This is a genomic window from Pseudomonas sp. S150 (genome assembly GCF_004526365.1).
In the GTDB taxonomy this organism is placed as follows: Bacteria; Pseudomonadota; Gammaproteobacteria; order Pseudomonadales; family Pseudomonadaceae; genus Aquipseudomonas; species Aquipseudomonas putida_A.
Genome location: NZ_CP038207.1, coordinates 4,806,507 through 4,920,583, shown reverse-complemented (window position 1 = coordinate 4,920,583; position 114,077 = coordinate 4,806,507). Strand labels below are relative to the sequence as shown.

95 protein-coding genes, 2 tRNA genes, 3 rRNA genes and 3 pseudogenes (2 of these 103 cut by a window edge) are annotated in these 114,077 nt (G+C 60.9%); 45 read left to right on the top strand and 58 right to left on the bottom strand.

What is annotated here, in order from left to right; genetic code table 11:
* Positions 1–543 carry the 3' portion of an elongation factor P gene (locus tag E3Z29_RS22720; RefSeq protein ID WP_003226785.1) on the top strand. Its footprint begins 27 nt before the window's first position, so the window shows 543 of its 570 coding nt (coding positions 28–570); its start codon lies off the left edge, out of view; its stop codon occupies positions 541–543.
* A gap of 190 nt (positions 544–733) precedes the next feature.
* Here the strand turns inward: E3Z29_RS22720 and E3Z29_RS22715 are convergent, their stop codons facing one another.
* The 3 genes from E3Z29_RS22715 to E3Z29_RS22705 all read right to left on the bottom strand — a co-directional run bounded on the left by E3Z29_RS22715 (position 734) and on the right by E3Z29_RS22705 (position 2,966).
* Entirely contained in the window at positions 734–1,153 is a 420-nt protein-coding gene (locus E3Z29_RS22715; RefSeq protein ID WP_007964807.1) for an organic hydroperoxide resistance protein, read from the bottom strand.
* A gap of 324 nt (positions 1,154–1,477) precedes the next feature.
* A complete protein-coding gene (locus tag E3Z29_RS22710; protein ID WP_134787014.1) occupies positions 1,478–1,936 on the bottom strand; it encodes a MarR family winged helix-turn-helix transcriptional regulator in 459 nt (152 codons plus the stop codon).
* Positions 1,937–2,009: 73 nt separating this feature from the next.
* A complete protein-coding gene (locus E3Z29_RS22705) occupies positions 2,010–2,966 on the bottom strand; it encodes a LysR family transcriptional regulator (RefSeq protein ID WP_134787013.1) in 957 nt (318 codons plus the stop codon).
* A gap of 110 nt (positions 2,967–3,076) precedes the next feature.
* Between E3Z29_RS22705 and E3Z29_RS22700 the strand changes: the two genes are divergently transcribed.
* The gene (locus E3Z29_RS22700; RefSeq protein ID WP_027613445.1) at positions 3,077–3,826 is read left to right on the top strand and encodes a sulfite exporter TauE/SafE family protein; all 750 of its coding nucleotides are present in this window, start codon (positions 3,077–3,079) and stop codon (positions 3,824–3,826) included.
* Here E3Z29_RS22700 and E3Z29_RS22695 read toward each other — a convergent pair.
* The gene (locus E3Z29_RS22695; protein ID WP_025113145.1) at positions 3,816–4,670 is read right to left on the bottom strand and encodes a LysR substrate-binding domain-containing protein; all 855 of its coding nucleotides are present in this window, start codon (positions 4,668–4,670) and stop codon (positions 3,816–3,818) included. The two genes, E3Z29_RS22700 and E3Z29_RS22695, sit on opposite strands and share 11 nt — an antisense overlap.
* A 96-nt stretch (positions 4,671–4,766) precedes the next feature.
* Here E3Z29_RS22695 and E3Z29_RS22690 point away from each other — a divergent pair, with 96 nt between their 5' ends.
* Together E3Z29_RS22690 and E3Z29_RS22685 are read left to right on the top strand one after the other, a co-directional pair.
* The gene (locus E3Z29_RS22690) at positions 4,767–4,988 is read left to right on the top strand and encodes a DUF1127 domain-containing protein (RefSeq protein ID WP_097088306.1); all 222 of its coding nucleotides are present in this window, start codon (positions 4,767–4,769) and stop codon (positions 4,986–4,988) included.
* A gap of 64 nt (positions 4,989–5,052) precedes the next feature.
* A complete protein-coding gene (locus tag E3Z29_RS22685; protein ID WP_134787012.1) occupies positions 5,053–6,279 on the top strand; it encodes a winged helix-turn-helix domain-containing protein in 1,227 nt (408 codons plus the stop codon).
* A 98-nt stretch (positions 6,280–6,377) separates the two neighbouring features.
* Here E3Z29_RS22685 and E3Z29_RS22680 read toward each other — a convergent pair whose 3' ends face one another.
* Positions 6,378–7,724 carry a class II 3-deoxy-7-phosphoheptulonate synthase gene (locus E3Z29_RS22680; protein WP_007964815.1) on the bottom strand — a complete coding sequence of 449 codons (1,347 nt, stop codon included), beginning with the start codon at positions 7,722–7,724 and terminating at the stop codon, positions 6,378–6,380.
* 153 nt (positions 7,725–7,877) lie between these two features.
* Here E3Z29_RS22680 and E3Z29_RS22675 point away from each other — a divergent pair, with 153 nt between their 5' ends.
* Positions 7,878–8,633: a spermidine synthase gene (locus tag E3Z29_RS22675; RefSeq protein ID WP_027613441.1), complete on the top strand. Its 756-nt coding sequence runs from the start codon at positions 7,878–7,880 to the stop codon at positions 8,631–8,633.
* A 109-nt stretch (positions 8,634–8,742) separates the two neighbouring features.
* On the opposite strand, the gene E3Z29_RS22670 is transcribed toward E3Z29_RS22675, so the two are convergent.
* Positions 8,743–9,534 (bottom strand): crotonase/enoyl-CoA hydratase family protein, encoded by a 792-nt coding sequence (locus E3Z29_RS22670; RefSeq protein WP_134787011.1) that lies wholly within the window; start codon positions 9,532–9,534, stop codon positions 8,743–8,745.
* A 421-nt stretch (positions 9,535–9,955) separates the two neighbouring features.
* On the opposite strand from E3Z29_RS22670, the gene E3Z29_RS22660 reads away from it, so the two are divergent.
* Complete coding sequence (locus E3Z29_RS22660; RefSeq protein ID WP_027613439.1) at positions 9,956–11,629, top strand: DEAD/DEAH box helicase; 1,674 nt, start codon at positions 9,956–9,958, stop codon at positions 11,627–11,629.
* Positions 11,630–11,745: 116 nt separating this feature from the next.
* Here E3Z29_RS22660 and E3Z29_RS22655 read toward each other — a convergent pair whose 3' ends face one another.
* Positions 11,746–12,513, bottom strand: coding sequence for a class III extradiol ring-cleavage dioxygenase (locus E3Z29_RS22655; RefSeq protein WP_134787010.1), 768 nt, complete (start codon positions 12,511–12,513; stop codon positions 11,746–11,748).
* Positions 12,514–12,617: 104 nt separating this feature from the next.
* Between E3Z29_RS22655 and E3Z29_RS22650 the strand changes: the two genes are divergently transcribed.
* Positions 12,618–13,274 carry a thiopurine S-methyltransferase gene (locus E3Z29_RS22650; protein ID WP_134787009.1) on the top strand — a complete coding sequence of 219 codons (657 nt, stop codon included), beginning with the start codon at positions 12,618–12,620 and terminating at the stop codon, positions 13,272–13,274.
* Positions 13,275–13,474: 200 nt separating this feature from the next.
* Here E3Z29_RS22650 and htpX read toward each other — a convergent pair whose 3' ends face one another.
* Positions 13,475–14,362, bottom strand: coding sequence for a protease HtpX (htpX, locus tag E3Z29_RS22645; protein ID WP_007964827.1), 888 nt, complete (start codon positions 14,360–14,362; stop codon positions 13,475–13,477).
* A 304-nt stretch (positions 14,363–14,666) separates the two neighbouring features.
* Positions 14,667–15,878 (bottom strand): pyridoxal phosphate-dependent aminotransferase, encoded by a 1,212-nt coding sequence (locus E3Z29_RS22640; protein ID WP_003226761.1) that lies wholly within the window; start codon positions 15,876–15,878, stop codon positions 14,667–14,669.
* 223 nt (positions 15,879–16,101) lie between these two features.
* Here E3Z29_RS22640 and msrB point away from each other — a divergent pair, with 223 nt between their 5' ends.
* The 3 genes from msrB to E3Z29_RS22625 all read left to right on the top strand — a co-directional run bounded on the left by msrB (position 16,102) and on the right by E3Z29_RS22625 (position 17,542).
* Positions 16,102–16,497: a peptide-methionine (R)-S-oxide reductase MsrB gene (msrB, locus tag E3Z29_RS22635; protein WP_098964891.1), complete on the top strand. Its 396-nt coding sequence runs from the start codon at positions 16,102–16,104 to the stop codon at positions 16,495–16,497.
* Positions 16,498–16,598: 101 nt separating this feature from the next.
* Positions 16,599–17,084 (top strand): glutathione peroxidase, encoded by a 486-nt coding sequence (locus tag E3Z29_RS22630; RefSeq protein ID WP_047599854.1) that lies wholly within the window; start codon positions 16,599–16,601, stop codon positions 17,082–17,084.
* Positions 17,081–17,542: a MarR family winged helix-turn-helix transcriptional regulator gene (locus E3Z29_RS22625; RefSeq protein WP_027613434.1), complete on the top strand. Its 462-nt coding sequence runs from the start codon at positions 17,081–17,083 to the stop codon at positions 17,540–17,542. Before E3Z29_RS22630 ends, E3Z29_RS22625 begins: the two co-directional genes overlap by 4 nt.
* Here E3Z29_RS22625 and E3Z29_RS22620 read toward each other — a convergent pair.
* A complete protein-coding gene (locus E3Z29_RS22620; RefSeq protein WP_134787008.1) occupies positions 17,526–19,847 on the bottom strand; it encodes a response regulator in 2,322 nt (773 codons plus the stop codon). The two genes, E3Z29_RS22625 and E3Z29_RS22620, sit on opposite strands and share 17 nt — an antisense overlap.
* A gap of 165 nt (positions 19,848–20,012) precedes the next feature.
* Between E3Z29_RS22620 and E3Z29_RS22615 the strand changes: the two genes are divergently transcribed.
* Complete coding sequence (locus E3Z29_RS22615; protein ID WP_134787007.1) at positions 20,013–20,903, top strand: ATP-binding protein; 891 nt, start codon at positions 20,013–20,015, stop codon at positions 20,901–20,903.
* Positions 20,900–21,382: a GAF domain-containing protein gene (locus E3Z29_RS22610; protein ID WP_007969095.1), complete on the top strand. Its 483-nt coding sequence runs from the start codon at positions 20,900–20,902 to the stop codon at positions 21,380–21,382. Before E3Z29_RS22615 ends, E3Z29_RS22610 begins: the two co-directional genes overlap by 4 nt.
* Here the strand turns inward: E3Z29_RS22610 and E3Z29_RS22605 are convergent, their stop codons facing one another.
* From E3Z29_RS22605 to E3Z29_RS22570, 8 genes are all read right to left on the bottom strand, one after another.
* Entirely contained in the window at positions 21,383–24,328 is a 2,946-nt protein-coding gene (locus E3Z29_RS22605) for an HD domain-containing phosphohydrolase (protein ID WP_134787006.1), read from the bottom strand. It abuts the gene before it with no gap.
* 48 nt (positions 24,329–24,376) lie between these two features.
* Positions 24,377–28,018 carry a transporter substrate-binding domain-containing protein gene (locus E3Z29_RS22600; RefSeq protein WP_134787005.1) on the bottom strand — a complete coding sequence of 1,214 codons (3,642 nt, stop codon included), beginning with the start codon at positions 28,016–28,018 and terminating at the stop codon, positions 24,377–24,379.
* 8 nt (positions 28,019–28,026) lie between these two features.
* Positions 28,027–28,653, bottom strand: a complete 627-nt coding sequence (locus E3Z29_RS22595; RefSeq protein ID WP_027613428.1) for a response regulator transcription factor — start codon at positions 28,651–28,653, stop codon at positions 28,027–28,029.
* A gap of 348 nt (positions 28,654–29,001) precedes the next feature.
* Positions 29,002–30,330: a deoxyguanosinetriphosphate triphosphohydrolase gene (locus E3Z29_RS22590; protein WP_134787004.1), complete on the bottom strand. Its 1,329-nt coding sequence runs from the start codon at positions 30,328–30,330 to the stop codon at positions 29,002–29,004.
* Between the two features lie 76 nt (positions 30,331–30,406).
* Positions 30,407–31,570, bottom strand: coding sequence for an EAL domain-containing protein (locus E3Z29_RS22585; protein WP_096794968.1), 1,164 nt, complete (start codon positions 31,568–31,570; stop codon positions 30,407–30,409).
* Between the two features lie 124 nt (positions 31,571–31,694).
* Complete coding sequence (locus E3Z29_RS22580) at positions 31,695–32,033, bottom strand: hypothetical protein (protein WP_027613426.1); 339 nt, start codon at positions 32,031–32,033, stop codon at positions 31,695–31,697.
* Positions 32,030–32,416, bottom strand: coding sequence for a phage holin family protein (locus E3Z29_RS22575; protein WP_027613425.1), 387 nt, complete (start codon positions 32,414–32,416; stop codon positions 32,030–32,032). The genes E3Z29_RS22580 and E3Z29_RS22575 overlap by 4 nt, the downstream gene beginning before the upstream one ends.
* A 2-nt stretch (positions 32,417–32,418) precedes the next feature.
* A complete protein-coding gene (locus E3Z29_RS22570) occupies positions 32,419–32,733 on the bottom strand; it encodes a YqjD family protein (RefSeq protein ID WP_003226733.1) in 315 nt (104 codons plus the stop codon).
* Between the two features lie 305 nt (positions 32,734–33,038).
* Here E3Z29_RS22570 and E3Z29_RS22565 point away from each other — a divergent pair, with 305 nt between their 5' ends.
* A complete protein-coding gene (locus tag E3Z29_RS22565; RefSeq protein ID WP_027613424.1) occupies positions 33,039–34,247 on the top strand; it encodes an ammonium transporter in 1,209 nt (402 codons plus the stop codon).
* On the opposite strand, the gene E3Z29_RS22560 is transcribed toward E3Z29_RS22565, so the two are convergent.
* Positions 34,244–35,956: a monovalent cation:proton antiporter-2 (CPA2) family protein gene (locus E3Z29_RS22560; protein ID WP_134787003.1), complete on the bottom strand. Its 1,713-nt coding sequence runs from the start codon at positions 35,954–35,956 to the stop codon at positions 34,244–34,246. The two genes, E3Z29_RS22565 and E3Z29_RS22560, sit on opposite strands and share 4 nt — an antisense overlap.
* A gap of 201 nt (positions 35,957–36,157) precedes the next feature.
* On the opposite strand from E3Z29_RS22560, the gene E3Z29_RS22555 reads away from it, so the two are divergent.
* The 3 genes from E3Z29_RS22555 (at position 36,158) to E3Z29_RS22545 (ending at position 37,850) form a co-directional block, all read left to right on the top strand.
* Positions 36,158–36,394: a glutaredoxin family protein gene (locus E3Z29_RS22555; protein ID WP_098964882.1), complete on the top strand. Its 237-nt coding sequence runs from the start codon at positions 36,158–36,160 to the stop codon at positions 36,392–36,394.
* Positions 36,395–36,560: 166 nt separating this feature from the next.
* Positions 36,561–36,878 carry a transcriptional regulator gene (locus E3Z29_RS22550; RefSeq protein WP_003226726.1) on the top strand — a complete coding sequence of 106 codons (318 nt, stop codon included), beginning with the start codon at positions 36,561–36,563 and terminating at the stop codon, positions 36,876–36,878.
* An 81-nt stretch (positions 36,879–36,959) separates the two neighbouring features.
* Complete coding sequence (locus tag E3Z29_RS22545) at positions 36,960–37,850, top strand: pseudouridine synthase (RefSeq protein WP_134787002.1); 891 nt, start codon at positions 36,960–36,962, stop codon at positions 37,848–37,850.
* 76 nt (positions 37,851–37,926) lie between these two features.
* On the opposite strand, the gene E3Z29_RS22540 is transcribed toward E3Z29_RS22545, so the two are convergent.
* A complete protein-coding gene (locus tag E3Z29_RS22540) occupies positions 37,927–38,148 on the bottom strand; it encodes a YgdI/YgdR family lipoprotein (RefSeq protein ID WP_003226722.1) in 222 nt (73 codons plus the stop codon).
* A gap of 77 nt (positions 38,149–38,225) precedes the next feature.
* Positions 38,226–38,828 carry a molybdenum cofactor guanylyltransferase MobA gene (gene mobA, locus E3Z29_RS22535; RefSeq protein ID WP_134787001.1) on the bottom strand — a complete coding sequence of 201 codons (603 nt, stop codon included), beginning with the start codon at positions 38,826–38,828 and terminating at the stop codon, positions 38,226–38,228.
* Positions 38,829–38,910: 82 nt separating this feature from the next.
* Here mobA and moaB point away from each other — a divergent pair, with 82 nt between their 5' ends.
* Both moaB and glp read left to right on the top strand, forming a co-directional pair.
* A complete protein-coding gene (moaB, locus tag E3Z29_RS22530) occupies positions 38,911–39,450 on the top strand; it encodes a molybdenum cofactor biosynthesis protein B (protein ID WP_003226719.1) in 540 nt (179 codons plus the stop codon).
* A gap of 22 nt (positions 39,451–39,472) precedes the next feature.
* Positions 39,473–40,660: a gephyrin-like molybdotransferase Glp gene (glp, locus tag E3Z29_RS22525; protein ID WP_167734220.1), complete on the top strand. Its 1,188-nt coding sequence runs from the start codon at positions 39,473–39,475 to the stop codon at positions 40,658–40,660.
* A 57-nt stretch (positions 40,661–40,717) separates the two neighbouring features.
* Here glp and E3Z29_RS29500 read toward each other — a convergent pair whose 3' ends face one another.
* Positions 40,718–41,026: a hypothetical protein gene (locus E3Z29_RS29500; RefSeq protein ID WP_171061883.1), complete on the bottom strand. Its 309-nt coding sequence runs from the start codon at positions 41,024–41,026 to the stop codon at positions 40,718–40,720.
* Between the two features lie 318 nt (positions 41,027–41,344).
* On the opposite strand from E3Z29_RS29500, the gene yegS reads away from it, so the two are divergent.
* Positions 41,345–42,262: a lipid kinase YegS gene (gene yegS / locus E3Z29_RS22515; RefSeq protein ID WP_096794975.1), complete on the top strand. Its 918-nt coding sequence runs from the start codon at positions 41,345–41,347 to the stop codon at positions 42,260–42,262.
* Here the strand turns inward: yegS and E3Z29_RS22510 are convergent.
* The 3 genes from E3Z29_RS22510 to E3Z29_RS22500 form a co-directional block, all read right to left on the bottom strand.
* A complete protein-coding gene (locus E3Z29_RS22510) occupies positions 42,246–42,905 on the bottom strand; it encodes a response regulator transcription factor (RefSeq protein WP_007969079.1) in 660 nt (219 codons plus the stop codon). The genes yegS and E3Z29_RS22510 overlap by 17 nt on opposite strands.
* Positions 42,902–43,795, bottom strand: a complete 894-nt coding sequence (locus E3Z29_RS22505) for a sensor histidine kinase (protein ID WP_027613415.1) — start codon at positions 43,793–43,795, stop codon at positions 42,902–42,904. The genes E3Z29_RS22510 and E3Z29_RS22505 overlap by 4 nt, the downstream gene beginning before the upstream one ends.
* 491 nt (positions 43,796–44,286) lie before the next feature.
* On the bottom strand, positions 44,287–44,757 hold the full coding sequence (locus E3Z29_RS22500; RefSeq protein WP_098964877.1) for a hypothetical protein: 471 nt from the start codon (positions 44,755–44,757) through the stop codon (positions 44,287–44,289).
* A 456-nt stretch (positions 44,758–45,213) separates the two neighbouring features.
* Here E3Z29_RS22500 and E3Z29_RS22495 point away from each other — a divergent pair, with 456 nt between their 5' ends.
* On the top strand, positions 45,214–46,149 hold the full coding sequence (locus E3Z29_RS22495; protein ID WP_003226705.1) for a chemotaxis protein CheV: 936 nt from the start codon (positions 45,214–45,216) through the stop codon (positions 46,147–46,149).
* Between the two features lie 198 nt (positions 46,150–46,347).
* Positions 46,348–47,154, top strand: a complete 807-nt coding sequence (locus E3Z29_RS22490) for an MOSC domain-containing protein (RefSeq protein WP_134786999.1) — start codon at positions 46,348–46,350, stop codon at positions 47,152–47,154.
* Between the two features lie 69 nt (positions 47,155–47,223).
* Here E3Z29_RS22490 and E3Z29_RS22485 read toward each other — a convergent pair whose 3' ends face one another.
* The 9 genes and pseudogenes from E3Z29_RS22485 to E3Z29_RS22450 all read right to left on the bottom strand — a co-directional run bounded on the left by E3Z29_RS22485 (position 47,224) and on the right by E3Z29_RS22450 (position 56,581).
* Positions 47,224–47,508, bottom strand: a complete 285-nt coding sequence (locus E3Z29_RS22485) for a pyrimidine/purine nucleoside phosphorylase (RefSeq protein ID WP_097088279.1) — start codon at positions 47,506–47,508, stop codon at positions 47,224–47,226.
* 114 nt (positions 47,509–47,622) lie between these two features.
* Positions 47,623–48,165: an exonuclease domain-containing protein gene (locus E3Z29_RS22480; RefSeq protein ID WP_134786998.1), complete on the bottom strand. Its 543-nt coding sequence runs from the start codon at positions 48,163–48,165 to the stop codon at positions 47,623–47,625.
* Positions 48,166–48,235: 70 nt separating this feature from the next.
* Positions 48,236–48,622: pseudogene (locus E3Z29_RS29985) on the bottom strand (acetyl-CoA carboxylase biotin carboxyl carrier protein subunit); the annotation flags it as partial.
* A 92-nt stretch (positions 48,623–48,714) separates the two neighbouring features.
* Positions 48,715–50,197 (bottom strand): annotated as a pseudogene (locus E3Z29_RS22475) (acetyl/propionyl/methylcrotonyl-CoA carboxylase subunit alpha); the annotation flags it as partial.
* A gap of 109 nt (positions 50,198–50,306) precedes the next feature.
* Positions 50,307–51,104 (bottom strand): enoyl-CoA hydratase/isomerase family protein, encoded by a 798-nt coding sequence (locus E3Z29_RS22470; protein WP_134786996.1) that lies wholly within the window; start codon positions 51,102–51,104, stop codon positions 50,307–50,309.
* Positions 51,101–52,258, bottom strand: coding sequence for a citronellyl-CoA dehydrogenase (atuD, locus tag E3Z29_RS22465; protein WP_027613409.1), 1,158 nt, complete (start codon positions 52,256–52,258; stop codon positions 51,101–51,103). Before atuD ends, E3Z29_RS22470 begins: the two co-directional genes overlap by 4 nt.
* A gap of 30 nt (positions 52,259–52,288) precedes the next feature.
* Entirely contained in the window at positions 52,289–53,905 is a 1,617-nt protein-coding gene (atuC, locus tag E3Z29_RS22460) for a geranyl-CoA carboxylase subunit beta (protein ID WP_027613408.1), read from the bottom strand.
* A gap of 3 nt (positions 53,906–53,908) precedes the next feature.
* Complete coding sequence (locus E3Z29_RS22455; protein ID WP_115989249.1) at positions 53,909–54,778, bottom strand: SDR family oxidoreductase; 870 nt, start codon at positions 54,776–54,778, stop codon at positions 53,909–53,911.
* Positions 54,779–54,790: 12 nt separating this feature from the next.
* Positions 54,791–56,581: an acyclic terpene utilization AtuA family protein gene (locus E3Z29_RS22450; RefSeq protein WP_134786995.1), complete on the bottom strand. Its 1,791-nt coding sequence runs from the start codon at positions 56,579–56,581 to the stop codon at positions 54,791–54,793.
* 183 nt (positions 56,582–56,764) lie between these two features.
* Between E3Z29_RS22450 and E3Z29_RS22445 the strand changes: the two genes are divergently transcribed.
* The 3 genes from E3Z29_RS22445 to E3Z29_RS22435 all read left to right on the top strand — a co-directional run bounded on the left by E3Z29_RS22445 (position 56,765) and on the right by E3Z29_RS22435 (position 59,371).
* Positions 56,765–57,388, top strand: coding sequence for a TetR/AcrR family transcriptional regulator (locus E3Z29_RS22445; RefSeq protein ID WP_027613405.1), 624 nt, complete (start codon positions 56,765–56,767; stop codon positions 57,386–57,388).
* A 92-nt stretch (positions 57,389–57,480) separates the two neighbouring features.
* On the top strand, positions 57,481–58,278 hold the full coding sequence (locus E3Z29_RS22440) for an ABC transporter substrate-binding protein (protein WP_134786994.1): 798 nt from the start codon (positions 57,481–57,483) through the stop codon (positions 58,276–58,278).
* Positions 58,279–58,357: 79 nt separating this feature from the next.
* On the top strand, positions 58,358–59,371 hold the full coding sequence (locus tag E3Z29_RS22435) for a GNAT family N-acetyltransferase (RefSeq protein WP_134786993.1): 1,014 nt from the start codon (positions 58,358–58,360) through the stop codon (positions 59,369–59,371).
* Between the two features lie 134 nt (positions 59,372–59,505).
* Here E3Z29_RS22435 and E3Z29_RS22430 read toward each other — a convergent pair whose 3' ends face one another.
* Positions 59,506–60,060 carry an RNA polymerase factor sigma-70 gene (locus E3Z29_RS22430; RefSeq protein ID WP_134786992.1) on the bottom strand — a complete coding sequence of 185 codons (555 nt, stop codon included), beginning with the start codon at positions 60,058–60,060 and terminating at the stop codon, positions 59,506–59,508.
* Positions 60,061–60,429: 369 nt separating this feature from the next.
* On the opposite strand from E3Z29_RS22430, the gene E3Z29_RS22425 reads away from it, so the two are divergent.
* Entirely contained in the window at positions 60,430–73,428 is a 12,999-nt protein-coding gene (locus E3Z29_RS22425; RefSeq protein ID WP_134786991.1) for a non-ribosomal peptide synthetase, read from the top strand.
* Positions 73,429–73,609: 181 nt separating this feature from the next.
* Entirely contained in the window at positions 73,610–74,425 is an 816-nt protein-coding gene (locus E3Z29_RS22420; RefSeq protein ID WP_134786990.1) for an alpha/beta fold hydrolase, read from the top strand.
* Positions 74,426–74,538: 113 nt separating this feature from the next.
* Here the strand turns inward: E3Z29_RS22420 and dsbG are convergent, their stop codons facing one another.
* Genes dsbG through dsbD form a run of 3 tightly spaced genes read right to left on the bottom strand, consistent with a single transcriptional unit; the run spans position 74,539 to position 77,888 of the window.
* Positions 74,539–75,309: a thiol:disulfide interchange protein DsbG gene (gene dsbG / locus E3Z29_RS22415; RefSeq protein WP_027613399.1), complete on the bottom strand. Its 771-nt coding sequence runs from the start codon at positions 75,307–75,309 to the stop codon at positions 74,539–74,541.
* Complete coding sequence (locus E3Z29_RS22410) at positions 75,285–76,154, bottom strand: TlpA disulfide reductase family protein (protein WP_027613398.1); 870 nt, start codon at positions 76,152–76,154, stop codon at positions 75,285–75,287. Before E3Z29_RS22410 ends, dsbG begins: the two co-directional genes overlap by 25 nt.
* On the bottom strand, positions 76,155–77,888 hold the full coding sequence (gene dsbD / locus E3Z29_RS22405) for a protein-disulfide reductase DsbD (RefSeq protein WP_134786989.1): 1,734 nt from the start codon (positions 77,886–77,888) through the stop codon (positions 76,155–76,157).
* Positions 77,889–78,041: 153 nt separating this feature from the next.
* Between dsbD and E3Z29_RS22400 the strand changes: the two genes are divergently transcribed.
* The 5 genes and pseudogenes from E3Z29_RS22400 to E3Z29_RS22380 all read left to right on the top strand — a co-directional run bounded on the left by E3Z29_RS22400 (position 78,042) and on the right by E3Z29_RS22380 (position 82,617).
* The gene (locus E3Z29_RS22400) at positions 78,042–78,722 is read left to right on the top strand and encodes a response regulator (protein WP_007969056.1); all 681 of its coding nucleotides are present in this window, start codon (positions 78,042–78,044) and stop codon (positions 78,720–78,722) included.
* Entirely contained in the window at positions 78,722–80,044 is a 1,323-nt protein-coding gene (locus tag E3Z29_RS22395; protein ID WP_134786988.1) for an ATP-binding protein, read from the top strand. Before E3Z29_RS22400 ends, E3Z29_RS22395 begins: the two co-directional genes overlap by 1 nt.
* Positions 80,045–80,261: 217 nt before the next feature.
* Entirely contained in the window at positions 80,262–80,747 is a 486-nt protein-coding gene (locus E3Z29_RS22390) for a GNAT family N-acetyltransferase (protein WP_134786987.1), read from the top strand.
* 143 nt (positions 80,748–80,890) lie between these two features.
* Entirely contained in the window at positions 80,891–82,303 is a 1,413-nt protein-coding gene (locus E3Z29_RS22385) for an aspartate aminotransferase family protein (protein ID WP_098964856.1), read from the top strand.
* Positions 82,304–82,390: 87 nt separating this feature from the next.
* Positions 82,391–82,617, top strand: a pseudogene (locus E3Z29_RS22380) (MbtH family protein).
* Positions 82,618–82,803: 186 nt separating this feature from the next.
* Here E3Z29_RS22380 and E3Z29_RS22375 read toward each other — a convergent pair.
* From E3Z29_RS22375 to E3Z29_RS22340, 8 genes are read right to left on the bottom strand one after another with little or no spacing between them, the layout of a single operon-like run.
* The gene (locus E3Z29_RS22375; protein ID WP_134786986.1) at positions 82,804–83,709 is read right to left on the bottom strand and encodes a metal ABC transporter solute-binding protein, Zn/Mn family; all 906 of its coding nucleotides are present in this window, start codon (positions 83,707–83,709) and stop codon (positions 82,804–82,806) included.
* Positions 83,710–84,609 carry a metal ABC transporter permease gene (locus tag E3Z29_RS22370; protein ID WP_003226663.1) on the bottom strand — a complete coding sequence of 300 codons (900 nt, stop codon included), beginning with the start codon at positions 84,607–84,609 and terminating at the stop codon, positions 83,710–83,712. It abuts the gene before it with no gap.
* Positions 84,609–85,457, bottom strand: coding sequence for a metal ABC transporter ATP-binding protein (locus E3Z29_RS22365; protein WP_134786985.1), 849 nt, complete (start codon positions 85,455–85,457; stop codon positions 84,609–84,611). Before E3Z29_RS22365 ends, E3Z29_RS22370 begins: the two co-directional genes overlap by 1 nt.
* The gene (locus tag E3Z29_RS22360) at positions 85,454–86,383 is read right to left on the bottom strand and encodes a metal ABC transporter substrate-binding protein (protein WP_134786984.1); all 930 of its coding nucleotides are present in this window, start codon (positions 86,381–86,383) and stop codon (positions 85,454–85,456) included. The genes E3Z29_RS22365 and E3Z29_RS22360 overlap by 4 nt, the downstream gene beginning before the upstream one ends.
* 35 nt (positions 86,384–86,418) lie before the next feature.
* Positions 86,419–86,994 carry a DUF6162 family protein gene (locus E3Z29_RS22355; protein WP_134786983.1) on the bottom strand — a complete coding sequence of 192 codons (576 nt, stop codon included), beginning with the start codon at positions 86,992–86,994 and terminating at the stop codon, positions 86,419–86,421.
* Complete coding sequence (locus tag E3Z29_RS22350; RefSeq protein WP_134786982.1) at positions 86,991–87,332, bottom strand: hypothetical protein; 342 nt, start codon at positions 87,330–87,332, stop codon at positions 86,991–86,993. Before E3Z29_RS22350 ends, E3Z29_RS22355 begins: the two co-directional genes overlap by 4 nt.
* Entirely contained in the window at positions 87,329–87,871 is a 543-nt protein-coding gene (locus E3Z29_RS22345; protein WP_095137357.1) for a thiamine pyrophosphate-binding protein, read from the bottom strand. Before E3Z29_RS22345 ends, E3Z29_RS22350 begins: the two co-directional genes overlap by 4 nt.
* Entirely contained in the window at positions 87,868–89,058 is a 1,191-nt protein-coding gene (locus tag E3Z29_RS22340) for a PepSY domain-containing protein (RefSeq protein ID WP_134786981.1), read from the bottom strand. Before E3Z29_RS22340 ends, E3Z29_RS22345 begins: the two co-directional genes overlap by 4 nt.
* A 405-nt stretch (positions 89,059–89,463) precedes the next feature.
* Here E3Z29_RS22340 and leuC point away from each other — a divergent pair, with 405 nt between their 5' ends.
* Entirely contained in the window at positions 89,464–90,882 is a 1,419-nt protein-coding gene (gene leuC / locus E3Z29_RS22330) for a 3-isopropylmalate dehydratase large subunit (protein ID WP_134786980.1), read from the top strand.
* Positions 90,879–91,493 carry a 3-isopropylmalate dehydratase small subunit gene (leuD, locus tag E3Z29_RS22325; RefSeq protein WP_134786979.1) on the top strand — a complete coding sequence of 205 codons (615 nt, stop codon included), beginning with the start codon at positions 90,879–90,881 and terminating at the stop codon, positions 91,491–91,493. Before leuC ends, leuD begins: the two co-directional genes overlap by 4 nt.
* A 126-nt stretch (positions 91,494–91,619) precedes the next feature.
* Here leuD and E3Z29_RS22320 read toward each other — a convergent pair whose 3' ends face one another.
* The 4 genes from E3Z29_RS22320 to soxR form a co-directional block, all read right to left on the bottom strand.
* Entirely contained in the window at positions 91,620–92,570 is a 951-nt protein-coding gene (locus E3Z29_RS22320) for a LysR substrate-binding domain-containing protein (protein WP_134786978.1), read from the bottom strand.
* A gap of 24 nt (positions 92,571–92,594) precedes the next feature.
* Positions 92,595–93,470, bottom strand: coding sequence for an alpha/beta fold hydrolase (locus E3Z29_RS22315; protein WP_134786977.1), 876 nt, complete (start codon positions 93,468–93,470; stop codon positions 92,595–92,597).
* Positions 93,471–93,709: 239 nt separating this feature from the next.
* Positions 93,710–94,168 (bottom strand): VOC family protein, encoded by a 459-nt coding sequence (locus E3Z29_RS22310; protein ID WP_103368493.1) that lies wholly within the window; start codon positions 94,166–94,168, stop codon positions 93,710–93,712.
* Between the two features lie 104 nt (positions 94,169–94,272).
* Positions 94,273–94,722 carry a redox-sensitive transcriptional activator SoxR gene (gene soxR / locus E3Z29_RS22305; protein WP_103368494.1) on the bottom strand — a complete coding sequence of 150 codons (450 nt, stop codon included), beginning with the start codon at positions 94,720–94,722 and terminating at the stop codon, positions 94,273–94,275.
* Between the two features lie 95 nt (positions 94,723–94,817).
* Between soxR and E3Z29_RS22300 the strand changes: the two genes are divergently transcribed.
* Positions 94,818–95,183, top strand: a complete 366-nt coding sequence (locus tag E3Z29_RS22300; RefSeq protein ID WP_134786976.1) for an antibiotic biosynthesis monooxygenase — start codon at positions 94,818–94,820, stop codon at positions 95,181–95,183.
* Here E3Z29_RS22300 and E3Z29_RS22295 read toward each other — a convergent pair.
* From E3Z29_RS22295 to msuE, 4 genes are all read right to left on the bottom strand, one after another.
* A complete protein-coding gene (locus tag E3Z29_RS22295) occupies positions 95,180–96,283 on the bottom strand; it encodes a sigma-54-dependent Fis family transcriptional regulator (RefSeq protein ID WP_134786975.1) in 1,104 nt (367 codons plus the stop codon). The genes E3Z29_RS22300 and E3Z29_RS22295 overlap by 4 nt on opposite strands.
* 25 nt (positions 96,284–96,308) lie before the next feature.
* The gene (locus E3Z29_RS22290; protein ID WP_098964834.1) at positions 96,309–97,496 is read right to left on the bottom strand and encodes an acyl-CoA dehydrogenase family protein; all 1,188 of its coding nucleotides are present in this window, start codon (positions 97,494–97,496) and stop codon (positions 96,309–96,311) included.
* Between the two features lie 128 nt (positions 97,497–97,624).
* Positions 97,625–98,770, bottom strand: coding sequence for an FMNH2-dependent alkanesulfonate monooxygenase (ssuD, locus tag E3Z29_RS22285; protein WP_007965452.1), 1,146 nt, complete (start codon positions 98,768–98,770; stop codon positions 97,625–97,627).
* A 10-nt stretch (positions 98,771–98,780) separates the two neighbouring features.
* Complete coding sequence (msuE, locus tag E3Z29_RS22280) at positions 98,781–99,344, bottom strand: FMN reductase (protein ID WP_047599911.1); 564 nt, start codon at positions 99,342–99,344, stop codon at positions 98,781–98,783.
* A gap of 391 nt (positions 99,345–99,735) precedes the next feature.
* Between msuE and E3Z29_RS22275 the strand changes: the two genes are divergently transcribed.
* The 4 genes from E3Z29_RS22275 (at position 99,736) to E3Z29_RS22260 (ending at position 103,944) form a co-directional block, all read left to right on the top strand.
* Positions 99,736–99,993 (top strand): hypothetical protein, encoded by a 258-nt coding sequence (locus E3Z29_RS22275; protein ID WP_134786974.1) that lies wholly within the window; start codon positions 99,736–99,738, stop codon positions 99,991–99,993.
* A 99-nt stretch (positions 99,994–100,092) separates the two neighbouring features.
* The gene (locus tag E3Z29_RS22270; RefSeq protein ID WP_134786973.1) at positions 100,093–100,707 is read left to right on the top strand and encodes a LysE family translocator; all 615 of its coding nucleotides are present in this window, start codon (positions 100,093–100,095) and stop codon (positions 100,705–100,707) included.
* 205 nt (positions 100,708–100,912) lie between these two features.
* The gene (locus tag E3Z29_RS22265; protein WP_134786972.1) at positions 100,913–102,079 is read left to right on the top strand and encodes an aminotransferase class V-fold PLP-dependent enzyme; all 1,167 of its coding nucleotides are present in this window, start codon (positions 100,913–100,915) and stop codon (positions 102,077–102,079) included.
* Positions 102,080–102,135: 56 nt separating this feature from the next.
* The gene (locus tag E3Z29_RS22260; RefSeq protein WP_134786971.1) at positions 102,136–103,944 is read left to right on the top strand and encodes an aminopeptidase P family protein; all 1,809 of its coding nucleotides are present in this window, start codon (positions 102,136–102,138) and stop codon (positions 103,942–103,944) included.
* A gap of 49 nt (positions 103,945–103,993) precedes the next feature.
* Here E3Z29_RS22260 and E3Z29_RS22255 read toward each other — a convergent pair whose 3' ends face one another.
* Both E3Z29_RS22255 and E3Z29_RS22250 read right to left on the bottom strand, forming a co-directional pair.
* A complete protein-coding gene (locus E3Z29_RS22255) occupies positions 103,994–104,590 on the bottom strand; it encodes a 2-hydroxychromene-2-carboxylate isomerase (RefSeq protein ID WP_134786970.1) in 597 nt (198 codons plus the stop codon).
* A 40-nt stretch (positions 104,591–104,630) separates the two neighbouring features.
* Entirely contained in the window at positions 104,631–105,359 is a 729-nt protein-coding gene (locus E3Z29_RS22250; RefSeq protein WP_134786969.1) for an SDR family oxidoreductase, read from the bottom strand.
* A gap of 92 nt (positions 105,360–105,451) precedes the next feature.
* Between E3Z29_RS22250 and E3Z29_RS22245 the strand changes: the two genes are divergently transcribed.
* Entirely contained in the window at positions 105,452–106,030 is a 579-nt protein-coding gene (locus tag E3Z29_RS22245) for a TetR/AcrR family transcriptional regulator (protein WP_098964827.1), read from the top strand.
* 1 nt (position 106,031) lies between these two features.
* Here the strand turns inward: E3Z29_RS22245 and E3Z29_RS22240 are convergent, their stop codons facing one another.
* A complete protein-coding gene (locus E3Z29_RS22240) occupies positions 106,032–106,313 on the bottom strand; it encodes a hypothetical protein (protein WP_096795010.1) in 282 nt (93 codons plus the stop codon).
* Between the two features lie 169 nt (positions 106,314–106,482).
* Positions 106,483–107,370, bottom strand: a complete 888-nt coding sequence (rhtA, locus tag E3Z29_RS22235; RefSeq protein WP_134786968.1) for a threonine/homoserine exporter RhtA — start codon at positions 107,368–107,370, stop codon at positions 106,483–106,485.
* A gap of 682 nt (positions 107,371–108,052) precedes the next feature.
* Here rhtA and E3Z29_RS22225 point away from each other — a divergent pair.
* The 6 genes from E3Z29_RS22225 to mrdA all read left to right on the top strand — a co-directional run.
* A 16S ribosomal RNA gene (locus tag E3Z29_RS22225) occupies positions 108,053–109,587 on the top strand.
* Positions 109,588–109,710: 123 nt separating this feature from the next.
* Positions 109,711–109,787 (top strand) — tRNA-Ile (locus tag E3Z29_RS22220).
* 9 nt (positions 109,788–109,796) lie between these two features.
* Positions 109,797–109,872: transfer RNA gene (locus E3Z29_RS22215), tRNA-Ala, on the top strand.
* 237 nt (positions 109,873–110,109) lie between these two features.
* Positions 110,110–113,000, top strand: a 23S ribosomal RNA gene (locus E3Z29_RS22210).
* Positions 113,001–113,153: 153 nt separating this feature from the next.
* Positions 113,154–113,269: ribosomal RNA gene (gene rrf, locus E3Z29_RS22205) — 5S ribosomal RNA — on the top strand.
* Together the 16S, 23S and 5S rRNA genes with 2 tRNA genes alongside form the textbook arrangement of a ribosomal RNA operon.
* Before the next feature lie 236 nt (positions 113,270–113,505).
* Positions 113,506–114,077: the beginning of a penicillin-binding protein 2 gene (gene mrdA / locus E3Z29_RS22200; RefSeq protein WP_027611428.1), read on the top strand. The gene runs 1,321 nt beyond the window's last position; only the first 572 of its 1,893 coding nucleotides appear in the window; the start codon lies at positions 113,506–113,508; its stop codon lies beyond the right edge, outside the window.

Here is a 114,077-nt window from a genome sequence, read left to right as displayed (position 1 = left end):
GGTACCGTGATCCGTATCGACAACGATCCTTGGCTGGTTCAGAAAGCTGAATTCACCAAGTCGGGCCGTAACAGCGCGATCATGAAGACCAAGCTGAAGAACCTGCTGACCGGTTACAAGACCGAAACCGTTTACGGTGCGGACGACAAGCTGGACGACGTGATCCTCGACCGCAAAGAAGCGACCCTGTCCTTCATCAGCGGCGACACCTACACGTTCATGGACACCACTGACTACACCATGTACGAACTGAACGCCGAAGACATCGAAAGCGTTCTGCCTTTCGTTGAAGAAGGCATGACCGACGTTTGCGAAGCCGTGTTCTTCGAAGAGCGTCTGGTTTCCGTAGAACTGCCGACCACCATCGTGCGTCAGGTTGACTACACCGAAGGTTCCGCTCGCGGTGACACTTCCGGCAAGGTGATGAAGCCTGCCAAACTGAAGAACGGTACCGAGCTGTCGGTTGCTGACTTCATCGAAATCGGCGACATGATCGAGATCGATACCCGCGAAGGCGGTTCCTACAAAGGCCGTGCCAAATAAGCACTGCTTTTTACGGAAAGAAAAAGCCCGACCATTGAGTCGGGCTTTTTTGTGCCTGCGATTCCACTTCTACCCCCGAACCCCGTGGGAGCGAGCTTGCTCGCGAATAGGCCCGGTCAGACAACCTGTGTGTTGAATGACACACCGCATTCGCGAGCAAGCCCGCTCCCACAGTGGATTGGTGTTGTTCTCAAACGGTGGTGTGCAGGCGTACGTCAACGTTGCCACGGGTGGCGTTGGAGTACGGGCAGACCTGATGCGCCGCTTCAACCAGGCTCTGTGCATCCGCCTGTTCCAGGCCCGGCAGGCTGATGTGCAGGTCGATGTCCAGACCGAAACCACCAGGAATCTGACCGATACCGACATGAGCAGTGATCGAGGCATCGTCGGGGATTTTGCGTTTGGTCTGGCTGGCGACGAATTTCAGTGCGCCGATGAAGCAGGCCGAGTAACCGGCAGCGAACAGTTGCTCAGGGTTGGTCGCTGCGCCGCCAGCACCGCCGAGTTCTTTCGGGGTAGCGAGTTTGACGTCGAGGATGTTGTCGCTGGAGATCGCACGACCGTCACGGCCGCCAGTGGAGGTTGCGATTGCAGTGTAGAGAGTTTGCATGGAGTGGGCCTCGTTGGGTGTCTGTTTTTGCGCTAATTGTTTGCGCGCTAAGTAAGTGCGAGGTGAATGTAGCTCGCTAATGTTTAGTGCGCAAGATAATTTTTTGAGAAAGCTGAATCACGGTTCTTTAAATGCACTGTCGATCAGCTTGAAAGTGAAGATTTAGAGCGGATGGTGGGGGCGCGGGCTGAAGAATATTTTTCCTGGTGAACCGATTCTTTGTAGGAGTGAGCCTGCTCGCGATAGCGGTGGAGCAGGCAATAAGGGGGCCGACTGAACCACCGCTATCGCGAGCAGGCTCACTCCTACAATACGGCAGCGCTGTTATCCGGTCAGGCTGTCTTGCAGATGGCTGCGCAGGGCTTGCAGCTCAGATTGAAGATTCTGCAGGCGTTCGAGGGTGAAACCACTGGCGCCCAAGATGCATTGCGGAACGCTTTTGGCCTGCTCACGAAGAGCCCGGCCCTGCGCGGTCAGTTCGACGATCACCACCCGTTCGTCTTCACGGCTGCGGGTTCTGCTGAGCAGACCTTCACCTTCTAGCCGTTTGAGCAACGGTGTCAGCGAGCCTGGATCGGTCAGCAACCGCGTGCTGATTTCGCCCACGGTCAAACCATCCTTTTCCCACAGAACCATCATCGCCAGATACTGCGGATAGGTCAGGCCCAGCGCTTGCAGCAGCGGCTTGTAGACCTTGGTCATCATCAGTGAAGTGGAATGCAGGGCGAAGCACGCCTGATTGTCGAGCAGCAGGTCGTCGCAGGTGTCGCGTTCGGTGGTCATGGCAAAGCCTTGTTCGGTGATGGGCTTGAATCTAGCGCCCGAATGTTTAATGCGCCAGATAATTATCCAGGATCTAGTGTCGGCCCAGCTCGCGTTGCAGCGACAGATCCCACGGTGGCACCGGGCTGAAGCGGGTCTTGAGGTATTCCAAAAGCAGACGGCTGCGCGAGTGGGTCTGCTGTTCCATGCGCAGCGCATAGATGCCGGTGCTTTCCGGTTGCGGCAGGCCGTTCTCGCAGAACAGCGGCAGCAGTTCGCCGCGTAGCAGGTATTCGCTGGCCAGCCAGGTCGGCAAATGCGCGATGCCCAGTCCGGCGAGTGCACCGCACACCAGCGCTTCGGCATTGTTGGCGCTCATGCGGATGCGCGCGGGGCGATGCAGTTGCATTTGCCCGTCCAGTTCGAAGCGCCAGGCGAAGGGCGGGGCGAGACCTTCCCAATCCAGCCCGTCATGTTCACTCAACTGCGCGGGATGGCGCGGTGCGCCACGGCGTTTGAGGTAGTCGGGGCTGGCGCAGGCAATGCGCACCATGCTCGCCAGCGGCGTGGCGACCAGCCGCGTATCGGCCATTTGCCCGGCACGCAGCACCAGATCGACTTTGCCCAGGTTCGAGCCGTGCATATCGATGAAGCTGTCGATCAGGTGCAACTGCACGTCGAGGCCCGGGTACAGCACCAGAAAGTCAGCGATGACCGGCGCGAGATGGCGGCGACCAAAAGCGGCGGGAGCATCGATGCGGATCAAGCCTTCCGGCGCACTGCTCAACGACACCGCCTCGGCGCGGGCCAGTTGCAGCTCGCTGACGATGCGCCGCGCCCGCTCGGCAAACGCCAGACCCGCCGGAGTTGCCCTTACGACGTGGGTGCTGCGAATGAACAACTGGCTGCCAACCGCGCTTTCCAGGCTGTCGATGCGCCGCGCCACGGCGGAAGGCGTCAGCGGATGACGACGGGAAGCCGCAGAAAAACTGCCACTCTCCAGTACATCGAGAAACAGCCCGAGCTGCTCGGTCAACTGATTGGGATTCATGAGTGTTTCGGTGCTTGTGCGAAATTGGCATAGCCATTGTGCGTTGCTGTGCGTTTCCCCGCCAGCCTCGACTGCGTAGGATGAATCGCCTGACGGATGAGGACATCGCTGTGATCGAGTTTTTGTTGTACCTGCTGTTTGGCGCCGCCCTTGGCACATTGGGCGGGATCTTCGGCATCGGCGGTGGTTTGATCGCCATCCCGCTGCTGGGCGTGTGGTTTGGCCTCGATCAGCAGATCGCCCAAGGCACGGCGCTGGTGATGGTGGTGCCCAACGTGATGCTGGCGCTGTGGCGCTATCATCAGCGCAATCGCATCGAGCTGCGTCATGCGCTGCCGTTGGCGGTCATGGGTTTTTGCTTTGCGTGGATCGGTTCGATCTGGGCGGTGGGCATCGATGCGCAAACCATGCGCATCGGCTTTGTCGCCTTCCTTGTGGTGCTCTCGGCATACAACCTGCTGAAGATGTTCGGCAAGAAAACCGCCGTGACCTCCGAAATGCGTTACTCATGGCCATGGCTGGGTGTTCTCGGCGCAGCGTCCGGGACCATGGGCGGTTTGTTCGGTGTCGGCGGGGCCGTGGTGGCGACGCCCGTGCTGACCAGTCTGTTCGGCACCAGCCAAGTGGTTGCCCAGGGCCTGTCGCTGGCGTTGGCATTGCCGAGCACCGGCGTGACCTTGGTGACGTACGCGGTGCATCACGAAGTGGACTGGATGATCGGCTTGCCGCTGGCCATCGGCGGTCTGGCCAGCATCAGTTGGGGGGTGAAAGTCGCCCACGCCATGCCGGAAAGGCTCCTGCGCGGGCTGTTCTGCGGTTTTCTGGTGCTGTGCGCGGTGATGCTCGCGTTTAAAGTTTGAAGCCTTCGACGATGTGTTCGGCCAGGCATTCGGTGATCGGCGACGGATTGTTCAGGTTGCGGATCAACATGATACTGGCCTCAGGCAACAGCGGCAGATCCTCGGCGGCGCCGAGAATGCGCATGTCCGGGGTGATCAGGCTTTCCAGTTGCGCGGTTATCGCCAGACCCGCGCTCACCACCGCCATCAGTGCCGACAGGCTGGTGCTGTTGTAGGCGATGCGGTAGTCGCGGCCCATTGCGTCCAGCGCATTGCACGCCCACAAACGGCAGAAACAATCACTGTTGAACATCGCCAGCGGCAACGGCGTCTGCTCGTGGGCGCTGAAATTCTGCGCCTCGGCCCAGACGAAACGCTCCTTGCGCAGCAACTGACCGATCTCGTTGCCCGGCTCCCGGGTGACAATCGACAAGTCCAGATCGGTGCGCTGCAACAGCTGTTTGCTGGATTCGCAATGCACTTCGATCTGGATCAGCGGGTAGAACTGAGCGAACCGCGAGAGGATCCCCGGCAGAAACCGCATCACGTAATCGTCCGGCGTACCGATGCGCACAGTGCCGACCATGTGCGGCTCGCGCAGCGTGTTGAACACTTCGCTGTGCAATTTCAGGATGCGCCGCGCATAACCCAGCAGCACCTGGCCCTCGGCGGTCAGGCGCACCTGGCGGCCGTCACGCTCGAACAACTGTCGCTGCAGCACGTCTTCTTCGAGGCGCTTCATCTGCATGCTCACGGCCGATTGCGTGCGGTTGACCATCTCGCCGGCGCGGGTAAAACCGCCCTGATCGGCAATCGCAACGAAAGTGCGCAGGACATCGGTATCGATACTGGGGTAGGCCGACAATTGATGAATCTCCGTGATGAATGCCATCAGAAACATTCGTTGGATTGATCTTAGCGCCAGCGCGAGACTTGAGCCATCCACAAGGAGGGCAACACGATGAAAGGTCAAAGAGAGTATGTAGACGACGCAAAATTTTCCGGCCACGGCCATATCGTTTCCGACCTGCTGCACAAGTTTAGCCGCTGGTACGAACTGCACCGTGAGCGTGAGTTGCTTGCCAGCCTGAGCGACGAAGCGCTGAAGGACATCGGGGTCAGCCGTGCCGACGTCGAACACGAGGCCATCCGGCCGTTCTGGGATGATCCGATGCATAAATGATCAAGGCCTTACTACACAAACCACTTTCAGGTGAGGTAGGTTGCGAGCAGACAAGGAGATGTTCATGCCCGCGACTCTGGCCTTTTCTCTCAAACAGGCGCGACGACTGGCGCTGGCTGCCCAAGGGTTCAATGGGCGCCAGCCGCCGACCGTCAAGGCGCCGCAACTCAACCGGCTGATCGAACGGCTGGGGCTGTTGCAGATCGACTCCGTCAACGCCGTGGTGCGCTCGCACTATCTGCCACTGTTTTCCCGTCTGGGTTCCTATTCTTCCGATCTGCTCAACCAGGCTGCCTGGAGTTCGGGCCGTCGGCGCACGCTGTTCGAATACTGGGGCCACGAAGCGTCGTTGCTGCCGCTGGCGATGTATCCGTTGATGGGGTGGCGCATGCAGCGGGCCAGAACTGGCAGAGACATCTATCAGCAACTGGCGAAGTTTGGTCTTGAGCAGCAGGACGTCGTGCGCCGGGTTTTAAGCGCGGTTGAGGCGCGCGGTGCATTGGGCGCCGGCAGTCTGTCGACCCGCGAGGACAAGGCCGGGCAATGGTGGGACTGGAGCGCGGAAAAGCATGCGCTGGAATGGTTGTTCGCCGCCGGTGAAGTGACCGTCGCCGGCCGCCGCGGTTTTGAGCGTTTGTATGATTTGCCGGAGCGGGTGATCCCGACATCGATTCTGCAGCAGCCGTTGCCGGATGAAGCCGAAGCGCAGCGTGGTCTGCTGCTGCACGCGGCCCAGGCATTGGGTGTCGGCACGGAAAAGGATCTGCGCGATTATTTCCGCTTGAACCCTGGCGATGCGCGCCCGCGTCTGGCGGAGCTGGTCGAGGACGGGCAATTGCAGACCTGCGAAGTCGCTGGCTGGCGACAGATCGCCTACTGCCTGCCGCAGCCGAAAGTCCCGCGCAAAGTCTTCGCCAGTGCGCTGTTGTCACCGTTCGATTCGCTGATCTGGGAGCGCAGTCGTACCGAGCGGCTGTTCGATTTTCGCTATCGGCTGGAGATCTATACGCCGCAGGACAAGCGGGTCTACGGCTATTACGTGTTGCCGTTTCTGCACAACGAGCGGATTGCCGCGCGGGTCGATCTGCGCGCCGAGCGGGCGTCGGGACGATTGGCGGTGCATGCAGTGCACGAGGAAGAGCCGGGGCTGGACGAAGAGGGGATGCTGGCGCTGGCGTTGAATTTGCGGCAGATGGCCGATTGGCTGGGGCTTGCGCGGGTGCAGCTTAATTGTCAGCGTGAGAGTGCGGGGCGGTTGCGGGTGGCATTGGCGCAGATCGGCTGTGACTGAGCGGGCCTCTTCGCGAGCAAGCCCGCTCCCACACTGGATCTGTGTCGTACACAAAACCCATGTGGGAGCGAGCTTGCTCGCGAAAGCAGCGATGCGGTCTAGCGGCGAACTTGTTTCAGCGTTTCGGCTATGAGGAACGCCAGTTCCAGCGACTGATCGGCATTCATCCGCGGGTCACAGTGGGTGTGATAACGATCCGACAACCCGTCTTCAGTGATCGGCCGCGCACCACCGATGCACTCGGTGACATTCTGCCCGGTCATCTCGATATGAATCCCGCCGGCATAAGTGCCCTCGGCTTCGTGCACCTGGAAGAACTGCTTCACCTCACCCAGGATCTGCGCGAAGTCGCGGGTCTTGTAGCCGCTGCTGGCCTTGATGGTATTGCCGTGCATCGGGTCGGAGCTCCACAGCACCTGTTTGCCCTCACGCTGCACCGCACGGATCAGCGCCGGCAGGTGATCGCCGACCTTGTTCGCACCCATCCGCGCAATCAGATTCAGGCGCCCCGGATCGTTGTCCGGGTTGAGCACGTCGATCAGGCGAATCAGATCATCCGGGTTCATGCTCGGGCCGACTTTCACCCCGATCGGGTTGTTCACCCCGCGCAGGAATTCGACGTGAGCACCGTCGAGCTGACGGGTACGGTCACCGATCCACAGCATGTGCGCCGAGCAATCGTAGTAATCGTTGGTCAGGCTGTCGCGACGCACGAAGGCTTCTTCGTAGTTCAGCAGCAGCGCTTCGTGGGCAGTGAAGAAACTGGTTTCGCGCAGTTGCGGCGAGCTGTCCATGCCGCAGGCGCGCATGAACGCCAGGGTTTCATCGATGCGATCGGCGAGGTGGCTGTATTTTTCGGCCAGTGCCGAGTTGGCGATGAAGTCCAGGTTCCACTTGTGCACCTGATGCAGGTCGGCAAAACCGCCCTGGGCGAAGGCGCGCAACAGGTTCAGGGTGGCGGTGGACTGGTGGTACGACTGCAACAGGCGCTCCGGATCCGGCACGCGGCTTTTTTCATCGAAACCGATGCCGTTGACGATGTCGCCCCGGTAGGCGGGCAGGGTCACGCCGTCGATGGTTTCATCGTTGGCCGAGCGCGGTTTGGCGAACTGGCCGGCCATGCGCCCGACCTTGACCACCGGGCAACCGGCGGCGAAGGTCATGACGATCGCCATTTGCAGCAGCACTTTAAAAGTGTCGCGAATCTTCGCCGCCGAGAACTCGGCAAAGCTTTCCGCGCAATCGCCGCCCTGCAGCAGGAACGCCCGACCCTGAGTCACTTCGGCAAACTGACGGCGCAGCTCGCGCGCTTCTCCGGCAAACACCAGCGGCGGATAACTGGCCAGGGTCTGCTCGACCTGGCGCAGATGCGCCGCGTCAGGGTATTGGGGTTGTTGCTGGATCGGCAGGGCGCGCCAGCTGTCAGGGCTCCACGGTTGGCTCATCACGGTCTCTAATTGGTTCTACGCACGGGAAGCCCATGGTAGCAGCAATTAGTGCGTGACCTGCTCCCGCCCCATCACCGACAATCGTCGCTTTGCCACGGCGCCGCAGCGGTGCCATCGCGTCACCGCGCCCGGTGACCATCAGGAGACGAAATGACTGAGGAGCGCGTCGAGCTGTTGCTCGCCGAGGTACAGGATGAGTTCGGCGTGATTCGCGTGCTGGAAGTGGCCGATTACCGCTTTCTGGAATTTGGCGATGCCATCGAACAGAGCTGCGTGTTCACCGCCGATCCGAGCTGGCTCGAATATGACTACACCCGGGCGATGCTGATTGGCGCGTTGTGCCATGAGCAACCGGAGAGCGCGCTGTTTCTCGGCCTCGGTGCCGGCACGCTGACCCAGGCCTGCCTCAAGTTCCTGCCGCTGGAAGACGTCGAAGCCATCGAACTGCGCCCGGACGTGCCGCGTCTGGCGATCGAGTACCTGGGGCTGGATGACGATCCGCGCTTGTACATTCGGGTCGGCGATGCGCTGGAGTTGCTGCCGACGGCCGAGCCTGCGGATCTGATCTTTGTCGATCTGTACACCGATGTCGGCCCGGGTGTCGGGCACCTGGCCTGGAGTTTTCTCGGCGACTGTCAGAAGCGTCTGAACCCGGGCGGCTGGCTGGTGATCAACCAGTGGGCCACCGATGACGGCAAACCGTTGGGCGCGGCGTTGTTGCGCGGGCTCTATCACCGGCATTACTGGGAGCTGCCGGTGAAGGAGGGCAATGTGATTCTGATTGTGCCGGCGGATCTCGATCAGGAGCTGGACATGCAGGCGCTGACCGCCCGCGCCGAAGTGCTGGCGCCACGGCTGGGTTATTCGCTGCAGTCGTTGATCAAGGCGATTCGCCCGGCGACTTGAGTGGTCAGTGATGGCCCCTTCGCGAGCAAGCCCGCTCCCACACTTGAAATGCATTCCAAATGTGGGAGCGAGCTTGCTCGCGAAGAGGGCCTGAAGAACACCCTTTTTCTCAGATCCCTTTGAAGATGCCCGGGCGCCGCTCAACCAGCGACCTCACCCCCTCCTTGGCATCCTCACTCCCCAGCAACTTCTTCACCAGCGCCGGCAATCCCTGCGCCGCCGCCGTCTCGCCTTCATACCGCGCCTGGCGCGCCGACATCAGCGTTGCCTGCACCCCCAACGGTGCCTGCCGGGCAATCCGTTCGGCCAGTTCGATCGCCCGCGGCAACAGATCCTCACTGGCCATCACTTCCTGCACCAAACCCAGACGCAACGCATCGTGGGCATCAAACTCATCGCCGGTCAGCAACCAGCGCATCGCGTTGCCCCAACCGGCCACCTGGTGAAAGCGCAATGTCGCGCCCCCAAACGGAAAAATCCCCCGCTGCACTTCCATTTGCGCGAAGCGGGTATTGCTCGCGCACAGGTTGATATCCGCGGCCAGCATCAACTCGATACCGATGGTCAGGCAGTAGCCCTGCGCGGCGACAATGACCGGTTTGCTGACCCGTGGACCAACGAAAACACCCCATGGGTCGCAACCACCGGTCGGAACCTGCCAGCCTTCGGCGAGGGCGGCGCTGGCGTTGAGCAGATCCAGACCGGCGGTAAAGTGTTCGCCATGCCCGAACACCACCGCCACCCGCGCCTCGCTGTCGGCCTCGAACTCGCCGTAGGCCAGGCTCAAGTCATTGAGCAGATCGAGGTCGAAGGCGTTGCGTTTGGCGGCCCGGTCAAGGCCGATCAGGTGGACATGACCACGGCGTTCACGGCTGACGCGGCCGGGGCAGGGCTGATTCATGGAGAAATCCTCGGGCGGGAAGGGCGGGTGCAGCGACGGTATGCCGCATATCGGTGAATCGTTTAAGCGTCATCACCCGCAGGGCCGGGCCTTTGCAAAATAGACCTTTGCACGATTATCCGCAAAACCCCGTTACACAGCGGTGACACACCGATTCAGGCGATAAAAAAAGCTCCCTTTTTGGGCAAATTCCGGTATAGTGCGCGCCGGCCTTTAACCGGGCCGCGTTTAGGTAGCGCAATTCCCCGAAGTCAGCTTCGGCTGCATGTCCGCACTGCGGGCTCTTCCTTGACGATTCTTTTTCATTCATACGTTTTCGCAAATCCCCGCCGACAAAGCTGCCAGGGCGACTCTTGAGTCTCAACACGGCATGTGCAGCTTTGGAGCATGGGTCTTTGCGGATGCACTTAGAGGCAGACCCATGACCCAGGAAATCGGCGGCTTCGCCGCTCTTGAACTTCATCCCAATATTGTCGCTGCAGTAGTCGCTACCGGCTATGAAGAGCCTTCGGCCATTCAGCAGCAGTCGATCCCGATCATCCTCGCCGGTCACGATATGATTGGTCAGGCGCAAACCGGTACCGGTAAAACCGCTGCCTTTGCCCTGCCTATCCTGCACCGCATTGATCCGTCCAAGCGCGAGCCGCAAGCTCTGATCCTGGCCCCAACTCGTGAGTTGGCGCTACAAGTTGCAACCGCTTTCGAAACTTACGCCAAGCAAATGCCGGGCGTAACTGTTGTGGCTGTCTACGGCGGCGCGCCGATGGGCCCACAATTGAAAGCAATCCGTAATGGCGCACAGATCGTTGTCGCCACTCCGGGCCGTCTGTGCGACCACCTGCGTCGCGACGAAAAAGTCCTCGCTACCGTGAACCACCTGGTTCTGGACGAAGCAGACGAAATGCTCAAACTCGGTTTCATGGACGACCTGGAAGTGATCTTCAAGGCCATGCCGGAAACCCGTCAGACCGTATTGTTCTCGGCAACCCTGCCGCAGTCGATCCGTGCCATCGCCGAGCGCCACCTGCGCGATCCGAAGCACGTGAAGATCCAGAGCAAGACCCAGACCGTTACCGCGATCGAACAGGCTCACCTGTTGGTTCACGCTGACCAGAAGACCTCCGCCGTTCTCAGCTTGCTGGAAGTGGAAGACTTCGACGCGCTGATCATGTTCGTGCGCACCAAGCAAGCGACCCTGGATCTGGCCAGTGCCCTCGACGCCAAAGGCTACAAGGCCGCTGCGCTGAACGGTGACATCGCCCAGAACCAGCGTGAACGCGTCATCGACTCGCTGAAAGATGGCCGCCTGGACATCGTTGTCGCGACCGACGTGGCTGCCCGTGGTCTGGACGTTCCGCGCATCACCCACGTATTCAACGTGGACATGCCGTACGACCCGGAATCCTACGTGCACCGTATCGGCCGTACCGGCCGTGCCGGTCGCGAAGGTCGCGCACTGCTGCTGGTGACTCCACGTGAGCGCCGCATGCTGCAAGTGATCGAGCGTGTCACCGGTCAGAAGGTTGCCGAAGTGCGTCTGCCGGACGCTCAGGCTGTTCTCGATGCACGCATCAAGAAACTGACCAACAGCCTGTCGCCGCTGGTCGCTGATGCTGAGTCGACTCACGGCGAACTGCTGGATCGCCTGACCGCTGACATCGGTTGCACCCCGCGTGCCCTGGCTGCAGCTCTGCTGCGCAAGGCGACCAACGGTCAAGCGCTGAACCTGGCGGCGATCGAGAAGGAACGCCCACTGGTGCCGAACAATGCACCGCGTGGCGACCGTCCTGAGCGTTCCGGTGATCGTCCTGAGCGTGGTGACCGCGAGCGTCGCGCGCCAATGCCTCTGGGCGAAGGTCGTGCCCGTTGCCGTACCGCGCTGGGTGCGCGTGACGGTATCGCCGCCAAGAACCTGCTGGGCGCCATCCTCAACGAAGGTGGTCTGGCCCGCGAAGCGATCGGTCGCATCCAGGTGCGTGACAGCTTCAGCCTCGTCGAGCTGCCGGAAGATGGTCTGGACAAACTCCTGACCAAGCTGAAGGACACTCGCGTCGCTGGCAAGCAGCTGAAACTGCGTCGCTACCGCGAAGATTGATCCGCCCTTGGGCTGATTGATCGAACATGAAAAATCCCCGACTGGTTCGGGGATTTTTTTTGCCTGCTTTTTGCCTCGCCCCACAACCCTGTGGGAGCTGGCTGCCAGCGATGACGTCAGCCGAAGCGATAGATATCCATACCCAGTGCACCCATCGTGAAGCCTTTATGCGCTATGCGGAACTCACCTCCCGCACCACGGGCAAAATACAGCGGCAGCAAATGCTCATCACTCGGATGGCTGCGCACCGCATTGGGCGCCTGTTGACGATAATCGTGCAGTGCCGCCTCATCGTCGGCCCCCAGCTTGTCGATCATCCAGTCACGGAAGTCCCGTGCCCACGGCTCGACGCTTTCCGGGCCGGCGTGCCAGTCCAGTTCGCGCAGGTTGTGGGTGATGCTGCCGGAGCCGATCAGCAGAATGCCCTGCTCGCGCAGACTCGCCAGCGCTTGTCCGACACGGGTTTGCAACACCGGGCCGCCGCGACTCGGCAGCGACACCTGCACCACCGGAATATCCGCCTGCGGGTACATCAGCGACAGCGGCACCCAGACGCCGTGATCGAACGGTCGTTGCGGATCGAGGCGTGCCGGCAGATGCGCGGCGTCAAGCAATTCAGCCACTTCGGCTGCCAGTTGCGGATTGCCCGGTGCCGGGTACTGCACTTCGAAAAGGGCACGCGGGACGCCGCCGAAGTCATGCCAGGTTTCCGGACGAGGATTGCTGCTGACCAGCAGTTCCTGGCTTTCCCAGTGGGCAGAGACGATCACGATGGCTTTAGGCCGCGGCAGTTCGGCCGCCAGACGCGCCAGAGCCGGGCCACTGGCACCGGGTTCCAGGGCCAGCATGGGCGAGCCGTGGGAGATAAACAGGCTGGGAAACATGGAGAGGTTCCTGAGCGGTAAGATGGCCTCATCTTCAGTCAGACCATTGATCTAAATCTAATATAAGTTTTAACGCCTTTTGATCGAATTTATTGGGGGGATGCATGCAGCCTGAGTTTTGGCACAAGAAGTGGGAATCCAATCAGATCGGCTTTCATCTGCCTGAGGTGAACCCGTATCTGCAGCGTCACTGGGCGCAACTGGCGATCCCGGCCCAGACCCGGGTGCTGGTGCCGCTGTGCGGGAAAAGCCTGGATCTGCTGTGGCTGGCCGGGCGCGGGCATCAGGTGCTCGGAGTCGAGCTGTCGCTGAAGGCCGTCGAGGATTTTTTCAGTGAGCATCAGATAACGCCGCAGGTCAGTGCCAAGGGGCCGTTCAAGGTCTATCGCGCCGATTCCATCGAGTTGTGGTGCGGTGATTTCTTTGCGCTGACAGCCGACGATGTAGCGGATTGCGCGGCGTTGTACGACCGGGCAGCGCTGATTGCCTTGCCGGCTCCGATGCGTGAGCGCTATGCGGCGCATTTGCAGCAGATCCTGCCGCAAAGTGTGCAAGGGTTGTTGATCACCCTGGATTACGATCAAGCGCAGATGCCAGGGCCACCGTTTGCGGTGAGCGATGATGAAGTGCAGCGCTTGCTGGGCGAAGTCTGGCAGGTGCAGGTGCTTGAGGAACAGGATGTGCTGGCGGAGAGTGTCAGGTTCCTGCAGGCGGGGGTGACGCGGTTAGAGGAGCGGGCTTATCGGGTTTCTGGCCGATAGTTTTGTATCGGCATTAACGGCCTCTTCGCGAGCAAGCCCGCTCCCACAGGGAGCGTCGGTGTAATAGCAATCTTGAATACACTAGAAAACACTGTGGGAGGGGGCTTGCTCCCGAAGAGGCCAGAACAGGCAACCCATAATCCCGCGCACAAAAAAAGGCCCGCATCGCTGCGGGCCTTTTCGTTACTGCGCCAAACCGATCAACCGCGACGACGCAGCGCGTCGATACGCTCTTCCAGCGGCGGGTGGCTCATGAACATGCGGGCAAAGCCTTGTTTGATGCCACCGTTGATGCCGAATGCGTTCAGGGTGTCCGGCATGTGCACCGGCAGGCCCTGTTCGGCGCGCAGGCGTTGCAATGCACCGATCATCGCATTGGTACCGGCCAGACGTGCGCCGGCTTCATCGGCACGGAATTCGCGTTTGCGCGAGAACCACATGACGATGGCGCTGGCGAGAATGCCCAGAACCAGCTCGGCGAAGATCGTCGCCACGTAGTAGGCGATACCCTGGCCTTCTTCGTTCTTGAAAATCACCTTGTCGACGAAGTTGCCGATGATCCGCGCGAAGAACATCACAAAGGTGTTCACCACGCCCTGGATCAGCGCCAGGGTGACCATGTCACCGTTGGCCACGTGACCGATTTCGTGGGCCAGAACGGCTTTCACTTCATCTGGCGAAAAACGTTCGAGCAGGCCCTGACTGACCGCGACCAGCGCGTCGTTCTTGTTCCAGCCGGTGGCGAAGGCGTTTGCTTCGTAGGCCGGGAAAATACCGACTTCGGGCATCTTGATCCCGGCTTCGCGGGACAGTTGCTCGACGGTTTGCAGCAGCCATTGCTCATGCCGGGTACGTGGCTGGCTGATGATCTGGGTGCTGGTGCTCATCTTCGCCATCCACTTGGAGATGAACAGCGAGAACAGTGAACCGGCGAAACCAAAGACCGCACAGAAAACCAGCAGCTGACTGAGGTTGAGATCAACCCCGTTGGCCGCCATGAACCCGTTGAAGCCGAACAGGCTCAGGGTGATGCTGGCTATCAGCACGACCGCCAGGTTAGTGGCCAAAAACAGCAGGATGCGCATCATGGTTGTAGAAATCTCCTCAAGCTAAAGATGTAGCGTACTGCGGGGTATATAAGGTGCGGCACCGGGTGATTCAACCGAGTGACTATTTCAAACTGTGTCCTACAGCGGATTCCCGAGTCGGCAGGTCATTGCCCACGGCCAAAACCGAAAGGGATGACAGCCAGCCGCTACCCGCCGCCACTGCGCCAGAGGCGGGTGGGCCCTATGAATCGCAAGTGTAGAAGGCGCAGCGAGGCGGGGAGAGCAGAAGTGTTGCTGAATCAGACAGTGCGCAACGTTCGGGCCGTTGCGCACCGTTGACCGGTTACTGGCGGTAGGACTTGAGGAAGTTGCCGATGCGGCCGATGGCCATCTCGAGATCGTCGACGCGGGGCAGGGTTACCACGCGGAAGTGATCCGGCCACGGCCAGTTGAAGGCCGTGCCTTGCACCACCAGCAGCTTCTCGGAGAGCAGCAGGTCGAGGACGAATTTTTCGTCGTTGTGGATCGGGCAGACTTTCGGGTCGATCCGCGGGAACGCATACAGCGCGCCCATCGGCTTGACGCAGCTGACGCCCGGAATGTCGTTGAGCAATTCCCAGGTGCGGTTGCGCTGCTCCAGCAGGCGGCCCTGCGGCAGTACCAGGTCATTGATGCTCTGATAGCCGCCGAGGGCGGTCTGGATCGCATGCTGACTCGGGACGTTGGCACACAGGCGCATGTTGGCCAGCATGTCGATGCCTTCGATGTAGCTCTGGGCATTGTGTTTCGGCCCGGAGATGGCGATCCAGCCGGAGCGGAAACCCGCCACGCGGTAGGATTTCGACAGACCGTTGAAGGTCAGGCACAGCAGGTCCGGCGCCAGCGAAGCGGTGCAGATGTGCACGGCGTCGTCGTAAAGGATCTTGTCGTAAATTTCGTCGGAGAACACCACCAGATTGTGCGCACGGGCGATTTCCAGCATGCCCAGCAGCACTTCCTTGGAATACACCGCGCCAGTCGGGTTGTTCGGGTTGATGATCACCATGGCTTTGGTGTTCGGGGTGATCTTGGCCTTGATGTCGGCCAGATCAGGGAACCAGTCGGCACCCTCGTCGCACAGGTAGTGCACGGCGTTACCGCCGGCCAGGCTCACGGCGGCGGTCCACAGCGGGTAGTCCGGGGCCGGCACCAGGACTTCATCACCGTTGTTGAGCAGCGCCTGCAACGACATCACGATCAGCTCGGACACGCCGTTGCCCAAGTAGATGTCTTCGATGCCGACGCCTTCGACATTTTTTTGCTGGTAGTACTGCATCACCGCCTTACGGGCGCTGAACAGGCCTTTTGAGTCGCTGTAGCCTTGGGCGGTCGGCAGGTTGCGGATCACATCCTGAAGAATTTCGTCCGGCGCTTCGAAACCAAACGGCGCCGGGTTGCCGATGTTCAGCTTGAGGATGCGCTGGCCTTCCTCCTCCAGACGTTTGGCGTGCTTGAGCACCGGGCCGCGAATGTCGTAGCAGACGTTGGCGAGCTTGTTCGATTTGCTGAACTGCATGGCGATGTGATCCCGAAAATGAACGATCCAGACGGCGGATGGCCAACCATACTGGGATTCCTGCGTCTTCGCACAGGCGGAGTCTTGCGCCATGGCGCCGAGAATCCGTTTGAATGCGCCCGGTCTGGCTGCCAGACTGGCGTGTGACGAGGCGCAATCATACGTGCCACCCGATCCGTGGAAAAGGTACAGATCGGGCTTTTTCAGCCGCTGAGGTGTGATGATGGAAAAGTTGGAAAAAACCCTGGAAGAATGGCGGGCGATGCTCGACCCCGAGCAGTACAACGTGTGCCGTCTCAGTGCGACCGAACGGCCGTTTTCCGGCAAATACAACGACACCAAAACCGACGGTGTCTATCACTGCATCTGCTGCAATGAGCCGCTGTTCGACTCCACGACCAAATTCGATTCCGGCTGCGGCTGGCCGAGCTTCTACGCGCCGATCGGCGAAAGCGCCATGACCGAGATTCGCGATACCAGCCACGGCATGATCCGCACCGAGGTCAAATGCGCCCGCTGCGACGCGCATCTGGGCCACGTGTTCCCCGATGGCCCGCCACCGACCGGCCTGCGTTATTGCATCAACTCGGTGTGCCTGAATCTCGAGCCGCGCGAGTAAGCGGACCGGCGACCTGCGGGTCGCCATTCGGATAATTAAATTGCACACAATTTAATTGCTCGCTATGTTTGGCCTTTCCCGATAACCCGCGGAGCCGACCCATGAGCGACAACCTGCTGAATATCCCTGTCACCACCATCAAGGGTGAGCAAAAGACCCTGGCCGATTTTGCCGGCAAAGCGGTGTTGGTGGTCAACACCGCCAGCAAATGCGGCTTCACCCCTCAATACAAAGGCCTGGAAGAGCTGTGGCAGACCTACAAGGATCAGGGCCTGGTGGTGCTGGGGTTTCCGTGCAATCAGTTTGGCAAGCAGGAGCCGGGCAACGAAGGTGCGATCAGCGAGTTCTGTGAGCTGAACTACGGCGTGAGTTTCCCGCTGTTCAAGAAGATCGACGTCAACGGTTCTGAAGCGCATCCGTTATTCGTGCAGCTGAAAAAGCGCGCTCCGGGTTTGCTCGGCTCCGAGGGCATCAAGTGGAACTTCACCAAGTTCCTGATCGGCAAGGATGGGCAACTGGTCAAGCGTTTCGCCCCGACCACCAAGCCGCAGGACATTAGCGGCGAGATCGAAGCCCTGCTCAAATGAACAGCCTGCCCGACGATTCGCTGAAGCTCGACAGTCAGTTGTGCTTCAAGTTGTACGCCGCGTCCCGGGCGGTGATTCGCGCTTACAAGCCGATGCTCGATCAACTCGGCCTGACCTACCCGCAGTACCTGGCGATGCTGGTGCTGTGGGAGTGGCAGGACAGTGCACCGGAGCAACCGACGGTCAAGGCGTTGGGCGAGCGCCTGGCGCTGGACTCCGGCACCCTGACGCCGTTGCTCAAGCGGCTTGAACAATTGCAGTGGGTGCAGCGCCAGCGTTCGGCGCGCGACGAGCGTGAAGTGCATCTGAGCCTGACCGCGCAAGGCCAAGCGCTGCGCGAGCAGGTCGGGCCGCTCAAGGCCCGATTGTTGTGCGACAGCGGGGTGGATCTTGATCGGCTCAACGATTTGCGCAATGGCCTTGATCATCTGCTGGGGCAGATCAAAGCGCTGACGTAGCCGGCATCCACTGGTCGAGCAGGGCCGCCAGCTCTTCGCGGCGGAACGGCTTGGCCAGGTAATCGCTCATGCCGGCCGCACGGCAGCGCTCGCGTTCCTCGGACATGGCGTTGGCGGTCAGCGCGACGATCGGCAAATGCGGCCAGCGCCCGCTCTGGCGGATCTGCCGGCTCGCTTCGTAGCCGTCCATCACCGGCATGTTGCAGTCCATCAGCACCAGATCGAACTCATCGTGCTCCAGTTGATCCAGCGCCTCGGCACCGTGGGCAGCGACCACCACGTCGCAACCGAGCTTGCCGAGCATGCCTTTGGCCACCAGTTGATTGACCGGATTGTCCTCCACCAGCAGCACCTTTCCGCGCCGCCGGACCGGCTGGCTCTCGAGGCGCGCATCGTTGCTCGTGGTGACATCGGCCAGCAGAATGCGCCGCAGGATCTGGTACAGCGCGTTGCGTGCCAGCGGTCGGGCTTGTTGCTGCAATGGCGCCAGCGCGGCGGCTTCTTCGCCGGGCATGAAACTGCCATAAGCGGTTACGACGAGGATCGGTGCGCTGATGGTCGGGCGCAGACTGAACAGGCATTCCGGGCAATCGGTGATCAGCAGATCGGGTGACAGGCCCAGCAACGGGTCATCCATGGTGCGCTGCTCATAGGTCACGCCCCACACCGGCAGCAATGTCTTGAGCAGTTCCGCCAGCCCGCTGCTGGCCGCGGTGATCGCCAGCACCTTGCCGTGCAGTGGCGCCGGCATGACCGCCCGGGTGTGACACGGCAGTGGCAGGTCGGCACAGAACTGACTGCCGAAACCGGCCTCGGAACTGATGGTCAATCGGCCTTGCATGGCCTCGCACAGGTTGTAGGTCAACGCCAGACCGAGACCGGTGCCGCCGTACTGCCGGGTGATGCCGGCACCGGCCTGGGTGAACGGCTGGAAGATTTTCACCTGGGCATCCTGAGCGATGCCAATGCCGGTGTCGCAGACTTCGATGCGCACCCCGTCCTTGTGGGCGGACAGGCGCACATCGACCCGGCCGAAGCGGGTGAACTTCAGGGCATTGGACAGCAGGTTGCTGACGATTTGCCGTACCCGGGTCGGATCCCCCAGCACCAGCGCGGGGAAGTGCGGGTCGATCAGGCAAGTCAGCTCGACGCTCGGCGCAGCGTTCTGCGACAGCAGGTTGGCGGTGTCCTCGATCAGCGAGCCGAGGTCGAACGGGATGTGTTCGAGCTCCAGTTGCCCGGCATCGAACTTGGACAGGTCGAGAATATCGTTGAGCAGCTCCACCAGCACCTTGCCCGAGTCATGGGCAATCGACAGTTGCTGTTGCTGCTCGGCATTCAGCGGCCCGTCGAGGGACAGGGCGATCATCCCCAGCAGGCCGTTGAGCGGGGTGCGGATCTCGTGGCTCATGTTGGCGAGGAATGCCGAGCGCGCTTCGGCCATGTCCAGTGCGGTGCTGCGAGCGACTTCCAGTTCTTCGTTGGACTGGCTGAGCCGGGTGTTGATGGCCTTGAGCTCGGCAGTGCGGGCCGAGACGATGTGCTCCAGTTGCCCGAGGTAATCGGTGAGGCGGTTTTCCGCGTTGCGCCGTTGCTGGATCTCCGTGGCGATATTGTCGAACTGCTGGTTGGCGACTTTGACCAGTACGCCGATCTCGTCATTGGCGTGGCCGGCCGGACATTCCAGGGTCGTCGGTTCTGCACTGCGTGCGTCACGCGCGCTGAGTTCCCGGATCAGGCGCACCAGTGGCTTGGTCAGCATCACGTAGAACAGCGCCAACAGGATGCCAGTGAGAATCAGGCTGCGGGCAAAGCCGTTGAGCAGGGTGACTTCGGCGCGGCGCAGAAACCGGCTGCCGAACGCGTAGGTATCGACCTCCAGGCTCAGCGTGCCCAGTGATTCCTCGGGCAGGTGGTCGAGGTATAGGCGGTCTTCGAACTGGCGCTTGGCACCGAACAGAAAGTCGCTGATCACCCGGTAACCGCTTTGCAGCTCCGGGCGCTTGACGTTGGCCAGGACGTTGCCGTTGTTGTCGGTCAGTTGCGCCGAGATGATCGCCGGCGAACGCAACAGGCCCAGGGTCAGTTCCTGCGCCAGTTCCGCATCGATGTTGTAGGCGATTCGCGACGCCGGATTGTGGCTGATTTCCAGCAAAGACAGGATTTCACGGTTGATGGAGGCGTCTTCACTGGCATAATCGATGCCGATTTGCAGCAGGCTGAGCAGCGTGCCCAGAACGAACCCGACCAGCACCGTGAATCTGGCTTGCTTGTATGACAGCCGGTGGGTGAATTTGATATCCATGGGGTGTTGAACCACTTCCGTTTCCCTTCGCTGCTCAAGCATAGTCGATCATGTATGGATACCGAGGTTCCCGAAGCGCCTTGTAACAAGGCTTGAACGGGGATTGAGATCTGTCTGTCGTCGCTGGATCGACATCATCACTGTGAACGTGCCCGAGGAGAAGACGTGGATTCCCGATTGAATGCTTTTCTTGAACGCGCCGAGTCGGTTCTGGCGCGGATCGAACCCTTGCTGCCGGCGCCGCGTCCGCTGATCGACTGGGCAACCTGCCTGGCCGCGCGCTGGCAGCGTGACGGGCGCAGCGGCTATTTGCTGCCACTGGAAGTCAGCCTCGACATGCGCCTGTCCGACTTGATTGGTGTCGACCGTCAGTTAGAACAACTGGGCCGCAACACTCAGCAGTTTCTCGACGGCATGCCGGCCAACCATGCGCTGCTCTGGGGCTCGCGCGGCACCGGTAAATCGTCGCTGGTGCGCGCGCTGCTGGCCGAACACGCCAAGGCCGGCCTGCGTTTGATCGAAATCGAGCGCGACCATCTGGCCGACCTGCCGCGCGTGGTCGAGCAGATCGGCAAACTGCCGCAACGCTTCGTGCTGTTCTGCGATGACCTGTCGTTCGAATCCGGCGAAAGCGATTATCGCGTGCTGAAAAGCGTGCTCGACGGCTCGCTCGAACAGGCCCCGGACAACGTTCTGCTGTACGCCACTTCCAACCGCCGCCATCTGGTGCCGGAAAAGGAAAGCGACAACGAAAACTGGAAACGCGTCGATGGCGAGCTGCATCCGAGTGAGGCGGTGGAAGACAAGATCGCCTTGTCCGACCGTTTCGGCCTGTGGCTGTCGTTCTATCCGTTTACCCAGGAACATTTCCTCAACGTCGTCGAACACTGGATCGGCCAGTTGGCCGCCAAGGCCGGCTTGAGCTGGCAGCGCGACGAAGAGCTCGACATCCTCGCCGTGCGCTGGGCAACCGGGCGCGGCAATCGCAACGGACGTTGCGCGTACCAATTCGCCCGTTACTGGGTGGGACTGAAATTGCTGGAGCACAAGGCATGATTGATTTGCAACAAAGCGGCCAGGGCCTCGAAGGCTATGGCATGTTGGCCGCACAACTGGAATCGCTGCTGGCGGACGAGCGCGATTTCATCGCCAACGCCGCGCAGTTTTCGGCGTTCCTGTTCAACCAGCTCGACGATTTGAACTGGGCCGGTTTCTACCTCAATCGCAACGAAGAACTGGTGCTTGGCCCGTTTCAGGGGCAGATCGCCTGTGTGCGCATTCCGTTCGGTCGCGGTGTATGTGGCGCGGCAGCGGCCAGTCGGCAGACCCAGCGCGTTGAAGACGTGCATGCGTTCCCCGGTCATATCGCTTGCGACAGCGCCTCCAACAGCGAGCTGGTGGTGCCACTGGTCAAGGACGGTCGGTTGATCGGCGTACTTGATCTCGACAGCCCGAAACTCGCACGTTTCGGCACCGACGATCAGGCTGGCATTGAACAACTGGCGGCGATCTTCCTGCGTCTGACCGATTGCTGATCAGGCACTCAGGCGAGCCTTGCGCAACAGGCTGGCCGGATCCACCACATCGATCTGGCGCGGATCGAGAAACCGTGCGGCGTACTGCATGTACACCCCATCGTTGATGAACAGCGCAAACAGCTCGGGGTCGATGTGCGCCTCGCGGGACATGGTGGCCATGATCCCCAGCGCCTCGTTCAAGGATTTGGCCTTCTTGTACGGCCGATCGGCCGCTGTCAGGGCCTCGAAAATATCGGCAATCGCCATCATCCTCGCCGGCAGGCTCATGTCCTCGCGCTTCAGGCGTTTGGGATAACCGCTGCCGTCCATCTTTTCGTGATGCCCACCGGCGATTTCCGCGACGCTGTCCAGGTGCCCGGGGAAGGGCAGGTGGCTGAGCATCAGGATCGTCTGCACCATGTGGTGATTGATGATGTAGCGCTCTTCGCGGGTCAGCGTGCCCCGGGCAATGCTCAGGTTGTACAGTTCGCCGCGATTGTATTTGTAACGCGGCACATCCAGTTTGAACCCCCACGGATTGTCTTCCGGAATCAGTTCGCTGTCGGCGCGTTCGATCAGATGTTCGGGCTTGTCCGCCAGCAGTGGCTCGCTGACTGGCAGATTCGCCGCCGGCGTTTGCGCCTGGCGGCGGTTTTCCTCCCATGACACCCCCAAGCGATCATCGAGGGTGCGCATCCAGCGGCGCTCGGCAATGCGTTCAAGACGTTGCAGATCGGCGGGCGCCATGGCCTCACCGCCCAGATTGCAACGGGCAACGAAGGCAAAGTCGTCATCCAGTTGCGTCAGCGTGGCGTCACGCAGTTCGCTCAGTTGCGCCGCGTTGCCGCCCAGTGCGATCGCCTGCCAGTAACTGATCCAGGCATCGCGCTTGAGCACTTCGAAACGGGTGCGGATTTCGTGGATGCGATCGTTGAGGGTTTCCAGTTTGGTCGCCTTGTCGACGACATACTCCGGCGTCGTGACTTTGCCGCAATCGTGCAGCCAGGCCGCAATGTGCAGGGCTTCCCATTCGTCTTCGCTCGGTTGGTAGCTCTGGAACGCCGGCGCCTGGCTGGCGGCCGCGGCCTGCGCGAGCATCAGGGTCAGTTCCGGCACGCGCTGGCAGTGGCCACCGGTGTACGGGCTCTTGGCGTCGATGGCGCCGGCCAGTAACTGGATGAACGCATCGAGCAACTGTTTTTGCTTCGCTTGCAGGCGCTGACTTTCGATACTCACCGCCGCCGCACCAGACACGGCTTGCAGGAAGCCGATGCGGTCCGGGCGCAGTTTTTCCAGGTCCTGAGCGCTGCCGCTGTCGTTGATCAGCAGAAGCAACAGGCCGATGGTTTCGTTGTGCCGATTACGCAGGCGGATGCCGATCAGGTGGATGCGCGGCGACTGCATGGCCAACAGGACTTTCTGCAAGTCCCCGGCCTGCTCGAAGCCAAGGCTGCTGACCACGTTGTCAGCGTTGATCAGTTGCTGGAACCACGCCGGCCCTTGATCGGCCAGGAGATCCCGGCCCAGCACAGCGAACTCGCCCGGCTCGTGCGAGGCGCCATCAATGACCAGTCCGTAAGGCTCCATCCGGTTGCCATCGCTTTCGCGCAGATAGATCAACCCCGCCTGCGCCTGGGCGATCTGCACCGTTTCGAACAGCACCCTTTGCAGCAGCGGGGCGAAGCGGGTTTCGGCGCAGAGGCTGTCGGTGATGCGGAAGAAACTGGCGAGCGTGTCCTTCATGCGCGCCATCGACAGGCTCAACTGGTCAACCTCCAGCACCGGCGAGCGGCGGGTGACCGGAAAGTTGAAATCGAAACTGCGGATCGCGTCGGCTTCCTTGACCAGCGCGTGCAACGGTTTGACCAGAATCCGCGAGATCAGCCAGCCCAGCGGCAGGCACAGCAGCAAGATCGCCAAGGTGATCAGCGCGCCTTGCCAGCGCATGCGGTAGGCATCGGCAAGCAGTTCGTCCTCGGGCACCAGCAGGGCCATCTGCAAACCTTTCGGCCCGCCTTCCTGCAGGGTGCTGCGGGCGACGATCCAGTGGCGGCCATTGACGTCGAGCCGTTTGCCCGGATGGGCGGTGGACAGCAACGCGTGCAGATTCGGACTGAGGTCGGCCGCTTTGGCCAGGCGTGCGCTGCTGCCGTCGACGATCAGCCGGCTGCTGTCCGGATAGGCCACGGCATTGCCATCGGCATCGAACAACACGATTTCGGTCGAGGGGGTGACCACATGCTTGGTCAAGGTGGCCGAGAGTGCCTCCAAAGTCAGATCGGCACCGATCACACTGGTTGCGCTGCTGCGTCGGGCCAGGGTGGTGCCCACATTGTGAGTGGAGAAAAATACATAGGGTTCGGTGGTGATCTGATCGCCCTGTTGCAGGGCGTTGCTGTACCAGTTGCGGGTACGCGGGTCGTAGCGGTCGTCGGGATTGGTGTCGCGTCCGACAGGCGTCAGCGTCTGGTCGAAGAACAGTGACTGCGACAATACGGTGCCGCTGGCGTCGTGCTCGATGCTCCAGACCTGATAGGCCGCTGTTGGTGGTGCCTTGAGCAGGGTTTTCAGCGCACTGGTGCGCAAGGGCCGGACCATGAAGAAATCGCCGTTGCCGTACCCCAGATACAGCGAGGCGAGATCGGTGTTGTCCTTGAGCGACTGACTGAACGGCTTGAGCAGCGCCAGACGCTGTTGCAGGTTCGGCGCCTCGGCCGCCTGATTGTCGGCCAGCAGGCTCAGCAGGTGCCGGATCGGTTCGTAGGTTGAATGCAGGTCCAGGCGCACATCCTGTTCGATGCGATTGAACAGGTTTTCACTGCTCGACAGGATGATCCGGGTGGTCTGGCGATAGTTGAACAACCCCAGCACGACGCCTGTGAGCAACAGCAGAAAGGTGAACATGACGCTGATGTGCACGTGCAACGGGAACCGGCGTTGATCCGGGCGCAGTGGGCTGGGCATTGCTGACTCTCCATTGAAGTAAACACACTGCTCAGCGTCCAAGCATAGTTAAGGCTCGGTCATTGTGCTTTCTTCGAACGGTTCCAGTTGTTGCCGCAACGCCTGCTCCAGTTCGAGCATGGCTGCGTCGGTGGCCTCGACGCAGCGCACGATGGTCGGTGCGGGCGTTGTCTGCATGCAGGCCTGTTCCAGCGCATCGCAACAGGCGATCAGACGCGAGGCCTGGGCGATCCGGGCGGCGCCTTTGATCTTGTGGGCGACCAGCGCCACTGCCTGACGATCATTGCAGGGGGCCAGGGCTAATAATTCCTCGCGATCGAGACGGCTGCTCTTGAGCAATTGCGTGAGCAGACGCCGGACTTGCAGCGGGTTGCCGCCAGTCAACTGACTCAACCCGTCAAGATTGAACGCCGGTTCAAGCGTCGCGGGCTGCAGACCATTGATCCAGTGGCTCAGTGCGCTGAGGCTCAACGGCTTGAACAGGCAGTCATTCATGCCGGCCTGTTTGCAGCGCTGTACTTCTTCAGGCTGCGCGTTGGCCGTGAAGCCCAGCACGGTACACGGAGGGCGGCCAGTGCGTTGTTCCTGTTGGCGGATCGCCTCGGTCAGTTCGTAGCCGTTCATCAACGGCATGTTGCAGTCAGCGATAACCAGGTCGAATGCACCGGTCTGCCATTTCTCGAATCCACTCCGACCCTCTTCGGCGAGGGTGAATCGGTGCCCGAGGAACTCCAGTTGCTGGCACATCAGCAGGCGATTGGCCGGATGATCGTCGACCACCAGAATGTTCAGTGGTGCAGAGGTTTGCAGCACAGGCTCGGTTTTTGCCGTGGTCACCTGGCACGGCAGCGTCTGCAGCGGCAGCGACAGGCAGACCTGGGTGCCGATCCCCGGCTGGCTGCTCAACTGCAGCTGCCCACCCATCATTTCACACAGGTTGCGACAGATCACCAGCCCCAGGCCTGCGCCGCTGCGAGCTTGCTGCCGGCCACTCTCGGTCTGGGCGAACGGCTCGAACAGGCGTTGTTGATCTTCGATGCTGATGCCGACCCCGGTGTCCTGGATCGTCAACTGAACGAGCGAGCATTGGCCCGGCCCGTTGGGCAGGACATCCAGATTGATCCGCACCTGCCCGGACTCAGTGAATTTGATGGCATTGCTGATCAGGTTCGACAGGATCTGCTTGAAGCGCAACGGATCCAGTTCCACGTCGACCTGCAGCCCCGGCGGATTGATGATCAGCGGCAGGAGGAGGTTTTTCTGGCGGGCGAGGCCGTCGAAGATCCTGACCACCGACGCCACTGTTTCGACCAGATTGACCCGTTCCGGGCTCAGGCTCAGGTGCCCGGATTCGATCCGCGCGATATCGAGAATGTCGCCGATCAGGCCCAGCAGATCCTTGGCCGAGCAGTAGGCGGTTTCAATGGAGGAGCGATCCGGAGCCTGATCATTCATGCGTTTGAGCGTCAGTTCGAGCATGCCGATAATGGCATTCATCGGCGTGCGGATTTCGTGGCTCATGGTGGCCAGAAAGGTACTTTTGGCGCGGTTGGCGTTGTCCGCCTGTTCCTTGGCCCGGCGCAGTTCATCGAACAATTGGCGACGTTCACTGATGTCGATCCAGCCGCCGATGATCCCTTGCACATCGCCACTGGAGTCGCGGTACGGCAGGATCCAGTGGTAGATCGTCAAACGCCGGCCACCGATGTGCAGCGGACGATCGAGCAGCAGAGGCGTGCCTTCGGCCACCACCCGCTGGTAATCCGCCTGGTAGGCCTGGGCTTCGAAGGCGTTGCTCAGGGTGCCCTGCATGACACTTTTGCCGATCACGTCTTCGCGTTTGGCGTTGAAGGCTTCGAGGTAGCTGTCGTTGCAGCTTTGCAGCAGACCCTGGCGATCGCGCACGTAGATCGGGTGAGGGGTGCCGTTGACCAGTGAACGCATGAATTCGAACTGATCGTTGAGTGCCCGTTCGGCTGCCTGGCGTTGCTTGATCTGGCGACGCATGTAGGCGTTCCACAACAGCGACAGCAACAGCAGCAGGCAGGCCGCGCCGATCAATTGGTAAAACAGGCGCTTGTAGTGATGCCAGTTGCTTTGAGCCGCATTGGAGAAACCGCGCCAGCGACTGTTGATGACCCCCAGTTCCTCCGGTGTGATGCTCAGCAGCGCCTTGTCGAGGATCGAGCCCAGTTCGGCATTGTCACGGGCGCTGGCCAGCGAGAAGGCCGCCTGACGTGTGCCCAGGGTGGTGGTGATCTGTAATTGATGTTCGAAGATCCGCGATGAAATCAGATAATTGGCAATCACCAGCGAGGCGACGGCGCCATCGGCCTTGCCTTCGGCAAGCAAGGTTGCGGCACCGAAAGTGTCGGAGGTTTCGATCAGGTGGATGTTGGGGAATTCGCGGCGCAGGTAATCAGCCATGGGACTGCCTTGGGCAATCGCCAGGTATCGGTTCTTGAGCTGGGTGGGATGTGTCGGGCTGTCAGCGGATTTGCGCGTCAGCAGGACGAAGGAGTTTTCCAGATAGGGACGGCTGAATTGCAGGGTCTTTTCCCGTTGGGGGCTGGGTAGCAACGCGGCGATCAGATCCGCCCGATGTTGATTGATCTGCTCGATCATTTCTCCGTCACTGCGGCTGCGGACCAGTTCGAAGCGCAGGCCGGTACGCAGGCGCAGCAGTTCGAGCAGGTCGGCAGTGATGCCCCGCAGGTTGCCGTCGCTGTCGAAGAATGTCAGCGGCGCGAACGCCTCGTTGACGACGACGCGTAGCACCGGGTGCTGTTTGAGCCACTGTTCTTCGTGGTGGGTCAATTGCAGCTTCTGGTCGGTCAGCAGAATGTCGCTGCCGGCGCTCCAGCGCTTGGCGATGTTGTCCCGTTCGCTGGCCGGTATGGCTTGCAGCACGGTGTTGATGATCGCCAGCAGTTGCGGGTTGTCGGCGTGAACGGCGAAGCTGAAACCATGGGCTTCCTGTTTGCCGAAATTGGCCATGCGAATGTTGTTCAGATAACCCTTGTTGATCATGTAGTGGGTGGAAATGGTGTCACCCAGAAACACGTCAGCCTGATCGAAAGCCACCGCGTTGATTGCGTTTTGATAGGAGGGATAGGACGTCAGGATGGCTTTGGGATACTGCGCCTTGACCTCATCCTGGGGCAGATAGTGATAGACCATGCTCAGCCGCAGACCGGCCAGGCCTTCAGTCAGCGAGCGGGTCTCGCCTTCGCGGGTAACCAGAACCGGCTGATCGATGGCGTAGGGCGTTGAAAGCAGGATATTTGCGTTACTGGCCTCGAAACCGTTGGCCGTACCGAGCATGTCGACCTGACCTGCAATCAACGCCTGCAAGGCGGCTTCCCGTGAGGCAAAGCGCTGGACCCGGATTGGCAACCCGACAGCCTGTTCGAGCAGACCGGCGTAGTCGGCGGTAAAACCTTCGTAATCACGACCGCTGGCGGTCATGTCGAACGGCGGATAGTCCGGCGCGGAAGTGCCCAGTACCAGTTCGCGGCGACTCTCCAGCCATAGCCGTTGCGCGGGTTCAAGGGACACGGATGGCGCTTCGTGGCCCGAGCGGCTGCGCAGCACATAATCTTGCGCGGTGACGAAGCTGGCCTGCACCTGAGTCGTCAGGCACAGGCTGACGCAACATAGGGCGAGACAGATCTTTAAACGACTGGGCATTCAGGCTCTCACACTAGCGCGTTGCGTTTGGCCATCTCGATCAGTTCCACCAGAGATCTGGCCTTGAGTTTTTGCATCAGGCGTTTTTTGTAGGTACTGACTGTCTTGTTACTGAGAAACATGCCCTTGGCTATTTCCTTGTTGGTGCGTCCCTGGGCAAATAATTGCAGGACCATCAGCTCGCGGTCGTTGACGGATTTGAATAACTCCAGTTCGGCATAACGCACGTCGTCGAGGCGTACCGGATTCAATGCCTGGCTGGGGAAATAGTTGTAACCGGAAAGTACCGCCTTGATCGCACTGACCAGTTCACTCAAGTCTTCCTCTTTGCAGACATAACCGGATGCACCGGACTGCATGCAGCGAATGCCGAACAGCGTCGGGCATTGCGCCGTCAGTACCAGGGTTTTGAGCGGGGTGCCCATGGCGTTGAACCGGGCGAGAACTTCCAGGCCGTCGAGTTTGGGTATGCTGATATCAAGGATGATCAGGTCGGGCATGCATTCGCGGACCATTTGCATGGCATCGACCCCGTTATCGGTTTCGCCGACGACCTTGTAACCTTCATGCTCGAGCAGCATTCGAACGGCAAGTCGGATGACGGGGTGATCATCGACAATAAAAACGGAGTTCATAATCAAATCCCATACGTGCGCGAATAAAGGGCGCACCTTAGCTCAGATAAATGAGCTGCCGCATGAACTCCCGGGGCTGTTGCGGCAATATAGGATAAGTCCTACGCACTAAAAGGAAACCGACTACGACCAAACTCTGTGTCGCGTAAGGAAGTGTTGTGCTGATTTGTTTATCTGAATGTTTTAAGTTGCTTGTCGAACCTTGAATAAACAAGGTTTTGTTTGCGTAGTTGGCTGTTAAACGGATTTACCTTTCAGTCGATCCGTTTGCCTGAGACCAGAGAACCGGTTCAATCGAGGTATCGCTCATCCGGGCAGTTGCCTGACCCGGTTGAGCAATTTTTTCTGTCAGTGGCTGGAACGCCCGGTCATTTCCAGCGCCATGTCACTGGCGTAGCTGTCGGTCATCCCGGCGATGAAGTCGATCATGCGCAGGAACGAGGTGTGCAGCGGGCCATGGGGATCCGGCGCATTGTTGCCCAGCAGATCGAGGATCCGGCGGCTCTTGAACGACGGCGTGCGGCCGCCATGTTGCTCCAGGGCCGCGCCGCAGAACGCGTTGAGAAGGATTTCCAGGGTGGTGTAGGCGCCGATTTCATGCAGCGTCTTGCGCTTGTCCTGGAAGATTTTCTTGCGGGCGATGTCCTTGGCGTTGAGTACGCAGCGTTTGGCCGGGCCGTGCATGTGTTCCACCAGGTCGCCGTGCAGGGTGCCGGCCAGCAGCGCATCCTGTTGCTCGACGAATGCCCGGGCAGCGGCGTTGGTCAGGTGCTCGATGGCCTTGCCGCGCAGGATCGCCAGTTTGCGTCGACGCGAATCCTGCGGGCCGAGCTGGCGATAGGTTTCCGGCAGATCGTCTCCCACCAGACCGAGCAGCAGCGATTCGACTTCCGCGTACTCCAGCAGCTCCATTTCCAGGCCGTCTTCGAGGTCGATCAGCGCGTAGCAGATGTCGTCGGCAGCCTCCATCAGGTACACCAATGGGTGGCGCGCCCAGCGCTGGTCTTCCAGTTGTGGCAGGCCGAGCTTGTGGGCGATCTGCTCCAGCAGCGGCAGTTCGCTCTGATAGCAGCCGAACTTGTGTTTCTTGTAGCCCAGCGAGTCGGCGTGACGTGCGGTCCACGGATACTTCAGATAGGTGCCGAGGGTGGCGTAGGTGAGGCGGGTACCGCCGTCGAACTGGTGATACTCCAGCTGAGTCAGCACCCGGAAGCCTTGCGCATTGCCTTCGAAATTGAGGAAGTCACCGCGCTCGGCTTCGCTCATGTCGTCGAGCCAGCCGCGCCCGGCCGCCTGCTGGAACCAGTGCCGAATCGCATCTTCACCGGAGTGGCCGAACGGCGGGTTGCCGATGTCATGGGCCAGGCAGGCCGATTGCACGACCATGCCCAGATCGCTCGGGTCGCACCAGTCGGGCAGGGCGCTGCGCAAGGTTTCACCGACGCGCATGCCCAGCGAGCGCCCGACGCAGCTGACTTCCAGCGAGTGGGTCAGGCGGGTGTGGATGTGGTCGTTACTCGACACCGGATGCACCTGGGTCTTGCGGCCCAGACGGCGGAAGGCACCGGAGAAGATGATGCGGTCGTGGTCTTTGTGGAACGGGCTGCGGCCCAGTTCTTGCGGGCTGTGCAGCGGTTTTCCAAGGCGTTCGCGGTTGAGCAGGGTCTGCCAATCCAAGGCTGGTTCTCTCCGTCGGTGACTGGGATGACTGTTGCCCTAGCTTCCCGGTTCAGCCACACACCTGCAAGCGGAACTACAAGCCCGCGGCATCAATATCGATCAGCAGCAGGCGCTCGCCGTTATCGAAGAACTGCCCGGCGGTCAGGCAATACTGGTTGCTGGTGGCATCGCGGTAGGTGCTGGACAGGGTCAGGCGCCGCTCTTCCCAGCCTTCGGCGAGCAAATGATAGAAGTACGGACGCCATGACCAGTTGTGGCCCAGATAGCGGTTATCGGCGACCCAGCCGTTGTTGCGCCATTCGAGGTTGGGCGTGAGTTGGGTGCCGTGACGGTCGCATTGGTAAAACCGCAGCAACCACGGGAAGGCTTCCAGTTGCGGCAGCGCACTCAGCGGCGCGTGGGCCTGAGCCCAGCTCTGGAGGATCGCCATCAGTTCGCCGAGTTGCTGGCGCATCTGCATCAGGCGCCCGCGTTCGGCCAGTTTCTGCCGCACGTAACGCTGGCGCAGTTCGGCAAAGCGCTGCACGAAGGCGTCGGTCGGATAAAACGCCTCCTGCGCCCGGGCGAACAGGAAACCCTGAACGTAGCGCGAACCGCATTCCAGGGCGAAATTGAGCTGGGCCTCGGTTTCCACGCCTTCGGCGATGATCCAGCAGCCGGTTTTTTCGGCCATTTGCGCCAGAGCCTTGACCACGTCACTGCTCGGCCCGCCCAGTGCGGCAGCCTGAAACAGGCGCATGTCGAGTTTGAGAATGTCCGGCTGCAACGCCAGCACCCGATCGAGCTGCGAGTAACCGGCGCCGAAGTCATCGATGGCGATCCGCGCTCCGGCCTCGCGGTAGCGTGCCACCACTTCGGCCAGACGCTGACCATTGCCGCCCAGTTCAGTGATCTCGAACACGATGCGTTGCGGATCGACGCCGTGGCGCAGCATCTGCTTGAGGCTGGGCAGCGGTTGATCGGCGCGCAGGCGACTGATCCAGCGCGGCGACATGTTCAGGCTGAGAAACCACTCGGCGGGGGCTTCATGCAGTCGGCTCAGGGCGTTGTCGCGGATCTGTCGGTCGAGCCGGCGCAGGGCGATGGCGGGTGTGCGCGGGTCGGCGAACAAGGGCCCGACCGAGGCCAGTTGGCCGTCGGGCTGGCGCAGTCGACCGAGAGCTTCGACGCCTGCAATTCGTCCGGTAGCGGTATCGATGAAAGGTTGAAAGCAGGCGAGCGGTTGCCCGTCGATCACGGGGCCTCCTTAGTCGTTCTTGTTCTGGATGAACCCCGCCGACCGGGTAGGCGCGCGGGATTGAACCTCCGGGTAAAGAGGTTCATCCCGCGGATATTGCAAGAATGTAGCCAGATGCGTCGGCTTAGCGTTTGCCCGAACTCTGCATGACCAGTTTGATCAGTGGCCCGAGGCTGGTGCCCAGCCGTATCAGCCGGGTCAGCCCGCCAACACCGCCGCTTTTTGCGCCTTTGCCGGTGATGAAGCCCAGCAGGGTGACGGCGGCCACGCCCCAAAGCGGCGCGTGCTTGATGCCGAAGCCGCCTTGCAGGTTTTGCGTCATGCCGCGCATGCGCTGCAAGGGCTGCAGCACTTGCCCGGCTTCGTGGCGGATTTCCTGACGATGCATTTCCATGCGCAGGCGGATCAGCGCCTTGCGCATTTCCCGGCGCGAGCTGTTGTGTGGCAGTTCAGGCAGGCTCATGGCAGCAGGCGCTCCCGATCATTGGCCAATTCTTCCAGCGTGCCGTGGAAGGGCGAGGATTCATCGAAGACTGCTGCCTTGAGACGCAGCCCGCAGAAAGCGGCCGCCAGGGTGTAGAACACGCACAGGCCGATGATCGCTGCCAGACGATAGGTATCCCAGAACACGATCAGCACCAGCGTCGACAGACCCACCAGCAACAGCAGGGCAAACACCAGCGCCAGCCCTGCGAACAGCAACAGGCTGACGGTGCGTGATTTCTGCTCCTGCAATTCAATGCCGAACAGTTCGACATGGCTGTGCAGCAAGCCGAGAACAGCGGCGCCCAGACGCCGCGTGGAAGAGGAGGTGCCCGACCCCAGGCCGGATTCGCCGATCGACATGATCAGCGCCGAGTGGCCAGCAGGCCAATCAGGAAGCCCACGCCGGCGGCGATGCCCACCGATTGCCAAGGGTTGGCCGACACATAATCTTCGGTGGCGGTGACGGCAGCCTGGCCGCGATCACGCAGGGTGTCTTCGGTCAGCTTCAGGGTTTCCCGGGCGCGCAGCAGGCTGTCGTGAATCTGATCACGCAGCTCATCAGCCTGATCGCCCGCCAGGGACGCGGTGTGTTCGAGCAGCCGCTCGGTGTCGGCGACCAGAGTCTGGAAGTCGTTCATCAGGATTTCTTGAGCAGTCTTTGCCTTGATGCTGGCCATGGGTGGATCTCCGTAGGTGACGTCTGAAGCGTTCGAGTATGAGCCTTGCGCGAAGGTTCAGTACAAATGACTGGTACAGCTTTTGCTATGTCGTGGTGCGTTCTGCTGCCGCCGTGCGCTGTTGGCGGGCGTACATGCAGCAAAACCTTAACTCAAATAATCCTGGTTCGTGTCAGGACATCGACCTTGTGCGCCAAACCGGTTCATCGCAGCTTCATTGCGCAGACCGACCGGTCGCAACTTGGTGCATGAATTGTCCGCGCGAACCGCTTTGGTGCCTTTTTAGCCTTCAGGTCTGCCTCTTTATGGAAAATCTGCAAAGCGCTGTGGACACGCTGGTTCACAGCTCCAACACGTTGTTCATTCTGATCGGTGCGGTGATGGTGCTGGCGATGCACGCCGGTTTCGCCTTCCTTGAAGTCGGCACGGTGCGCCAGAAAAACCAGGTCAACGCACTGTCGAAGATCCTCAGCGACTTTGCCGTTTCGACCCTGGCCTATTTCTTTATAGGCTATTGGATCTCCTATGGGGTCACCTTCATGCAACCGGCGGCGGTGCTGAGTGCCGATCACGGATATGGGCTGGTGAAGTTTTTCTTCCTGCTGACGTTTGCAGCGGCAATTCCGGCGATCATCTCCGGCGGGATTGCCGAGCGTGCGCGCTTCGTTCCGCAGTTGTGTGCAACGGCGCTGATCGTGGCGTTCATCTACCCGTTTTTCGAGGGCATGGTCTGGAACGGCAACTTCGGTCTGCAGGCCTGGCTGACGGCGCGCTTTGGCGCGGCGTTCCATGATTTCGCCGGATCGGTGGTGGTGCACGCCATGGGCGGCTGGCTGGCACTGGCGGCGGTTTTGCTGCTCGGCCCGCGTAACGGCCGTTATCGCGAAGGGCGGCTGGTGGCGTTCGCGCCGTCGAGCATTCCGTTTCTGGCGCTGGGCTCGTGGATTCTGATTGTCGGCTGGTTCGGCTTCAACGTGATGAGCGCGCAGACCTTGCAGGGCGTCAGCGGTCTGGTGGCGGTCAACTCGCTGATGGCCATGGTCGGCGGCACGGTGGCGGCGCTGATCGTCGGGCGCAATGACCCGGGCTTCCTGCACAACGGTCCGTTGGCCGGGCTGGTGGCGATCTGCGCCGGTTCCGACCTGATGCACCCGGTGGGTGCGCTGGTGACCGGCGCGATTGCCGGTGCACTGTTTGTCTGGTGCTTTACCGCCGCGCAAGTCAAATGGCGTATCGACGATGTACTCGGCGTCTGGCCGTTGCACGGTTTGTGCGGGGTGTGGGGCGGGATCGCTTGCGGCATCTTCGGCCAGACTGCGCTGGGTGGCCTCGGTGGCGTCAGCCTGATCAGTCAGTTGATCGGCACTGCGCTCGGTGTGGTGGTCGCATTGCTCGGCGGATTCGCCGTTTACGGCGTGATCAAGGCCTTGCACGGCCTGCGCCTGAGTCAGGAACAAGAGTATTATGGCGCCGACCTGTCGCTGCACAAGATCGGCGCGGTCAGTCAGGACTAAGTTTCCTTGTCGTCGGTGCCGGGGTAAAAGCCATGCAACAGGCGATAGCGATTGATGCGCACCTGGTCGACTTTCTCCTGTACCTGATGAGCTGGCAGACCGAGCATGATCAAGGCGTGGGAGGCGAGCATCAGGCTCGACTCCAATAACTCCGGCACCACTTCGGTGGCGCCGGCCGCTTTGAGTTCAGCCCATTGGCTGTCATCGCGGGTGCGCACCAGAATCGGTATCCGCGCATTGAGCCGGCGCGCTTCCTTGAGAATTCGCAGACTGACATCGCTCTGATCCACGGCGATCACCAGCAGTTTCGCGCGCAACAATCCGATGGCCGTTAGCAAGTCACCGCGCGATGAGTCGCCATAATGCACATCACTTTCCTCGGACGCGGCTTCCTGCACGCGCACCGGATCGTTGTCCAACGCGATGTAAGGTTGATTGGCATTGCGCATGAAGCGGCCGATGGACTGGCCAACGCGCCCGTAGCCGCAAATCACCACATGTTGATCCAGACCGGCATTGAGGGCGCTGATTTCCTCGATTTGCGCCTCCTGATTCGGCTTGCGATGCAGGCGCAGGGCAATTTTCGGTGCCCCGCGCAACAATAGCGGGGTCAGCAACATCGAGCAGAACGTCGCCGCCAGCAGCAGGCCGCCGAGTTCGTCAGGCAGCATGCGGTTTTGCTGCATCTGCGCCATCAATGCGAAGCAGAATTCCCCGCCCTGCGCCAACGCCAGGCCGCTGCGCCAGGCAGTTTCGTGATCGCTGCCGCGCCACTTCACCAAAAGCGCGACGACCGTGCCTTTGATCAGCATCAGACCGAGGGTCAGGCCGAGAATCAGCAGGCTGTGACTGACGAACAGTTGCAGGTCGATCAGCATGCCGATGCTGACGAAAAACACCCCGAGCAGGATGTCGCGAAACGGCCGGATGTCGGCCTCGATCTGATGGCGATAGTGGCTCTCGCCCAACAGCATGCCGGCGAGAAATGCGCCAAGGGCAGGGGACAGGCCCAGCAGGTGTGTCAGCCAGGCGGTCAGCAGCACAATCACCAGCGCCAGCAGGACGAACAATTCCGCCGAGCGCGAGGCCGCCACTTCGTGGAACAGCCGTGGCAGCAACCAGCGGCTGGCCAGCAGCAGACCGAAAAACAGCACCACGGTCTTCACCAGCGTCAATGGCAAGGCCCCGTACCAGGCTTGCGTGCTGCTCCCGGCGAACACTGGCACCAGGGTCAGCAACAACACCGCGACCACGTCCTGAAACAGCAAGACCCCGACCGCGTTCTGCCCGTGGCTGCTGAACACTTCGCCCAGGCTGCTCAACTCCTTGGTGACAATCGCCGTCGACGACAACGACAGCCCGGCCCCGAGCAACATTGCCGGGGCCAGCGGCATGCCCAGCAGGATCAGCACCAGCCCGAGCACCCCGGTGCTGAGCAATACCTGCTGACTGCCCAGGCGAAACACCACCTGGCGCAGCGCGATCATTTTCGACAGGGAAAACTCCAGGCCCAGCGAAAACAGCAGAAACACCACGCCCAACTCGGCCACGTCCGGCAGGTGCTCGCTCTCGTTGACCCAGTTGAACGCGGTCGGCCCCACCATCAGGCCCACGCACAGATAGCCCAGAACCGGCGGCAAGCGCAGGCGGCGAAACAGGGCAATCATCACCAGGGATGAGGCGAGGATGATCAGCAGGTTGGCAAACACAAGGCACTCCGATGTCAGGCTCAGGCTTCTCAAGCGTAGAGGCAAAAAGCCCGGGAGCATGGCCTGATTGGCTTTTCTCTGGACTGATTTGCGTCAGGGTTTTGCGTACTGGTTGCCGTGCTCGGGCCTTTGGGCGGCAGCGGCTCGACGGGTTTTCGAGGCAGGCCTAGAATGAATGCTCATTTTTCCGGTTGAGCGATCATGCCTCCTGAATGTCAGTTGTTCGGCACCTTGGGATGCCATTTGTGTGAGTTGGCAGAAGCCGAGTTGATGCCTTTCGTCGAGCACGGTCTGCTGGTCGAACTGGTGGATATTGCTGACGATGAATCCTGGTTCGAGGCTTACAGCCTGCGGATTCCGGTGCTGCGCCGTGTTGATAATGGTGCGGAGCTGAGCTGGCCGTTCAATGCCGATCAGGTCGTGGCATTCCTGCGCTGAGCCTTTTCTTCGGTGACGCGACATGGCTTTCCGCCGGTCGTGACCGTGCATCCTTCCCTTGGCACTCTGTGGTTTATTCGGTTACTGTATGTGCATACAGTAATTGGGTTGGCCTGCTGCTTTGCATGACTTGAGCAGGTGAATCCGGCAGTCAGAGGGACGAACCGTGGTCAATGTCGAACAGTTGAAGAACAGCGTGAACCGGATGTCGGTTGACGTGGTGCGCGAGGCGGTCCTCGAGTTGCGCCTGGACGGGCTGGTCACGGAGGGCAAGACGCCTTTCAACAAACTGCATTTCAACACCTGTTTTGCCGAGATCGAGGCGCTGTTCCAGCGTGCCGGTTATCACAAGCAGCTGGATGTGGTCGGTTATCAGGGCTTGCTGTACGCCTTGTATGACCCGGGGCGCTGGGAGGCGGTCGATGTGCTGCGCTGGCTCAAGGAATTCACCGAAGCCGCCGCGCTCAAGTCGATCCCGGCCTGAAGCGGGCGGTGGAATCGGCGCTAGGTTCGTATCGCTCAGTGTTGGATAATGCCGACCTGCATTGAGGGTTCGAATTTCCGTATGTCCACACCAACGTTTTCCGCTGCGCAGAATCAGGCCAGCACCCTTTACCTTCCTCCGGGCAGTTGGCCTACCGTCCTTGATTGCCTGTGTGAGCATTTCAGTGCGATCAGTCGCGAGCAATGGATGGACCGGATCGCCCGGGGCCGGGTACTGGATGGGCAGGGACAGCCGATTGCGCTGGATCTGCCGTACAAGGAAGGCCTGCGTATTCACTACTTCCGTGAAGTGCCGGATGAAAAACCGATCCCGGTGGTCGAGTCGATCCTGTATGCGGACGAACATCTGGTGGTGGCGGACAAGCCGCACTTCCTGCCGGTGACACCGGCCGGCGAGTACGTCGAACAGACGTTGCTGCGCCGTCTGATCCGTCGCCTCGATAATCCGCATCTGGTGCCACTGCACCGCATTGACCGGCACACGGCAGGCTTAGTGATCTTTTCGGCTAACCCACATACCCGCTCCGCTTATCAGTCGCTGTTCCCTACGCGGCAGATCGATAAACGCTATGAGGCGATTGCCCATGCGCTTCCGGAGCTGGAATTTCCCCTGGTACACAAAAGCCGTCTGATCGATGGCGAACCATTCTTCCGCATGCAGGAAGGGCCAGGCGCGGCCAATACGGAAACAGCGGTGGAAGTCCGGGAAAAGAACGGTGATCTGTGGCGCTATGGCCTTTACCCTGTAACCGGCAAGAAGCATCAGTTGCGGGTACACATGACCGCGCTGGGGGCGAGTATCTGCAACGATCCGTTCTACCCGGATGTGTTGAAAGACGTTGAGGATGATTACGCCAATCCGCTCAAGCTGCTGGCGCAGGGTTTGCGGTTTATCGACCCGGTGACCGGTGAGGCGCGCGAGTTCGAGAGCCAGATCACCTTGCAATGGTGACGCCACTCACTTCCCCGCACCCATGAAAAAGCCCGCATTAATGCGGGCTTTTCTGTATCTGGTGTCGACGTAAAGCTTACAGCTCTTTAACGGTACGAACCTGATCCTTGTTGATGCGGGTCTCTTTGCCGTCGAGTTGTTTGAACTCGTAGAAGCCCGAATCTTCATCGTATTTCGGGGTGTCGACGGCCTGGATTTCGCGACCGTCATTCAAGGTGATCACTGTTGGCGACGAGCAACCAGCGAGAGTTGCCAGGCCCAGTGCGAGCATGAAAGTGGCGAGGGTCCGTTGAGTCATGGGTGTGTCTCCGAATGGGAATACTTTGGTTACTGAGCTTGAGACGTGTACAAGGCGTGAGAGTTCCTTGAATGCTGTCAGTCTGACACAGTGTTATGCGCATTTAACAGTTCGGGGGTGTTCAGGTTGGCCAGGCGCGGGTCATTGTCGGGGCATTGCAGGGCAGTCGCGCCGAGATTGCGCATGATTCGGCCGGGGCTGCGTTCGCCGGCGTTCCACGCGGTTTCGAAGGCGGGCAACAGGGCGACGGGAATTACACACAGCAGGGGTTCCCAGTGGTCGTCGTGACGCAACATTAAAGGTTTTTCAGGAAACAGGCCGGCGGTTTCACGCATGTCCTGCAACAGCGCGGCGTCGATTCGCGGCACATCGCAGGGCAAGACCAGCAGGTGTGGCTGGCGGGCTGCCTTGAGTCCGGCGAGGATGCCGGCCAGGGGACCGGGAAAATCGCCTTGCTCATCGCTGACCAATTGATCGGCGTAGGCTGCATAACGCTCGTGATTGCGATTGCAGGAGATGATCAGATCGTCAGTCAGCGGTCGGACCTTGCGCTGCAAATGCGCAATCAGCGGCTCACCCTGCCATTCGACCAGCCCTTTGTCCTGGCCGCCCATGCGCTGGCCGCGTCCGCCTGCCAGGAGCAGAATGGAGCAGGGGGGCAATGGCGTATTCGAGGTCATGGCAGCTCTCCAGCGGGGCGGCGAAAAATTCAGGCGCTGTGATATAACACCGGGCTGTTTCTCCTACAACTGGACGAGCCTAATGAAAGCCAAGGCCGATGTACCTTTTGCGCCGCTGAACATTGCGGTGCTGACTGTCAGCGATACCCGAACCCTGGAAACCGACACCTCAGGCCAGGTCTTCGTCGACCGCCTGACTGCTGCCGGTCACCGCTTGGCCGAACGGGTCCTGCTCAAAGATGACCTGTACAAGATCCGCGCGCAAGTTGCCCACTGGATTGCCGAGGACGTCGTGCAGGTCGTGTTGATTACCGGCGGCACTGGTTTCACCGGGCGTGACAGCACGCCTGAAGCCGTGGCTTGTCTGCTCGACAAGCAGGTTGACGGCTTCGGTGAACTGTTCCGCCAGATCTCGGTGGCCGATATCGGTACTTCGACCGTGCAGTCGCGGGCACTGGCCGGCCTGGCCAATGGCACACTGGTGTGCTGCCTGCCAGGTTCGACCAATGCGGTGCGCACCGGTTGGGACGGCATTCTCGCCGAACAGCTGGATTCGCGGCACCGTCCGTGCAACTTCGTCCCTCACCTGAAACAGGCGGCGCCCTGTGAATCCCGTGGGTAAGCCGGGCAAGACCGGCAGCCTGATGCCTGTCGAGCAAGCGTTGGCCCGCCTGCTGGAGATGGCTGAAGCCTCGCCGATTGTCGAACGCGAGTTTCTGCCCTTGGCCGAAGTCGAGGGGCGGGTGCTCGCCGAGGACCTGGTTTCGACCCTGGACCTGCCACCCTGGCCAAATAGCGCCATGGATGGTTATGCCCTGAATCTGGCCGACTGGACCGGCGCACCGCTGCCGGTCAGCCAGAAAGTCTTTGCCGGGCAGGCGCCTGAGCCGTTGAAGCCCGGTACCTGCGCGCGGATCTTCACCGGTGCGCCAGTGCCTGCCGGGGCCGATTGCGTGGAAATGCAGGAGAACGCCGAAGTTCAGGACGACGGCAACGTGCGTTTCATCGAAACCATGAGCGTCGGCCAGAACATTCGCCCGCAAGGCCAGGAAACCACCGTGGGTGAGTTGATTCTGGCGGCAGGTACCCGGCTTGGACCGATTGAGCAAGGTCTGGCGGCGTCGCTGGGGTGTGCCGGGCTGAATGTGGTACGCAAGGTCCGAGTGGCGGTGCTGTCCACCGGCGATGAGCTGGTCGAGCCGGGCCGGCCGCTGGGGCCGGGGCAGATCTACAACAGTAATCGGGTGGTGTTGTGCAGCTGGCTGCAGCGCCTGGGTTGTGAAGTGATTGATGCCGGTATTCTTCCGGACGATCTGGCGACCACGCGGGCGCGCCTTGGCGGCTTGCAGGGTGTCGACCTGATTCTCTCGACCGGAGGCGTGTCGGTCGGTGAAGCGGATTTTCTTGGCATCGCATTGCGGGAAGAGGGCGAGCTGGCGCTGTGGAAACTGGCCATCAAACCGGGCAAGCCGCTGACAGTTGGCCATTTTCGCAAGGTGCCGGTCATCGGCCTGCCGGGCAACCCCGCTTCGACGCTGGTGACCTTTGCTCTGCTCACGCGGCCCTACTTGCTGCGGCGTCAGGGCGTACAGGATGTCGAACCTCTGAAGTTTACGGTTCCGGCAGGTTTTGTCTGGCCTGTGGCCGGCAATCGGCGCGAATACCTGCGCGGTCGTCTCGAGCAGGGGCGGGCGATCATCTACCGCAATCAAAGCTCCGGTGTGCTGCGCAGCGCGGCCTGGGCGGATGGTCTGGTAGAGGTGCTGGAAGGCCGCACGCTGGTAGAAGGCGATGAGGTCGGGTTCATTCCCCTGAGCGACCTGCTCGGCTGATCTGCTTCCGGTAATTGCAGGCTCGACCGATACCGCGTCGATGCCTGCATTCCTCTGTCAATGGCTCATCAGTGTGACCAACTGATCGAACCGGCTGTTGGCAACCCATCCCAGCAGTCCCAGGACCACCGCCGTCGCACCCGCCGAATAGGCGAGACGGTGCTTGATGGTCTTTACATCCCCGCGAACTTCGTCCATATCCCGACGAATGTATTTGAGGTGGGTTTCCAGTTCGGTCACGCGCGGTTCCATATCAACTTCTCCAGCGGTTCTGGCGTTCTTTCTGAAATCGGATTTGTGACTGGCGCGACTTTCGTCCAGAGGGGCAACTGGACTATTTGCAATTCTGGCTTCATGGCTTGGCATGGAAATGTCCATCGGCTGTTTCAAGTGTAAGCGCACCGGCCTTCCCGTCATCCAGACTGCCAACAGCTCCGAGGGTGTATCCAATCATTACCTGCACATCCTTGTGTTGTTGAATCGAAAATTGATACCACCTGCACAAGGTGAATCAAGGATCGTGTCCGGTCAATTGAGCCGATTCCTCACATGTTGTAAGAAAAAATACCGTCGCGTAGGACGCAACAGGTCAGTCGCTTGAATTAAATGGTGTTCCCATGGCTTTTTTGCCTGCACCAGTGGTCAAGATGTTTCATACCGATTCAATCTTGGGGAGTGACCGTAATGAGTGAACGCAGGGCGCTGTTGATTCTGCATGGCAAGCAGGCACTCAATGAGGCGGTTCGCGCCGCCGTCGAAGGCAAACGCAAGCAGGGCTGGGAATTGGCCGTAAGGCTGACCTGGGAGGCCGGTGACGCTCAGCGTCTGGTGGAAGAAGCACTGGCGAGTGGCTATCGGAAGATCATCGCCGGAGGCGGAGATGGCACGTTGCGCGATATCGCTGAAGCGCTTGCCGCGCATCCGGACGAGGCCAGTCTGGTGCTGTTGCCGCTAGGAACGGCTAACGATTTTTCCCGCGCGGCGGGGATCCCGCTGGAGCCGGCCGAAGCACTGGAAATGCTGGACGTGCCACCGCGCAAGATTGACCTGGGCGAAGTCGGTGGGCAGATTTTCCTGAACATGGCGACGGGTGGTTTCGGCAGCCAGGTCACGGCCAATACCTCTGAAGATCTGAAAAAAGTGCTCGGCGGGGCCGCCTATCTGTTCACCGGTTTGTCGCGCTTCAGTGAGCTGCACGCGGCTTACGGTGAACTGCAAGGGCCGGACTTTCACTGGAGCGGCGAGCTGCTCGCATTGGGCATCGGCAACGGTCGTCAGGCAGGCGGCGGACACGTCTTGTGCCCGCAGGCACTGGCGGACGATGGTCTATTGGACATCAGTATTCTGCCGGCGCCACAGGAGTTGGTGGGCACGCTGAAGAACCTGCTCAGCGACGGCTTCGGCCTCGACAATATGTTTGTCCGGGCCCGTTTGCCCTGGGTCGAAATCAAGGTCGCCGAGGGGCTGAGCATCAACCTTGACGGCGAGCCGCTGGAGGGCGACAGCCTGCGTTTCGAGGCGCGCCCCGCCGCCTTGCAGGTGCATTTGCCGGAGCATTCGCCGCTGTTGGGCGGCGCGGGTTCGATCAGTCGTCCAGACTGATGATCTGTTCGCGCACCGCGAACAGCACCAGACCCGCCACGTCGTAGATCTGCAGGCGTTTCATGATCTGCGAGCGGTGGGTCTCGACGGTCTTGATGCTCAGGCCCAGGCCGTTGGCAATCTCCCGGGTGGATTTGCCGCGTACGATCAACCGCAGGATTTCCAGCTGGCGTGCCGTCAGATTGTGCGAGTCGGCCACTTCCGGCTGGTTTTTCTGCGTGCGGGTCAGCGCCTGGTTGATCACGGTGTGGGCGATGGCCGGGCTCAGGTAGCGCTCGTTATTACGCAAGGCTTCGAGGGCGTGTTCAAGCTCGGTGGCCGTGGTGTCCTTGAGCAGGTAACCGTGCGCGCCGGACTCCAGCGCCTGCATGATCAGCGCCGGATCGGTGTGCATCGAGAGAATCAGCACCTTGCTTTGCGGGCGCACCCGCTTGAGCCGTTGCAAGGCTTCCAGGCCACCGGTTTCCTTCATCGAGATATCCAGCAACACGATGTCGGGCGCCAGTTGCTCGACCATTTCGAGCAACTGCGAGCCGTCGCTGGCTTCGCCAACGACCGCGTAACCGGGAATATCGAGCACCAGAGCGCGCACGCCGGCCCTGATCAGCGAGTGGTCATCCACCAGAAGTAAGTTACAAGTCAACGCATAACCTTATTCGTACTGGCCCGCTCGAGTGCACGGGGCGCCCAGGGGAATAGTGCTTCGATTTGAGTGCCTTTGCCCGGCTCGCTGATGACGTTCAGCGTGCCGCCCAACTGTTCGATCCTTTCGGCCATCCCGGCCATTCCGCGCTGTCCTTCCCGGCCCGGATCCGCGGCAGGCGCAAAGCCTTGGCCGTCGTCGCTGATCAACAGCGTCAGGCCTTTTGGCAAGCGTTGCACGCGGATCAGCAGATTGCTGGCCTGCGCGTGACGCAGAATGTTGGTGACCGCTTCCTGGGCAATGCGAAAGGCAGCGACCGCCATTTCTTCCGGAATGCCATTGAGCCGTTGCTGGCAATCGAGGCTCCAGTGCACCGAGGTGTTCGCCAGGGTCTTGAGCAGGTGCGCGCGCAGACTGGCCTCCAGCCCGAGGCTGGTCAGTTGGCGCGGATTGAGAATGGCGGAAACGTCGCGCACCTTGTTGAGGGTTTCATCAAGGGTGTCGCAGAGTGTCGAGCATTGCGCTTGCAAGTCGGCTGGCAGGCGTTTTTTCAGCCATTCACTTTGCAGCTTGGCCGCTGTCAGTAACTGGCCGATATCGTCGTGCAGTTCACGGCTGAGACGGTGGCGTTCGTTTTCCTGGACTTCCAGCAAACGGTCGGCGAGTTCCTGAGGCTGAAACTTGATCGATTTGCGCGACAGTCGATATTGCACCCAGACACAAGCAGTGGCGGCAATATTCAACAGCAGCAGACCCAGTGAGAGCGGAGCAGACAATCCGTAGGTCAGCAGGCTGCCAGCGGCGGCGATGACACTCAATATGAGAGTGAACCGGCGTGCATTTTCCCGGGACGGTGGCCATTTGATGATTGACTTGAGGCTGGCGTACATAACGGATGGAGCCAATGGATGTTCGCTACGGGCAGACCGGCCGGTGGCTGGCGGATCTCTGTCTGAAAATGCTGTCAATTATGTTATTGATTTTAACGAAGTACAGTGAACGATATTCGACCATCAAGTTCGTTGGATGACAGTCGCTGAATCACTGTGCCATTAGTTGAAAGCAACTAACGGTCGGCATAATACCACTTAAGATACCGTTGGTCGCGTTTGCGATATATGTCCAATGAGTCAGGAAATACGTCATGTTGGACGTGAGTTCCATTATGGAAAATGTCGTTTTATTGTGCTTGGTAGAGATCCGTGCGGTTCGAAGTTGATCGTTACACAGATACAGGCAAACCCTGAGGCCGCGGCAGAATATCTGCTGGTGTCAGATGTGATTATTTAATTCGAATTGTCGCTGGCAGGTATGAACTATCCAATTGCGACATTCAGCGATTCCCGTCTTCAGCCTGGATTTACGCTTTGAATGCGGCGGATCACGCCTGACGCTCGGAATAAGACAACAGCGAAACCGGCTGAGGCCGGAGCGGTGGCTTGAACTGGTTTTGACCGACCTGAAACGCGAAAGCTTCGATCAGTGAGGTTTGTTCGCTGCCATCCAGGCTCAATTGGCCGGTATTGTGATCGACCAGTTCAATCTGCCAGGCCATCAAGGTGAAACAGTCCTGCAGCGCATTCAGCGCCTGTGCGTGCAGATCGATATGATCCGGCGCGTGGTCGAGCAGGCTGTGAATATGCAGGGAAAACTCGGAGATCGCCTCCAGTGCCAACGCTTCAGCCCGACTCGCCAGTTTGAGCAGGGTGTTGCGCATGCAGTCGATGGCGTCTTTGTCGTTGCTGATCAATTGCAGGTGGCTCAGGCACTCTTCGGACTTGGCCAGGAGTGTTTCAGCTTCGACGAGGAATTCGGGAAAGCGTTGCGCCCAGTCTTTACGGTCGATTGGCATGCTTATCTCCACAGCGTCATGTCTGATGAGGGAATGCCGTGTGTGTCGACGTTCGTGGATCGTCGGGAGATCGCGCCCCACCGTGCAATTGCACTGGCTGAGGTTTTCCAGAGGGTGGGGTTCCACTGACCTGCGATCGCACACAATAGCCTGACTCCGTTCATGCAATGAGAATGGCGTCACATTAATGGCTATTGGATATTGCGAACATCAGGTTGGGCCTGATTGTTCCTAGGGGATTCCCTTACGCGCGGGAACCTGTGGCGCAAACTGTGGTCGCGCCAGAAGAGAATGTAGCAGATGAAAACACCGGGTCAGTAAACCATGATGTTAATGTGACATCAATGCCCATGTGTGGCATTTTGATGGTGAATTTTGTGGGGATCAAGAATCGCCATAAACAGCCGATAACCCCACTTAGTAGTGAATTCATCAGAACAAGCCCAGGAGTCATTGATGGCCGGCATTCTCGACACGGTAGACCAACGCACGCAACTGGTGGGTGAGAATCGCCTGGAAATTCTCATGTTTCGACTGGCCGGACGCCAATTGTTCGCGATCAACGTGTTCAAGGTTCAGGAAGTTCTCCAACTGCCGAAGTTGACCCTGATGCCACAGCGTCACCCGTTTGTCTGCGGCGTGGTCAACCTGCGTGGGCAGACGCTGCCGGTGATCGATCTGTCTCAGGCGATCGGCATGCGCCCGCTGGTGCCGGGCCCGAACAGCACCATCATCGTCACCGAGTACAACCGTTCGGTGCAGGCTTTCCTCGTCGGTGGCGTGGATCGCATCGTCAACATGAACTGGGAAGCCATTCTGCCGCCGCCGACCAGTGCTGGCCGCCAGCACTACCTGACTGCAATCAGCAAGGTTGACGATCAATTGGTGGAAATCATCGACGTCGAGAAAGTCCTCGCCGAAATCGTCCCGTACAACGCCAAGGTCTCGCGTGACAAGCTCGATGATCCGGTGCTGGAGCGTGCCCGTGGCCGCGAAGTGCTGCTGGTGGACGACTCCAACGTGGCGCTTTCGCAACTGCGCGACACCCTTGGCCAGCTCGGGGTGAAAATGCACATCGCCAGTGACGGTCTGAAGGCGCTGAACATGCTCAAGGCCTGGGCCGATACCGGCGTGAACATGACCGACAAGCTGTTGATGGTGTTCACCGACGCGGAGATGCCGGAAATGGACGGCTATCGCCTGACCACCGAGATCCGCAACGATCCGCGTCTGCGCGGTCTGTACGTGGTGTTGCACACTTCGCTGTCCGGCAGCTTCAACGACTCGATGGTGAAGAAGGTCGGTTGCGACAACTTCCTCTCCAAATTCCAGCCGGACAAACTGGTCGATGTGGTGCGTCAGCGTCTGATGCTCGATGAAGTGCCGGCCTGACGAAAACCTGTAGCGAGGGGATTTATCCCCGATGGACTGTGCAGCAGTCCCGCTTTCTTGATTCAAGTGGGGCCGCTTCGCGCCCCATCGGGGATAAATCCCCTCGCCACAAACTATCTTTGCGGGTGCGTGCATCTGCCTTTGATTCGCCGATAAAGCTCGTATAGGGTGGCTTTTTTGCCCACCAGGGAGCTGGCCATGCTGCGTCTGAGCGCGCTTTATCGTTATCCGTTGAAATCCGGCAAACCCGAGATTCTGCAATCGATTGGCCTGGACAAACTGGGCCTTGCAGGGGACCGACGCTGGATGCTCGTGGATGAAGCCAGCGGCCGCTTTCTGACCCAGCGGGCCGAGGCGAAAATGAGCCAGTTGTCGGCGCTGTGGAATGCGCAGGGCGGTCTGACCCTGAGTGCCCCCGGGCTTGCCGCGCTGGACGTGCCATTGCCCGAGGCCGATTCCGACTTGCGCGGTGTGACCATCTGGCGTGACACCCTGCGCGTGCCGGATGCCGGTGATGCAGCGGCCCGCTGGGTCAGCGATTTCATCGGCAAACCGACCCGTCTGGTGCAGGTGCCGCTTGATCGCGCGCGCATGACGCAGGCCGGTTATGGCCGTGAGGACGATCAGGTCGCGTTCGCTGACGGTTTCCCGCTGTTGCTGATTGGCGAAGCGTCACTTGAGGATCTGGTGCAAAAGGTCGGACGACCGCTGGAGATGTTGCGCTTTCGGCCGAATCTGGTGATCGAAGGCAGCGCGGCGTTCGCCGAGGACGGCTGGAAGCGCATTCGTATCGGTGACGTCGAGTTCCGCGTGGTGAAGCCTTGCTCGCGCTGCATTCTGACCACCATCGATCCGCAAACCGGCGAACGCAGTGCTGATCGCGAACCGCTGGCAACCCTGCAGAAATACCGTGCGCAGGCCGATGGTGCGATGTTCGGGCAAAATTTGGTCAACGACAGCAATGGTCAGCTGGAAGTCGGAATGCCGGTGGAAATCCTCGAGTAACCTGCCGGAAATGAAAATGCCCGTGTCCATGGACACGGGCATTTTTTTGCACCGGGAAAAACCGTGGGCTTAGCCGCGGTATTCGCACAGGTAAGCAGTCTCAACGGCGACTTTCAGCTGGAACTTGCTGTTGGCCGGAACGTTGAACTGGCTGCCGGCGGCGAAGGTTTCCCAGTCGCTGCTGTCCGGCAGTTTGACGGTCAGCGCACCGGAGACCACGTGCATGATCTCGCGCTGAGCGGTGCCGAATTCGTATTCGCCCGGGGCCATGACGCCGATGGTCGCCGGACCTTCAGCGGTGCCAAAAGCGATCGACTTGACGGTGCCGTCGAAGTACTCGTTGACTTTGAACATGGGCGATTCCTCTCGAAAAGGGCAAAAAAGGGTTAAAAAAGGCTGGCCAGTATGCACAAGGCTCCCGGCGCCGTCACCTGCCCGGGGCGTGTCCGGCGAGTTCTCGCCCTGACTTCAGAGTGGCAAGACCAACGGCAGCAACCGCGCGGTATTGCGCGCATCTTCCAGGGCTCGGTGCTGTTGACCGCTGAACTGCATGCCGGCCAGTTGCAGCGCACCGTTCAAGCCCAGCGGTCGTTCCAGGCGCCGGGCCTTGGCGAAGCGCTGCTTGAGGTTCATGTGCGGCACTCGGCTCAACAGGCTGTCGAGTTGCAGGCGCTGCCATTCCTGGAGCAACTGCTTGCGGTCGTAATCGCCCCAACTGGCCCAGCCTTCGAGGCGCGTCTGGTGTTGCCCGAGCCAGCGTTCGAATGCTGGCCAGACCTCGCTCAGCGGCTGTGCGGTGTCGATGTTGGCCTGGGTGATGTGCGTGAGCTCACGGCAGAACGGCGTCAGCAACGGCCGCCGGGTCGGTTTGACGAACCGCTGAAAGTGATCCTGCTCGCGACCGGCACGGTCGACCAGCGTCGCGCCGATTTCGATGATTTCCATTTCCGTAACCGGCCAGCCACCTTCATCTGTGGTGGCTTCCAGATCAATGACCAGCCAATGGGGCATCGCAGGTTTCCTGATTTACGCGTCCTGATAGATCAGAGCGTAGTCAAACCTTGCGTTTGCGCCTGGCGACTCACTCGACCTGCAACAGAACCTGACGATTTTTTACCTGATCGCCGACCTTGACCTGCACCCGCTTGAGCACGCCGTCGATGCCGGCCTTGAGCGGATGCTCCATTTTCATTGCCTCCAGCACCACCAGCAACTGACCCTTGCTGACCGGGCTGCCTTCGCTGACCAGCACGTCGACGATGGCACCGTCCATCGGCGCCTTCAGGGTGCCGGAGCTGACGCTGCTCTGACTGCTGATCAGCGCATGAGTTCGATCCTCCAGGCGCAGGTTGCCGGGGTGGGTGAACAGCCAGAGTTCTTCGTCATCGATCCGGTAGGCGTGACGCTGGCGCAGGCCGTCGACTTCCAGCGTCACTGAGCGTTCGTTGCACTCAATAACGGTCAGCGACAGTGCGCGCTGCATCACGTTCACGGTGAAGCGGCCAGCGCCGTTCGCAAGCAGTTGCAAGCTCCATTCCTGCTGTTCCAGCCCGAGGCGGTAATTGAGCGGCGCGCCCGCATTGTTGCGCCAGCCCTTGAGCGGCGCACGATGCGCCTGCGCGCCAGCCTGATAAAACAGCACGGCGGCGATGGCCAGCTCCTCGGCGGTGGGGGCGTAAGTGTGCAGGCATGGGTGGTCAGTGAAATGCTGCGCGATGAACGCGGTGCTGAATTCACCGCTGATGAACTGCGGATGCTGCAGCAGGCTGACCAGCAAACGCTGGTTGCTCTGAACGCCGAGCAGCACGCTGTCCTGCACCGCGCGCAGCAGCTTGCGCCGTGCCTCTTCGCGGGTGGCGCCGTGGGCGATCAGTTTGCCGAGCATCGGATCATAAAACGGGCTGATCGACTGACCTTCGAGCACGCCATGATCGATCCGCGCCCCCGGACCCAACGCCGGTTCCCAGGCCTGTACACGACCGGTCTGCGGCAGGAAATTCTGCGTCGGATCTTCGGCATACAGACGCACTTCCATGGCGTGGCCGTTCAGCGCGAGCTGATCCTGAGTCAACGGCAGCGGCTGCCCCTCGGCGACGGCCAATTGCCAGGCGACCAGATCCTGCCCGGTGATCAGTTCGGTCACCGGATGCTCGACCTGCAGACGCGTGTTCATTTCCAGAAAGTAGAACTGCCCACGGGCATCGAGCAGAAACTCGACGGTGCCCGCACCGAGGTAATTCACCGCGCGGCCAGCCTTCAATGCCGCTTCGCCCATGGCCTGGCGCAACTCGCGGGTCATCACCGGGCAGGGTGCTTCCTCGACGACTTTCTGATGGCGGCGCTGCACCGAGCAATCGCGCTCGCCGAGGTAGATCAGGTTGCCATGGCTATCGCCGAACAGTTGTACCTCGACGTGCCGTGGTTCGATCAGTGCCTGTTCGAGGATCAGTTCGTCGCTGCCGAAACCGTTCAGCGCTTCGGAGCGGGCGGTGCGCAATTGCGCCGGCAATTCCTCGCTGCTGTGCACCAGACGCATGCCGCGTCCACCGCCGCCAGCACTGGCCTTGATCATCAGCGGGTAGCCGATGCGCTCGGCTTCACGCAGCAGAGTGGCGTCGTCCTGCGCGGCGCCTTGATAGCCGGCGATGCAAGGAACACTGGCGTCGAGCATGGCGATTTTCGACAGGCGCTTGCTGCCCATCAGCTCGATGGCCTCGGCGCTGGGGCCGATGAAGGTCAGGTTGGCCGCTGCGCAGGCGCGGGCGAATTCGGCGTTTTCCGAGAGAAAGCCGTAGCCTGGGTGGATCGCGTCGGCACCGCTGCGGCGTGCGGCGTCAAGGATCGCCGGGATGTTCAGATAGGACTGTTGCACCGATGCGGCGCCGATGTTCACCGCTTGATCGGCCATCTGCACGTGCAGGGCATCGGCGTCGGCATCGCTGAATACGGCGACGGTGCGATAGCCGAGGGCCTGGGCGGTGCGCTGGATGCGGCAGGCGATTTCACCGCGGTTGGCGATCAGGATTTTGTGGATGACGGGCATGGCTGTTCCCTCGGAATTTGCGGTGTTGGTGCTGGCCTCTTCGCGAGCAAGCCCGCTCCCACATTTGGAATGCGTTCCGTCTGTGGGAGCGGGCTTGCTCGCGAAGCTTTTAAGGGGCCCACCCAGGTTTACGTTTTTGCACGAAAGCTATGGTGCCCTCGATCCCTTCGGCCCCGGTCACCGCTTCGCTGAACCACCGCGCCGCTTCATCCAGCAATTCACTCGAAGGCTGCCCGGCACTGGCGAGCAGCAGTTTTTTCGTCGCCGCATTCGCTTCGGGTGCGCAGCACAAAACATGGTCGAGCACTTCGTCGAGTCGTTCTGCCAGTGCCTGCGGATCCTGCTCGACGAAATGCACCAGCCCCAGCCGCCGCGCCTGATGACCGTCGAAACGTGCGGCGGTCAGTGCCAGGCGGCGGGTCTCGGTCAGGCCGATGCGCTGCACCACGAATGGCGCGATCTGCGCCGGCAGCAGACCGAGGCTGGTTTCCGGCAGGCCGAACTGCGCCTGATGATCGGCCATGGCGATATCGCTGACACATGCCAGCCCGAAACCACCACCGAGCACTGCGCCCTGTAAAACGGTGATCAGCACTTGTGGTGCGTCCTGAGCCTCTTGCAGCAGGGCTCCAAAGGCGCGGTTCAACTCGCGGTAAGCGTCGGTGCCTTGGGCACGGGCATTGGCCATGTCCTTGATGTCGCCCCCCGCACAGAAATGCCCACCGGCACCGCTGAGGACCAGAGCGCGAACCCCGCGGTCATCGCGCACCGCCGCCAATACCGCGCGCAGTTCGGCGACCATTTGCAGGCTCATCGCATTGCGGCTGTCCGGGCGATTGAGGGTGATGTGCAGCACGCCGCCGTGCAGTTCCAGCAACAGAGTCTGGCAATCGGGCAGGGGGCTCATTTCTTTTTCCCCGGCAGGATGCCCATGAGTTTGCAGATGATCCCCAGCATGATTTCGTCGGCGCCGCCGCCGATCGAAACCAGCCGCACGTCGCGATAGGCGCGGGCCACCGGGTTGTCCCACATGAAGCCCATGCCGCCCCAATATTGCAGGCAACTGTCGCTGACTTCACGACCGAGACGGCCGGCCTTGAGCTTGGCCATCGACGCCAGACGCGTGACGTCCTGACCTTTCACATATTGCTCGGTGGCCTGATAGACCAGCGCTCGCAGGCATTCGATTTCGGTCTGCAGTTCGGCGAGGCGGAAGTGGATCACCTGATTGTCGATCAGCGCGTTGCCGAACGTCTTGCGCTCCTTGCAGTACTCGATGGTGCTGTCGACGCAATATTCCAGACCCTTGATCATGTTCGCCGCGCCGAACAGGCGTTCTTCCTGGAACTGCAGCATCTGCATCATGAACCCGGCGCCTTCGTGGCCGATGCGGTTGCGCTGCGGCACACGCACGTTATCGAAAAACACCTGGGCAGTTTCCGAGCTGCGCATGCCGAGCTTGTCCAGGTGCGAGCTGAGGCTGATGCCCGGGGTGTTCATCGGCACCATGATCAGCGACTTGTTGATGTGCGGCTTGTCGTCCGAGGTATTGGCCAGCAGGCAGATGAAGTCGGCGCTGGGCGAGTTGGTGATCCACATCTTGCTGCCGTTGATCACGTAGTCGTCGCCGTCCTTGCGCGCGCTGGTCTTGAGTCCGGCGACGTCGGAGCCGGCACCGACTTCCGAGACGCCGATGCAACCGACCTGCTCGCCGGTGATCGCCGGACGGAGGAATTCGTCGCGTAATTCATCGGAGCCGAAACGGGCCAGCGCCGGGGTGCACATGTCGGTCTGCACGCCGATCGACATCGGAATGCCGCCGCAGTGGATAGTGCCGAACTCTTCGGCGGCGACAATCGAATAGCTGTAGTCGAGGCCCATGCCGCCGAATTTTTCCGGCTTGGAAATCCCCAGCAGGCCGAGGTCGCCGGCCTTGCGGAAAATCTCGTGGATTGGAAAGCGTCCGGCCTTTTCCCATTCATCGACGTGCGGGTTGATTTCGTGCTCGACGAATTGGCGGACGGTGCGGCGCAGTGCTTCGTGTTCCGGGGTGAAGATCATTTTTATTGTTCTCCTTGGGATCCGTGGCAGTCAGAAGCGGCTGACGCCGAAGCTGTTGGGTTGCAACGTGCGGATGTCGGCTTCGTGGCAGATATCCAGCAGGTAACCGAGCAGGGTGCGCGTATCGCGCGGATCGATCAGGCCGTCATCCCACAGGTTGGCGCTGCCGTAGAGCGCGGTGGACTGGCTGTCGAGTTTCTGCGCGGTGACCTGTTCGAGCATGTCGAGCATTTTCGGATCCGGCACCAGGCCTTCCTTGAGCTGTTTGGCCTCGGTGACGATGCGCAACACCTTGCCGGCCTGCGCGCCGCCCATTACCGCGGTGCGGCTGTTGGGCCAGGCGAAGATGAAACGTGGATCGAGACCGCGTCCGCACATCGCATAGTTGCCGGCACCGTAGGAGCCACCGACGACAATCGTCAGTTTAGGCACTCGCGCATTGGCCACCGCTTGAATCAGTTTCGAGCCGTGTTTGATCACGCCTTGCTGCTCGGACTCGGTGCCGACCATGAAACCGGTGGTGTTGTGGAAAAACAGCAGCGGCGTCTGGCTCTGGTCGCACAGCTGAATGAACTGCGCGGCCTTGCTCGCGCCGGCGGGGGTGATCGGGCCGTTGTTGCCGATCAAGCCGCAGGCGCGGCCGTGGATTTTCAACTGGCCGCAGATGGTTTGCTGATCGAACTCGCCCTTGAATTCGAGAAACTCCGATTCATCGGCAATCCGCGCAACGATTTCGCGCACGTCGTAGGGCTTCTTCGGGTCGTCGGGAATCAGCCCGAGCAGCTCGTCGATCGGGTACAGCGGCGCCTTGTATTGCGGCTCGGGCAGCCACGGCAGTTGCTCGTTCCACGGCAGCATGCGCAAGATCTCGCGGACCAGGCGCACGCCATCGGCATCGTTCTCGGCCAGATACTCGGCGGTGCCGGCGACCTGCGCGTGCATCTCGGCGCCGCCCAGCTCTTCATCGGTGGCGACCTCGCCAGTCGCGGCCTTGAGCAGTGGCGGTCCGGCGAGAAACAGCTTGGCCTTGCCGCGCACCACCACCACGTAATCCGACAGCCCCGGTTGATAGGCGCCACCGGCCGTCGCCGAGCCGTGCACCACGGTAATTTGCGGCAACCCCATGGCCGACATCCGCGCCTGATTGGCAAAACTGCGTGCGCCTTCGACGAATATCTCCGCCGCATAATTGAGGTTGGCGCCGCCGCTCTCTGCCAGAGTGATCACCGGCAGTTTGTTTTCCAGGGCGATCTGTTGCAGCCGCAGGGATTTTTTCAGGCCGGTGGGGGAGATCGTGCCGCCCTTGATCGCGCTGTTGTTGGCCACCACCATCGCCCGTATGCCGGACACGTAACCGATGCCGGCGATCAGGCCGCCACCGGCAGCGCTGCCGTCCTTGTCGTCGTGCAGCTTGTAGCCGGCCAGGCTCGCCAGTTCGAGGAACGGCGCGCCGGGGTCGAGCAGCAGGTTCAGGCGTTCGCGGGGCAGCAGTTGCCCGCGCTTGTCGAATTTGCCCTTGGCTTCGGCAGCCTTGTTCAGCAGGTTCTGTTCCAGTTGCTGGACTTGCTCGATGGCCGTGAGCATCGCCGCGCAGTTGCGCGCGAAAGCTTCACTGTGCGGATCGAGTTGGGACTGGATCTGCGGCATGGCTTACTCCTTGTCCTTGAGCACGTCGGGCAGGTACGCCCGATGGAAACCGTTGAACGACTCGCTGTGGCTTGCCTTGTGCAACGGCCATGCGCGGCTGCCGAGACTGGCCGCACCATCGATTTTCAAGGTGCTGCCGCTGATGAACGCCGCCGCCGGGCTGAGCAGAAAAACGATCGCCGCACTGACCTCCGATTCGGTACCGATGCGTTTGAGTGGCACGTGTTCGCGCAGGGTCGGGATCACGGCTTTGAAAGCGCCTTCATAAGTGTCCATGCCGCTGGACGCGATCCAGCCCGGCGCCACCGCATTGACCCGCACCCCGGCGTACCCCCACTCGAACGCGGCGGTTTTGGTGAAGTTGTCCATCCCCGAACGTGCCGCGCCCGAGTGGCCCATGCCGGGCATGCCGCCCCACATGTCGGCAAGCATGTTGACGATGTTGCCGCCGTGTTTGCTCATCGACTGGTTGAACACTTCCCGGGCCATCAGGAAGCCGCCGACCAGGTTGGTGCGCAATACGGTTTCAAAGCCTTTCTGATTGATCGCGGCCAGTGGCGACGGGTACTGGCCGCCGGCATTGTTGACCAGACCGTGGATCGGCCCGTGTTCGGCGATCAGCCCGGCGACCAGTTGTTTCACCGCGTCTTCGTCACGGATATCGCAGGCCTGCCAATGGGCGCGGCCGCCGTCTTCGCTGATTTCGGCGGCGACCTTTTGCAGCTTCTCCGGTTTGCGCCCGACCAGCAGCACAGTGGCGCCGAGCGCCGCCAGTTCATGCGCGGTGCAACGGCCGATGCCACTGCCGCCACCGGTGACGATGATGGTCTGGCCGCTGAACAGATCGGCTTTGAAAATCGATGCGTAAGCCATGAAGCCCAACCTCTAGTCGAGTTGTTCGGCGATGCTCTGCGGCACCGGGATCTGGATTTCCAGCAGTTGCTGAGCGAAGGCCTTGCCCTGGGGATCGATGCGCAGACTCGCCACGCCACCGCCGCCAAGCGCGTTCTCCAGCAGAAAATTCAGGCTGTGGGTGCCGGGCAGGTACCAGCGTTCGACCCGGCCGTGAATCGGGTCGAGCACATGGCGCATCCAGTCGACGATCACCGCTGGCGTCAGCGCTTCGGCGATCCATGGCAGGTATTCCGGTCGACGCGGCAGGACACCGATGTTGCTGTGGTTGCCCTTGTCACCGGAGCGCGCCACCGCCAGTTTCACCAACGGCACACTGGCGTCGGCGCGGCCTTGGGGTTTGGGTGGCTGGTCGGGGGTTGGCAGGTCATGGCTGTCGAGCGGCATTTGCGCGGGGAGGGCGCAGGGATGCTGTTCACCGGCCATGTCGATGTGCAGGCTGCAGGCGGTTTTATCGATCAGGAACGAGAACAGACGGATCAGCGGATACACCGTCGGCCGTCCGCCGACGATGCCGGTCAGTCCCGGTGCCATGCCGGTGGCAGCCTGGGCGATTTCCCGGGAGAACAGGATCAGCGCCGGTTTCAGTGGATGGCGCACCGCAAGTTTGATCACCACCTCGCGGCTGTCACGACGCTGGCCGTGAGGGCCGTATGTGGCTTCGCTGCCGAGCAGTTCAATGTTGACTTCGCTGTAGGGTGGCCAGCCGCGCTGGCTGAACATTTCTGCAGTCTTGTCGATGATTGCCTGACTGACGCGGCGCGCCTTGTCCACCGCATCGATGCCGGCGATCAGGCAACTGGCTGTGCAGCGGAATCCGTCCGGCCAGGTCGCGCTGACCTTGTATTTATCGCTGGGCGGCAGGCCTTTGGCTCCGTGGACGTGCACGGCGTTTTTGCCCTGTTGCTGCAGTTTCACTTGAGTGAAATCGCAGACTACATCCGGCAACAGATAGGCCTGCGGATCACCGATTTCATAGAGCATCTGCTCGCCAACGGTCAGCGGCGTCACCAATCCGCCGGAGCCTTCGGGTTTGCTCACGATGAACTGGCCGTCGGCACTGACTTCAACGATGGGAAAACCGATGTGTTCGTAGTCCGGCACGTCGCGCCAGTCGGTGAAATTGCCCCCGGTGCATTGCGCGCCGCATTCGATGATGTGCCCGGCGAGCGCGGCCTGGGCCAGTTTGTCGTAGTCGTGCCACGCCCAGCCGAACTCATGCACCAGCGCCGCACTGACCACCGCGCTGTCGACCACACGCCCGGTGATGACGATGTCGGCGCCCAGGCGCAGGGCTTCGACGATGCCCGGTGCGCCGAGGTAGGCGTTGGTCGATACGCACATCGGCGGCAGCGGCGTGCCGTTGAACATTTCGTGGATGCCTTGGGCGGCAAGTTGCTTGAATTGCGGTTGCAGGTCATCGCCGAGCAGCACGGCGATTTTCAGACTGACCCCGGCCTTGTCGCAGGCAGCCTGCAGGGCGGCGGCACAGGCTTTCGGATTGATCCCGCCGGCATTGCTGATGACGCGGATTTTCTGTTCAGCCAGTTGCGGCAGCAGCGGCGCGAGCACCTCAACGAAGTCCCCGGCGAACCCTGCCTGCGGGTCCTTCATGCGCGCGCCGGCCATGATCGACAGGGTGATTTCGGCCAAGTAATCGAACACCAGATAATCCAGCTGCCCGCCGGCCACAAGTTGTGCGGCGGCGGTACTGGTGTCACCCCAGAATGCGCTGGCGCATCCGATCCGAACGGTGGTGGGCATTTTTATCTCCGACTCAGGAACCTGCGACAGAAGTGTCTGGAGGCTACCAAGCAAGCGCTTGGTTTGTAAACCACTGAAATATCTTCTGCCCAAGCGCTTGCTTGGTTGCGGCCCGCGGCTTAAATTGCGCGCAACCCTGCGTGTTCAGGGGGCAACAGACTGATCGACTGTAGGAGAGAACGGGTGGACGAGCAAAAAGCCCTGAGGGTCATGCGCGAACTGGTCGACCAGGGCCAGTTGACTGACCCCGACAGCGCCCGCGGCAAACTGCTGCAAGTGGCCGCTCACCTGTTCCGCAACAAAGGCTACGAGCGCACCACGGTGCGTGACCTGGCGGGGGCGGTGGGGATCCAGTCCGGGAGCATTTTTCATCACTTCAAGAGCAAGGATGAAATCCTCCGGGCGGTGATGGAAGAAACCATCCGCTACAACACCGCGCTGATGCGCGCCGCGTTGGCCGAAGCCAGTAACGTGCGCGAGCGGGTGCTGGCGCTGATTCGCTGCGAGTTGCAGTCGATCATGGGCGGCAGCGGCGAAGCCATGGCGGTGCTGGTCTATGAATGGCGTTCGCTGTCCGAAGAAGGTCAGGCCCGGGTGCTGGCCCTGCGCGATGTCTATGAAGACCTCTGGTTGCAGGTGCTGGGCGAAGCCAAGGAGGCGGGGTTTATCCGTGGCGATGTATTCATTACCCGACGTTTTCTCACTGGCGCGCTGTCCTGGACCACCACCTGGTTTCGTGCCGGCGGCAGCCTGAGCCTCGATCAGTTGGCCGATGAAGCGCTGATTCTGGTGCTCGAAGAGCGTTAACCCACGTTTCAACAGGTCAGGAAACTGGCTAACTGGGCGAAACCGCCTAGCTTGAATGCATTGATCGGTATTTTTTCGGGGAGTGGGGTGTTTTGAAGTCTTCGCCAATTCGGACGGCCACGGGGCTGGTACTCGTCGCGCTGACGGCATTTTCAGGGCTGCCTGCGCAGGCGGCGCAACTGGTTCGAGTGGGCGCCGCGCACTTTCCGCCTTACACCATCCGCCCGGAAAACGGTGCCGACACCGGTCTGCTGCCGGAATTGGTCGAAGCGCTGAATGCGTTGCAGAAGGAGTATCAGTTTGTCCTGGTACCGACCTCGATTCCCCGGCGTTTCGGTGACTTGAAGGAAGGGCGCACCGACATGGCGATTTTCGAAAACCCGGAGTGGGGCTGGAAGGACATTCCACACACCACGGTCGATATGGGTCTGGAAGATGCCGAGATTTTCGTCGCGCAACGCGAAGAGGGTCGGCACCAGGATTACTTCTCGGACCTCAACGGCAAGCGGCTGGCGCTGTACAGCGGTTATCACTACGAGTTCGCCAATTTCAACGCCGACCCCAAATTTCTCGCGGATACGTTCAAGGCCACGTTGACCTATTCCCATGACAGCAATCTGTTGATGGTGCTGCGCGGGCGCGCCGACATCGCCTTGGTCACGCGCTCTTACCTGTTCGACTACCTGAAACGCAACGAAAAGGTGGCCGACAAGTTGCTGGTGTCGCAGCGCATCGATCAGGTTTATCACCATTACTCCATTCTACGCCCGGCCGCGCCGATCACCGGCGAGGCGTTTGGCAAATTGTTGCAGGAGCTGCGGGACAACGGGCAGATGCTGAAGATTTTCGAGCCATACAAGATCGCTCTGGTACCGGTACCGCAACACTGATTTGACCCCGCCGGCTAAATTTTCCCGTGCGGCTCACGTCCCATCGTTGAACTGTCGACGATTATCGTGAGCCCGACCCATGTCCAATCTGAATGACCTGACTGCCCTGGCCTTGCCTTCGGGCAGTGAACTGGTAGCCGATGCTACTGAAAGCCGTCTGAGCCTGAGCCTGGACGGGCAACCGCTGGTTCGCTTGCGTCTGAATCGTGACGGCACCGGCCCGATTCAGCTCGATGAGCGTTTTGCCCTGCCGCCCGGCCTGGCGTTGTGGGCTGCCTGTTACTGGTTGTTCGCCCGTGAGCCGGAGCGCCAGCAATTGCTCTGGCAGCTGGATCAGCCACCCACCGAAGCCTTGCTCAGCGGCTTGCTGGTCAGCACCGAAGTGGCCGGCGAATACCGTTGCGAGCGCACCCTGTTCTGGCAATTGCCGCAGCCATGGCTCGGTACATCGCTGAGCGGCAGCTACCCGCAACAAATGGTGATCAGCCAGGGCAAGCGCCATCCGCAGCGCCCGGTCAAGCCGCGCGGTGAAGTCTATCGACGTTTCGATGCACGCCTCGGGGCGTGGATTTCCCTGCGCACGCTGGAGATCGAGCAGGATCTGGCGCGTTTCAATCGCTGGCAGAACAGTCCGCGTGTCGCCAGTTTCTGGCAGGAGGAGGGCAGTCTTGAGCAGCATCGCGAATACCTGAGCAAGCTCGACGCCGATCCGCACACGCTGACGTTGATCGGCTGTTTCGACGATCAGCCGTTTGCCTATTTCGAGGCCTACTGGGCCAAGGAAGATCGCATCGCGCCGTTCTATGATGTCGACAATTACGACCGTGGCATTCACATGCTGGTGGGGGAAGAGAATCACCGTGGCCCGCACAAGGTCGCGAGCTGGTTGTCGGCGCTGGTGCACTATCTGTTTCTGGATGATCCGCGTACCCAGCGCGTGGTCGCCGAACCGCGTGCCGACAACGCGAAGATGATCGGCCACATGCAGAATCAGTGCTTCCACTGCGAGAAGGAATTCGACTTTCCGCACAAGCGCGCGGCGTTGATGATTCTGGGGCGTGAGCGGTTTTTTGATCGGTGCAAGCTGGCCTGAAGTGACAAGGCCTGGGATCTATTGCGGTTTCAAGTCTGCCTTCGCGAGCAAGCCCGCTCCCACATCGACCTGTGTACGCCGGTCAAATGTGGGAGCGGGTTTGCTCGCGAATGGCTTGACGCCGAATTCAGGGCTTAGCGACGACCCATCGAAGCCGCACCCCCACGACTGCCCGACACCTTGCGGCAGTGCACCAGCGCATCGCGAATCATGAAATTGACCAGGGTTGGCGAGACGCCGAGTTCCTTGGCGATGTCCTTTTGCGGCACGCCGTGCAGACGGTACATCTCGAAGGCGTAGCGGGTGCGGCTGGGCAGTTCGGTCAGCGCGTCGGCGATGTGTTCCAGCGTCGAGAAATTGATGTGCGAGGTTTCCGGCGAAGCGCCCTGAATGACCACATTCAACCCTTCCTCTTCCGGGCCTGAGTACTTCTGTTCCAGCGCCTGTTTGCGGTAGTGATCGATGGCGAGGTTGCGCACGATCTGGAACAGATAACTCAATTGCGCCTTGATCGACGACGTGATCGGCGGGGCCGACTGCAAGCGGAAGAACGCATCCTGCACCACGTCTTCGGCGCGCGAACGGCAGCCGGTAATGCGCGCTGCGATCTTCACCAGAATCAGTCGATTGTCGACGAAGGCCTGAAGTAGCGGTGAATCGCACCTGCTTGTGGATACTTGTTCCGTCATGGAAATCACCTTGCTGCCAATAGGTTAGTGGGACGCCAGGGGACGAGGCCGTCCTACACATCGAGCGACAAATTATGTTGAATGATAATGATTGTCAATTGAGAAAGAGAACTAATGCTCCGTAAAGGTGCGAATCGAGAACTGCGACACACCGCCACACCCCAGCCTCCGTTGGCGATCCAGCCTGCCGACTAATTATTTCAAGACGTCATCCGTTCTCATTGGTGAATGGTTCCGGGTACCGAGCCCCGGCCAGACAGCATTCCGATGCCTTGCGCGGTCGGCACAGACCGCGCCCTGCACGCCCTCGACCGGCGTGACGCAGCAACTCGATTCCACTTAGCAAGCCGAATTCAGGCAGGAAACCTCATGACCGACGCGTTCGAACTCCCCAGCACTCTGGTCCAAGCCCTCCAGCGCCGTGCGGCACAGACGCCGGATCGCCTGGCCCTGCGCTTTCTCGCCGAAACCGAGGAGCAGGGCGTGGTGCTCAGTTACCGCGAACTGGATCAACGCGCGCGGACCATTGCTGCCGCGTTGCAGGCCCAGGCTGAATTCGGTGATCGCGCGGTGCTGCTGTTTCCCAGCGGCGCGGATTACGTCGCGGCGTTTTTCGGTTGTCTGTACGCCGGGGTGATCGCGGTGCCGGCCTATCCGCCGGAATCCGCACGTCGGCATCACCAGGAACGCCTGCTGTCTATCATTGCCGACGCCGAACCGCGTCTGCTGCTGACCAGCGCCGACCTGCGCGATGCCTTGCAGCAAATCGATGGCGCGCCGCCGTTGCTGTGCGTCGATACCCTCGACAACGCCCTGGCCGAGCGCTGGGTCGAACCGACTTTGCCGCAAGACCACATCGCCTTCCTGCAATACACCTCCGGCTCCACCGCGCTGCCCAAAGGCGTGCAGGTCAGCCACGGTAATCTGGTGGCCAACGAGCTGCTGATTCGCCACGGTTTCGGCATCGACGTGAACCCCGACGATGTGATCGTCAGCTGGCTGCCGCTGTACCACGACATGGGTCTGATCGGCGGATTACTCCAGCCGATTTTCAGCGGCGTACCGTGCATCCTGATGTCACCCGCGTACTTCCTTGGTCGCCCGTTGCGCTGGCTTGAAGCGATCAGCCAATACGGCGGCACCATCAGCGGCGGGCCGGATTTCGCCTATCGTTTGTGCAGCGAGCGGGTCAGCGAATCGGCGCTGGAGCGCCTCGACCTGAGCCGCTGGCGCGTGGCCTATTCCGGCTCCGAACCGATCCGTCTCGATACCCTTGAGCGCTTCGCCGAGAAGTTCACCCCGTGCGGCTTCAGCGAAGACAGCTTCATGGCCTCCTATGGTCTGGCCGAGGCGACCCTGTTCGTCGCCGGCACACCACGGGGCACCGGCATTCCTGCGCTGCGCGTCGATGATCAGGCACTGGCGCAAAATCGCGCTGAACCGGGCGACGGCAGCCCGATCATGAGTTGCGGCATCAGCCAGCCTGAGCATGCGGTGCTGATCGTCGAGCCGAGCAGTCTGCAAGAACTCAATGACAATGCGGTCGGCGAAGTCTGGGCCGCCGGCCCGAGCATCGCTCACGGCTACTGGCGCAACCCCGAGGCCAGCGCCAAAACCTTCGTTCAGCACGCCGGCCGCACCTGGCTGCGTACGGGCGACCTGGGCTTCATCCGCGACGGTGAACTGTTCATCACCGGGCGCCTGAAAGACATGCTGATCGTGCGTGGCCACAACCTCTATCCGCAGGACATCGAGAAGACCGTCGAGAACGAAGTGGAGGTGGTGCGCAAAGGTCGCGTCGCGGCATTCGCGGTCACTCAAGGCGGTGAAGAAGGCATTGGCATCGCCGCAGAAATCAGCCGCAGCGTGCAGAAAATCCTGCCGCCCGAAGCGCTGATCAAAGCTATTCGCCAAGCGGTAGCCGAGGCCTATCAAGAGGCGCCGAACGTGGTGGTGCTGCTCAACCCGGGCGCGCTGCCGAAGACGTCCAGCGGCAAGCTGCAACGCTCGGCGTGCCGCAATCGTCTGGCCGATGGCAGCCTCGACAGCTACGCGGTGTTCCCCTCCGCCGAGCTGCAAAGTACCGAGCCGACCCTGGCAGCTTCCGAGCTGGAAGCGCTGATTGGCAAGATCTGGGCCGAGCAACTCAACCTCAAACAGGTCAACGCCGACGATCATTTCTTCCTGCTCGGCGGCAACTCGATTGCGGCAACTCAGGTGATCGCCAAGGTGCGCGAAGAACTGGGCCTGGAGCTGAACCTGCGCCTGTTGTTCGAAGCACCGACCCTGTCGGCATTCGCCGCTGCCGTGGCGCAGCAGCAACAGGATGGCGGTAACGCCCAAGACGCAATCAACGCCTTGTCGCGCAGCGAAGCACTGCCGCAATCGCTGGCGCAAAACCGACTTTGGATCACCTGGCAACTCGACCCGCACAGCAGCGCCTACAACATCCCCGGCGCCCTGCGTCTGCGTGGCGAACTGGACGAAGATGCGCTGCGCGCCAGCTTCCAGCAACTGATCGAACGCCACGAATCGCTGCGCACGCGCTTCTTCGAGCGCGACGGCGTAGCGCTGCAACAAGTCGACGCCGCACCTGAATTCAACCTGCAACTGATCGACATCAGCGACCTGCCGGCGCACGAACGTGAAGCCCGCGCGCAACAGATCCGCGAGGACGAGGCGCGCACCCAGTTCGATCTGGAAAAAGGCCCACTGCTGTGGGTGACACTCGTACGCCTCGACGATGAAGATCATCAGCTTATGGTGACCCTGCACCACATCATCGCCGACGGCTGGTCGCTGAACGTGCTGATCGACGAATTCTCGCGCCTGTACGCTGCGGCATCCCAAGGCCAGCGCGCCGAACTCGCGCCGCTGCCCACCCAATACGCCGACTACGGCAGTTGGCAGCGCCAGTGGCTGGCGCAAGGCGAGGGCGAGCGGCAACTGGCGTACTGGAAAGCCCGGCTGGGCGACGAACATCCGGTGCTGGAACTGGCCACCGACCACCCGCGTTCAGCCAGACAATTGCACAGCGCCGCGCGCCACAGTGTGCGCCTTGGCGTCAGCCTCAGTGATGCGATCAAGCAGACTGCGCAGGCGCATCAATCGACGCCGTTCATGCTGTTGTTCTCGGCCTTCCAGAGCCTGCTGCACCGTTACAGTGGTCAGCGCGATATCCGCATCGGCATCCCCAACGCCAACCGTCCGCGCCTGGAAACCCAGGGCTTGATCGGGTTCTTCATCAACACCCAGGTGCTGCGTGCCGAGGTTGATTCGCGGCTGTCGTTTGTCGAGTTGCTGGCGCAGACCCGCGAGGCTGCACTGGGTGCTCAGGCCCATCAGGATCTGCCGTTCGAGCAACTGCTCGAAGCGTTCCCGCAGGCCCGTGAACAGGGTCTGTTCCAGGTCATGTTCAACCACCAGCAACGCGACTTGAGTGCGCTCAAACGCCTGCCGGGCCTGCTCGCCGAAGAGTTGCCGTGGCACAGCCGCGAGGCCAAGTTCGACCTGCAACTGCACAGTGAAGAGGATCGCAACGGACGCCTGACCTTGTCCTTCGACTACGCCGATGAACTGTTTGACGCGGCGACCATCGAGCGTCTGGCCGAACACTTCAGCAATCTGCTGCGCGCCGTCTGCGAACAACCGCAACAGGCGATCGGCGACCTGCCATTGCTGACTCCGTGCGAGCACGAACAGCAGCAGGCATGGAGCATCGCCCCGTGTACGCCGGCGCAACAATGGCTGCCGGAACTGCTCAACGAACAGGCGCGGCAAACTCCGGAACGCACCGCGCTGGTGTGGGACGGAGGTAGCCTCGACTTCGCCGAATTGCACGCCCAGGCCAACCGCCTCGCGCACTATCTGCGCGATAAAGGCGTCGGCCCGGATGTGTGCGTGGCGATTGCCGCCGAGCGTTCGCCACAACTGTTGATCGGCCTGCTGGCGATCATCAAGGCCGGTGGCGCTTATGTGCCGCTGGATCCGGATTACCCGGCCGAGCGCTTGGCTTACATGCTCAGCGACAGCGGCGTCGAACTACTACTGACCCAGACCGCATTGCTCGAGCGTCTGCCGGCCAGTGACGGCGTCAGCGTGATCGCCATGGACGCGTTGCACCTGGAAAACTGGCCGAGCCAGGCACCGGGTCTGCACCTGCACGGCGACAATCTCGCCTACGTGATTTACACCTCCGGCTCCACTGGTCAACCGAAGGGCGTCGGTAACACCCACGCCGCATTGGCCGAACGGCTGCAGTGGATGCAGAACAGCTATCGCCTGAACGACAGCGACGTGTTGATGCAAAAGGCGCCGATCAGTTTCGACGTGTCGGTGTGGGAGTGCTTCTGGCCGCTGATCACTGGCGCGCGTCTGTTGATCGCCGGCCCCGGTGAACACCGCGATCCGCATCGCATCGCGCAGTTGGTTCAGCAGTACGGCGTGACTACGCTGCACTTCGTGCCGCCGCTGCTCGCGCTGTTCATCGATGAGCCGCTGAGCGCCGAATGCACCAGCCTGCGCCGGTTATTCTCCGGCGGTGAAGCGCTGCCGGCGGAACTGCGCAACCGCGTGCTGGCGCAGCTGCCGGCGGTGCAACTGCACAACCGTTACGGCCCGACCGAAACCGCGATCAACGTCACCCACTGGCACTGCACCACGGCCGACGGCGAGCGTTCGCCGATTGGCCGGCCGCTGGGCAATGTGATCTGCCGCGTGCTCGACGCCGATCTCAATCCCGTGCCGGCCGGTGTGCCGGGTGAACTGTGCATCAGCGGCATCGGTCTGGCCCGGGGTTACCTCGGTCGCCCGGCGCTGACGGCCGAGCGCTTTGTAGTCGACCCGTTGGGCGAGCAGGGCGCACGTTTGTACCGCACCGGCGACCGTGCACGTTGGACCTCGGACGGCGTGATCGAATACCTCGGGCGTCTCGATCAGCAGGTCAAACTGCGTGGCTTCCGCGTTGAACCGGAAGAAATCGAGGCGCGGCTGCTGGCCCAGGACGGCGTCGCTCAAGCCGTGGTGCTGGTGCGCGACACCGCAGCCGGCGCGCAACTCATCGGCTACTTCACCGCTGTCGATGCCAGCGAAGATCAGCACGTGCAGATCGCCCGCCTGAAAACCGCGCTGGCCGGCGAACTGCCGGAATACATGGTCCCGGCGCAACTGATGCGCCTGGACGCAATGCCCCTGAGCCCGAGCGGCAAGCTCGACCGTCGCGCCTTGCCCGAGCCGCAGTGGCAAGTGCGTGAGCATATCGAACCGGTCACCGAGCTGGAACAACAGATCGCCGCGATCTGGCGTGAAGTGCTGGGTCTGCCACGGATCGGTCTGCGTGACGACTTCTTCGCCCTCGGCGGGCACTCGTTGCTGGCCACACAAATCATCTCGCGCAGCCGTCAGGCCTGTGACGTCGAGTTGCCGTTGCGCGCCTTGTTCGAGCACAGCGAACTCGGTGACTTCGCCGAGCAGATCCGCCTGATCCAGGCCAGCGGCCAGACCAACAAGCAGCCGCCGATTGCCAAAGTCGATCGCAGCCAAGCCGTGCCGCTGTCGTACTCGCAACAACGCATGTGGTTCCTCTGGCAGATGGAGCCGGACAGCCCGGCGTACAACGTCGGTGGCATGGCGCGCCTGCGCGGCGTGTTGCACGTCGAGCATTTCGAGGCAGCCTTGCAGGCGTTGATCCTGCGCCACGAAACCCTGCGCACCACGTTCCCGAGCGTCGATGGCGTGGCCCGTCAACAGGTGCATGCCGAGACCGGCGTGCGCATGGGCTGGAAGGATTTCTCGAAACTGCCGGCTGACCAGCGTGAGCAGCAGGTCCAGCAACTGGCCGATGACGAGGCGCATCTGCCGTTCGATCTGGAAAGCGGTCCGCTGCTGCGCGCCTGTCTGGTGAAGACCGCCGAGCACGAACACTACTTCGTGCTGACCCTGCACCACATCGTCACCGAAGGCTGGGCGATGGATATTTTTGCCCGCGAGCTCAGCGCGCTGTACGAAGCGTTCGTCGATGAGCGCGATTCGCCGCTTGAAGCGTTGCCGGTGCAGTACCTCGATTACAGCGTCTGGCAGCGGCAGTGGCTGGAGTCCGGTGAGCGTCAGCGCCAGCTCGACTACTGGACCGCGCAACTCGGTCGCGAACATCCGTTGCTGGAACTGCCCGGGGACCGTCCGCGGCCACCGGTGCAAAGCCATCAGGGCGAGCTGTTCCGTTTCGACCTCAGTGATGACCTCGCCGCCCGTGTCCGGGCGTTCAATGCGCAGAACGGTCTGACCCTGTTCATGACCATGACCGCTGCGCTCGCCACCTTGCTCTACCGCTACAGCGGCCAGACCGACTTGCGCATCGGCGCGCCGGTGGCCAACCGTATCCGCCCGGAAAGCGAAGGGCTGATCGGCGCATTCCTCAACACTCAGGTGCTGCGTTGCCAGCTCGACGGCCAGATGTCGGTCGGCGAACTGTTCGAGCAAGTGCGCCACACCGTTATCGAAGGCCAGTCGCATCAGGACCTGCCGTTCGATCATCTGGTCGAAGCGCTGCAACCGCCGCGCAGTGCGGCGTACAACCCGTTGTTCCAGGTGATGTGCAACGTGCAGCGCTGGGAATTCCAGCAGAGCCGGATGCTCGCCGGGATGACCGTCGAGTACCTGGCCAACGATGCGCGGGCGACCAAGTTCGACCTCAACCTGGAAGTCACCGACCTCGATCATCGCCTCGGTTGCTGCCTGACCTACAGCACCGATCTGTTCGACGAGCCGACCATTGCGCGCATGGCCAAGCATTGGCGCAACCTGCTGGAAGCGCTGATCGCCGATCCGCAACAGCGTCTGAGCCAATTGCCGCTGCTCGACCCGACTGAGCAACAGCAGTTGCTCGACAGCCTCGGCGTTGAACCGGGCGAGCGTCGTCTCGATCAGTGCATCCATCATCTGTTCGCCGAGCAGGCGCTGGCGCGCAAAGATGCCCCGGCCCTGACTTTCGCCGGACAGACTTTGAGCTACGCCGAACTCGATGCCCGCGCCAATCGCCTGGCCTGGGCCCTGCGCGAGCGTGGGGTCGGCCCGCAAGTGCGGGTTGGTCTGGCGCTGGAGCGTTCGCTGGAAATGGTCGTCGGCCTGCTGGCGATTCTCAAGGCCGGCGGCGCTTATGTGCCGCTGGACCCGGAATACCCGCTCGATCGCCTGCACTACATGATCGAAGACAGCCGCATCGGTCTGCTGCTCAGCGACCGCGCGATGTTCAAAGCGCTTGGCGCTCTGCCGTCGAACGTGGCGCGCTGGTGCCTGGAAGACGACTGCGCGGCGCTGGCGGATTACCCGGCCACTGAGCTGCCCTTTATCAGCCTGCCGCAGCATCAGGCGTACCTGATCTACACCTCGGGTTCGACCGGCAAGCCGAAAGGCGTGGTGGTGTCCCACGGTGAAATCGCCATGCATTGCCAGGCCGTGATCGAACGTTTCGGCATGCGTCCGGACGACTGCGAACTGCACTTCTATTCGATCAACTTCGACGCCGCCACCGAGCGTCTGCTGGTGCCGTTGCTCAGCGGCGCGCAAGTGGTGCTGCGAGCGCAAGGGCAGTGGGATGCGGAAGAAATCTGCGGGTTGATCCGCACCCATCGGATCAATGTGCTCGGCTTCACCCCGAGCTACGGCAGCCAGCTGGCGCAGTTCCTCGCCACGCAGAATGAAACTCTGCCGGTGCGGATGATCATCACCGGCGGCGAAGCGCTGACTGGCGAGCACCTGCAACGGATTCGCGCCGCGTTCAAACCAAGCCTGTTCTTCAACGCCTATGGCCCGACTGAAACCGTGGTCATGCCACTGGCCAGTCTCGCCCCGGAAGTGCTGGAAGAGGGCGCCGGCAGCGTGCCGATCGGCAGCGTGATCGGTGACCGCGTGGCGTACATTCTCGACGCCGATCTGGCTTTGGTGCCGCAAGGCGCGACCGGTGAGTTGTTCGTCGGCGGCGCCGGTCTGGCGCAGGGGTATCACGACCGTCCGGGCATCAGCGCCGAGCGTTTCGTGGCAGACCCGTTTGCCGCCGATGGCGGGCGCATGTACCGCACCGGCGATCTGGTGCGCCAGCGCGCCGATGGTCTGGTGGAATACCTGGGCCGGATCGACCATCAGGTGAAAATCCGCGGTTTCCGTATCGAGCTGGGTGAGATCGAAACCCGTCTGCTCGATCACGCTTCGATCCGCGAAGCGGTGGTGCTGGCGCTGGATGCGCCGAGCGGCAAGCAACTGGTGGGCTACCTGGTCAGCGAAGTTGCCGAGCAAGGCGAAGCGCAACAGGCCGAACTGCGCGAAGCACTGAGGTCGCACCTCAAGGCACAACTGCCGGATTACATGGTGCCGACGCACCTGATCCTGCTGGCGAGCATGCCGCTGACCGCCAATGGCAAACTCGACCGCCGCGCCTTGCCGGCGCCGGATCCCGAGTTGAACCGTCGGGACTATGTCGCCCCGAGCAACGAACTCGAACAGACCCTGGCGCAGATCTGGTGCGAGGTGCTCAACGTCGAGCAGGTCGGTCTCAACGACAACTTCTTCGAACTCGGCGGCGACTCGATCCTGTCGATTCAAGTGGTCAGCCGCGCGCGGCAGCAGGGCATTCATTTCAGCCCGCGGGATCTGTTCCAGCATCAGACCGTGCAGACCCTCGCCGCTGTCGCCAGCCGCAGCGAGCAAGTCACTGCCGAGCAGGGACTGGTGGTCGGTGAGTCGGCGATGACGCCGATTCAACACTGGTTCTTCGACACTGATATTCCTGAGCGTCAGCACTGGAACCAGGCGCTGCTGCTGGAGCCGAGCGTGGTGCTGGAACCGCATCGTCTGGAGCAGGCGCTGCTGGCAGTGATCGAACAGCACGACGCCCTGCGTCTGCGCTTCACTCAGGCCAACGATCAATGGCAGGCAACGCATCAACCGGTGTCCGACGCCGAGGTGTTGTGGCAGGTGCGGGTGGCGGCGATGGACCAGTGCGCAGCGCTGTTCGCCGATGCCCAGCGCAGTCTCGATCTGCAAAACGGCCCGCTGCTGCGCGCCTTGCTGGTGGATGGGCCGCAAGGTCAGCAACGCTTGTTTATTGTGATCCATCACTTGGTCGTCGACGGTGTGTCGTGGCGCGTTTTGCTCGACGATCTGCAAACCGTGTACCGCCAGCTCGAAGCCGAACAGTCGGTAAAACTGCCGGCGAAAACCAGTGCCTTCAAGGACTGGGCGGCACGTTTGCAGGCCTACTCCGGCAGCGAATCACTGCGTGAAGAACTGAACTGGTGGCAAACCCAACTGGCCGGATCGAACGCCGATCTGCCGTGCGAAAACCCGCAGGGCGGACAGCAGAATCGTCACGCGCAAACCGTCAGCGTGCGCCTGGATGCCGAGCGTACCCAACAACTGCTGCAACAGACACCGCGCGCCTACCGCACGCAGGTCAATGACCTGCTATTGACCGCGCTGGCCCGTGTGCTGTGCCGTTGGAGCGGTCAGCCGTCGGCACTGATTCAACTGGAGGGCCACGGCCGCGAAACCCTGTTCGACGAGATCGACCTGACCCGCACCGTCGGCTGGTTCACCAGCGCCTATCCATTACGCCTGACCCCGCACAACATCGAAGAGGCCGCCGGGCAGGGCGCTTCGATCAAGGCGATCAAGGAGCAACTGCGCGCGGTACCGCACAAAGGCCTCGGTTATGGCGTGTTGCGTTATCTGGCCGATGACCTCAGTCAGCGCAGCATGGCGGCGTTGCCGAATGCTCCGGTGACCTTCAACTACCTCGGCCAGTTCGATCAGAGTTTCGCCAGCGATGCGCTGTTCCGTCCGCTGGACGAGCCGGTCGGTGCGGCCCACGATCCGCAGGCGCCGTTGCCCAACGAGTTGAGCATCGACAGTCAGGTGTACGGCGGCGAACTGCTGCTGCGCTGGACTTTCAGTGCCGAGCGCTACGAGGCGCAAACCATCAACGATCTGGCCGACGCCTACCTCGGTGAGCTGCAAAGCCTGATCGAACATTGCCTGCAAGACGAAGCCGGCGGCCTGACGCCGTCGGACTTCCCATTGGCGAAACTGACCCAGGCGCAACTCGATGCACTGCCGGTGCCGGCGGCGCATATCGAAGACGTCTACCCGCTGACGCCGATGCAGGAAGGCATGTTGCTGCACACCTTGCTCGAACCGGGCACCGGTCTGTACTACATGCAGGATCGCTACCGCATCAACAGCGAGCTCGATCCCGAGCGTTTCGCCCAGGCCTGGCAAGCGGTGGTCGCCCGTCATGAAGCGCTGCGTGCATCGTTCTGCTGGAACGTCGGCGAGGACATGCTGCAAGTGATCCACACCCCGGGTCGTACGCCGATCGAGTACCTGGACTGGAGCGCCATCGCCGAGGACGAGCAAGAACCGAAGCTGCAAGCGCTGCTGAAAAGCGAGCGTGAGGCCGGGTTCGATCTGCTCAATCAGGCACCGTTCCACCTGCGCCTGATCAAGGTCGGCACGGCGCGTTACTGGTTCATGATGAGTAACCACCACATCCTCATCGATGCCTGGTGCCGTTCGCTGCTGATGAACGATTTCTTCGAGATTTACACCGCCCTCGGTGAAGGTCGCGAAGCACAGTTGTCGGTGCCGCCGCGTTACCGCGACTACATCGGCTGGCTGCAACGCCAGAGCCTGGCCGAGGCACGTCAGTGGTGGCAGCAGAACCTGCAAGGTTTCGAGCGCACCACGCCGATCCCGAGCGACCGACCGTTCCTGCGCGAACACGCCGGCGAAAGCGGCGGCATGATCGTCGGTGACCGCTACACCCGTCTCAACGTTGAAGATGGCGTCCGGCTGCGCGAGCTGGCCCAGGCTCATCAACTGACCATCAACACTTTCGCCCAAGCGGCGTGGGCCTTGGTACTGCGCCGTCTGAGCGGTGATCGCGACGTGCTGTTCGGCGTCACCGTGGCCGGGCGCCCGGTGGAAATGCCGGAAATGCAGCGCACCGTCGGCCTGTTCATCAACAGCATCGCGCTGCGGGTGAAAATGCCTGAGGACGATCAGCGCAGCAGCGTGCGGCAGTGGCTGAGCGCTTTGCTCGACAGCAACATGCAACTGCGCGAGTACGAATACCTGCCGCTGGTGAACATTCAGGAGCAGAGCGAACTGCCGAAAGGCCAGCCGCTGTTCGATAGCCTGCTCGTGTTCGAGAACGCGCCGGTGGAAGTCTCGGTGCTGGACCGTGCGCAGAGCCTCAACGCGACTTCTGACTCCGGTCGAACCCACACCAACTTCCCGCTGACGGCGGTGTGCTACCCGGGCGATGACCTCGGCCTGCATCTGTCGTATGACCAGCGTTACTTCGACGAGTCGACCATCGAGCGCATGCTCGGTGAGTTCAAGCGCCTGCTGCTGGCACTGGTCGATGGTTTCCACGGTGATATGGCTGATCTGCCGCTGCTGGGGGCCGAGGAGCAGGACTTTCTGCTGCACGGCTGCAACCAGAGCGCGCACGATTATCCGCTGGAGCACAGCTACGTGGCACTGTTAGAAGCGCAGGTCGCGGCGCATCCGCAGCGCATCGCCGCCACTTGCCTCGATCAGCAACTGAGCTATGCCGAGCTCAACCTCAACGCCAACCGCCTCGGCCATGCACTGGTCGCCGCCGGGGTGCAGTTGGATCAACCGGTAGCGTTGCTGGCCGAACGTAATCTGGATCTTTTGGGGATGATCATCGGCAGCTTCAAGGCCGGTGCCGGTTACCTGCCGCTGGATCCGGGCCTGCCGAGCCAGCGTCTGCAACGCATCATCGAAATGAGCCGCACGCCAGTGCTGGTGTGCAGCGAAGCCTGCCGCGAACAGGCGCAGACTTTGCTCGATGAGTTCAGCTGCGCCAACCGTCCACGGCTGTTGGTCTGGGAGGAGATTCAGGCTGCTGCGACTAGCGCCGAAAACCTCGGTATCCACAGCGGTCCGGACAACCTGGCCTACGTGATCTACACCTCGGGTTCGACCGGTCTGCCGAAAGGCGTGATGATCGAGCAGCGCGGCATGCTCAACAACCAATTGAGCAAAGTGCCGTACCTGCAACTGACGGACGCCGACGTGATCGCGCGGACCGCATCGCAAAGCTTCGACATTTCGGTCTGGCAGTTCCTCGCCGCGCCGCTGTTCGGGGCGCGGGTGGACATTGTGCCGAACACTATCGCTCACGATCCGCAGGGGTTGCTGATGCATGTGCAGGCGCAGGGGATCACCGTGCTCGAGAGCGTGCCGTCGTTGATTCAGGGCATGCTCGCCTCCGAGCGCCTGAGCCTCGACGGTCTGCGCTGGATGCTGCCGACCGGTGAAGCCATGCCGCCGGAACTCGCGCACCAGTGGCTGCTGCGTTATCCGCAGATCGGTCTGGTCAATGCTTATGGCCCGGCGGAATGCTCCGATGACGTGGCGTTCTTCCGTGTGGACATGGCTTCGACTCGCGGCAGCTATTTGCCGATCGGTACGCCGACCGACAACAACTTGCTGTATCTGGTCGATGGCGCGCTGGAACTGGTGCCGCTGGGCGCGGTGGGTGAGTTGTGCGTGGCCGGGACCGGTGTCGGTCGCGGTTACGTCAGCGATCCGCTGCGCACCGCGCCGGTATTTGTGCCGAACCCGTTCGGCGCGCCGGGCGAGCGTCTGTATCGCACCGGTGACCTCGCGCGGCGGCGCAGTGACGGGGTGCTGGAGTACGTTGGCCGGGTTGACCATCAGGTGAAAATTCGCGGTTACCGCATCGAACTGGGTGAAATCGAAGCGCGTCTGCACGAACAGCCGGAAGTCCGCGATGCGGCGGTTGGCGTGCAGGAAGGCGTGAATGGCAAGCACTTGGTCGGCTATCTGGTCGCGGCGGATTCGGCGCTCAACCCGAGCGAACGTCTGGAGCGGATCAAGCAACGCCTGCGTAGCGAACTGCCGGAATACATGGTGCCGCTGCACTGGTTGTGGCTCGATCAGCTGCCGCACAACGCCAACGGTAAACTCGACCGCAAGGCCTTGCCGGCCCTGGAAATCGGCCAGTTGCAGAGTCAGGATTACCTGGCCCCGCGCAACGAGCTGGAGCAGACCCTGGCCGACATCTGGGCCGAAGTGCTCAAGGTCGACAAGGTCGGGGTGCGCGACAACTTCTTCGAGCTGGGCGGGCATTCGTTGCTGGCCACGCAGATCGCCTCGCGGGTGCAGAAAACCCTGCAACGCGATGTGCCGCTGCGGGCAATGTTCGAGTGCAGCACGGTGCAGGAACTGGCCGAGTACATCGAAGGCCTGGCGGCGAGTGACATGACCGAGGACAAGGTGGATCGCTTGAATGATCTGATGGCGGAGCTGGAGGGCTTGTAATCTTCGGCGTCTGTACCGGCCCCTTCGCGAGCAGGCTCACTCCTACATTGGGTATGCGTTCCCTTGTAGGAGTGAGCCTGCTCGCGATTGGGGGCGGCACATTTTCAGACATTTACACGGTTGACGATCATGAACCGGCAGCTCAGTCTGCCGGTTCTCTTTTTTGTCTCGGGGGTGGTCGATGCCTTTCTTCACGGTTGACGGACAAGCGCTGCACTACATTGATCAAGGCACCGGCCCGGCCGTGTTGCTGGCGGGCAGTTATCTGTGGGACACGGCGATGTGGGCGCCGCAGATCGCTGCACTGTCGCCGCACTACCGGGTGATTGCGCTGGACCTTTGGGGCCATGGCGAATCCGGGCGCTTGCCGCCAGGCACCACCTCGCTGGATGACATCGCAAGACAGGTCGCGGCCTTGCTCGATCATCTGCAGATCGAGCAGATAACGCTGGCGGGGCTGTCAGTCGGCGGCATGTGGGGCGTGCGTCTGGCGTTGTCGGCACCGCAGCGGATCAACGGTCTGGTACTGCTCGACACCTACGTCGGCGTCGAGCCTGAGCCAACCCGTCAGTACTATTTCTCGCTGTTCAAGCAGATCGAGGAAAGCGGCGAGATTGCGCCTCAGTTGCTCGACATCGTGGTGCCGATCTTCTTCCGCCCGGGCATCGATCCGCAGTCGGCGCTGTATCAGGACTTCCGCGCCAAACTGGCGGCCTACACCGCGGATCGCCTGCGCGAAAGCATCGTGCCGATGGGGCGTATCACCTTCAGTCGTGATGATCTGTTGCCGCGCCTGGGCGAACTGAATGCCGCGACCACCCTGGTGCTGTGCGGCGATCAGGACAAACCGCGACCGCCGTCGGAGGCACAGGAAATGGCTGAATTGATCGGTTGCCCGTGGGTGCTGGTGCCGGAGGCGGGGCATATCTCCAGTCTGGAGAATCCGCAGTTTGTGAGCGAGGTGTTGTTTACTTTTTTGGCTGAGCGCAACCGCTAAACCGTGTCATCGTTCTTTTCGCGAGCAAGCCCGCTCCCACAGTGACCGCGGTGATCCCTGTGGGAGCGGGCTTGCTCGCGAAGAGGCCCGATCAGGCAATAAAGAAGCCGGACTCACTTTGGCCCGAGAATTTTCGCCAGTTTCTCCGGCGAAGGCGCGCCTTGCTGCTGTTGCAGCTCGCCCTTGTCATCCATGTAGAAAATCGCCGGTGTCGCCTGCAGTTCCAGGTCTTCCATCAACTGCATGTTGGCGGCCAGTTTGGTCTGCACCGCTTTTGGAATGTCTTTCAACGGCTTGAGGGTGCTGGCCTTGCCGGCCTTTTCGTGATCTTCCAGGGCCTTGGCCGGATCTTTCGCCGCCAGCAGCGCGGCGGATTTCGCCGGGCTGTCTTCGCGGATGATCCCGACCATGATGTGCCGCAGCTGCACCTTGCCGGCCTTGACCCATGGTCGCGCCTGTTCCCAGAACATGTTGCAGTACGGACAGTTGGGATCGCTGAACAGATACACGGTGCGCGGCGCGTCCTTGTTGCCGTCCTGAATCCAGTTGCTGGCTTCGAACTTGCCCCAGATTTCCTTGGCCATCGGCGCATAGACCAGTTTCTGCAACGGCTCGCTGCTCAGATCCTTGCCGTCGGCGTCGTACAGATTGCCGAGCAACACGTGTTTCCCGTCTGGCGTCAGGTACAGCGCCATGCCACGGTTCTGGTACTGCGCCGCATAACCGCGCAGGCCGTCCGGGGCGTCGAACTGGCCGACGATTTTTGCGCCCTTGGCTTCGATCTGCTTGATCGCGGCGGGCAATTCTTCGGCGGCCTGCACCGACGGCAGGTGCAGCAGGGCAGTGCCCAGAGTCAGCGTCAGCAGGTGGCGGAGGCGGGGCATGGCAGTTTCCTTGCAGAGGTGGCCGGTGCGGCGGTTGGATTCGGGATGTCGAAATTTTCCAGGGCGCGGGCCAGGCTGGCGTTCGACAGTTCGCCCAGATGACTGCTCAGCAAGCGACCGTCAGGGCTATAGAACAGCGTAGTCGGCAACGCCATGGAGCCCACGGCCTGACCCAGTCGACCGCTGCGGTCGAACAGTACGTTGTTCAGGCTCAGGCCCTGGGTTTCCAGGAAGGTGGCAACGCTTTGCATGCTTTCGGCCTGATTGACGAACAGAAAGGTCAGGTCCGGGCGTTGTTGTTGAGCGTTTTCCAGCACCGGCATCTCGCGCCGGCAGGGCGGGCACCAGGTTGCCCAGAGGTTGATCACCAATGGACCGCCCTGATAGTCGCTGAGCTGGATGGTCTCGCCTGCGGCGTTGCGCAGGGTGATTTCCGGCAGGCGCGTGCCTTGTTCGTAGATGTTCAGTGACAGGGTCGCCAACAACCAGAACAGCACGCCGCTGGCCACGCCAAAACCCAATGGCCGACGCAGGCCCGGGCGGCGCCAGCCGCGATAGAGAGCGGTGAGCAGCAGCACGATCACCCCCGGCCAGGCGAGGAATCCACCATCGCGCAGGTCGATGATCTGCCACGGATCGTTGCGATAGTGGCCCCAGTACAGGGCGACAAACGCCACGCGTGCCGCGAGCATGCCCAGCAGAAACAGGCTGAACAGCGCCGACTCGGGGTTATCGCCGCCACGCTTGGCCACCCGCCAGCCGACAAAGGTCGCCAGCGCCAGGGCACTGATCAGCAGCAGGTGGTTAAGCGCGATGGCAAAGGTGCCGAGGGTGAACGTCAGCATTTAATTGGCGTCTCGGGTGGTGGTCCAGCGTTGCAGGAACGTCTCGGCATCCACCTCACCGGTGATGCGCTGGCTACGTCGTTCTTCGCCGTCGGTGCCGATCCAGACAAAACTCGGTGGCCCCGGGACTTTGTAGCGGCCGAGCAGCTCGCGGCTGGCGGCATTGTCGGCAGTGACGTCGAGGCGCAGCAGGCGCACATCGCTCAACGCCTGCATGACCTTGTCCTTGCCGAACACCTGTTTCTCCATGACTTTGCACGACACACACCAGTCGGCGTAGTAATCGAGCAGCACCCACTGGCCCTGGGCTTTGGCGCTATCCAGTTCTCGCTGCAGGGCGGCCGGATCCTTGATCGTGGTGAACGCGTCATGCCCGCTCGGCGTGGTGCTGGCGACCCGGCCGGCGCTGTACACCTGCAACGGCTGATACGGGTCGTCGCTGCCACCAGCAGCACCGATCAGCAACAGGCTGCCCCACAGACCGAGCAACAACGAACTGGCGCCGAACACCTGGGCAACCCGGCCGAAGCCGTCCGATTGCTTCCAGGCACAGAACGCGGCGATCAGCAGCAGCGCGCCGCACAGGCCCAGCCACAGCGACGAGTCCAGCGCCGGGCGCAACATCAGCAGCGCGGTCGCGAGGAACAGGAAACCGAAGATGCCCTTGAGCAGGTTCATCCACGCTCCGGGTTTCGGCAGAAAGCGATTGCCGACGGTCACCAACAGCAACAGCGGCACCCCGATACCGATGCCCAGCGCAAACAGAATCAAGCCACCGTGCAGCGCATTGCCGCTCTGCGCGATGTACAGCAAAGCGCCGGCCAGTGGCGCGGTCATGCACGGGCCGACCAGCAGACCGGACAATGCGCCGAGCACCCCGGCACCGATCAGACTGCCGCCATTGCGACTGCGCGAAGCGTGTTCGAGGCGGTCACGCAGGGCCACCGGCAATTGCAATTCGAAAAAGCCAAACATCGGTAGCGCCAGCACCACGAACACTGCTGCAAATGCACCGAGCAGCCATGGATTTTGCAGCCACGCCTGCAGGTTGGCGCCGAGCAGCGCAGCGATCACCCCCATCGCTGCATACACCAGCGCCATGCAGATCACATAGCTGCTGGCCAGGGCGAAACCACGGCGTGGGGTTGCACCGCTGCCGACAATCATGCCCGCCAGAATCGGCAGCATCGGCAACGAACACGGGGTAAACGCCAGCAACAGGCCGAGGCCGAAGAACACCAGCAGGCTCCAGCCCAGCGCCCGTTGTTGCAGGCTGCTGGCCAGGGCCTGATCCGGTGCTTCGGCACTGGCCGTTGGCGTCGCTTTGCCGCCCAGATCGATGACCCGGGTTTGCGGCGGATAACACAGGCCGGCATCGGCGCAGCCCTGATAACTGACCTTGATCTGACCGCTGGCCGACGCCGGGACTTTCACCTCCAGCCCTTGGCGATACACCGGTTGTTCACCGAAGAACTCGTCACTGTGCGACTCGCCCTCGGGCAGCGCCGGCTGCTGCTCGGCCGCCAAACCGTCGAATTTCAGGCGTTTCTGGTACAGGTAATAGCCGTCGGTGATTTGCCAGAACAGCTGGGTTTCCCCGGACTCAAGGCGTTCGGAGGTGAGCACGAAGGCTTTGTCGACCGGCAGAAACTCCGGTTTGGTCTCGAATGGGTTGTTTCCCGCCTGGGCCAGGCCGGAGATCAGCAGTGCAAACAAAAGAAAAAAATGACGCATGGAGGAGCCTTGTCCCTGTGCAAGTGTGGGCACAATGGTGGATGGCGATTAACCGATGATTAACCGTCACGCCCTTGTCGCTGTGGCGTTGGGCGCCATAATGTCAGCTTAATCGGCCAACGGCCTAATCGGCTTTTTTCTACGGGACGGATCATGCACGTACTGGTTTGCGAAGACGATGAACTGATCGCCAGCGGTATCGTTGCCGGTCTCACGGCGCAGGGCCTGACGGTCGAGCACGTCAACACCGCCTCGAAAGCACGGGCGATGCTCAAAGTTGCCGAATTCGACGTGATGGTGCTCGATCTCGGCTTGCCCGACGAAGATGGCCTCAAGTTGCTGCAACAACTGCGTCAGCAGGGCCTGGAAATTCCGGTGCTGATCCTGACCGCACGCGACTCGGTGACCGACCGGGTCGATGGCTTGCAGGCCGGGGCTGACGATTACCTGCTCAAACCCTTCGATCTGCGGGAATTGTTCGCCCGTCTGCAAACCCTGCTGCGCCGGGTCGCCGGGCGTAGCGTCAACCTGATCGAGCACGGCGCGCTGACCTACGATCCAAGCAGCCGCGAAACCACGTTGGCCGGGCAACCGGTGGACTTGTCGCGCCGCGAGCAATCGCTGTTGCAGGCGCTGCTGCACAACCGTGGCCGAGTACTGTCCACCGAGCAGTTGAAGGACAGCGTCTACGGCTTCAATGACGAGCTGGAGAGCAACGCGCTGAACGTGCATATCCATCACCTGCGCAGCAAACTCGGCAAGGGCATCGTCGAAACCGTGCGCGGTCTGGGTTATCGCCTCGGGCCGGCCGATGGTGGAGAACAACAGAAGTGATGAGTCTGCGTCTGCGCCTGAGTCTGACCCTCGGCGCCGCGTTCGCCCTGATCTGGGCACTGGCTGCGGCCTGGATGCTCAGCGACTTGCGCAATCAGATGATGTTTTCCCTCGACCAGCGGCTGGTAGCCTCGGCGCGCATGGTCGCCGGGCTGCTGGAGCAACTGCCGGCGCTGCCGAGCAAGGGCGAGGGCACCCATTTCAGTGCCGAACAACTGAACATTCCCGGCGGCATGGCCTGTCAGGTCAGTTCGTTGCGCGGGGAGATTCTGGCACGCAGCCACAGCAGCCCCGAGCAAACCCTGGAAGCGGAAAAGATGGGCTTCCATGACCAGCTGATCGATGGCGCGCCGTGGCGCAGTTTCACCCTGGCCAGGGGCGATGTGCGGATCACCACCGCTGATCGGCAGATCGAACGCGAAGCGCTGAACATGTCGATTTTGCTGGCGGCCTCGGTGCCGGTCGGCGTGGCGTTGCTCGGTTGCCTGTGCCTGCTGTGGTTGGGCATCGGTCAGGGCCTGGCGCCGCTCAATCGTCTGCGTGAAGCACTGATGCGACGTAACGCCGACTCGCTGGAACCTTTGCAATTGCAGTCGTTTCCCAGCGAACTGAAACCTCTGCTGGATACGCAGAACCAGCTGTTCCAGCGCATTGGCAAGACCATCGAACGCGAGCGTCGCCTGACCGGTGACGCCGCCCACGAACTGCGCAGCCCGTTGACGGCGATCAAGACCCACCTGCAAGTGGCACGCATGACCGAAGGCAGTGCCCGCGATCAGTCGCTGGCACGCGCCGAAGAGGGTGCCGACCGTATGCACCGCACCCTTGAGCAACTGCTGTTGCTGGCGCGGGTCGAGGGCAGTCTGTCGTTCGATGACGGCGTGCAGTGCAGCGCCGAACAGGTGGCGAAACTGGCGATGCAGGATGCGGCTGGTGGCGAGCGTCAGCGCATCAAGCTGCAATTGCCCAAGCAGCTCTCCAGTGCGCCGGTGCAAATGCCGGCGGTGCTGTCGATTGCCGCGTTGCGCAATCTGCTCGACAACGCCCTGCGCCATACCCCGGCAGACGCTGAGGTGGAGCTGAGCCTGGAAACGGTCGGCCAGCGCGCCCGTTTTGTGGTGCGCGACCACGGTCCCGGAATTGCGGCTGAAGATCTGCAGCACCTGACCCAACGCTTCTGGCGCAACGGTCAGAGCACCGGCTGCGGTCTCGGCCTGGCCATCGTGCAAGCCATCGTCCAGCGCTGCGCCTGCACCCTGCATTTCGACAGCCGGCCGGATGGCTTGCGCGTCGAGTTGACCATGCCGCTGCAACCTGTCTGAACCAGCAAAAATCCGCTGTGGGAGCGGGCTTGCTCGCGAAGGCGTCCGGTCAGTCGACAGGTTGCTGACTGGCACGCCGCCTTCGCGAGCAAGCCCGCTCCCACATTAGGGGATCCGTGGTGTGGCACATCAAATGTAACGTCTCTGCGTTGGTGATTCGCCGGCCTCGGCGTTAAGGTCGGGGCTGCTCTGACTCAATGGATTGAGGGAACGCGCCATGGAAGCATCGATCTGCATCTGCCCGGCGAAACCTGCCGACGCCGGCATCATCAGTCGCATCATCGAGCGATCGATTCGCGTCGGTTGTGCGCTCGAACACCGCAACGATCCGCAACTGGTCAGCCGCTGGATCGGCCGACAATCTGCCGACGTCATCAGCGCGCACCTTGCCGACGCGCATTGCTACCTGAATATCGCCTTGTTGCAGGACAAACCGGTGGGTGTCGGCATGGCCACGGCCAGCGGTGAGATAGGCTTTTGTCATGTGCAGCCGGAATGGTTTCGCCGTGGCGCAGGGCGCGCCCTGATGACCGACCTTGAAGGCTGGCTGCGGATTCGTGGTGTGCCGCAGGCGCGCATCGCCAGCACACGTAGCGGCGCGGCTTTTTATCGGCATCTGGGCTACTGCGATGCAGTGCCACGCGCCAGCGATCAGGGCTTGCACCGCGTTACGCTGCACAAGCTGTTGCCATTGTCCGACTGACATCTCGATCAAGGGTCTAAATCCTCGCCCCGCTTAAGCGTTTCCAGAACAGGAAAACCTGCATGTGCGCCCCGCGACCGGAACGCGCACCTGTGCAGTGTGCTGTTTTGGTCACTATCCATAGCGTATTGAGGGGTCGAGAGATGTCAGTCGCCACCAGCCTTATCGAAGAGTCGTCGGCCCGGATCAGCTCCGCGCCGGCGGAAACCCTGTATCAGTTCAACGAATCACCACTACTGGCCCGGCAGAGCCAGCAGGAATCCAATGCCCGCAGCTATCCGCGACGCATTCCGCTGGCACTCAAGCGCGCCAAGGGCCTGTACGTCGAAGATGTCGAAGGCCGGACCTTCATCGATTGCCTGGCCGGTGCCGGGACTCTGGCCTTGGGGCACAACCACCCGGTGGTAATCGAGGCGATCCAGCAAGTGCTGGCCGATGAATTGCCGCTGCACACCCTCGACCTTACTACGCCAGTGAAGGATCAGTTCGTCCAGGACCTGTTCGGTTTACTCCCGCCGGCACTGGCGGCCGAAGCGAAAATCCAGTTCTGCGGCCCGACCGGTACCGATGCGGTGGAAGCCGCGTTGAAACTGGTGCGCACCGCCACCGGGCGCAGCACGGTGTTGTCGTTCTCCGGCGGTTATCACGGCATGAGCCAAGGCGCATTGAGCCTGATGGGCAGTCTGGGGCCAAAAAAGCCGCTGGGCGCCTTGCTCAGCAACGGTGTGCAATTCATGCCGTTCCCTTATGACTATCGTTGCCCGTTCGGTCTCGGCGGCGCGGCCGGGGTCAAAGCCAACCTGAGTTATCTGGAAAACCTGCTTAATGATCCTGAGGCCGGTGTGCAGTTGCCGGCAGCGGTGATTGTCGAAGCGGTGCAGGGCGAGGGCGGGGTGATCCCGGCCGATATCGAGTGGCTGCGCGGCTTGCGTCGGATCACCGAGAAGGCCGGGGTGGCGCTGATCGTCGACGAGATCCAGAGCGGATTCGCCCGCACCGGCAAGATGTTTGCCTTCGAACACGCCGACATCGTCCCCGACGTGGTGGTGTTGTCCAAAGCCATCGGCGGCAGCCTGCCGCTGGCGGTGGTGGTCTATCGCGACTGGCTCGACACCTGGCAACCGGGTGCCCACGCCGGCACCTTCCGTGGCAATCAGATGGCGATGGCCGCCGGTTCCGCGGTGATGCGTTATCTGCTTGAACACAAGGTCTGCGAACACGCCGCCGCCATGGGCGAACGCCTGAGCGAACACCTGCGCATCCTGCAACGCGACTTCCCGCAACTGGGCGACATTCGTGGTCGTGGCTTGATGCTCGGCGTCGAACTGGTTGACCCGAACGGCGCGCCGGATGCGCTCGGTCACCCACCCGCGTTCGCGCGTCTGGCACCGCTGGTGCAGCGCGAATGCCTCAAGCGTGGGCTGATTCTCGAACTGGGCGGCCGGCATGGTGCGGTAGTGCGCTTCCTGCCGCCGCTGGTGATCACCGCCGCCGAAATCGACCGCGTCGCCGAGATTTTCGGCCGGGCCCTGGCCGCCGCCACCGCCGCCGAGTAAATTTTTCGCAGCGCCGAACGTTCTTACTACATACCCGGCTGCACCCCCGGTGCAGCCCACCCTTACACCGATGGAGAACCAGCATGCATGACGTCAGTATTCGACCGCGAGGACATCCTCTTTCAGGTCGTGGTCAACCACGAAGAGCAATACTCGATCTGGCCGGATTACAAAGCCGTGCCGGAGGGCTGGCGCACCGTGGGCAAGAGCGGCCTGAAGAAGGAATGCCTGGCCTACATCGAAGAAGTCTGGACCGACATGCGTCCGCTGAGCCTGCGGCAGAGAAGATGGAAGGGCAGGCGGCTGCTCAGTAATCTGCCAGGCAAAAACAAACCCGCTGGACTGGTGACAGTCAGCGGGTTTTTTCATTGCTCGCAATGGTGTTGTTCTGGCGGGCCTCTTCGCGAGCAAGCCCGCTCCCACATTGGATCTGTGGTGCACACAACTCCCCTGTGGGAGCGGGCTTGCTCGCGAAGAACGATAACGCGGTATTACTGAAACTACGCCCCACTCAACCCCTTGAGCAACAAATCCACATTCCCCTCCAGCTCCGCCACCGGATCTTCGGCATCGGTGCTCAACACCAGCAGTCGACTCCCCGACTCGGCAATCGCCGCTTTCACCGCTTCCGACGGCTGACGATGATGCAGCACCAGCGCCACGTCGTTGTCCTTCAGCGTCGCCGTGAGCTTCTTCAGATCTTCGGCTGTCCACTCGGCATCTGCTCGCGCGTCCTGGCCGATCAGCTCCAGATTCAGGCTGCCGATCAGGTAACCGAAGTGATCGCTGAGGCTCATCACGCTCAGGTTTTCAGCCTCGGCCAGGCGCGCTTCGCTGTCGGCACTGAGCTTGAGCAGGCGCTGTTTCAGCGCCGTCAGATTGGCCTCGATCTTCGGTTTGGCCGACGGCGCCAGGCGCACCAGGTCTGCCGCGATCACATCAGCCATCCGTCCCATGTTGTTGCTCGCCAGCCATGGCTGACTGTTCAAGCCATCGACCTTCAGCCCCGGTTGCACGGCGATCCCCGGCAGGGCGCCATCAACCGGGCGCGCCGCGTCGACTTCGACAATGCGAATGTTGCTGCGCCGCGCGATCGGGTACAGCGGATCATCGGCCCACAGCGAGCGCACGCCGATCACCGCGTCGGCATTGCTCGCCAGTTTGCCCAGCGCCGGAGCGCCGCGACCGGTGAAGTATGCGGTCTGACGGCTGCCCGGCAGATTCGCCGGGGCTGCGCGCTCCAGGCTGACGTCGGTGCCTTTGAGCAGCACTTCGCCGAGGCCGTAGGTGATGGGCAGCGAGGCCAGTACGCGCAATGGTTTGGTGTTTTCAGCCGCCAGCAACGGGCTGCCGACCACGCCGCACAGGGCCATGGCCAGGGTCAGTTTTCGCAGTGAGAAAGTCATTTATCCAAGGTTCCCTTTCAGACTCGGGACAACCCCGCGCGCGATGGCGGCGAGGGCGAAGGCGATGCCGGCGACCAGAATGATCGCGGCGCCGGACGGGATCGGCAGATCGAAGACGATCGGCGCGAGGATCCCGCACAGCGTGCTGACGGTAGCAATCAGCACCGAGCACCAGAAGAAGCCCTTGAGCGACTGGCTGAGCAAGCGCGCTGCCGCCGCCGGAATCACCAGCAACGCGCCGACCAGAATCGCGCCGATGACCTTCACCGCCGCGACGGTGATCAGCGTCACCAGAATCACGAACAGGTAATCCAGAGTCTTCACCGCGACGCCGCGCACCGCCGCCAGTTGCGGGTTGAAACTGGCGAGCATGATCCGGTTGTACAACGGCAGCGCCAGCGCCATGACCAGCGAACCGACGATGGCCAGCACCAGCAGATCGTTGCCGTTGACGGTGAGCACCGAACCGAACAGCACGTTCTCCAGAATGTGCACGTTGATCTTGCCGGCCAGAATCAACAGCAGGCTCGCGCCAAGCGCCAGCGACACCGAGAGAAACACGCCGATCAGGGTGTCGGGCGCCAGGCCGGTGCGGTTGCGCAGGTAGTTGAGCAGGATGCCGAACAACAGGCAGTAACCGAACAGGCTGCCGTACGGCCCGGTGTAGGGTTCGCCGAGCAGAATGCCGATGGCCACGCCGGTCAGCGCCGCGTGCCCGACCGCTTCGGAGAAAAACGCAAAGCGCTTGACCACCACCAGCGTGCCGAGGCCACCGAGCACCGGACCGATCAACAGGCCGGCGAGCAATGCGTTGACCACAAAGCCGTAGGCCAGCGCTTCCGGCAGGTAACCGGACGACGCCCAGCCCTGAACCATCAGACGAAAGGCTTCGTAACTCATCAGACCGCGCTCCGTGGATGGGTGGAAAACAGACTCAACAGGCGTTCCGGGGTCAGTGCCTGTTGCGGCGTAGCGTCGAACAGCACGCGGCGGTTGAGACCGGTGACCCGGTCGGCCAGACGCTTGACCGCTTCCAGATCGTGCTCGATCCACAGCACGGTGATGCCAGCGGCGCGCCAGTCGCCGAGCAGGCGTTCGAACACCTGGATCCCGGCTTCGTCGAGGGCCGACATCGGCTCATCCAGCACCAGCAATTGCGGAGCCGGGATCAAGCCTTGAGCGAGCAACACGCGCTGCCGTTCGCCACCGGACAACGCGCCCATGCGCCGCTTGCGTTTGTCCTGCATGCCGACCCGTTCCAGCGCCTCGCCGATGGCCTTGGCGTAGTGCTTGCTAAGGCCGAGAAACGCCGGGCGGCGCTGGCACATGGCGGCCATGAAGTCGTCGACGGTCATCGGCAGGCCGCGATCGAACTCCAGCGCCTGCGGCACGTAGCCGATGGTGCCGGGTTGGCCGGGCCAGTGCAGGCTCAACTGGCCTTGATGCGGCATTTGCCCGAGCAAGGTCTTGATCAGCGAACTCTTGCCACCGCCGTTGGGGCCGACCAGGGCGTGGACGTGACCGGGCTGAACCTGGAAGGTGACGTTGTCGAGGATTGTCGTGCGACCGAGGGTCAGAGAGACTCCCGCAAAATCCAGAGTCGGCCCACTTACCCCTTGTGGGAGCGGGCTTGCTCGCGAATGCGGTAGTTCATTCAATAATGATGCTGACTGACCGGACGCCTTCACGAGCAAGCTCGCTCCCACAGGGGATGGCGGGGTGTCAGAGAGGGTTTCTTTTGCTGTCATGCCCCGGACTCCTGAATCGCCCGCACCACGGTGTCGAGGTTGCCGGTCATTTCCTTTTCGTACTTGTCGGCGCTGTATTCGCCATAGGAAATGTGCGACAGCGGGTACAGCTTCACGCCGGACTCACGCTGGATTGTTTCGACGTAGGTGGAAGGGAAATCCATCTCGGAGAAGATCACCTTCACGTCGAGTTCGCGCAGTTGGTCGATGGTCTTTTTCAACTGGCTCGGACTGGGTTCGATGCCGTGGGCCGGCTCGACCACGGCCGTCACTTCCAGGCCGAATTCGCGCAGCAGATAGTCGTAGGCCGCATGCACCGTGGCCACACGCAGTTCGGCGTTCGGTGCCTGAGTCAGTTTGGCCAGCGCATCGGCGCGCATCTGCCGCAGGCGTTTGCCGTAGGCGCGGGCGTTCTGGGTGTAGGCCCTGGCGTTGTCCGGATCGAGTTTGCCCAGCTCGCGGGCGATGTTGTTGACCTGGGCAATCGAGGCGCTGATCGACAGGAAGGTGTGGGGGTTGACCACTTTGCCGGCGCCGCGCGCAGCGGTACCGGTGGCGGCCAGCAGCGGCACGTTTTCGTTGGCTTCGATGGTCTTGATGTTCGGCGTTTCGCTGGCGGCGATCATGCGGTCGGCGAAGTCGTCATGACCGACCCCGTTGAGCACGATCACATCCAGCCCGCTGATGCGCTTGATGTCTTCGGCGCGTGGCTCGTAGGCGTGCGGGTTGAAGCCGGCGGGAATCAGCGGCACCACCTCGGCCTTGTCGCCGACGATATTCGCCACATAGCTGTAATACGGGTGCAGGGTGATGCCGATGCGCAGGCGTTTGCCCGGATCGGCGCTGGCCAGCGGGCTCAGCAGGCACGCGCACAGGCCTAACAGCAGGGTGCGCAGGAGGGGACGGCGAGTCAGGGAAATAAGCATGGGCAAGCGGTCTTCTCTCGGGTGAAGGCGAAGGTTCAGTGGCGATGCTCGCGGGTCACGCCGGCATCGAACTGCGCGACGATCTGTTTCCAGCCTGCGGCGGACAGCGCGGCGTCATTCAGTTCGGTGGGCGTCTGCAGCTCGGCGGCGCGGTTGAGCCAGATGTCCGGCGCGGCAGTGGCGTCGGCGCTCAGTAGCATCACGAACGAACCGGCGACGGCGGGCGCCTGGCTGTGGCCGAAATAGGCGCGGTCCGCCAGTAACTGCCAGGCATGCCCGCCACGGCTGACCGAGCTGGCGTCCTGGGCGAACGGGGCGAAACCTTCTTCAGCCAGAGTCTGTGGCGTCGGCAGGCTCTGCTGTTCCTCATGCAGCAGGCGGATTTCATCGAGGGTCACCCGCAGGTCGGCGTAGATGCCTTGCTCGGCGGCGCTGAGATCGCGCCGCGCATCGAGCTGATGGCTGGCGACCGGCTCCGGTTCATGGGACACCCCGCGCCATGCCACCACCGAGCCGGCGACGGCAAGGATCAGTAAACACAACAGCAGAACATTGAGGGTTTCATGCCCGGCACCGGCCGGGCGGACGACTTGGGTGGTGGGCGTGCTCATGGGGCCTCGATGTCGGCTTGGTCGATTTCCACAACGTGGCCGGGGCCGGCGTCGAACAGCACATAAAATTCGGCCGCCGGTTTCTTGAACGTCACGGTCGAGTCGGCGCCGAGCTTGCCCGGCAGCAGAATGGTTTCGTCGTAACCGATCACATCGAGGGTTACTCCCGGTGCGCCGCTGCCGTCGGAGAAGCCGCCGGTGCATTTGATCTGCTCGGCATCGACGGCTTTGCATTCGCACATCGGGTTATGGGCCAGGGCGCCGGCGCTGAAACCTGCGCACAGCATCAGCAACGCGGCGCGCATCCGCAGGCGGGAAGGGCGTTGAACGCGGTTCATGGTTTGGCTCCTTGTTGGTTCAGCCAGGCGAGGGTGGCGGGGGAGGCCTGGCTCAGGGGAATCGAGGCCTGATGCATGCTGCCGTCCCAGCCTTCCATGGTGATCCACAGTTCGGCATCGGCTTTGGTTTTTTCCGCCACCGGCAATTGCGCGCCCATGCGATACGGCGTGCCAAAGAAAATCACCCCAGCGGCGCGCAGGCTGCGCGGTTTGCCGATGCGCAGGTAGGTGGCCTTGACCTGTTCGACACAGGCGTCGCAGAGGGCGGCATTGAAGTCCTTCATGTAGCCGGCGGGGCCACTCAGGCGCGGTGCTTCGTTACGCAGTTCGGCCAGGCGCAGGCTCCACGGGCCGACCTGGATTTCGCCGACCTCATGCTCACCGAGGCCGACGTCACCGCGAAACAGCGCGGCATCGGCGAAATACTTGGGCATGAAGCCCAACGGAATCAGCAGCAACAAGGCGTTCAGGTGAAAGCGCCATTTGTGCCAGAAGCGGCGCAGGGCGGACGGTTGGGCAGTGCGGTTGGACTGGCTCACGGACTGACCTCCGCCGGTTCACGGCTGACGCGGGGGCTGCGGGCCTTTTTATTTTCGCGCTTGAGCGCGTTGGCGGTGGCCAGCGCGGTGCGCTTGGTCCAGATCAACAGGCCGCTGAGGACCATCATGCTCAGCAGCAGACCGAAGAAGAACCAGATCAGTTTGATCCACAGACCGCCGAAATCACCGGTGTGCAGCGGGCGCATCGACTCGGTGACGAACTCCAGCGAGGAGCGGTCAGTCAGCAGTCGCGTGGCGGCCATCTCACCGTTGTACGGGTTGAGCGTGGCGGTCTGGAACATCAATGGATACCAGCCGCGCCCGCCAAGGCTCAAGTGGCTGTAGGCATTGCCCGGCAGGCTGACGAAACTGACTTCCAGCCCGGGGATGTGCTGTTCGGCGATCTGCACCGCGCGATCAAGGCTGATCCGTGGGGGAGGACTGGCGTCGCTCGACATCGGTACGCTTTCCCGGGACATGGCGGGAATGATCGGCTCGCTGCTGATCGACACCTGGTTGTCGGCCAGAATGGCCTGGATCAAAAACCAGGTGCCGGTGATCGAGATCACCGCGATGAACCAGATCGACCAGATGCCGCTCAGTCGATGGAAGTCGCCCCAGAAGATCCGCGCACCGTGGCGAAAACGCAGGGTGGGTTTGAAGAAACCTTTCCAGAAACGCTTGTACACCACCAGCCCGGTGACCAGCGAAGCGAGCATCGGCAGGCCGAGGAACGACACCAGGTACCAGCCCCAGCTGAAACCATTGGTGAACGGCACCAGCCACCAGCCGTGCAGGGCGCGGGTGAACGCCTTGAAGTTGAAGTCCGGCGCCGGGCCCTGGATCACCCCGGTGTACGGGTTGACGTAGACCGTCTGCGAGCGGCCGTCGGGGTAGCTGACCTCGACATCGAGGGCGAAGTGCGATTCGTCGGGGCGGCTGATGCTTTCCACCAGCGTCTGCGGTTCGGCCTGTTTGATCGCGGCCAGCACTTGATCGTAACTGAGCCGCGGTGCGTCATCCGATGGCTGGCTGGCGCGCATTTGCGGGTTGGCCAGCCAGACGATTTCCTGACTGACCACCGCCAGCGTGCCGGTGACACAGACGATCAGGACAAAACACCAGATCGGCAGCGCGAGCCAGCTATGCACCAGGAACCACAGTTTGGAACGGGATTTCTTCGACATGATTGCGCGTCTTGATTTCGATGAAAGGGCACGCGGCTACGGGCTTCGCAGCGCGGGTGTCCGCAAAAGGCGCGGTCGTGGCTGTTGCCTGTGCGAACGGCCTGCATCTCTATAGGACGGATGAGCCGGAGAAATCCCGAAAGGTGATATGAAAGCAAATGTTTCGCAATTCCCCCAGTCACCACCAACCCCTGTGGGAGCGAGCTTGCTCGCGAATGCGGTAGATCATTCAACTTTGATGTCGACTGACGCGACGCCTTCGCGAGCAAGCCCGCTCCCACAGAGGCAGTCATTGATCAGCCGATCAAACACGATTCATGAACGCCGCTCTCACTGCCTGGCAATTGATGCGATCAAAGCGCTCCCTATGATGGAAAACACCGGATTCCCTGAGCGAGCGCCCTGATGAGCCCCAGAACCCTCTACGACAAACACATCGATTCGCACACCGTGTGCCGCCTCGACGATCAGGGCCATGTGCTGCTGTATATCGATCGCCAGGTGATCAACGAATACACCAGCCCGCAGGCGTTCAGCGGTCTGCGTGCTGCCGGGCGCAAGGTCTGGCGGCCGGGTACGGCGTTGGCGGTGGTCGATCACGTCAACCCGACCACCCCCAAACGGGTGGCGGCGATGCCTGATGCCGGCGGTGCGCGGCAGGTGTCGTATCTGGCGGAGAACTGCCGGGATTTCGGCATCGAACTGCTGGATATCCTCGATAAACGTCAGGGCATCGAGCATGTGATCGCCCCGGAGCAAGGCTTCATTCTGCCGGGCATGGTCATCGCTGCCGGTGACAGCCACACCACCACGTACGGTGCGCTGGGGGCGTTCGGATTTGGCATTGGCACCTCGGAAATCGAGCACCTGCTTGCCTCGCAGACGCTGGTCTACAAACGCCTGAAAAGCCTGCGCGTGACGGTGGATGGCGAACTGGCGCCGGGGCTGACGTCGAAGGATGTGATCATGGCGCTGATCGGCCGCATCGGTGCGTCGGGCGCCACTGGCTATGCGATCGAGTTCTGCGGATCGACCATCGATGCGCTGAGCGTCGAAGCGCGGATGACCATTTGCAACATGGCGGTCGAAGCCGGTGCACGCGGTGCGTTCATGGCGCCGGACGAAAAAGTCTTTGCTTATCTCAACGGCAAACCCCGCGCACCGCAAGGCGAACGCTGGGCGCGCGGCGTGGAAAAATGGCGTGAACTGCGCAGCGATCCCGGCGCCGTGTTCGACCGCGAAATCCACCTCGATGCCAGCCTGCTGGAGCCGATGGTCACCTGGGGCACCAGCCCCGATCAGGCCGCGCCGATCGGTGCGCAGGTGCCGGACCCGCAACGCATCGACGATCCGATCCTGCGTCAGGACATGCGCCGCGCCCTCCAATACATGGGCCTGGAGGCGGGGATGGCGCTGCGCGATATCGTCATCAGCCACGCTTTTATCGGCTCCTGCACCAACGCGCGGATCGAGGATCTGCGTGACGCCGCCAGCGTGGTGCGCGGTCGGCGGGTGGCCGGGCATGTGCGGGCGATGATCGTGCCCGGCTCCAGTGAGGTCCGCGCTCAGGCTGAAGCCGAAGGGCTGGCGCAGATCTTCATCGACGCCGGGTTTGAATGGCGCCAGTCCGGCTGCTCGATGTGCCTGGCGATGAACGATGACGTGCTCGCGCCCGGCGACCGTTGCGCCTCCAGCACCAACCGCAATTTCGAAGGCCGCCAGGGTGCCGGGGCGCGCACCCATCTGATGAGTCCGGCGATGGTTGCCGCTGCCGCCATCAGCGGCCACCTCACCGACATCCGCCACTTTGGAGAACGCCCATGAGCCTGCAACCCTTCACGCAAGTCAGCGGCCAGGCCGCGCCGCTGCTCGCGGCCAACGTCGACACCGACGTGATCATGCCCAAGCAGTTTCTCAAGGGTATCGACCGTCAGGGACTGGATCGTGGGCTGTTTTTCGATCTGCGCTTTCTTGCCGACGGCACGCCCAACCCGGAATTCGTGTTGAACCAGCCAGCCTGGCAGGGCGCGAGTTTTCTGGTAGTCGGGGCGAATTTCGGCTGCGGTTCCAGCCGCGAACACGCGGTGTGGGGGTTGCAGCAAATGGGCATTCGCGCGCTGATCGGCAGCAGTTTTGCCGGGATCTTTTACGACAACTGCCAGCGCAACGGGGTGTTGCTGATTACCCTGGACGAGGCACAGGTGCAGCGCATTGGCCGGTTGGTGAGTCAGCCTGAAACGGTACTGATCAATGTGGATCTGGAGGCGCAGCAGATACGTCTGGCGGACGGTGAAGTCATCGATTTCCAGATTGATGACTTGCGCAAGACCGCGCTGTTGCTGGGGCTGGATGCGATTGGCAGTACCTTGCAGCGGCGTGAGCAGATCGAGGCGTTCGAGCGCGAACATCTGGCCGCCAACCCATGGCTGACCTGACACCCAACTAGCCCTCTGTAGGCCTTCGCCTGCTCGCGATGGCGTCGTGTCAGTCGAAATAATCATTGGCTGAATGACCGCCATCGCGAGCAGGCTCACTCCTACAAGGGTTTGGTGTTGCACCCGCTATAGCGACAAATCCTTGAAATGCCCCTGCAAAAACTCCACACACGCCCGCAGCTTTCCGGAGTTGGCCAGCCGCGTCGGGTACACCGCCCAGACATTGGCGCTCTGGCTGTAAGCGGCCAGCACCGGCAGCAGTCGGCCCTGTTCCAGCAATGGTTTCACATCCCACAATGAACGCAGCAACACGCCGCGTCCGTCGAGCGCCCATTGCAGGACAATCTCGCCGTTGTTGGAAGACAGCGGCCCACTGACCCGCACGCTTTCCTGTGTGCCGTCACGATCCAGATGCCAGACGCCGAAAGCGTTGTCGCGCTCCTTGATCACCAGGCAGTCATGTTGTTGCAGATCGTCCAGAGTCTGCGGTGTGCCGCGGCGCTCAAGGTATGCGGGCGCAGCGCACAGCACCCGGCGGTTACTCACCAGTTGCCGGCCGATGTGCTGACCGGGCAGGTCGTCGCCGACGCGGATTTCCAGATCGAAGCCTTCGTTGACGATGTCCACCGCGCGGTCGAACAGGTCCAGGCGAATCTGCAACTGCGGGTGAAGCTCGGCCAGCCGCGAAACCGCAGGCGCCACATGGTTGCGGCCGAAACCGAAGCTGCTGCAGATATGCAAACGCCCGCGCGGGTTGTCGTGGGCGTCGGCGAGATCGTCATGCAGTTGTTGAAAATCATCGAGGATGCGCAAGGCCCAGCGCTGCACCCGCTCGCCGTCTTCGGTCAGCGACACCCGGCGACTGGTGCGGTGCAGGAGGCGAGTGCCGAGGGTCGATTCGAGAATCTGGATGCGTTTGCTGACGTAGGCCGGGGACAGGCCCAGTTCATCAGCGGCAGCGGCGAAACCGTTCTTGCGGATCACGGTCAGCAGCACGCGCAGGTCTTCGGGCAGGGGCACGGGGTCTTGGTTCTGGGACATGTGGGAACGAGCACTGGCGGCACAAGCCGCCAGCATAGCATCGGCGGTACAGGGCTCGATTCAGCGCAGGAAATCCAGCGCTTCGGCGAGCAACAGTTCGGGCACTTCTTCGGCCAGATAATGCCCGGCCGGCAGCGCCTTGCCACTGACGTTGGTCGCCACATGCTGCCATTCCTTGAGCGGGTCAAAGCAGCGCCCGACTGTGCCTTGCGCACCCCACAGCACCCGCAGCGGCAGGTCAAGATGATGGCCGGCAGCGATGTCGGCCCGGTCATGTTCCAGGTCGATGCTGGCGCTGGCGCGGTAGTCCTCGCAAATGCCTCGGGCGCTGCCGGGACGTTGCAGGCAACGCAGGTATTCGCCGAACGCTGGCTCGGTGAACGGCGCGAGTCCGGCGCTGCGGCTGCCCATCACGCTGCGCAGATAGGCTGCGGGATCGGCCTCGATCAGGGTTTCCGGCAACGGCGCCGGGCGGATCAGAAAAAACCAGTGCCAATAGGCGCGGGCGAACGCTTCGTTGGTCTGCGTGTACATTGCCAGGGTCGGGGCGATGTCCAGCAGCATCATCCGTTGCACCGCAGCGCGGTGGTCGAGGGCCAGGCGATGGCCGACCCGGGCGCCACGGTCGTGGGCCAGAATCGAAAATTGTTCGAAGCCCAGCGCCTGCATCAACTCGAGGTTGTCCCTGGCCATTTCGCGTTTTGAGTAACGGCGGTGTTGTTCATCGGCAACCGGTCGGGCGCTGTCGCCATAGCCGCGCAGGTCGGCGGCGACCACGGTGAAATGCTCCGCCAACTGCTCGGCAATCTTGTGCCAGATCACGTGGGTCTGCGGGTGTCCGTGCAACAGCAACAGCCCCGGGCCGCTGCCGCCAAGGCGATAGGCGATGTCGACGCCGTTGACGTGGCGCTGGTCTTTGACGAATCCGGCAAACATCGGGCTGATCCTTGTTCAGGTGCGGGTGGGATGCATCCTGAAAGTGTTCGGCATTCGGGGCAAGGGTTGAAGCGTGGTGTGGTGGTTCATGAAGTGTGATGTGTGTCGCCAGGGCTGGCCCCTTCGCGGGCAAGCCCGCTCCCACAGTGTTTTTCTGTGTGACACCCATCGTATAAACACCGGAGATCCCTGTGGGAGCGGGCTTGCCCGCGAAGAGGCCAGCCCAAACCCTGAAAATCTCAACCCTGACTGAACATCTCCATCGCCCGCTGCTTGATCTGCTCTTCCGTCAGATCCTCCTTGCGCGTCGCCAGAAACCACAGGTGCCCATAGGGATCCTTCAGCGTCCCGCTGCGATCACCATAAAACTGATCCTTGACCTCCGACACCGCTTTCGCCCCGGCATCCAGCGCCCGTTGAAAGGACTTGTCGACATCAGTGACATACAGATGCAGACCGACCGACACGGCATTGTCCGGACCACTCAACGGCCCTTGATCGCACGGTGTGCCGAGCATGATCGCGCTGTCGCCAATGCGCAGTTCGGCGTGGCCGACGCGCCCGTCGGGCATGTCCAGGCGCATGACCTGGGTCGCGCCAAAGGCTTTCTTGTAGAACTCGATGGCTTCGGCGGCCTTGAGGATGCCGAGGTACGGGGTAATGCTGTGATACCCCTCGGGAATGGGTTTGACGCTCATGACGTTCTCCCTGTTCTTTGTTTTGCGAGGTATGGCTCCACCGGATTTGTGGAAGATTCACTATAGAACTGTCTGCGCGGCCAGGATTTTTCCCCGACGAGCAGTCAGTCCAGAAAGTGCGCCCCCGGCCCCTGATCACCGAGCACATCGCCCTGATTGCGCAACGGGCAGGCCTCCATCGACAGACACCCGCAACCGATGCAACCGGTGAGCCGGTCGCGCAACAAGGTCAGCTGATTGATCCGCTCGTCCAGTTCGCGGCGCCATTGTTCGGACAGGACTTTCCAGTCTGCTGCTGTCGGAGCGCGGTCGTCGGGGAGTCTCTTCAGCGCCTCGCCAATCTCCGCCAGCGGAATGCCCAGACGCTGCGCGACCTTGATCAACGCCACCCGGCGCAAGACTGCCCGTGGATAACGGCGCTGATTGCCGGCATTGCGCTGGCTGGTGATCAGGCCTTTGGCTTCATAAAAGTGCAGGGCAGTGACCGCGACTCCGCTGCGCGCGGCGACTTCGCCCACGGTGAGCTGTTTGTGCAGGTTTTCCGGGGTGATCATTTTGCAATAGGGCTCTTGACCTTGACTTAACTAGAGGTTTTACCCTGCAGGCCTTCGAGTCGCAAGACTCGTCTTACGATGAATGGGGACTTCTCATGCAAACCTCGACGAAAAATCGCAGTTTTACCCAATTGATCGAATTCGAGATCGAGCCGCGCCAGCAACCGGCATTGGTCAGTGCGCTGGCGCAGCAGAGTGAACATCTGGCGCAGCGCTACGCAGGCTTTGTCAGCGCCAGCGTCCAGGTCAGCGACGACGGTCGGCGGGTGCTGAGCTTGCTGCAATGGCAGAGCCGCGAAGCCGGGGAGGCGGCGTTCTGTCGCTATGAAAGCGGCGAGCAGGATTTCTGGCAGCTGATCCGCGCCCATCAGGCGAAGACCGTGACCTTCAATTCATTTCAGGTGTTGAGCAGCATCGCCCGCAGTCATGACGATGCGCTGCACTGCAATCTGGTGGGCTAGATCGACAACTGGATCAGGCGTTCACCGTGCAGGTTCTCCGTGAGTCGCCGCTTGTTCACCGCCAGTTCGCCGATCTTGATCAGCCGCGTGCGGGTGACATTGCGGCTCAGACCGAGCAGCGCGGCGGTGTGCACCTGGTTGTAATGGCAGAAGCGATAGGCGGCGCGCAGCAGGGCGTCTTCGACCTTTTCGTGGAGGGCGCCGGCCTGTTGTTCGAAGAGCTTCTGGAAGGCTCGCTCCAGCAGCGCTTCCGGTGAATCGTCGGCGTTCGACTGCTGATCGTCCGGGCGCTCGATGCGCAGGTTCGACAGGCGCAAATCGTCGCGCTCGATCACGCCGTTACGGCAGATCAACAGGGTGTGGTGGATGACGTTTTCCAGTTCACGGATGTTGCCCGGCCAACTGTAGCTGCGCAGTTTCTGTTCGGCACCGGGGCTGATGCTGACCCGTCCGTAACCCAGGCGCTGGCTGTAGGCCTCGATGAAATGTCGGGTCAGCGGCAGAATATCGCCGGGGCGGTCGCGCAGCGGACTGAGTTCCAGATTGACCACATTCAACCGGTAGAACAGGTCTTCGCGGAAGTTGCCGGCGTTGATCGCTTTCTCCAGTTGCACGTTGGTCGCGGCCAGCACGCGTACATCAATCGAAATGCTCTTGCGCGAGCCGAGGCGCACCACTTCGCGCTCCTGCAACACCCGCAGCAACTTGACCTGAATCGCCATCGGCAAATCGCCGATTTCGTCGAGGAACAAGGTGCCGCCATCCGCCTCTTCGAACCACCCGGCCTTGGCGCTGAGGGCGCCAGTGAAGGCGCCTTTTTCATGGCCGAACAGCTCGGCTTCCACCAGCGATTCGGAAAACGCGCCGCAGTTGACCGCGACAAACGGCCGATGCCGGCGGTGGCTCAGGTTATGGATGTGCCGCGCCACCAGCTCCTTGCCGGTGCCGGTCTCGCCGATGATCAGTACGCTGGCTTCGCTCGGCGCGACCTGTTGCAGATGGGCGAGCAGGGCCTGGGATTTCGGGTCTTCGAAGACCTGCGCGGTGGCGCGGATCGATGTCGCCAGCGCGGGTGAGGGCGGAAGGGTCAGCAGTTGCATGGGGCTCGCTCCATTAAAGGCAAGATCAGGAATAGAACGTCGGCACCGGCAGCGCCTGGTTCAGCGCCCAGTCGCCCAGCTCATGAAGTTTGTAATCGAGCGGGTCGTGCAGGGTCTGCGTGCGCAGGTTGCGCCAGTGCCGGTCGAGGCGCAGCGAGGCGTGGGTCGAACGCGCGCCTGTGACTTCGAACAAGCGGCTGCAAATCTCCAGCCCCTGACGACTGGCGGCGACCTTGGCGGTGGCAATCGCCGTGGCCAGATGTCCACGTTCCTCAGCGGTCAGGTTCGGGCCTTTGGCCCAGGCCTCATCGAGCAGCGCGGCGGCCCGTTCGACCAGCAGGCGGATGCCTTCCAGCGCCACCCAGAACTCGCCGTAATGCGCGAGTACGTACGGGTCTTCACGCACATTGCGGGCGGCGGATTTGTGCCAGAGCCGGGTTTCGCTCAGCGTGTACTGGCGCGCTTCCTCAAAGGCACCTTCGGCGATGCCGAGGAACATGTGGGTGAAGGTCAGTTGCGCGATCAGCGGACGCAGGCAGGCGAACGGTGTGCTCAATGGGCCGGGATCGAGCAGCAGCTCGGATTCTTCGACCCGCACCCGTTCGAACGTGGCGCTGCCACTGTCGGTCTGGCGCTGGCCGATGTTGTTCCAGTCATCGTGCAAGGTGATGCCGCTGCGACCGCTGGGGATGGCCGCGATCAGCAACTTGCCGCCGGCGCTTTCGTCGACGGCCGAAGCGATCAGCATCTGCGAATCGCTGGCGCCGGAGCAGAAGCTTTTCTTCCCGGAAAACTCGCGCCAACCGCCGAAGTCCTTGACCACGGTGCGGGTGTCGAGCGGGTTGAGGGCGTTGCCCCAGAACCAGTTCTGCCGCGCTGTCTGTTCGAACCACGGCTGCCATTGTTCGGGACGCGAGAACAGGCGCACGGTGGCGAGCATCAGGTGATGAAAGCCGAAGACGTGGGCGATGGAACTGTCGACCTTGGCGAACTCGCGCACGACTTGCAGGGTTTCGCTCCATGTCGCGCCGAGGCCGCCGTAACGGGTGGGAATGCTCAGGGCCAGCAGGCCGCTGTCGCGCAGGGCATCGCGCTCGGCCTTCGGCGTGCCGCCGCGCTCGTCACGCTCGACGGCGGTGAGGGCGAATTCGGCGGCCAGTTGGCGCGCGGTCTGCAGCGGGGAGAGCAGGGTGCTTTGTGGTTTGGCGGTCACGCGGTGTTCCTCAAAATCGATGCAATCCCTGTAGGAGTGAGCCTGCTCGCGATGTGGTCAGCACAGTCGACATCACCGTCTCAGATAAACCGCTTTCGCGAGCAGGCTCACTCCTACAATGGGCGTTTTTAGGCCTTGGCTTGGGTGGGCAACACATCGTTGGCAATCATTTCGCCAAACGGCCCGGTGAGGTTGGTCACGCCGCGTCCAGCCAGGCTTGCATACGGTTCGGGCAGCAGCGGGAACACCAGTTCGGCAAAGCGGTAAGCCTCTTCCAGGTGCGGATAACCGGAAAAGATGAAGCTCTCGATACCGAGGTCGGCGTACTCCTTGATCCGCGCGGCCACTTGCTGCGGATCGCCCACCAGCGCGGTACCGGCGCCGCCGCGTACCAGACCGACGCCGGCCCACAGGTTGGGGGCGATTTCCAGGTTGTCGCGACGCCCGTCGTGCAACGCCGCCATGCGCCGCTGGCCTTCGGAGTCGAAGCGCGAGAAGGATTTCTGCGCGGCTTCGATGGTCTCGTCGCTGATGTGCTCGATCAGTTTGTCCGCAGCCTTCCACGCCTCTTCGGCGGTCTCGCGAACGATGACGTGCAGGCGAATACCGAACTTCACCTTGCGTCCATGGCGAGCGGCACGTTCACGTACATCGGCGAGTTTTTCGGCAACGGCGGCGGGCGGTTCGCCCCAGGTCAGGTACACGTCGACTTGCTCGGCAGCGAGGTCATGCGCCGCGTCGGACGAGCCGCCGAAATACAACGGCGGATACGGTTTCTGCACCGGCGGATACAAGGCTTTGGCGTTCTGCACTTTCAGGTGCTTGCCCTCGAAATCCACCGATTCGCCTTGCAACACCCGGCGCCAGATCCTGAGGAATTCGTCGGTGACTTCGTAGCGTTCGCTGTGGCTCAGGAAGCTGCCGTCGCCACGGTTTTCGTCGGGGTCGCCGCCGGTCACCACGTTGATCAGCAGACGACCATTGGACAGTCGATCGAGCGTTGCCGCCATGCGCGCCGAAACGGTGGGCGAAATGATCCCCGGGCGGATCGCTACCAGATAACGCAGGCGTTCGGTCAACGGCACCAGCGCCGAGGCGATCACCCACGAGTCTTCGCAGGAGCGCCCGGTGGGAATCAGCACGCCGTGATAGCCGAGGCTGTCGGCGGCTTGCGCCACTTGTTTCAGATAATTCAGGGTGACCGGGCGCGCGCCTTGGGTGGTGCCCAGGTAATGGCCGTCGCCGTGGGTCGGCAGGAACCAGAAAACATCCATGAACAGCTCCTTAAGCGATTTTCAGCAACGGTTTGATTTGTGTGCCGAACAGCGGCGCGGCGCGTTCGGCGGCCAGACGGATCCGCGCTTTCAGCGGTTCGCTGGTGATCTGGTAGTCGGCGAAATCGGCTTCGGTGGCGTAGACCCCGATCGGCAGGGTCACCGCCTGGAAGAAACTGAACAGCGGCCGCAACTGATGATCGAGTACCAGCGCATGGCGCTCGCTGCCGCCGGTGGCGGCAAGCAGCACCGGGGTGTCGATCAGCGCGTTGAGGTCAATCAGGTCGAACAGATGCTTGAGCAGGCCCGGGTAGGAACCGCGATACACCGGCGCGGCGACGATCAGCAGATCCGCCTGTTCGATGGCTTGCAGTTCGGCCTCGACCTCGGCGCTCAGCTCCTGACGCGACAGGGCACCACCCAACGGGCGGGCGATGTCACCGAGTTCGATCAGATGACTCTCGACCGGTAAGTGTCCGGCCAGTTCGGCCAACAGCGCTTGGGTCAGCACCAGCGTGCGCGATGGACGCCAGGTGCCGCCGGAGAGGGCGACGACTTTCAGGGGACGCGACATGATCAGTTCCTTTTTATCAACAGTTGCTCAGCGAGCAGTGAGTAAGTGCCAAGGCTTGAGCAAGCGCTGTACCAATTCCTGAGACCCCGGTTTACACGGGCTTGAGCATTGTGCCGTGAGCCGGTTGTGCAGATATCGGGCGGGTTTGTTGATCTGCTGTTGCCTGGGCAACAGTTGCTGGAGCAACAGTTGTTCGCCGTGTGCAGGGATTTATAGCGGCTGCTGTTTATTCCGTAAAAGAACGTTAATCGATATTTATAGATCGTTAAGAGATATGTCGCCGATCAAGCTGAAATCCTGATAGCCACTATTGAGAGCGTTGATTTTTGCCCGGAGAGGAGCGGGCGTAGCCTTTGTCCATCGACTACCACCGCTCGCCAGGACGCTCCCCATGAATCGTTTACTGACTGTTTCGCTGCTGCTCGCTGTCTCCGTACTCGCCGGTTGCGCGACCCACGTTTCCCCCGAACAACGGCCGTACACCGCCGAAGAAACCCGCGAACTGGCAATGGAAGCGCTGAACCGCAGCGGCTTGTCTTTCGACGAATATCACGCGAAAAAATCCGCACTGTTGGGCGAATCGCAATTCGACAAGAAAGCTGAAATGAGCGCCGGGCGAGCCATACAGCTGCACGGTCGTCCAAGCTAATCGCAAACTGTACTGCTTGAATTTTCGCGTAACTGTCCGTGGGTTTGCGCGCTGCCGTGCGATAGGGTCAACACCTGAATGACCCTGACGGATTGCCCCATGACCCTCTCGCTTGATCTGCTGTTGGGCTTTGCCCTGTTTGCCCTTGTCACCTCGATTACACCGGGGCCGAACAACACCATGTTGCTGGCGTCGGGCGTGAACTTTGGCTTCAACCGCACCATTCCTCACATGCTCGGCATTACCTGCGGTTTCTTCGTATTGGTGGTCGCCGTGGGCTTTGGCCTGGGCGCGGTGTTCCAGACTTACCCGATTCTCTACACCGTGTTGCGCTATCTCGGCGCTGCATATCTGTTGTACCTGGCGTGGAAAATCGCCCATTCGGGGCCGGTGGGTGAGGGCGTGGAAGGCGAGGCCAAACCGATCAGCTATCTGGGTGCCGCCGCGTTTCAGTGGGTCAATCCCAAGGCCTGGATCATGGCCATCGGTGCCATCAGCACGTACACGCCGATGCAGGGTTACTTCACCAACGTGGTGGTCATCGCCGCCGTGTTCGCCCTCATCAACCTGCCCAGCGTCGGCGTCTGGGCAGCGTGCGGCACGCTGCTGCGTAACGTGCTCAAGGACCCGCGCTGGTTGCGGGTGTTCAACTGGGGCATGGCGGCGCTGTTGGTGATTTCGCTGTACCCGTTACTTCTCGAAAGCTTTCACTGACGCATTGCTTCAACCGCCGGCCCGATGCCTGTTAAGCTCGGCTTCAGGAGCGTTCCTACGCACTTTTAAATGAAGTTGTTCTTCTTTAACGGCATCCGATCAGGTATTGATGACGGTCTCGAACCCAGGCGCAGCTCACAAGGCTGCGCTGTGCCGTTTGCAGACACGAGCCTCCTGATCCCGGAACACGCTCTGCGAGTCTTTTATGAATAAACGTCCGTTGTATTTCGATTACGCCGCCACCACCCCGGTGGACGAGCGGGTCATCCAGGTGATGATCGATTGTCTGGGGTTTCACGGTAACTTCGGCAACCCGGCGTCCAGCTCCCACGCCTTCGGCCAGCAGGCCCGGCAAACGGTCGAGCAGGCCCGTCGGCAAGTCGCCGAACTGGTCGGCGCCGAGGCTGCGCAGATCGTCTGGACCTCCGGCGCCACCGAATCCAACAACCTTGCCCTCAAGGGCGTGGCCCAGGCACGCGGCGTTGCCGGTGGCCACATCATTACCAGTCAGATCGAACACAAAGCCATTCTCGATACCGCCCGGCAATTGCAGGATGCCGGCGTCGCGGTGACCTATCTGGTACCGGACGCCGAAGGCCTGATCACCCCGCAGGCGGTCAGCGAAGCCATGCGCGACGACACCTTTCTGGTGTCGCTGATGCTGGTCAACAACGAACTCGGCACCCTCAACGATATCCCGGCGATCGGTGAAGTCGTGCGCGGCCGTGGCGCGTTGTTCCATGTCGATGCCGCGCAGGGCGCCGGCAAAGTGGCGATCGATCTGCAGCAGTGGCCAGTGGACTTGATGTCGTTTTCGGCGCACAAGCTTTACGGTCCCAAGGGGATCGGCGCGTTGTATGTCGGCCCACGCGCGCAGCAGCGCTTGCAGGCGCAGATTCATGGCGGCGGCCACGAAGGCGGGCTGCGCTCCGGGACCCTGGCGACGCATCAGATCGCCGGCATGGGCGCGGCATTCGCCTTGGCGGCTGCCGAATTCGATGCCGAGAAAAAGTCCATCGTGGCGCTGCGTGAACGGCTGCTCGAACAGTTGCTGAGTCTGCCGGGCGTACGCCTCAACGGCAGCGCCAGCCAGCGTATCGCGCACACGTTGAGCCTGACTTTCAGCGAAGGTGAATTCAACAGTGCGGCCTTGAGCCAGTCGATCGCCTTTTCCGCGACCTCGGCCTGCAACTCGGCGAGCAACACGCCTTCTCACGTGCTGCTGGCACTGGGGCACGACGCCCGGCTGGCCGGGCGCACCATTCGTCTGAGCCTCGGCCGTTTCACCACCGCCGATGATGTCGATCAGGCGGCAGCACTGATCAAAGGCGCCTGCGCCAGTGCCCCGGCATTCTGGGCGACAGGGCTTTAACCAGCCGGTTTTCACGGCTACGAACAATAACGATGAAGTGATTGGCAGGAGACATGATGAGTACCCAGACTTTGACCGAAGGAACGGTTCCCCAGCGCCTGGCGCACACCCGTGAACTGATGCGCCGTGAAGGCATTCATGCGTTGCTGGTGCCATCGGCCGACCCGCATCTGTCGGAATACCTGCCGGGCTACTGGCAAGGGCGGCAATGGCTGTCGGGCTTTCATGGTTCGGTCGGCACTTTGATCGTGACTGCTGATTTCGCCGGAGTCTGGGCCGACAGTCGTTACTGGGAACAGGCGACCAAGGAACTCAAGGGCAGCGGCATCGAGCTGGTCAAGCTGCAACCGGGTCAGCCGAGCCCGCTGGACTGGCTGGCGGAGCAGACACCCGAAGGTGGCGTAGTCGCGGTCGACGGTGCGGTGATGGCCGTGGCTTCAGCGCGCACCCTGAGCAGCAAGCTCGAAGCCCGCGGCGCGCGTCTGCGCACTGACATCGACCTGTTGAATGAAGTCTGGGCGGATCGCCCGAGCCTGCCGAACGCGCCGATCTATCAGCATCTGCCACCGCAAGCGACGGTCAGCCGTGGCGAAAAACTCGCCAAACTGCGCGAGACCCTGCAGGAACGTGGCGCCGATTGGCACTTCATCGCCACCCTCGATGACATCGCCTGGCTGTTCAACCTGCGCGGCGGCGACGTGTCGTTCAACCCGGTGTTTGTTTCTTTTGCGTTGATCAATCAACAGCAGGCCACGCTGTTTGTGGCTTTGAGCAAAGTTGATGCCGAGTTGCGTGCGGTGCTGGAGCAGGACGGCGTGACTCTGCGCGATTATCGCGAAGTCGCTGACGCCTTGCGCGCTGTACCAGGCGGCGCCAGCCTGCTGGTGGATCCGGCGCGGGTGACCAGCGGTTTGCTGGATAACCTCGACAGCGCGGTGAAACTGGTCGAAGGCTTGAACCCGACCACCCTCGCCAAATCGCAAAAGAGCGAAGCTGATGCGCAACATATCCGCAAGGCCATGGAGCAGGATGGCGCGGCGTTGTGCGAATTCTTCGCCTGGCTGGAATCGGCCTGGGGGCGTGAACGCATCACCGAACTGACCATCGACGAAAAACTCACCGCTGCCCGTGAGCGCCGTCCGGATTACGTGTCGCTGAGCTTCAACACGATTGCCGCGTTTAACGCCAATGGCGCGATGCCGCACTATCACGCCACCGAAGAAGAACACGCGGTGATCGAAGGCGACGGCTTGCTGCTGATCGACTCGGGCGGCCAGTACCTGGGCGGCACCACCGACATCACCCGAATGGTCCCGGTCGGAACCCCGACGGACGAGCAGAAGCGTGATTGCACTCGCGTACTCAAAGGCGTTATCGCGCTGTCGCGGGCGCAGTTCCCGAAAGGCATTCTCTCGCCGTTGCTCGATGCCATCGCCCGCGCACCGATCTGGGCGGAAAACGTGGATTACGGTCACGGCACCGGTCATGGGGTCGGCTATTTCCTCAACGTGCACGAAGGCCCGCAGGTGATCGCCTATCAGGCAGCACCGGCACCGCAAACGGCGATGCAAGCGGGGATGATCACTTCGATTGAACCGGGCACCTATCGTCCGGGTCGTTGGGGCGTGCGCATCGAGAACCTGGCGATGAACCGCGAGGCGGGGAGCAGCGAGTTTGGCGAGTTCCTCAAGTTTGAAACCTTGACCCTGTGCCCGATCGATACGCGCTGCCTGGAGCCATCCTTGCTGACGCAGGAAGAGAAGCAGTGGTTCAACGCCTACCATGCTGAAGTGCGTGAGCGTCTGAGTCCGTTGCTGGAGGGGGCCGCGCTGGAGTGGCTGAACACGCGCACAGCGGCGATTTGAATGGCTGAAACCCGGGCGCTGTTGGCAGCGTCCGGGTTCTGAGGTTTTTCTAAGCCTGACGCAGGGCCTCTTCGACGAAGTCGAGGCGGTCCTGTCCAAAGAACATCTGGTTGCCGATAAACATGCTCGGCGCGCCAAACACCCCGCGTTTAATGGCTGTCTCGGTGTTGTCCTTCAGGGCTGCCTTGACTGTCTCGTCGTTGGTCAGGGCCAGGACTTCATTGGGATCGAAGCCTTGTTCGCTCAAAACCGCAGCGACAGTCGCCGGCTCATCGAGAGCGCGTCCCTCCACCCACAATGCCTTGAACAGACAATCGATAAATGCGTGAAAGCGTTCCGGCTGGCGCAGTTGGATGCCGGTGACCGCGCGCATCAGCATCAGCGTGTTGATCGGGAAATGCGGATTGAATTTCAGCGGCACGCCATAACGTTTGGCGTAGCGATCCAGATCCTGAAACATGTAGCGGCCCTTCGCCGGAATCATCGCCGGCGACGCGTTGCCAGTCGCCTTGAACACGCCGCCCAGCAGCATCGGGATATAGATCAGCTCGCTTTGAGTTGCGGCACATATTTTCGGTAATTGGGTGTAAGCCAGGTAGGTGGCAGGGCTGCCGAGGTCGAAATAGAACTCCACGGTTTTCGTCATGTTCGCTGCTCTCTGATTATTGTTATGGAGGAGGCGGGGCTTACCAGCGTTCGTTCCACGGGCGCAGATCCAGCTCGAAGGTCCAGGCATCCCGTGGCTGACTGTGCAGATACCAGTAGTTTTCGGCGATGTGTTCGGGATTGAGAATACCGTCCTGATCCTTGGTCGCGTACTTCTCCGGGAAACTGTTGCGTATGAAGTCGGTATCGATCGCGCCATCGACCACTATATGGGCGACGTGGATATTCATCGGGCCCAACTCGCGAGCCATGCTTTGTGCCAGTGCACGGATACCGTGTTTGGCGCCGGCAAACGCGGCAAATCCGGAAGCACCGCGCAGCCCGGCGGTGGCGCCAGTGAACAGAATGGTGCCGCGTTGGCGGGTGACCATGCGCTTGGCCACTTCGCGGGCATTGAGAAAGCCCGAGAAACAGGCCATTTCCCAGATCTTGAAATACTTGCGCGCAGTTTCTTCGAGAATGCTGCAAGGCACGTTGGCACCAATGTTGAAGACAAACGCTTCGATCGGGCCGAGGTGGGTTTCAATCTCTTCAATCAACGCAATGACGTCTTCTTCCTTGCGCGCATCGCAGGCAAAGCCGTGAGCTTCGCCACCCTCGGCCTGAATCGCCTCGACCAGCGGCTGCAATTTGTCGGCGCTGCGCCGGGTGACGCAAGCGATAAAACCTTCTCTGGCAAAGCGCTTGGCAATCGCTCCGCCGGTGGCATCGCCAGCACCCACCACCAACACGACCTTCTTGTTATTCATGGGTAGATCCCTTTAGTAAACGATCGTTAAGTGAACGAACGTTATGCTAGGATCCGGACAACGTCAAGGCGGTCGATCAAGAGGGCAAGCACATGCGGTATTCCGCCGGTCACAAGCTGGAAACCCGAGAAAAACTGCTGAACAGCAGCGCGCTGTCAGCCAAGCGTTCGGGCTTTTCCACAGTCGGTGTCGATGGTTTGATGAAGGCTATCGGCCTCAGTGGCGCAGCGTTTTATAGCCACTTCTCGTCGAAAAACGAGCTGTTCACGGCGATCGTCGAGCGTGAACTGTGTCAGAGCCTGGAGCGACTGGGAGGGCAGGGGGCGCAGGATCGTGAGCGGCTGGAACGCTGTCTGAAACAGTACCTGAGCATGGCTCACGTGGAGCAGCCTGAATCGGGCTGCGCCTTGCCGACACTGGGTGCGGAAATTGCCCGTTCAGATGATCAGGTTCGCGAGCAGGCAGAGTTGTGGATTTGTCGGTTGCAAGCCAGCTGGGCGCAGATTCTGGAAAGCGACAGCCTGGCGTGGGCGATTCTGTCGCAATGCGTCGGAGCACTGGTGGTGGCGCGGATGCTGGTGACACCGGATATTCAGCGAACGGTATTGAAATCCAGTCATGAGGAAATCGGGCGTCAGCTGGCTGCTCGACAAGGCGAGCAGCCAGCATGATTCATTTGCAGATGACGATCATGCTGCGGCTGGTATAACCGGCCGGATTAAGACCGAACGGGTAGTCGCCGGGTTCTTCCACGGCGTCCCCTGATTTGGCGATGACTTTGTAGCCCTTTGGGGCGCAGGCATTGGCGGCGCTGGTGTAGCACTTGTCCCAAGAGGACGACAGCCCGGAACAGTTGATGTGCAGCCCTTTTTTACCGTGCTTCACTTGGGTCTTGGCGGTGGCTGCGCACCCCGCTACTGCCAATACAGCGATCAGTATCAAAATTCGTTTCATTACCGTCCTTATGGTAGCCACGAGTCTGGCGCTCGGGTCTGCCTGTATTCGCCTGCGCTTTAAGCGGTTCGATATCCCTGTCCGAAAAAATCCATGCCTGGCACTGAGTTAAGGGGTCTAAACATGGCCTAAATGAACGCCAATTGCCAGACCTTCGTCAAATCCTGTTTCAATCTGCCGCTACAACGGGTTTGGCGCTACTGCCCATGGTCATGGTTGCCCCGACGGAAGCCAGAATAATGCACAGGATCGCCATCCATTGTGACAGCGTGAGGTACTCCTGCAGGAATAGCAGCCCGGACAACGCGCCAAAGGCCGGTTCGATGCTCATCAAAGTCCCAAAGGTGCGGGCTGGTATGCGGGTGAGGGCGACCATCTCCAGCGTGTAGGGCAAAGCAGTCGAGAGGATGGCGACGCCGATGGCCACCGGGATCAGCGACGGGGTGAGCAATGCCGCGCCGGCATGCACGATGCCGATCGGGGCGACAAACAGTGCGGCAATCATCACGCCCAGCGCCGCGGTCGTCACGCCGTTGTCGGCGCCAGCCTTTTGGCCGAACAGAATGTACAGCGCCCAGCACACGCCGGCCCCCAAGGCGTAACCGGCACCGACCAGATCAATTCCCGTGGAGGTCGCTCCGGTGGGGATCAACAGGAGCAGGCCAGCTGCCGCCAGAGCAATCCAGAGGAAGTCGATCGCACGGCGAGAGGCGTAGATGGCGACGGCCAGCGGACCCGTGAATTCAAGCGCGACTGCGATGCCAAGTGGCACGGTGCGCAATGACATATAGAAGAGGAAGTTCATGCCGCCCAGCGCCATTCCGTAAACGATCACCGTGCGCAGGGACTGAGCTGTCAGCCTGGCGCGCCACGGACGCAGTAGTAACAGCATGATTACGCTGGCAAAGACCAGGCGCAGGGTGGTCGTCCCCTGAGCGCCAACCACCGGGAACATGCTCTTGGCCAGAGAGGCGCCAGACTGAATGGATGCCATGGCTATTAATAAGAGGCCAACCGGGAACAGCATTGAGGCCAGAGAGCGAGGTTGGTCAGTCATTGCGAGGCATCATCCGAAGGTGAGAGCAGGGTTGAGAGCAGGGTGTTGTTTTAAGTGTTGGGCAATATACTGCGCATTCGCTGACGTTGCATCTATATATAAGCAGGCTTTTTCGGTGCATTGATAGAAAACTGAAATTAACGGTTGACGGCAGATTCAGGAAGTCTATAATTCGCCCCACTTCCGGCGCAGTCGAAACGGAAAACTCCTTGAGATTCAATGAGTTACGCAGTTTTCGACAGCGACTTGCTTCAGTTCATCGAAGCCTGGAAGGAGTTGAAAGAGCGGTGATGTTTGGCTCTTTTGACGGTTCGATCTTCTCGGTCGAAAGCGGAGAAAAAGAGGTGTTGACAGCAGCGTGTAACGCTGTAGAATTCGCCTCCCGCTAACGAGAGATCGGAAGCGCAAGTGGTTGAAGTTGTTGAAGAAATCTTCGAAAACTTCTGAAAATAATCACTTGACAGCAAATGAGGCTGCTGTAGAATGCGCGCCTCGGTTGAGACGAAAGATCTTAACCAACCGCTCTTTAACAACTGAATCAAGCAATTCGTGTGGGTGCTTGTGGAGTCAGACTAATAGTCAACAAGATTATCAGCATCACAAGTTACTCCGCGAGAAATCAAAGATGTAACCAACGATTGCTGAGCCAAGTTTAGGGTTTCTTAAAAACCCAAAGATGTTTGAACTGAAGAGTTTGATCATGGCTCAGATTGAACGCTGGCGGCAGGCCTAACACATGCAAGTCGAGCGGATGAAAGGAGCTTGCTCCTGGATTCAGCGGCGGACGGGTGAGTAATGCCTAGGAATCTGCCTGGTAGTGGGGGACAACGTTTCGAAAGGAACGCTAATACCGCATACGTCCTACGGGAGAAAGCAGGGGACCTTCGGGCCTTGCGCTATCAGATGAGCCTAGGTCGGATTAGCTAGTTGGTGAGGTAATGGCTCACCAAGGCGACGATCCGTAACTGGTCTGAGAGGATGATCAGTCACACTGGAACTGAGACACGGTCCAGACTCCTACGGGAGGCAGCAGTGGGGAATATTGGACAATGGGCGAAAGCCTGATCCAGCCATGCCGCGTGTGTGAAGAAGGTCTTCGGATTGTAAAGCACTTTAAGTTGGGAGGAAGGGTTGTAGATTAATACTCTGCAACTTTGACGTTACCGACAGAATAAGCACCGGCTAACTCTGTGCCAGCCCGCGGTAATACAGAGGGTGCAAGCGTTAATCGGAATTACTGGGCGTAAAGCGCGCGTAGGTGGTTTGTTAAGTTGGATGTGAAATCCCCGGGCTCAACCTGGGAACTGCATCCAAAACTGGCAAGCTAGAGTATGGTAGAGGGTGGTGGAATTTCCTGTGTAGCGGTGAAATGCGTAGATATAGGAAGGAACACCAGTGGCGAAGGCGACCACCTGGACTGATACTGACACTGAGGTGCGAAAGCGTGGGGAGCAAACAGGATTAGATACCCTGGTAGTCCACGCCGTAAACGATGTCAACTAGCCGTTGGGAGCCTTGAGCTCTTAGTGGCGCAGCTAACGCATTAAGTTGACCGCCTGGGGAGTACGGCCGCAAGGTTAAAACTCAAATGAATTGACGGGGGCCCGCACAAGCGGTGGAGCATGTGGTTTAATTCGAAGCAACGCGAAGAACCTTACCAGGCCTTGACATCCAATGAACTTTCCAGAGATGGATTGGTGCCTTCGGGAACATTGAGACAGGTGCTGCATGGCTGTCGTCAGCTCGTGTCGTGAGATGTTGGGTTAAGTCCCGTAACGAGCGCAACCCTTGTCCTTAGTTACCAGCACGTTATGGTGGGCACTCTAAGGAGACTGCCGGTGACAAACCGGAGGAAGGTGGGGATGACGTCAAGTCATCATGGCCCTTACGGCCTGGGCTACACACGTGCTACAATGGTCGGTACAGAGGGTTGCCAAGCCGCGAGGTGGAGCTAATCCCACAAAACCGATCGTAGTCCGGATCGCAGTCTGCAACTCGACTGCGTGAAGTCGGAATCGCTAGTAATCGCGAATCAGAATGTCGCGGTGAATACGTTCCCGGGCCTTGTACACACCGCCCGTCACACCATGGGAGTGGGTTGCACCAGAAGTAGCTAGTCTAACCTTCGGGAGGACGGTTACCACGGTGTGATTCATGACTGGGGTGAAGTCGTAACAAGGTAGCCGTAGGGGAACCTGCGGCTGGATCACCTCCTTAATCGACGACATCAGCTGCTCCATAAGTTCCCACACGAATTGCTTGATTCATTGAAGAAGACGATAGAAGCAGCTTAAGCTCCAAGCTGATAGCTCTTAGCTAATCAGTTACGCGCTCGAAATTGGGTCTGTAGCTCAGTTGGTTAGAGCGCACCCCTGATAAGGGTGAGGTCGGCAGTTCGAATCTGCCCAGACCCACCAATTTTGTATGGGGCCATAGCTCAGCTGGGAGAGCGCCTGCCTTGCACGCAGGAGGTCAGCGGTTCGATCCCGCTTGGCTCCACCATTAACTGCTTCTGCTTGTTAGAGTTTAGAAATGAATATTCGTGAATGAATATTGATTTCTAGTCTTTGATTAGATCGTTCTTTAAAAATTTGGGTATGTGATAGAAAGATAGACTGAACGTTACTTTCACTGGTAACGGATCAGGCTAAGGTAAAATTTGTGAGTGACTCTTAAGAGTTTTGCGAATTTTCGGCGAATGTCGTCTTCACAGTATAACCAGATTGCTTGGGGTTATATGGTCAAGTGAAGAAGCGCATACGGTGGATGCCTTGGCAGTCAGAGGCGATGAAAGACGTGGTAGCCTGCGAAAAGCTTCGGGGAGTCGGCAAACAGACTTTGATCCGGAGATGTCTGAATGGGGGAACCCAGCCATCATAAGATGGTTATCTTGTACTGAATACATAGGTGCAAGAGGCGAACCAGGGGAACTGAAACATCTAAGTACCCTGAGGAAAAGAAATCAACCGAGATTCCCTTAGTAGTGGCGAGCGAACGGGGACTAGCCCTTAAGTGGCTTTGAGATTAGCGGAACGCTCTGGAAAGTGCGGCCATAGTGGGTGATAGCCCTGTACGCGAAAGTCTCTTAGTCATGAAATCGAGTAGGACGGAGCACGAGAAACTTTGTCTGAATATGGGGGGACCATCCTCCAAGGCTAAATACTACTGACTGACCGATAGTGAACTAGTACCGTGAGGGAAAGGCGAAAAGAACCCCGGAGAGGGGAGTGAAATAGATCCTGAAACCGTATGCGTACAAGCAGTGGGAGCCCACTTTGTTGGGTGACTGCGTACCTTTTGTATAATGGGTCAGCGACTTATTTTCAGTGGCGAGCTTAACCGAATAGGGGAGGCGTAGCGAAAGCGAGTCTTAATAGGGCGTCTAGTCGCTGGGAATAGACCCGAAACCGGGCGATCTATCCATGGGCAGGTTGAAGGTTAGGTAACACTGACTGGAGGACCGAACCGACTACCGTTGAAAAGTTAGCGGATGACCTGTGGATCGGAGTGAAAGGCTAATCAAGCTCGGAGATAGCTGGTTCTCCTCGAAAGCTATTTAGGTAGCGCCTCATGTATCACTGTAGGGGGTAGAGCACTGTTTCGGCTAGGGGGTCATCCCGACTTACCAAACCGATGCAAACTCCGAATACCTACAAGTGCCGAGCATGGGAGACACACGGCGGGTGCTAACGTCCGTCGTGAAAAGGGAAACAACCCAGACCGTCAGCTAAGGTCCCAAAGTTATGGTTAAGTGGGAAACGATGTGGGAAGGCTTAGACAGCTAGGAGGTTGGCTTAGAAGCAGCCACCCTTTAAAGAAAGCGTAATAGCTCACTAGTCGAGTCGGCCTGCGCGGAAGATGTAACGGGGCTCAAACCATACACCGAAGCTACGGGTATCACGCAAGTGATGCGGTAGAGGAGCGTTCTGTAAGCCTGTGAAGGTGAGTTGAGAAGCTTGCTGGAGGTATCAGAAGTGCGAATGCTGACATGAGTAACGACAATGGGTGTGAAAAACACCCACGCCGAAAGACCAAGGTTTCCTGCGCAACGTTAATCGACGCAGGGTTAGTCGGTCCCTAAGGCGAGGCTGAAAAGCGTAGTCGATGGAAAACAGGTTAATATTCCTGTACTTCTGGTTATTGCGATGGAGGGACGGAGAAGGCTAGGCCAGCTTGGCGTTGGTTGTCCAAGTTTAAGGTGGTAGGCTGAGATCTTAGGTAAATCCGGGATCTTAAGGCCGAGAGCTGATGACGAGTTACCTTTTAGGTGACGAAGTGGTTGATGCCATGCTTCCAAGAAAAGCTTCTAAGCTTCAGATAACCAGGAACCGTACCCCAAACCGACACAGGTGGTTGGGTAGAGAATACCAAGGCGCTTGAGAGAACTCGGGTGAAGGAACTAGGCAAAATGGCACCGTAACTTCGGGAGAAGGTGCGCCGGTGAGGGTGAAGGACTTGCTCCGTAAGCTCATGCCGGTCGAAGATACCAGGCCGCTGCGACTGTTTATTAAAACACAGCACTCTGCAAACACGAAAGTGGACGTATAGGGTGTGACGCCTGCCCGGTGCCGGAAGGTTAATTGATGGGGTTAGCTAACGCGAAGCTCTTGATCGAAGCCCCGGTAAACGGCGGCCGTAACTATAACGGTCCTAAGGTAGCGAAATTCCTTGTCGGGTAAGTTCCGACCTGCACGAATGGCGTAACGATGGCGGCGCTGTCTCCACCCGAGACTCAGTGAAATTGAAATCGCTGTGAAGATGCAGTGTATCCGCGGCTAGACGGAAAGACCCCGTGAACCTTTACTATAGCTTTGCACTGGACTTTGAATTTGCTTGTGTAGGATAGGTGGGAGGCTTTGAAGCGTGGACGCCAGTTCGCGTGGAGCCATCCTTGAAATACCACCCTGGCAACTTTGAGGTTCTAACTCAGGTCCGTTATCCGGATCGAGGACAGTGTATGGTGGGTAGTTTGACTGGGGCGGTCTCCTCCTAAAGAGTAACGGAGGAGTACGAAGGTGCGCTCAGACCGGTCGGAAATCGGTCGTAGAGTATAAAGGCAAAAGCGCGCTTGACTGCGAGACAGACACGTCGAGCAGGTACGAAAGTAGGTCTTAGTGATCCGGTGGTTCTGTATGGAAGGGCCATCGCTCAACGGATAAAAGGTACTCCGGGGATAACAGGCTGATACCGCCCAAGAGTTCATATCGACGGCGGTGTTTGGCACCTCGATGTCGGCTCATCACATCCTGGGGCTGAAGCCGGTCCCAAGGGTATGGCTGTTCGCCATTTAAAGTGGTACGCGAGCTGGGTTTAGAACGTCGTGAGACAGTTCGGTCCCTATCTGCCGTGGACGTTTGAGATTTGAGAGGGGCTGCTCCTAGTACGAGAGGACCGGAGTGGACGAACCTCTGGTGTTCCGGTTGTCACGCCAGTGGCATTGCCGGGTAGCTATGTTCGGGAAAGATAACCGCTGAAAGCATCTAAGCGGGAAACTTGCCTCAAGATGAGATCTCACTGGAACCTTGAGTTCCCTGAAGGGCCGTCGAAGACTACGACGTTGATAGGTTGGGTGTGTAAGCGCTGTGAGGCGTTGAGCTAACCAATACTAATTGCCCGTGAGGCTTGACCATATAACACCCAAGCAATCTGCATGCTCGAAAGAGACCAGATTGCGGTGTGTGAAGACGCAATGAACCGAAAGTTCGCGATGCTCACAAACACCTGTATCACATACCCGATTTGCTGAAGCGAGGCCAGCCGGTCACGAGTCAGTACCCGAATTTCTTGACGACCATAGAGCGTTGGAACCACCTGATCCCATCCCGAACTCAGAAGTGAAACGATGCATCGCCGATGGTAGTGTGGGGTTTCCCCATGTGAGAGTAGGTCATCGTCAAGATTAAATTCCGAAACCCCAATTGCGAAAGCAGTTGGGGTTTTGTTTTGCCCGCAGGAAAGTGCTTCTCTTGTCAGAGTCAGACGGCACGAGAGTTCCAACCGTCGCCGGGACTGCCATTAGGGAAAATCCTTCTGAAGTGACCACTCGGTTTTTGGTATGGTGCAGCTCGTTTTTTAACGGACTGATGTCATGCCCACGGATCGGCACTCAATTTATGTCAAAGAGTTGCTGTAGAAATGCCTGAACCCATCCCGATCAAGGATCACGAAAAAGAGACGCGTCTGGTCAACAAGCGGTTGATCGCCTGCGCTCTGTTCGTCTTTGCCATCAGTTGCGCGCTGGTGGTACGCCTGTACATCCTGCAAGTGGTTGAATACGACTACCACTCGACCATCTCTGAAAACAACCGCGTGCACGTCTTGCCGATTCCGCCGACAAGAGGCCTGATCTACGATCGCAATGGTGTGCTGCTCGCTGATAACCGTCCCAGTTACAACCTGATCATTACCCGCGAACGCGCCACTGATGTTAATCAGGAGCTGGACGAGGTAATTAATCTGCTGCATTTACCCGCCGAAGATCGTACGATTTTCGATAAGGCCATGAAGCAGTCCCGTCACCCATTCACCCCGGTGACACTGTTCTACGAGCTGACGGAGGAACAAATCGCCGTGTTGGCGGTTAACGAGTTCCGTCTGCCGGGCCTTGATGTCGAGCCGCAGTTCGTTCGGCATTACCCGTTGGGGGCGCATTTCGCGCATTCGATTGGCTACGTTGGCCGGATCAATGAAAAAGAATCCAAGACCCT

What these genes read in the sequence shown, in the direction of transcription:
- E3Z29_RS22575 (WP_027613425.1), bottom strand. Translation starts at nt 32,416, where the DNA reads ATGTCGATCGGCGAATCCGGCCTGGGGTCGGGCACCTCCTCTTCCACG.
- E3Z29_RS22360 (WP_134786984.1), bottom strand. Translation starts at nt 86,383, where the DNA reads ATGCTTATTTCCCTGACTCGCCGTCCCCTCCTGCGCACCCTGCTGTTA.
- E3Z29_RS22430 (WP_134786992.1), bottom strand. Translation starts at nt 60,060, where the DNA reads ATGACGGAACAAGTATCCACAAGCAGGTGCGATTCACCGCTACTTCAG.
- E3Z29_RS22540 (WP_003226722.1), bottom strand. Translation starts at nt 38,148, where the DNA reads ATGACTCAACGGACCCTCGCCACTTTCATGCTCGCACTGGGCCTGGCA.
- E3Z29_RS22655 (WP_134787010.1), bottom strand. Translation starts at nt 12,513, where the DNA reads ATGTTTCCCAGCCTGTTTATCTCCCACGGCTCGCCCATGCTGGCCCTG.
- E3Z29_RS22455 (WP_115989249.1), bottom strand. Translation starts at nt 54,778, where the DNA reads ATGGCTTACGCATCGATTTTCAAAGCCGATCTGTTCAGCGGCCAGACC.
- E3Z29_RS22605 (WP_134787006.1), bottom strand. Translation starts at nt 24,328, where the DNA reads ATGCCCAGCCCACTGCGCCCGGATCAACGCCGGTTCCCGTTGCACGTG.
- msrB (WP_098964891.1), top strand. Translation starts at nt 16,102, where the DNA reads ATGGAAAAGTTGGAAAAAACCCTGGAAGAATGGCGGGCGATGCTCGAC.
- soxR (WP_103368494.1), bottom strand. Translation starts at nt 94,722, where the DNA reads ATGATCACCCCGGAAAACCTGCACAAACAGCTCACCGTGGGCGAAGTC.
- E3Z29_RS22630 (WP_047599854.1), top strand. Translation starts at nt 16,599, where the DNA reads ATGAGCGACAACCTGCTGAATATCCCTGTCACCACCATCAAGGGTGAG.
- E3Z29_RS22450 (WP_134786995.1), bottom strand. Translation starts at nt 56,581, where the DNA reads ATGCCCACCACCGTTCGGATCGGATGCGCCAGCGCATTCTGGGGTGAC.
- E3Z29_RS22255 (WP_134786970.1), bottom strand. Translation starts at nt 104,590, where the DNA reads ATGACGAAAACCGTGGAGTTCTATTTCGACCTCGGCAGCCCTGCCACC.
- E3Z29_RS22295 (WP_134786975.1), bottom strand. Translation starts at nt 96,283, where the DNA reads ATGCAACTGCTGACCCTTCCGCCCTCACCCGCGCTGGCGACATCGATC.
- E3Z29_RS22650 (WP_134787009.1), top strand. Translation starts at nt 12,618, where the DNA reads ATGCAGCCTGAGTTTTGGCACAAGAAGTGGGAATCCAATCAGATCGGC.
- E3Z29_RS22240 (WP_096795010.1), bottom strand. Translation starts at nt 106,313, where the DNA reads ATGAAACGAATTTTGATACTGATCGCTGTATTGGCAGTAGCGGGGTGC.
- E3Z29_RS22390 (WP_134786987.1), top strand. Translation starts at nt 80,262, where the DNA reads ATGGAAGCATCGATCTGCATCTGCCCGGCGAAACCTGCCGACGCCGGC.
- leuD (WP_134786979.1), top strand. Translation starts at nt 90,879, where the DNA reads ATGAGCCTGCAACCCTTCACGCAAGTCAGCGGCCAGGCCGCGCCGCTG.
- E3Z29_RS22680 (WP_007964815.1), bottom strand. Translation starts at nt 7,724, where the DNA reads ATGAGCCAACCGTGGAGCCCTGACAGCTGGCGCGCCCTGCCGATCCAG.
- E3Z29_RS22580 (WP_027613426.1), bottom strand. Translation starts at nt 32,033, where the DNA reads ATGAGCCTGCCTGAACTGCCACACAACAGCTCGCGCCGGGAAATGCGC.
- dsbD (WP_134786989.1), bottom strand. Translation starts at nt 77,888, where the DNA reads ATGCGTCATTTTTTTCTTTTGTTTGCACTGCTGATCTCCGGCCTGGCC.
- E3Z29_RS22340 (WP_134786981.1), bottom strand. Translation starts at nt 89,058, where the DNA reads ATGTCGAAGAAATCCCGTTCCAAACTGTGGTTCCTGGTGCATAGCTGG.
- E3Z29_RS22370 (WP_003226663.1), bottom strand. Translation starts at nt 84,609, where the DNA reads ATGAGTTACGAAGCCTTTCGTCTGATGGTTCAGGGCTGGGCGTCGTCC.
- E3Z29_RS29500 (WP_171061883.1), bottom strand. Translation starts at nt 41,026, where the DNA reads ATGCCAAGCCATGAAGCCAGAATTGCAAATAGTCCAGTTGCCCCTCTG.
- E3Z29_RS22490 (WP_134786999.1), top strand. Translation starts at nt 46,348, where the DNA reads ATGCTGCGTCTGAGCGCGCTTTATCGTTATCCGTTGAAATCCGGCAAA.
- E3Z29_RS22600 (WP_134787005.1), bottom strand. Translation starts at nt 28,018, where the DNA reads ATGCCCAGTCGTTTAAAGATCTGTCTCGCCCTATGTTGCGTCAGCCTG.
- E3Z29_RS22385 (WP_098964856.1), top strand. Translation starts at nt 80,891, where the DNA reads ATGTCAGTCGCCACCAGCCTTATCGAAGAGTCGTCGGCCCGGATCAGC.
- yegS (WP_096794975.1), top strand. Translation starts at nt 41,345, where the DNA reads ATGAGTGAACGCAGGGCGCTGTTGATTCTGCATGGCAAGCAGGCACTC.
- E3Z29_RS22315 (WP_134786977.1), bottom strand. Translation starts at nt 93,470, where the DNA reads ATGTTTGCCGGATTCGTCAAAGACCAGCGCCACGTCAACGGCGTCGAC.
- E3Z29_RS22555 (WP_098964882.1), top strand. Translation starts at nt 36,158, where the DNA reads ATGCCTCCTGAATGTCAGTTGTTCGGCACCTTGGGATGCCATTTGTGT.
- E3Z29_RS22265 (WP_134786972.1), top strand. Translation starts at nt 100,913, where the DNA reads ATGAATAAACGTCCGTTGTATTTCGATTACGCCGCCACCACCCCGGTG.
- E3Z29_RS22400 (WP_007969056.1), top strand. Translation starts at nt 78,042, where the DNA reads ATGCACGTACTGGTTTGCGAAGACGATGAACTGATCGCCAGCGGTATC.
- E3Z29_RS22660 (WP_027613439.1), top strand. Translation starts at nt 9,956, where the DNA reads ATGACCCAGGAAATCGGCGGCTTCGCCGCTCTTGAACTTCATCCCAAT.
- E3Z29_RS22610 (WP_007969095.1), top strand. Translation starts at nt 20,900, where the DNA reads ATGATTGATTTGCAACAAAGCGGCCAGGGCCTCGAAGGCTATGGCATG.
- E3Z29_RS22425 (WP_134786991.1), top strand. Translation starts at nt 60,430, where the DNA reads ATGACCGACGCGTTCGAACTCCCCAGCACTCTGGTCCAAGCCCTCCAG.
- E3Z29_RS22625 (WP_027613434.1), top strand. Translation starts at nt 17,081, where the DNA reads ATGAACAGCCTGCCCGACGATTCGCTGAAGCTCGACAGTCAGTTGTGC.
- E3Z29_RS22500 (WP_098964877.1), bottom strand. Translation starts at nt 44,757, where the DNA reads ATGCCAATCGACCGTAAAGACTGGGCGCAACGCTTTCCCGAATTCCTC.
- E3Z29_RS22410 (WP_027613398.1), bottom strand. Translation starts at nt 76,154, where the DNA reads ATGCTGACGTTCACCCTCGGCACCTTTGCCATCGCGCTTAACCACCTG.
- E3Z29_RS22480 (WP_134786998.1), bottom strand. Translation starts at nt 48,165, where the DNA reads ATGCCCCATTGGCTGGTCATTGATCTGGAAGCCACCACAGATGAAGGT.
- E3Z29_RS22545 (WP_134787002.1), top strand. Translation starts at nt 36,960, where the DNA reads ATGTCCACACCAACGTTTTCCGCTGCGCAGAATCAGGCCAGCACCCTT.
- E3Z29_RS22260 (WP_134786971.1), top strand. Translation starts at nt 102,136, where the DNA reads ATGAGTACCCAGACTTTGACCGAAGGAACGGTTCCCCAGCGCCTGGCG.
- E3Z29_RS22245 (WP_098964827.1), top strand. Translation starts at nt 105,452, where the DNA reads ATGCGGTATTCCGCCGGTCACAAGCTGGAAACCCGAGAAAAACTGCTG.
- E3Z29_RS22310 (WP_103368493.1), bottom strand. Translation starts at nt 94,168, where the DNA reads ATGAGCGTCAAACCCATTCCCGAGGGGTATCACAGCATTACCCCGTAC.
- E3Z29_RS22300 (WP_134786976.1), top strand. Translation starts at nt 94,818, where the DNA reads ATGCAAACCTCGACGAAAAATCGCAGTTTTACCCAATTGATCGAATTC.
- E3Z29_RS22670 (WP_134787011.1), bottom strand. Translation starts at nt 9,534, where the DNA reads ATGAATCAGCCCTGCCCCGGCCGCGTCAGCCGTGAACGCCGTGGTCAT.
- E3Z29_RS22395 (WP_134786988.1), top strand. Translation starts at nt 78,722, where the DNA reads ATGAGTCTGCGTCTGCGCCTGAGTCTGACCCTCGGCGCCGCGTTCGCC.
- mobA (WP_134787001.1), bottom strand. Translation starts at nt 38,828, where the DNA reads ATGACCTCGAATACGCCATTGCCCCCCTGCTCCATTCTGCTCCTGGCA.
- dsbG (WP_027613399.1), bottom strand. Translation starts at nt 75,309, where the DNA reads ATGCCCCGCCTCCGCCACCTGCTGACGCTGACTCTGGGCACTGCCCTG.
- E3Z29_RS22705 (WP_134787013.1), bottom strand. Translation starts at nt 2,966, where the DNA reads ATGAATCCCAATCAGTTGACCGAGCAGCTCGGGCTGTTTCTCGATGTA.
- E3Z29_RS22470 (WP_134786996.1), bottom strand. Translation starts at nt 51,104, where the DNA reads ATGAGCCCCCTGCCCGATTGCCAGACTCTGTTGCTGGAACTGCACGGC.
- E3Z29_RS22365 (WP_134786985.1), bottom strand. Translation starts at nt 85,457, where the DNA reads ATGACAGCAAAAGAAACCCTCTCTGACACCCCGCCATCCCCTGTGGGA.
- E3Z29_RS22715 (WP_007964807.1), bottom strand. Translation starts at nt 1,153, where the DNA reads ATGCAAACTCTCTACACTGCAATCGCAACCTCCACTGGCGGCCGTGAC.
- leuC (WP_134786980.1), top strand. Translation starts at nt 89,464, where the DNA reads ATGAGCCCCAGAACCCTCTACGACAAACACATCGATTCGCACACCGTG.
- htpX (WP_007964827.1), bottom strand. Translation starts at nt 14,362, where the DNA reads ATGATGCGCATCCTGCTGTTTTTGGCCACTAACCTGGCGGTCGTGCTG.
- ssuD (WP_007965452.1), bottom strand. Translation starts at nt 98,770, where the DNA reads ATGGATGTTTTCTGGTTCCTGCCGACCCACGGCGACGGCCATTACCTG.
- E3Z29_RS22565 (WP_027613424.1), top strand. Translation starts at nt 33,039, where the DNA reads ATGGAAAATCTGCAAAGCGCTGTGGACACGCTGGTTCACAGCTCCAAC.
- E3Z29_RS22435 (WP_134786993.1), top strand. Translation starts at nt 58,358, where the DNA reads ATGTCCAATCTGAATGACCTGACTGCCCTGGCCTTGCCTTCGGGCAGT.
- atuD (WP_027613409.1), bottom strand. Translation starts at nt 52,258, where the DNA reads ATGATCTTCACCCCGGAACACGAAGCACTGCGCCGCACCGTCCGCCAA.
- E3Z29_RS22485 (WP_097088279.1), bottom strand. Translation starts at nt 47,508, where the DNA reads ATGTTCAAAGTCAACGAGTACTTCGACGGCACCGTCAAGTCGATCGCT.
- E3Z29_RS22710 (WP_134787014.1), bottom strand. Translation starts at nt 1,936, where the DNA reads ATGACCACCGAACGCGACACCTGCGACGACCTGCTGCTCGACAATCAG.
- E3Z29_RS22250 (WP_134786969.1), bottom strand. Translation starts at nt 105,359, where the DNA reads ATGAATAACAAGAAGGTCGTGTTGGTGGTGGGTGCTGGCGATGCCACC.
- E3Z29_RS22270 (WP_134786973.1), top strand. Translation starts at nt 100,093, where the DNA reads ATGACCCTCTCGCTTGATCTGCTGTTGGGCTTTGCCCTGTTTGCCCTT.
- E3Z29_RS22355 (WP_134786983.1), bottom strand. Translation starts at nt 86,994, where the DNA reads ATGAGCACGCCCACCACCCAAGTCGTCCGCCCGGCCGGTGCCGGGCAT.
- glp (WP_167734220.1), top strand. Translation starts at nt 39,473, where the DNA reads ATGCCTGTCGAGCAAGCGTTGGCCCGCCTGCTGGAGATGGCTGAAGCC.
- E3Z29_RS22570 (WP_003226733.1), bottom strand. Translation starts at nt 32,733, where the DNA reads ATGGCCAGCATCAAGGCAAAGACTGCTCAAGAAATCCTGATGAACGAC.
- msuE (WP_047599911.1), bottom strand. Translation starts at nt 99,344, where the DNA reads ATGTCGCGTCCCCTGAAAGTCGTCGCCCTCTCCGGCGGCACCTGGCGT.
- E3Z29_RS22505 (WP_027613415.1), bottom strand. Translation starts at nt 43,795, where the DNA reads ATGTACGCCAGCCTCAAGTCAATCATCAAATGGCCACCGTCCCGGGAA.
- E3Z29_RS22275 (WP_134786974.1), top strand. Translation starts at nt 99,736, where the DNA reads ATGAATCGTTTACTGACTGTTTCGCTGCTGCTCGCTGTCTCCGTACTC.
- E3Z29_RS22320 (WP_134786978.1), bottom strand. Translation starts at nt 92,570, where the DNA reads ATGCTGGCGGCTTGTGCCGCCAGTGCTCGTTCCCACATGTCCCAGAAC.
- atuC (WP_027613408.1), bottom strand. Translation starts at nt 53,905, where the DNA reads ATGCCGCAGATCCAGTCCCAACTCGATCCGCACAGTGAAGCTTTCGCG.
- E3Z29_RS22495 (WP_003226705.1), top strand. Translation starts at nt 45,214, where the DNA reads ATGGCCGGCATTCTCGACACGGTAGACCAACGCACGCAACTGGTGGGT.
- E3Z29_RS22690 (WP_097088306.1), top strand. Translation starts at nt 4,767, where the DNA reads ATGAAAGGTCAAAGAGAGTATGTAGACGACGCAAAATTTTCCGGCCAC.
- rhtA (WP_134786968.1), bottom strand. Translation starts at nt 107,370, where the DNA reads ATGACTGACCAACCTCGCTCTCTGGCCTCAATGCTGTTCCCGGTTGGC.
- E3Z29_RS22685 (WP_134787012.1), top strand. Translation starts at nt 5,053, where the DNA reads ATGCCCGCGACTCTGGCCTTTTCTCTCAAACAGGCGCGACGACTGGCG.
- E3Z29_RS22640 (WP_003226761.1), bottom strand. Translation starts at nt 15,878, where the DNA reads ATGCAGTTCAGCAAATCGAACAAGCTCGCCAACGTCTGCTACGACATT.
- E3Z29_RS22420 (WP_134786990.1), top strand. Translation starts at nt 73,610, where the DNA reads ATGCCTTTCTTCACGGTTGACGGACAAGCGCTGCACTACATTGATCAA.
- E3Z29_RS22620 (WP_134787008.1), bottom strand. Translation starts at nt 19,847, where the DNA reads ATGGATATCAAATTCACCCACCGGCTGTCATACAAGCAAGCCAGATTC.
- E3Z29_RS22595 (WP_027613428.1), bottom strand. Translation starts at nt 28,653, where the DNA reads ATGAACTCCGTTTTTATTGTCGATGATCACCCCGTCATCCGACTTGCC.
- E3Z29_RS22375 (WP_134786986.1), bottom strand. Translation starts at nt 83,709, where the DNA reads ATGACTTTCTCACTGCGAAAACTGACCCTGGCCATGGCCCTGTGCGGC.
- E3Z29_RS22350 (WP_134786982.1), bottom strand. Translation starts at nt 87,332, where the DNA reads ATGAACCGCGTTCAACGCCCTTCCCGCCTGCGGATGCGCGCCGCGTTG.
- E3Z29_RS22675 (WP_027613441.1), top strand. Translation starts at nt 7,878, where the DNA reads ATGACTGAGGAGCGCGTCGAGCTGTTGCTCGCCGAGGTACAGGATGAG.
- moaB (WP_003226719.1), top strand. Translation starts at nt 38,911, where the DNA reads ATGAAAGCCAAGGCCGATGTACCTTTTGCGCCGCTGAACATTGCGGTG.